The organism is Clostridium beijerinckii (assembly GCF_036699995.1).
Classification (GTDB): domain Bacteria; phylum Bacillota; class Clostridia; order Clostridiales; family Clostridiaceae; genus Clostridium; species Clostridium helianthi.
This window is the reverse complement of the sequence record NZ_CP144906.1, coordinates 3,523,358-3,638,700: the sequence shown is the minus strand read 5'-3', so window position 1 is coordinate 3,638,700 and position 115,343 is coordinate 3,523,358. Positions and strand designations below refer to the sequence as shown.

110 protein-coding genes, 6 pseudogenes and 1 other annotated feature (1 of these 117 cut by a window edge) are annotated in these 115,343 nt (G+C 29.2%); of the genes and pseudogenes, 92 read left to right on the top strand and 24 right to left on the bottom strand.

Features of this window, described 5'->3' with window-relative positions:
- The first annotated feature begins 251 nt into the window (after positions 1–251).
- The 5 genes from PZA12_RS16750 to PZA12_RS16730 all read left to right on the top strand — a co-directional run bounded on the left by PZA12_RS16750 (position 252) and on the right by PZA12_RS16730 (position 3,357).
- Positions 252–422, top strand: a complete 171-nt coding sequence (locus PZA12_RS16750; protein ID WP_168982825.1) for a hypothetical protein — start codon at positions 252–254, stop codon at positions 420–422.
- Positions 423–683: 261 nt separating this feature from the next.
- Entirely contained in the window at positions 684–1,322 is a 639-nt protein-coding gene (locus PZA12_RS16745) for a hypothetical protein (RefSeq protein ID WP_103699235.1), read from the top strand.
- A gap of 440 nt (positions 1,323–1,762) precedes the next feature.
- A complete protein-coding gene (locus tag PZA12_RS16740) occupies positions 1,763–2,152 on the top strand; it encodes an ACT domain-containing protein (protein ID WP_077843711.1) in 390 nt (129 codons plus the stop codon).
- A gap of 133 nt (positions 2,153–2,285) precedes the next feature.
- Positions 2,286–2,492 carry an alpha/beta-type small acid-soluble spore protein gene (locus tag PZA12_RS16735; RefSeq protein ID WP_012059444.1) on the top strand — a complete coding sequence of 69 codons (207 nt, stop codon included), beginning with the start codon at positions 2,286–2,288 and terminating at the stop codon, positions 2,490–2,492.
- Positions 2,493–2,619: 127 nt separating this feature from the next.
- Positions 2,620–3,357, top strand: a complete 738-nt coding sequence (locus PZA12_RS16730; RefSeq protein ID WP_077843740.1) for a cell wall-binding protein — start codon at positions 2,620–2,622, stop codon at positions 3,355–3,357.
- 112 nt (positions 3,358–3,469) lie between these two features.
- Here PZA12_RS16730 and PZA12_RS16725 read toward each other — a convergent pair whose 3' ends face one another.
- Entirely contained in the window at positions 3,470–4,288 is an 819-nt protein-coding gene (locus tag PZA12_RS16725) for a TIGR03943 family putative permease subunit (RefSeq protein WP_103699236.1), read from the bottom strand.
- Between the two features lie 634 nt (positions 4,289–4,922).
- The gene (locus PZA12_RS16720; protein ID WP_103699237.1) at positions 4,923–6,533 is read right to left on the bottom strand and encodes a permease; all 1,611 of its coding nucleotides are present in this window, start codon (positions 6,531–6,533) and stop codon (positions 4,923–4,925) included.
- A 692-nt stretch (positions 6,534–7,225) separates the two neighbouring features.
- On the opposite strand from PZA12_RS16720, the gene PZA12_RS16715 reads away from it, so the two are divergent.
- Both PZA12_RS16715 and PZA12_RS16710 read left to right on the top strand, forming a co-directional pair.
- Positions 7,226–7,906, top strand: coding sequence for a YjjG family noncanonical pyrimidine nucleotidase (locus PZA12_RS16715; protein WP_103699238.1), 681 nt, complete (start codon positions 7,226–7,228; stop codon positions 7,904–7,906).
- A gap of 253 nt (positions 7,907–8,159) precedes the next feature.
- Positions 8,160–9,161, top strand: coding sequence for a Gfo/Idh/MocA family protein (locus PZA12_RS16710; RefSeq protein WP_103699239.1), 1,002 nt, complete (start codon positions 8,160–8,162; stop codon positions 9,159–9,161).
- Between the two features lie 122 nt (positions 9,162–9,283).
- Here PZA12_RS16710 and PZA12_RS16705 read toward each other — a convergent pair whose 3' ends face one another.
- Entirely contained in the window at positions 9,284–9,727 is a 444-nt protein-coding gene (locus tag PZA12_RS16705) for a hypothetical protein (protein ID WP_103699240.1), read from the bottom strand.
- Between the two features lie 278 nt (positions 9,728–10,005).
- Between PZA12_RS16705 and PZA12_RS16700 the strand changes: the two genes are divergently transcribed.
- The 4 genes and pseudogenes from PZA12_RS16700 to PZA12_RS16685 all read left to right on the top strand — a co-directional run bounded on the left by PZA12_RS16700 (position 10,006) and on the right by PZA12_RS16685 (position 12,467).
- Positions 10,006–10,794 (top strand): ferritin-like domain-containing protein, encoded by a 789-nt coding sequence (locus PZA12_RS16700; RefSeq protein WP_103699241.1) that lies wholly within the window; start codon positions 10,006–10,008, stop codon positions 10,792–10,794.
- Between the two features lie 123 nt (positions 10,795–10,917).
- Positions 10,918–11,295: a hypothetical protein gene (locus tag PZA12_RS16695; protein WP_103699242.1), complete on the top strand. Its 378-nt coding sequence runs from the start codon at positions 10,918–10,920 to the stop codon at positions 11,293–11,295.
- A gap of 282 nt (positions 11,296–11,577) precedes the next feature.
- Positions 11,578–11,814: pseudogene (locus PZA12_RS16690) on the top strand (IS1595 family transposase); the annotation flags it as partial.
- 107 nt (positions 11,815–11,921) lie between these two features.
- The gene (locus tag PZA12_RS16685) at positions 11,922–12,467 is read left to right on the top strand and encodes a hypothetical protein (protein WP_078117497.1); all 546 of its coding nucleotides are present in this window, start codon (positions 11,922–11,924) and stop codon (positions 12,465–12,467) included.
- Positions 12,468–12,602: 135 nt separating this feature from the next.
- Here PZA12_RS16685 and PZA12_RS16680 read toward each other — a convergent pair whose 3' ends face one another.
- On the bottom strand, positions 12,603–13,259 hold the full coding sequence (locus tag PZA12_RS16680) for a Crp/Fnr family transcriptional regulator (RefSeq protein WP_236886673.1): 657 nt from the start codon (positions 13,257–13,259) through the stop codon (positions 12,603–12,605).
- A 281-nt stretch (positions 13,260–13,540) separates the two neighbouring features.
- Positions 13,541–14,974, bottom strand: a complete 1,434-nt coding sequence (locus tag PZA12_RS16675; protein ID WP_168983577.1) for a DDE-type integrase/transposase/recombinase — start codon at positions 14,972–14,974, stop codon at positions 13,541–13,543.
- 172 nt (positions 14,975–15,146) lie between these two features.
- Here PZA12_RS16675 and PZA12_RS16670 point away from each other — a divergent pair, with 172 nt between their 5' ends.
- The 5 genes from PZA12_RS16670 to PZA12_RS16650 all read left to right on the top strand — a co-directional run bounded on the left by PZA12_RS16670 (position 15,147) and on the right by PZA12_RS16650 (position 19,344).
- Positions 15,147–16,019, top strand: coding sequence for a YitT family protein (locus PZA12_RS16670; RefSeq protein ID WP_103699370.1), 873 nt, complete (start codon positions 15,147–15,149; stop codon positions 16,017–16,019).
- A gap of 207 nt (positions 16,020–16,226) precedes the next feature.
- Positions 16,227–16,856 carry a hypothetical protein gene (locus PZA12_RS16665; protein WP_181006056.1) on the top strand — a complete coding sequence of 210 codons (630 nt, stop codon included), beginning with the start codon at positions 16,227–16,229 and terminating at the stop codon, positions 16,854–16,856.
- A 117-nt stretch (positions 16,857–16,973) separates the two neighbouring features.
- Positions 16,974–17,183, top strand: a complete 210-nt coding sequence (locus tag PZA12_RS16660; RefSeq protein ID WP_061114876.1) for an alpha/beta-type small acid-soluble spore protein — start codon at positions 16,974–16,976, stop codon at positions 17,181–17,183.
- Positions 17,184–17,785: 602 nt separating this feature from the next.
- A complete protein-coding gene (locus tag PZA12_RS16655; protein ID WP_103699371.1) occupies positions 17,786–18,496 on the top strand; it encodes a DedA family protein in 711 nt (236 codons plus the stop codon).
- Between the two features lie 155 nt (positions 18,497–18,651).
- Entirely contained in the window at positions 18,652–19,344 is a 693-nt protein-coding gene (locus tag PZA12_RS16650) for an MBL fold metallo-hydrolase (RefSeq protein WP_103699372.1), read from the top strand.
- A 365-nt stretch (positions 19,345–19,709) separates the two neighbouring features.
- Here the strand turns inward: PZA12_RS16650 and PZA12_RS16645 are convergent, their stop codons facing one another.
- Positions 19,710–19,874 carry a hypothetical protein gene (locus PZA12_RS16645; protein WP_155715526.1) on the bottom strand — a complete coding sequence of 55 codons (165 nt, stop codon included), beginning with the start codon at positions 19,872–19,874 and terminating at the stop codon, positions 19,710–19,712.
- A gap of 580 nt (positions 19,875–20,454) precedes the next feature.
- Between PZA12_RS16645 and PZA12_RS16640 the strand changes: the two genes are divergently transcribed.
- Positions 20,455–20,619 carry a Spo0E family sporulation regulatory protein-aspartic acid phosphatase gene (locus PZA12_RS16640; RefSeq protein WP_077841109.1) on the top strand — a complete coding sequence of 55 codons (165 nt, stop codon included), beginning with the start codon at positions 20,455–20,457 and terminating at the stop codon, positions 20,617–20,619.
- Between the two features lie 1,207 nt (positions 20,620–21,826).
- Here PZA12_RS16640 and PZA12_RS16635 read toward each other — a convergent pair.
- Complete coding sequence (locus PZA12_RS16635) at positions 21,827–22,402, bottom strand: class I SAM-dependent methyltransferase (protein WP_103699284.1); 576 nt, start codon at positions 22,400–22,402, stop codon at positions 21,827–21,829.
- A 334-nt stretch (positions 22,403–22,736) separates the two neighbouring features.
- On the opposite strand from PZA12_RS16635, the gene PZA12_RS16630 reads away from it, so the two are divergent.
- Positions 22,737–24,293 carry a peptidoglycan-binding domain-containing protein gene (locus PZA12_RS16630; RefSeq protein WP_173708272.1) on the top strand — a complete coding sequence of 519 codons (1,557 nt, stop codon included), beginning with the start codon at positions 22,737–22,739 and terminating at the stop codon, positions 24,291–24,293.
- A 365-nt stretch (positions 24,294–24,658) separates the two neighbouring features.
- On the opposite strand, the gene PZA12_RS16625 is transcribed toward PZA12_RS16630, so the two are convergent.
- Both PZA12_RS16625 and PZA12_RS16620 read right to left on the bottom strand, forming a co-directional pair.
- Complete coding sequence (locus tag PZA12_RS16625; RefSeq protein WP_103699283.1) at positions 24,659–26,056, bottom strand: aspartate ammonia-lyase; 1,398 nt, start codon at positions 26,054–26,056, stop codon at positions 24,659–24,661.
- Between the two features lie 12 nt (positions 26,057–26,068).
- A complete protein-coding gene (locus tag PZA12_RS16620) occupies positions 26,069–26,305 on the bottom strand; it encodes a DUF2164 domain-containing protein (RefSeq protein WP_103699282.1) in 237 nt (78 codons plus the stop codon).
- A gap of 287 nt (positions 26,306–26,592) precedes the next feature.
- Between PZA12_RS16620 and hydF the strand changes: the two genes are divergently transcribed.
- The 15 genes and pseudogenes from hydF to PZA12_RS16540 all read left to right on the top strand — a co-directional run bounded on the left by hydF (position 26,593) and on the right by PZA12_RS16540 (position 41,019).
- Positions 26,593–27,831: a [FeFe] hydrogenase H-cluster maturation GTPase HydF gene (gene hydF, locus PZA12_RS16615; RefSeq protein ID WP_023973830.1), complete on the top strand. Its 1,239-nt coding sequence runs from the start codon at positions 26,593–26,595 to the stop codon at positions 27,829–27,831.
- A gap of 370 nt (positions 27,832–28,201) precedes the next feature.
- A complete protein-coding gene (locus PZA12_RS16610; RefSeq protein ID WP_103699281.1) occupies positions 28,202–28,819 on the top strand; it encodes a DUF3267 domain-containing protein in 618 nt (205 codons plus the stop codon).
- A gap of 245 nt (positions 28,820–29,064) precedes the next feature.
- A pseudogene (locus PZA12_RS16605) lies at positions 29,065–29,198 on the top strand (IS1595 family transposase); the annotation flags it as partial.
- Positions 29,199–29,292: 94 nt separating this feature from the next.
- Complete coding sequence (locus PZA12_RS16600) at positions 29,293–29,907, top strand: hypothetical protein (RefSeq protein WP_245160064.1); 615 nt, start codon at positions 29,293–29,295, stop codon at positions 29,905–29,907.
- Between the two features lie 142 nt (positions 29,908–30,049).
- Positions 30,050–30,508 (top strand): cupin domain-containing protein, encoded by a 459-nt coding sequence (locus PZA12_RS16595; RefSeq protein ID WP_103699279.1) that lies wholly within the window; start codon positions 30,050–30,052, stop codon positions 30,506–30,508.
- Between the two features lie 276 nt (positions 30,509–30,784).
- Positions 30,785–31,078, top strand: a complete 294-nt coding sequence (locus tag PZA12_RS16590; RefSeq protein ID WP_103699278.1) for a hypothetical protein — start codon at positions 30,785–30,787, stop codon at positions 31,076–31,078.
- Between the two features lie 587 nt (positions 31,079–31,665).
- Positions 31,666–32,661 (top strand): hypothetical protein, encoded by a 996-nt coding sequence (locus tag PZA12_RS16585; RefSeq protein ID WP_103699277.1) that lies wholly within the window; start codon positions 31,666–31,668, stop codon positions 32,659–32,661.
- 597 nt (positions 32,662–33,258) lie between these two features.
- Entirely contained in the window at positions 33,259–33,924 is a 666-nt protein-coding gene (locus PZA12_RS16580; RefSeq protein ID WP_103699276.1) for a Type 1 glutamine amidotransferase-like domain-containing protein, read from the top strand.
- Positions 33,925–34,124: 200 nt separating this feature from the next.
- Complete coding sequence (locus PZA12_RS16575) at positions 34,125–34,355, top strand: hypothetical protein (RefSeq protein ID WP_077839792.1); 231 nt, start codon at positions 34,125–34,127, stop codon at positions 34,353–34,355.
- Positions 34,356–34,696: 341 nt separating this feature from the next.
- Positions 34,697–35,303 (top strand): annotated as a pseudogene (locus PZA12_RS24975) (lactate utilization protein).
- A gap of 266 nt (positions 35,304–35,569) precedes the next feature.
- Positions 35,570–36,457, top strand: coding sequence for an alpha/beta fold hydrolase (locus PZA12_RS16560; protein WP_103699233.1), 888 nt, complete (start codon positions 35,570–35,572; stop codon positions 36,455–36,457).
- 680 nt (positions 36,458–37,137) lie between these two features.
- The gene (locus PZA12_RS16555) at positions 37,138–38,031 is read left to right on the top strand and encodes a TetR/AcrR family transcriptional regulator (RefSeq protein WP_103699232.1); all 894 of its coding nucleotides are present in this window, start codon (positions 37,138–37,140) and stop codon (positions 38,029–38,031) included.
- Positions 38,028–39,485, top strand: a complete 1,458-nt coding sequence (locus PZA12_RS16550; RefSeq protein WP_103699231.1) for an MDR family MFS transporter — start codon at positions 38,028–38,030, stop codon at positions 39,483–39,485. Before PZA12_RS16555 ends, PZA12_RS16550 begins: the two co-directional genes overlap by 4 nt.
- A gap of 637 nt (positions 39,486–40,122) precedes the next feature.
- A complete protein-coding gene (locus PZA12_RS16545; protein WP_206491030.1) occupies positions 40,123–40,494 on the top strand; it encodes a GNAT family N-acetyltransferase in 372 nt (123 codons plus the stop codon).
- A gap of 138 nt (positions 40,495–40,632) precedes the next feature.
- Positions 40,633–41,019, top strand: a complete 387-nt coding sequence (locus PZA12_RS16540) for a VOC family protein (protein ID WP_103699230.1) — start codon at positions 40,633–40,635, stop codon at positions 41,017–41,019.
- Between the two features lie 207 nt (positions 41,020–41,226).
- On the opposite strand, the gene PZA12_RS16535 is transcribed toward PZA12_RS16540, so the two are convergent.
- Complete coding sequence (locus PZA12_RS16535; RefSeq protein WP_103699229.1) at positions 41,227–41,856, bottom strand: class I SAM-dependent methyltransferase; 630 nt, start codon at positions 41,854–41,856, stop codon at positions 41,227–41,229.
- A 474-nt stretch (positions 41,857–42,330) separates the two neighbouring features.
- Here PZA12_RS16535 and PZA12_RS16530 point away from each other — a divergent pair, with 474 nt between their 5' ends.
- The 12 genes and pseudogenes from PZA12_RS16530 (at position 42,331) to PZA12_RS16480 (ending at position 48,430) form a co-directional block, all read left to right on the top strand.
- Positions 42,331–42,633, top strand: coding sequence for a hypothetical protein (locus PZA12_RS16530; protein ID WP_103699228.1), 303 nt, complete (start codon positions 42,331–42,333; stop codon positions 42,631–42,633).
- Between the two features lie 218 nt (positions 42,634–42,851).
- Positions 42,852–43,241, top strand: coding sequence for a hypothetical protein (locus PZA12_RS16525; RefSeq protein WP_103699227.1), 390 nt, complete (start codon positions 42,852–42,854; stop codon positions 43,239–43,241).
- A gap of 67 nt (positions 43,242–43,308) precedes the next feature.
- On the top strand, positions 43,309–43,560 hold the full coding sequence (locus PZA12_RS16520) for a GNAT family N-acetyltransferase (protein ID WP_209013967.1): 252 nt from the start codon (positions 43,309–43,311) through the stop codon (positions 43,558–43,560).
- 103 nt (positions 43,561–43,663) lie between these two features.
- Positions 43,664–44,272: a DJ-1/PfpI family protein gene (locus PZA12_RS16515; protein WP_103699225.1), complete on the top strand. Its 609-nt coding sequence runs from the start codon at positions 43,664–43,666 to the stop codon at positions 44,270–44,272.
- Positions 44,273–44,301: 29 nt separating this feature from the next.
- A complete protein-coding gene (locus tag PZA12_RS16510) occupies positions 44,302–44,430 on the top strand; it encodes a hypothetical protein (RefSeq protein ID WP_264647257.1) in 129 nt (42 codons plus the stop codon).
- Between the two features lie 476 nt (positions 44,431–44,906).
- Positions 44,907–45,653: a GNAT family N-acetyltransferase gene (locus PZA12_RS16505; RefSeq protein ID WP_077839793.1), complete on the top strand. Its 747-nt coding sequence runs from the start codon at positions 44,907–44,909 to the stop codon at positions 45,651–45,653.
- A 285-nt stretch (positions 45,654–45,938) separates the two neighbouring features.
- A complete protein-coding gene (locus PZA12_RS16500) occupies positions 45,939–46,154 on the top strand; it encodes a hypothetical protein (protein WP_103699224.1) in 216 nt (71 codons plus the stop codon).
- A gap of 269 nt (positions 46,155–46,423) precedes the next feature.
- Entirely contained in the window at positions 46,424–46,600 is a 177-nt protein-coding gene (locus PZA12_RS16495) for a hypothetical protein (protein ID WP_181006044.1), read from the top strand.
- Between the two features lie 81 nt (positions 46,601–46,681).
- On the top strand, positions 46,682–46,888 hold the full coding sequence (locus tag PZA12_RS16490; protein ID WP_103699223.1) for a hypothetical protein: 207 nt from the start codon (positions 46,682–46,684) through the stop codon (positions 46,886–46,888).
- Positions 46,889–47,163: 275 nt separating this feature from the next.
- Positions 47,164–47,310: pseudogene (locus PZA12_RS24970) on the top strand (IS1595 family transposase); the annotation flags it as partial.
- A gap of 103 nt (positions 47,311–47,413) precedes the next feature.
- Positions 47,414–47,890, top strand: a complete 477-nt coding sequence (locus PZA12_RS16485; RefSeq protein ID WP_077839791.1) for a GNAT family N-acetyltransferase — start codon at positions 47,414–47,416, stop codon at positions 47,888–47,890.
- 156 nt (positions 47,891–48,046) lie between these two features.
- Complete coding sequence (locus PZA12_RS16480) at positions 48,047–48,430, top strand: 1,4-dihydroxy-6-naphthoate synthase (protein WP_103699222.1); 384 nt, start codon at positions 48,047–48,049, stop codon at positions 48,428–48,430.
- A gap of 660 nt (positions 48,431–49,090) precedes the next feature.
- Here the strand turns inward: PZA12_RS16480 and PZA12_RS16475 are convergent.
- The gene (locus PZA12_RS16475; RefSeq protein ID WP_103699221.1) at positions 49,091–50,047 is read right to left on the bottom strand and encodes a LysR family transcriptional regulator; all 957 of its coding nucleotides are present in this window, start codon (positions 50,045–50,047) and stop codon (positions 49,091–49,093) included.
- A 168-nt stretch (positions 50,048–50,215) separates the two neighbouring features.
- Here PZA12_RS16475 and PZA12_RS16470 point away from each other — a divergent pair, with 168 nt between their 5' ends.
- From PZA12_RS16470 to catA, 4 genes are all read left to right on the top strand, one after another.
- A complete protein-coding gene (locus PZA12_RS16470; RefSeq protein WP_077310109.1) occupies positions 50,216–51,676 on the top strand; it encodes an aspartate ammonia-lyase in 1,461 nt (486 codons plus the stop codon).
- A 1,306-nt stretch (positions 51,677–52,982) separates the two neighbouring features.
- Positions 52,983–54,248 (top strand): cation:dicarboxylate symporter family transporter, encoded by a 1,266-nt coding sequence (locus PZA12_RS16465; RefSeq protein ID WP_077843934.1) that lies wholly within the window; start codon positions 52,983–52,985, stop codon positions 54,246–54,248.
- Positions 54,249–54,972: 724 nt separating this feature from the next.
- Positions 54,973–55,482: a GNAT family N-acetyltransferase gene (locus PZA12_RS16460; RefSeq protein ID WP_103699369.1), complete on the top strand. Its 510-nt coding sequence runs from the start codon at positions 54,973–54,975 to the stop codon at positions 55,480–55,482.
- 363 nt (positions 55,483–55,845) lie between these two features.
- Entirely contained in the window at positions 55,846–56,505 is a 660-nt protein-coding gene (catA, locus tag PZA12_RS16455) for a type A chloramphenicol O-acetyltransferase (RefSeq protein WP_103699368.1), read from the top strand.
- 566 nt (positions 56,506–57,071) lie between these two features.
- Here catA and PZA12_RS16450 read toward each other — a convergent pair.
- Complete coding sequence (locus PZA12_RS16450) at positions 57,072–57,389, bottom strand: hypothetical protein (protein WP_017210111.1); 318 nt, start codon at positions 57,387–57,389, stop codon at positions 57,072–57,074.
- 210 nt (positions 57,390–57,599) lie between these two features.
- Between PZA12_RS16450 and PZA12_RS16445 the strand changes: the two genes are divergently transcribed.
- The 9 genes from PZA12_RS16445 to thrS all read left to right on the top strand — a co-directional run bounded on the left by PZA12_RS16445 (position 57,600) and on the right by thrS (position 65,781).
- Positions 57,600–57,740 (top strand): winged helix-turn-helix transcriptional regulator, encoded by a 141-nt coding sequence (locus PZA12_RS16445; RefSeq protein WP_197714526.1) that lies wholly within the window; start codon positions 57,600–57,602, stop codon positions 57,738–57,740.
- 85 nt (positions 57,741–57,825) lie between these two features.
- Complete coding sequence (locus tag PZA12_RS16440; RefSeq protein WP_012059396.1) at positions 57,826–58,389, top strand: nitroreductase family protein; 564 nt, start codon at positions 57,826–57,828, stop codon at positions 58,387–58,389.
- 385 nt (positions 58,390–58,774) lie between these two features.
- Complete coding sequence (locus PZA12_RS16435; RefSeq protein ID WP_077839792.1) at positions 58,775–59,005, top strand: hypothetical protein; 231 nt, start codon at positions 58,775–58,777, stop codon at positions 59,003–59,005.
- A gap of 379 nt (positions 59,006–59,384) precedes the next feature.
- A complete protein-coding gene (locus PZA12_RS16430) occupies positions 59,385–59,834 on the top strand; it encodes an Imm6 family immunity protein (protein ID WP_078116093.1) in 450 nt (149 codons plus the stop codon).
- A 291-nt stretch (positions 59,835–60,125) separates the two neighbouring features.
- A complete protein-coding gene (locus PZA12_RS16425) occupies positions 60,126–60,260 on the top strand; it encodes a hypothetical protein (protein WP_278286296.1) in 135 nt (44 codons plus the stop codon).
- A gap of 108 nt (positions 60,261–60,368) precedes the next feature.
- Positions 60,369–60,884: a DUF4304 domain-containing protein gene (locus PZA12_RS16420; RefSeq protein WP_103698876.1), complete on the top strand. Its 516-nt coding sequence runs from the start codon at positions 60,369–60,371 to the stop codon at positions 60,882–60,884.
- 288 nt (positions 60,885–61,172) lie between these two features.
- The gene (locus PZA12_RS16415) at positions 61,173–61,814 is read left to right on the top strand and encodes a site-2 protease family protein (protein ID WP_078116095.1); all 642 of its coding nucleotides are present in this window, start codon (positions 61,173–61,175) and stop codon (positions 61,812–61,814) included.
- Between the two features lie 299 nt (positions 61,815–62,113).
- Positions 62,114–63,256 (top strand): leucine-rich repeat domain-containing protein, encoded by a 1,143-nt coding sequence (locus PZA12_RS16410; protein WP_078116096.1) that lies wholly within the window; start codon positions 62,114–62,116, stop codon positions 63,254–63,256.
- A 119-nt stretch (positions 63,257–63,375) separates the two neighbouring features.
- Positions 63,376–63,606: a binding site (T-box leader), on the top strand.
- Between the two features lie 267 nt (positions 63,607–63,873).
- Positions 63,874–65,781 carry a threonine--tRNA ligase gene (gene thrS / locus PZA12_RS16405; protein ID WP_078116097.1) on the top strand — a complete coding sequence of 636 codons (1,908 nt, stop codon included), beginning with the start codon at positions 63,874–63,876 and terminating at the stop codon, positions 65,779–65,781.
- 286 nt (positions 65,782–66,067) lie between these two features.
- On the opposite strand, the gene PZA12_RS16400 is transcribed toward thrS, so the two are convergent.
- A complete protein-coding gene (locus PZA12_RS16400) occupies positions 66,068–66,298 on the bottom strand; it encodes a DUF4318 domain-containing protein (protein WP_078116098.1) in 231 nt (76 codons plus the stop codon).
- Between the two features lie 850 nt (positions 66,299–67,148).
- Here PZA12_RS16400 and PZA12_RS16395 point away from each other — a divergent pair.
- Both PZA12_RS16395 and polC read left to right on the top strand, forming a co-directional pair.
- Positions 67,149–67,766: a hypothetical protein gene (locus PZA12_RS16395; RefSeq protein ID WP_077844468.1), complete on the top strand. Its 618-nt coding sequence runs from the start codon at positions 67,149–67,151 to the stop codon at positions 67,764–67,766.
- 554 nt (positions 67,767–68,320) lie between these two features.
- Positions 68,321–72,661 (top strand): DNA polymerase III subunit alpha, encoded by a 4,341-nt coding sequence (gene polC, locus PZA12_RS16390; RefSeq protein ID WP_103698875.1) that lies wholly within the window; start codon positions 68,321–68,323, stop codon positions 72,659–72,661.
- A 1,533-nt stretch (positions 72,662–74,194) separates the two neighbouring features.
- Here polC and PZA12_RS16385 read toward each other — a convergent pair.
- The 4 genes and pseudogenes from PZA12_RS16385 to PZA12_RS16370 form a co-directional block, all read right to left on the bottom strand.
- Positions 74,195–74,573, bottom strand: a pseudogene (locus tag PZA12_RS16385) (DUF4440 domain-containing protein).
- A 51-nt stretch (positions 74,574–74,624) separates the two neighbouring features.
- Positions 74,625–74,954: a hypothetical protein gene (locus tag PZA12_RS16380; protein WP_103698874.1), complete on the bottom strand. Its 330-nt coding sequence runs from the start codon at positions 74,952–74,954 to the stop codon at positions 74,625–74,627.
- Between the two features lie 73 nt (positions 74,955–75,027).
- A complete protein-coding gene (locus PZA12_RS16375) occupies positions 75,028–75,471 on the bottom strand; it encodes an ImmA/IrrE family metallo-endopeptidase (protein WP_031275648.1) in 444 nt (147 codons plus the stop codon).
- A 157-nt stretch (positions 75,472–75,628) separates the two neighbouring features.
- A complete protein-coding gene (locus tag PZA12_RS16370) occupies positions 75,629–76,099 on the bottom strand; it encodes a helix-turn-helix domain-containing protein (protein WP_023973793.1) in 471 nt (156 codons plus the stop codon).
- A gap of 217 nt (positions 76,100–76,316) precedes the next feature.
- Here PZA12_RS16370 and PZA12_RS16365 point away from each other — a divergent pair, with 217 nt between their 5' ends.
- The 9 genes from PZA12_RS16365 (at position 76,317) to PZA12_RS16325 (ending at position 83,054) form a co-directional block, all read left to right on the top strand.
- Positions 76,317–76,529: a hypothetical protein gene (locus PZA12_RS16365; RefSeq protein ID WP_023973792.1), complete on the top strand. Its 213-nt coding sequence runs from the start codon at positions 76,317–76,319 to the stop codon at positions 76,527–76,529.
- A gap of 508 nt (positions 76,530–77,037) precedes the next feature.
- On the top strand, positions 77,038–77,952 hold the full coding sequence (locus tag PZA12_RS16360; protein ID WP_103698873.1) for a YqaJ viral recombinase family protein: 915 nt from the start codon (positions 77,038–77,040) through the stop codon (positions 77,950–77,952).
- A gap of 59 nt (positions 77,953–78,011) precedes the next feature.
- Entirely contained in the window at positions 78,012–78,782 is a 771-nt protein-coding gene (locus PZA12_RS16355; RefSeq protein ID WP_103698872.1) for a recombinase RecT, read from the top strand.
- Positions 78,783–79,039: 257 nt separating this feature from the next.
- Positions 79,040–80,026: a phage replisome organizer N-terminal domain-containing protein gene (locus tag PZA12_RS16350; protein WP_103698871.1), complete on the top strand. Its 987-nt coding sequence runs from the start codon at positions 79,040–79,042 to the stop codon at positions 80,024–80,026.
- The gene (locus PZA12_RS16345; protein ID WP_206491003.1) at positions 79,989–80,702 is read left to right on the top strand and encodes an ATP-binding protein; all 714 of its coding nucleotides are present in this window, start codon (positions 79,989–79,991) and stop codon (positions 80,700–80,702) included. Before PZA12_RS16350 ends, PZA12_RS16345 begins: the two co-directional genes overlap by 38 nt.
- A 145-nt stretch (positions 80,703–80,847) precedes the next feature.
- A complete protein-coding gene (locus PZA12_RS16340) occupies positions 80,848–81,024 on the top strand; it encodes a hypothetical protein (protein ID WP_181006025.1) in 177 nt (58 codons plus the stop codon).
- Positions 81,025–81,103: 79 nt separating this feature from the next.
- On the top strand, positions 81,104–81,346 hold the full coding sequence (locus tag PZA12_RS16335; RefSeq protein WP_077831584.1) for an AbrB/MazE/SpoVT family DNA-binding domain-containing protein: 243 nt from the start codon (positions 81,104–81,106) through the stop codon (positions 81,344–81,346).
- A 24-nt stretch (positions 81,347–81,370) separates the two neighbouring features.
- Positions 81,371–82,123, top strand: a complete 753-nt coding sequence (locus PZA12_RS16330; RefSeq protein WP_181006024.1) for a phage antirepressor KilAC domain-containing protein — start codon at positions 81,371–81,373, stop codon at positions 82,121–82,123.
- Positions 82,124–82,244: 121 nt separating this feature from the next.
- A complete protein-coding gene (locus tag PZA12_RS16325) occupies positions 82,245–83,054 on the top strand; it encodes a hypothetical protein (protein WP_017212438.1) in 810 nt (269 codons plus the stop codon).
- A 148-nt stretch (positions 83,055–83,202) separates the two neighbouring features.
- On the opposite strand, the gene PZA12_RS16320 is transcribed toward PZA12_RS16325, so the two are convergent.
- Together PZA12_RS16320 and PZA12_RS16315 are read right to left on the bottom strand one after the other, a co-directional pair.
- The gene (locus PZA12_RS16320) at positions 83,203–83,421 is read right to left on the bottom strand and encodes a DUF2922 domain-containing protein (RefSeq protein ID WP_012059376.1); all 219 of its coding nucleotides are present in this window, start codon (positions 83,419–83,421) and stop codon (positions 83,203–83,205) included.
- A gap of 71 nt (positions 83,422–83,492) precedes the next feature.
- A complete protein-coding gene (locus PZA12_RS16315) occupies positions 83,493–83,717 on the bottom strand; it encodes a DUF1659 domain-containing protein (protein WP_103698870.1) in 225 nt (74 codons plus the stop codon).
- 770 nt (positions 83,718–84,487) lie between these two features.
- Here PZA12_RS16315 and PZA12_RS16310 point away from each other — a divergent pair.
- The 5 genes from PZA12_RS16310 to PZA12_RS16290 all read left to right on the top strand — a co-directional run bounded on the left by PZA12_RS16310 (position 84,488) and on the right by PZA12_RS16290 (position 92,030).
- Positions 84,488–85,285, top strand: a complete 798-nt coding sequence (locus PZA12_RS16310) for an endonuclease NucS domain-containing protein (protein WP_103698869.1) — start codon at positions 84,488–84,490, stop codon at positions 85,283–85,285.
- Positions 85,286–85,380: 95 nt separating this feature from the next.
- Entirely contained in the window at positions 85,381–86,322 is a 942-nt protein-coding gene (locus PZA12_RS16305; protein WP_103698868.1) for a hypothetical protein, read from the top strand.
- 96 nt (positions 86,323–86,418) lie between these two features.
- Complete coding sequence (locus PZA12_RS16300) at positions 86,419–87,387, top strand: DUF2971 domain-containing protein (RefSeq protein WP_103698867.1); 969 nt, start codon at positions 86,419–86,421, stop codon at positions 87,385–87,387.
- Positions 87,388–87,597: 210 nt separating this feature from the next.
- Complete coding sequence (locus tag PZA12_RS16295) at positions 87,598–88,974, top strand: hypothetical protein (RefSeq protein ID WP_103698866.1); 1,377 nt, start codon at positions 87,598–87,600, stop codon at positions 88,972–88,974.
- A gap of 1,088 nt (positions 88,975–90,062) precedes the next feature.
- Positions 90,063–92,030 (top strand): class I tRNA ligase family protein, encoded by a 1,968-nt coding sequence (locus PZA12_RS16290; RefSeq protein ID WP_103698865.1) that lies wholly within the window; start codon positions 90,063–90,065, stop codon positions 92,028–92,030.
- 182 nt (positions 92,031–92,212) lie between these two features.
- On the opposite strand, the gene PZA12_RS16285 is transcribed toward PZA12_RS16290, so the two are convergent.
- Positions 92,213–93,445 (bottom strand): PucR family transcriptional regulator, encoded by a 1,233-nt coding sequence (locus tag PZA12_RS16285; RefSeq protein WP_103698864.1) that lies wholly within the window; start codon positions 93,443–93,445, stop codon positions 92,213–92,215.
- 275 nt (positions 93,446–93,720) lie between these two features.
- On the opposite strand from PZA12_RS16285, the gene PZA12_RS16280 reads away from it, so the two are divergent.
- Positions 93,721–94,815, top strand: coding sequence for an amidohydrolase family protein (locus PZA12_RS16280; RefSeq protein WP_103698863.1), 1,095 nt, complete (start codon positions 93,721–93,723; stop codon positions 94,813–94,815).
- 43 nt (positions 94,816–94,858) lie between these two features.
- Positions 94,859–95,470: a nuclear transport factor 2 family protein gene (locus PZA12_RS16275; protein ID WP_103698877.1), complete on the top strand. Its 612-nt coding sequence runs from the start codon at positions 94,859–94,861 to the stop codon at positions 95,468–95,470.
- 611 nt (positions 95,471–96,081) lie between these two features.
- Here the strand turns inward: PZA12_RS16275 and PZA12_RS16270 are convergent.
- On the bottom strand, positions 96,082–96,975 hold the full coding sequence (locus PZA12_RS16270; RefSeq protein ID WP_103698862.1) for a LysR family transcriptional regulator: 894 nt from the start codon (positions 96,973–96,975) through the stop codon (positions 96,082–96,084).
- 134 nt (positions 96,976–97,109) lie between these two features.
- Between PZA12_RS16270 and PZA12_RS16265 the strand changes: the two genes are divergently transcribed.
- A complete protein-coding gene (locus PZA12_RS16265; RefSeq protein WP_103698861.1) occupies positions 97,110–97,829 on the top strand; it encodes an SDR family NAD(P)-dependent oxidoreductase in 720 nt (239 codons plus the stop codon).
- 270 nt (positions 97,830–98,099) lie between these two features.
- Here PZA12_RS16265 and PZA12_RS16260 read toward each other — a convergent pair whose 3' ends face one another.
- Positions 98,100–98,714, bottom strand: coding sequence for a LysE family transporter (locus PZA12_RS16260; RefSeq protein WP_103698860.1), 615 nt, complete (start codon positions 98,712–98,714; stop codon positions 98,100–98,102).
- Positions 98,715–98,844: 130 nt separating this feature from the next.
- Here PZA12_RS16260 and PZA12_RS16255 point away from each other — a divergent pair, with 130 nt between their 5' ends.
- From PZA12_RS16255 to istB, 4 genes are all read left to right on the top strand, one after another.
- The gene (locus PZA12_RS16255) at positions 98,845–99,732 is read left to right on the top strand and encodes a LysR family transcriptional regulator (RefSeq protein ID WP_103698859.1); all 888 of its coding nucleotides are present in this window, start codon (positions 98,845–98,847) and stop codon (positions 99,730–99,732) included.
- Positions 99,733–99,862: 130 nt separating this feature from the next.
- On the top strand, positions 99,863–100,552 hold the full coding sequence (locus PZA12_RS16250) for an aspartate/glutamate racemase family protein (RefSeq protein WP_103698858.1): 690 nt from the start codon (positions 99,863–99,865) through the stop codon (positions 100,550–100,552).
- 954 nt (positions 100,553–101,506) lie between these two features.
- Entirely contained in the window at positions 101,507–102,802 is a 1,296-nt protein-coding gene (gene istA, locus PZA12_RS16245) for an IS21 family transposase (RefSeq protein ID WP_103698857.1), read from the top strand.
- Complete coding sequence (gene istB, locus PZA12_RS16240) at positions 102,795–103,547, top strand: IS21-like element helper ATPase IstB (RefSeq protein WP_078114545.1); 753 nt, start codon at positions 102,795–102,797, stop codon at positions 103,545–103,547. The genes istA and istB overlap by 8 nt, the downstream gene beginning before the upstream one ends.
- 20 nt (positions 103,548–103,567) lie before the next feature.
- On the opposite strand, the gene PZA12_RS16235 is transcribed toward istB, so the two are convergent.
- Complete coding sequence (locus PZA12_RS16235) at positions 103,568–104,092, bottom strand: carotenoid biosynthesis protein (protein ID WP_242984865.1); 525 nt, start codon at positions 104,090–104,092, stop codon at positions 103,568–103,570.
- Between the two features lie 412 nt (positions 104,093–104,504).
- Between PZA12_RS16235 and PZA12_RS16230 the strand changes: the two are divergent.
- Both PZA12_RS16230 and PZA12_RS16225 read left to right on the top strand, forming a co-directional pair.
- A pseudogene (locus tag PZA12_RS16230) lies at positions 104,505–104,998 on the top strand (RNA-guided endonuclease TnpB family protein); the annotation flags it as partial.
- A 101-nt stretch (positions 104,999–105,099) separates the two neighbouring features.
- Entirely contained in the window at positions 105,100–105,666 is a 567-nt protein-coding gene (locus PZA12_RS16225) for a TetR/AcrR family transcriptional regulator (RefSeq protein WP_236887816.1), read from the top strand.
- A 285-nt stretch (positions 105,667–105,951) separates the two neighbouring features.
- On the opposite strand, the gene PZA12_RS16220 is transcribed toward PZA12_RS16225, so the two are convergent.
- The gene (locus PZA12_RS16220) at positions 105,952–107,154 is read right to left on the bottom strand and encodes an IS701 family transposase (protein ID WP_103699421.1); all 1,203 of its coding nucleotides are present in this window, start codon (positions 107,152–107,154) and stop codon (positions 105,952–105,954) included.
- 474 nt (positions 107,155–107,628) lie between these two features.
- On the opposite strand from PZA12_RS16220, the gene PZA12_RS16215 reads away from it, so the two are divergent.
- From PZA12_RS16215 to PZA12_RS16175, 9 genes are all read left to right on the top strand, one after another.
- A complete protein-coding gene (locus PZA12_RS16215) occupies positions 107,629–108,312 on the top strand; it encodes an accessory gene regulator ArgB-like protein (RefSeq protein ID WP_103698394.1) in 684 nt (227 codons plus the stop codon).
- Positions 108,313–108,505: 193 nt separating this feature from the next.
- Positions 108,506–108,973, top strand: coding sequence for a hypothetical protein (locus PZA12_RS16210; protein ID WP_103698393.1), 468 nt, complete (start codon positions 108,506–108,508; stop codon positions 108,971–108,973).
- A gap of 32 nt (positions 108,974–109,005) precedes the next feature.
- Positions 109,006–109,152 (top strand): cyclic lactone autoinducer peptide, encoded by a 147-nt coding sequence (locus tag PZA12_RS16205; RefSeq protein WP_103698392.1) that lies wholly within the window; start codon positions 109,006–109,008, stop codon positions 109,150–109,152.
- A gap of 85 nt (positions 109,153–109,237) precedes the next feature.
- Positions 109,238–111,070 carry a PAS domain-containing sensor histidine kinase gene (locus tag PZA12_RS16200; protein ID WP_103698391.1) on the top strand — a complete coding sequence of 611 codons (1,833 nt, stop codon included), beginning with the start codon at positions 109,238–109,240 and terminating at the stop codon, positions 111,068–111,070.
- A gap of 128 nt (positions 111,071–111,198) precedes the next feature.
- The gene (locus PZA12_RS16195) at positions 111,199–111,555 is read left to right on the top strand and encodes a hypothetical protein (RefSeq protein ID WP_103698390.1); all 357 of its coding nucleotides are present in this window, start codon (positions 111,199–111,201) and stop codon (positions 111,553–111,555) included.
- Positions 111,556–112,122: 567 nt separating this feature from the next.
- Positions 112,123–113,532, top strand: coding sequence for an RNA polymerase sigma factor (locus PZA12_RS16190; protein ID WP_103698389.1), 1,410 nt, complete (start codon positions 112,123–112,125; stop codon positions 113,530–113,532).
- A 91-nt stretch (positions 113,533–113,623) separates the two neighbouring features.
- On the top strand, positions 113,624–114,373 hold the full coding sequence (locus PZA12_RS16185) for a hypothetical protein (protein ID WP_103698388.1): 750 nt from the start codon (positions 113,624–113,626) through the stop codon (positions 114,371–114,373).
- Between the two features lie 136 nt (positions 114,374–114,509).
- Positions 114,510–115,136: a hypothetical protein gene (locus PZA12_RS24965; protein ID WP_103698387.1), complete on the top strand. Its 627-nt coding sequence runs from the start codon at positions 114,510–114,512 to the stop codon at positions 115,134–115,136.
- Positions 115,137–115,240: 104 nt separating this feature from the next.
- Positions 115,241–115,343, top strand: partial view of a hypothetical protein gene (locus PZA12_RS16175; RefSeq protein WP_103698386.1) — the 5' end (the start) only. Its footprint extends 515 nt past the window's final position; 103 of the gene's 618 nt are visible here — the first part of the coding sequence; it begins with the start codon at positions 115,241–115,243; its stop codon lies off the right edge, out of view.

The following is a 115,343-nucleotide window of genomic DNA, read 5'->3' as shown; positions in this document are numbered from 1 at the left end:
CTAGCACTTTGGGTGCAACTTTATAGCCTTAGAATCACCCGTTAGAATTACCTAGAAACTGGAACAAAAGTATATTATTCATTTCGGTGAGGCATACGCATAAGTATAGGCTGTAGTTGTTGTATCTATACAAAGAGCGTTTTTAAAATTATCTACGGTAAAAGTCACAATTAATTTTAACTATTTCTTAATATTTTTGTACACACAAAATTAATATCAAAGTTATATTATATAGAAAGGAGGGCAGTGAAATGGGAAATATAATTAAAATTAATATGTATGCAGAAATGAAAAGAAAAAGAAATAATAAATTAAACTTAACAACAATAGAAAAAGTTATCTTGGAATATAATAATTGGATAAAGAATACCAACAGAGAGGATAAAATAGAGAGTTATGAAAAGTTCCTACATACGAAATAGTTTATGAAGGGTAGTGTGCGATTTTAGTTCGTTAACTACCCTTTATTATTTTTAAAAGTAATTTAATTTGGATAATATTTTTATGTTCAAAGTGAGTATAAATTTGAACCTGAAATTAGCTAGAATGCCTTAAAATAAAGAGTTAGGGGGATGGCTTGAGCTTGTATGGAATTGTGGGTAAGCGTAATGTCGTTATGCATATACAATCTATCTTTGGGTACTATAGTAGTATAGAAAAATATGCATCTAGGAGGAGAACTAATGAGTAAAATGAAAAGAACAATTTTTAATTCACTTATATTAATCTTAGGTATTATGTTACTTGGATGTAGAGATATAGATTTAAGAAGTTCAACTGTAATAAATGAAAATGGGTCAGGTATTGTAAAACTGCAAGTTGTATATGATGATTTTATATCAACAAAATTAAAAAATGATGTGATTGATCATGAATGGGCCAAAGAAAATGGATATAATTTTAATAAGTATTTTAAAGATAATATGAATATTGAAGAAATTACGTATGAGTTTAAAGATATTAAGGAATTAGAGGAAAAAATAAATTCAAGTGGATTAGCAACAATGACTGATTTAAAAAGAACAAAAGGAAAAGATGATGTATACACAATTGATGTAAAATTCAATAAATCTGCAATAGATAACTTAATTAAAAATAATACTGATGACGAAAAAATATATAGTTATATTAAAAATATAAAATTTATTAATGAGGTTGAAGTGCCAGGAAATATTATAGGTTGCAATGCAGAAGAAGATGTAGATGAAAATACAAGAGTATGGAATTATAAATTGAGTCAAATAGACGATGATACTAAACTTGATCTTGCATATAAAATAAAGAAACGTGTATTTCCAATTTCAGTATTACCTAATAATTAGCTATCATATTGAAACTATGGGTAGTTAAAGAGAATTAAAGTTAATGTGATTTTTTTGAATAAGAAAGTATTCAGATTCCAATGTATCCTATACATTTTAGGAATAAATAAACACTTAGCTTAGTGCAATCATAGATTAAAATTCGCAATCATGATATCTATAATAATATGTGATGTTGATCCAAATTTTACATTATGTTAAAATATATGAATAATTTTAACATTTAATAATTAAGGCTGAATTGTTTTTTGACTCAATAGTTCAATATGATTAGCAGTTCTAAGATAAACTTTAAAGTTAATTGTATTCATGAAAGGATAAAAGCCTGAGAGGTATTTTAATAATATTTCTATTGGCTTTTTTCTTTTTGTATATTTTAAACTATAAATTTGCGATAAATAAGGCGTTTTAGAAATGATAAGAAAGGATGAAAGAAAGATATGTCGGAAAAAATATTAACTATTAGATTATTAGAAGAAAAATATGGAGTGTGCAGGTTAAATAACAATGAATCAATTCCTGGATGGATAAAAAACAGTGATTTTCTTTCTATAACAAAAACATTTGATGAATTATCAATAGTATGCCTTGAAAAAGATATCCCTAATGAAGTTAAATGCGAAAAAGAATGGAGAATTTTAAAGGTTGAAGGTCAATTGGACTTTTCTTTAGTAGGAATTCTTTCATCAATTAGTACGATTTTAGCGAAAAGCGGAATAAGCATATTTGCAATTTCCACTTATGATACTGATTATATCCTTGTTAAGGAAAAAGATGTGGATGATGCTATGAAAGCACTTATTAAAAATAAATATGATGTTATAGTTTAAGGAGGAATATCTAAAATTAACTAATACAAGCTATCTGTACTACTTCTGTTAACATTTTTATAGGTTATATTTTGTGATAGTGGTTAAGATATTACTGCCAAACAAAATTAAAAATTAAGGGAGGTAGATTCATATGGCTTCAAACAATAGTGGAAGAAACAGAACATTAGTACCAGAAGCAAAACAAGGATTAAACAGATTAAAAACAGAGGTTGCTTCAGAAGTTGGATTAAGCAATTATGAAAGCATGGATAAAGGAAACCTTTCTTCAAGACAAAACGGTAGCGTTGGTGGAGAAATGGTAAAAAGAATGATAGAAAGCTACGAACAAGGACTATAATAAATAAAAGTAAAGCACTAAGAAGATTCTTAGTGCTTTGCTTTTTTAAGAGTTATTATATTCTACTAGCATTATTGACATCACATGGTAAAAGGTGTAATAGTAATATGTGTAGGGAGGAATGGCAATGAATAAAGTGAAAAAGTTGTCCTTAGTAATCTTAACTATCTTGTCAATACAAATTACTAATTCTACTATGGCTAATGCATATTGGAAACAAAACAGTCAAGGATGGCAATTTACTAAAGGAGAAGCTTACTCAGTTGGATGGGATAAAATTGATGGTAACTGGTATTATTTTGATAGTAATGGAATAATGGAAACAGGCTGGATTAATGATAATAATAAATGGTATTATCTAAATGATAGTGGAGCTTGGGAAGAATCTAAGACTACTACTGTTGTTCCAAATGATATTCAGGTTATGTATGATATAATCAATATTTATAATGATTCTGGAACTATTAAATATGAGAATAAGGGATTCATTAATCAAATAGGATTAAGTGATAAGAGTTTATATAAATTCTCTGCAGAAGATCAAGTGGGAAACAATATTAGTGAATATTACTATGATTCTTCTAATGGAAATGTATATAAAATAAAACAAGGAATTACAACACTGCTTAATTCTAATATTACTATAAATAACACTAATACTCAGATTTCAACGATTGAAGCTGTAGAGAAAGTAAAAGATTATCTTCTAGCGAATGGAAAATATGTTCCAAGTAAAATTGAATATGATCATGATGAGTCTAACTCTTATGTAATTCATTGCTATGATACATCAGGAGAATATATAACAACTGGCGGATGGTATTATGTAGATAAATTTACTGGAAATGTGACATCAATGTTTTAGAGCTATAAAATAAGAATAACCTAACTTTCTATGTTAGATTATTCTTATTTTATATTCATTATAATTTTTTTTATAGAAATTATGTTGAGTGAAAATTATATAAGCATATATTTTAAAATGGATAAACATAAGAAGTGTCAGGAGCAGGATCTTTTTCTATAATTTCAACAGCTATAACTGGATCTATTCCATCTTCAGAAGTATTAATTTTAATTTTGCCCTTTATTTTTACCCACGTACCATTATCATAGGAACCTGAATCACTGCTAGAACATTCAATTCCTGCAACTTGAAGATCAGCAGCACAACACACCATCATAAATCGTGCAATTATAAATTGATTTTCTTTTAAATCTTTATCTCTATATACAAATCCTGAAATCTCTATTTCCTTTCCTTCATATTTTTTAGGGTTTCCTAAAATCTCATCAAGAGAAGATACAAAGTTATTAATGTTTACTTCTATAATATTATTCACAATATTTAGCTGAATCTTATCTACTTGACCTTGACCATCACTTTCAGATTTTCCACTATACAATTCATATGTTGAGTTAAGGGAAGGCAAGTTGTTATTTGAATTATTGGAAGAGCTGTTAGTAGATGATGATTCGTTAAGCTTTCCATTTGTATCAATGCCTTTAGTGGCAGAATTTGCGCTAGTACTTTGCATAAAAAGTATCATAATCAAAGGAAAAATAAAGATAAAGTGATTCTTAATTTTAAATTTTTTTCTATCATTATAAAAGACATCTGAAATTAGAAATAAGGTAATTATGAACATTGAAATCATTCCAAAGATTGCAAAGGGGATAATTCTTGGATGTACATATTTTAGAATTTCATTACTTACAATAATTTTTAAATAGAATATTGAAAATCCTAATAGTATTAATATTTTTGCAACTACTTCCGCATTAATTTTTTTCATATCTTCATCTCCATATCAAATTAAAGAGTATTTTAAGATAAAATATATTGCCTAAGATAAGAGGATATTCTAAAATTGCTATATTCTTATATTCTTATATTCTTATATTCTTATATTCTTATATTCTTATATTCTTATATTCTTATATTCTTATATTCTAATATGGCATAGATCTGTGGACTTAGGTTAATATTATGGACACATTTTTTACTAATATATTGAATCTAGGTCAATGATCTGTACACACCTTCTATTAAATATATGCCATTATTACTAGAATTCTTCTCATTGCTGAGTAAACAATAGAGTCTTGGATTAATTGGTGGTTATATAGATCTAATTCAAGAATTGGACTTATTAGATGAACATATTTACAAAGTTGCTAAGACTTTAAGCTCATATCTTCACTAGAAATCATAAATATATTTGTGGAGAAAACATTTGAAAATGAGCTGTTAAAGGTTCTTAGCTGTAGGTTGTTCCATTTTAGCTTGTCAAACTGAAAGTTGGAGCATGCTAAAGTGGATGCAACCTGCTGCTTAGAACCTTCAGTGATATTTTCATAGCTTTTCGGAACAAAATATTTATGATTTCGGTGAGCTATATGCATAAGTTCAGGTCTAAGTTGGTTTATCTATAGTCTAAGGTTAATAAGAATACTAAATGATACTACAATAATAAAAAATATTAGTTTTATGGCAAATTTTCTTTTGAAGTTTCCAAAAATCATGATTGTATTTTTTATATCAAGCATAGGGCCAACAACTAAAAAGCCCATTACAGAGTTAACTGAGAATTGTTTTAAAAATCCTTTAGCAATGAATGCATCTGATGTTGAACAAACTGAAAGCACAAAAGACAATAATATCATTGCAATTAAGGGGCTTATATTACCGCTCAAAATTGGAATGTTGGTACCGGCAGATACTATATTTTGAAAAATGCTAGATAAAAATGTACCAATAATCATAAACTTTCCTATATTAAAAAATTCATCGCCAGTGTGAATAAATACTGCTCTGATTTTTTGCGGCTTATTCCTTGAATAATCATAGTCATCATTACAAAAACCGCATTCGCAACTTAGTCCATCATTATTTATATTTAATATATCATCGTCTTTCCTAGTTAGAAAATGCATAATTAAACCAACTAGAATAGAGATTATTATGCCTGCAACAATCCTATAAATTACAACCGCTTTCATACCTTGAAAGGCATATATCGTTGAAATTATAGCTATTGGATTTACTATTGGGGCAGATAACATGAAAGTAATACTAGCAGCTATAGGAACTTTTTTCTTTATGAGTCCCTTAACAATAGGAATAGTTCCACAATCACATATTGGGAAGAGTAAGCCTGCAAGAGCTGCAATAACACATGACAAGAATATATTTCTTGGAAAAAATTTGATAAATGTATCCTTTGGGATGCAAATTTGTATTATTGCAGATACAAAACTTCCAACTAAGATAAATGGGATACCTTGAATTAATATGCTAATAAATACAGTGTAAAAATTTTTAAACTTGTCCAAATAGTATGAATACCCACTACTATCGGTAATAGATAATGCAGCAAAACACGTAAATGATAATATTAGAAGGCTCATGTAAAACATGGTTTTAATTGCAGAAAAACTATGGCTACTAATTTCTCTATATTCGTCTTGATGTATTTCTTTAATATTTAATGAAGGCGCATGCTCTAATAAATTAGCAGTTTCATTAATTCTTTTTATTTGATTCTGAATATTTAAGAAGTCTTTTTTGTTGATATTATTTATATTGTTTAATATTATTGTCTTGCTATTATAGATTTGAGTACTTAACATACTTTTCATATTTCTGAAATAAATGAAGAACTTTTTCGTATCAATTAAGGTTACGATGTCGTCAATTCTGCATAACTTTCTTAAATTTTTATTATTAAACATATTAATTATAGAGTTGGAATTTTTCATACCATTAACTTCAATAAATATTCTATGGGGAGAATATATTTCTAAAATTTTGTTTATATATTTTTCATTAATTTCTTCATTAGAAGTATTTTCAATGTTTATAATATTCATATTTTCATTTGAATTTATAAATTCATTCTTTATTTTGCTTTGTCCAAATTCATCTTGGATGACAACAATAGTTTCATTTTGTAAATCGCAATTTTTAATCATAGAATTTATAAAGTTAGTTTTTCCAGACTCTAAGAATCCTAGTATTATTTCTATTTTTGTTTTCATATAAATCTCCTTGTTGCAATGTATTTGCATTTAAATGTATTATATTACCATATATGTAAACAAACAAGAATAATCTTGCAATATTTTTTGGCATTATTTTTATATTTGAAATTGGTAAGATGAGTGTGAATTTAGTAGAGGTCTAGATAATACTCTTTTTATAGGCGCAATAGATTTTAATAAAATGATTAAAAATAGTTAAGCTATATAAATAGAGAAGGAAAGTCGACTCACTTCGTCACTTAGTAATTTCAATTGACCAAATTATATATTATAATTGGTTTATCTATATAGATACCTCATTGAAAATTTGATTTATACTTTCGGGTAAATGTTGTATAAGTCTAAGTTATATATTGTTTATCCATATAGATAAACAATTTACAAATTAGATGAACATATTTACAAAGTTGCTGATATTTAAAGTTTGTATCTTCACTAGAAATCATAAATATATTTGTGGAGAAAACATTTGAAAATGAGCTGTTAAAGGTTCTTAGTTGTAGGTTGTTCCATTTTAGCTTGTCAAACTGAAAGTTGGAGCATGCTAAAGTGGATACAACCTGCTGCTTAGAACCTTCAGCGATATTTTCATAGCTTTTCGGAATCAAAATATTTATGATTTCGGTAAGTTACTACATAAATTCAGTTTTAGAGTTGGATATCTATAAAAGGGAAGGGAGCGGTATGAAATGAAATACCATACGTTGTTATTTGATGTTGATAATACATTACTTGATTTCGATGCAAATGAAGAAGAATCGTTTAAGAGTTTAATTAGAGATAAGGGTGAAATATATTCAGAAGAATTGTATGAAGTTTATAAAAAAATGAATCAAGGCATGTGGGCTGATATTGAACTGGGGAAGATTAAAGTAGATGAAGTATTAAATACAAGATTTTCTAAGTTAATGTCTAAGTATGGGAAGAGTATAGATGGTGGAGAGTGGGAGAAGACCTATAGATCGTATTTAAATCAAGGAGTGCAATTAATGCCAGATGTCCATGAGGTTTTGAGTAAACTGCATGAAAAGTATACTTTATATATTATCACTAATGGAATTGCCAAGACCCAGCATTCAAGAATAGATGGTGCTGGAATTTCACAGTACTTTAAAGACTGTTTTATATCAGAATATATAGGTGCTAATAAGCCGGCAATTGAATTTTTTAACTACGTCAAGGATCATATTAAGGGGTTCAATCAGGCAGAAACATTAATTATTGGAGATTCTATCACATCAGATATTAAGGGAGGAAATATCGCTGGAATTGATACTTGTTGGCTTTGCAAGGAGGGAACAGTAAATGAATCATCAATATCTCCAAACTATGAAATACATTCGTTAAAGGAATTACTTCAAATACTATAATGATAAGAAAATAATAACTTTGAATTTTATTAATTGGTTTGATTTGGGATGATTAAATTAAATTTATAGGTTATAATGCTATTAAAAGTAACTATGATATCTAACGAATAAAGGAATTTAAGTCAATTATTAGAGGAAATATATCTTAGTAAATAAGCAAAAACTAAAAAGAAAATTAAGTTTAGTTAAGCATATTAGGTATCTAATGATAAGGTTACTAAAGAGATATCAATAGTAAAAGGGAGGAATTAATATGAAATTAGGAATTGTTGGAGCTGGGATGATAGTAAAGGATTTTCTTTCAATTAGTCATCTTTTGAAAGATATAGAATTAGAGGCTATTTGCGGAACTCCAAGAAGTGAAGATGCATTGAATGAATTGAAAGATAAGTATGGGATTAAGAAGGTTTTTTGTGATTATGATGAACTACTAAATAGTGATTTAGATATAATTTATATTGGTGTACCAAATAATTTACATTTTGAATTTGCTAAAAAAGCATTGGATGCTGATAAAAATGTTATAGTTGAAAAGCCATTTACATCAACATATAAGGAATCATTAATTTTAAGTGATTTAGCTAGGAAAAAGAAATTATTCTTATTTGAGGCTATAACTAATCAATATTTCCCAAACTATAAAAAGATAAAAGAACTGCTTCCAACTTTAGGAAATATAAAGATTGTTCAGTGTAATTATTCTCAATACTCTAGCAGATATAACAGCTTTAAAGAGGGGAAGGTATTGCCTGCTTTTGATCCTAAATTCTCTGGTGGCGCATTGATGGATTTGAATATTTATAACATTCATTATGTAGTAGGTTTATTTGGTAAACCAGAAAATGTTGAGTATTATCCAAATATTGAGAGGGGAATAGATACATCAGGTGTATTAATCTTAGATTATGGAAAATTTAAATGTGTTTGTGTTGGTGCAAAAGATTGTAAGGCACCTATAGCAAATAATATTCAAGGAGATAAAGGCTGCATATATCAAGACACTCCAGCCAATGTTTGTAAGAGATTTGAATTGCTTATGAATGATGGAACTAGCTCAGAAGTAAATGAAAATAATTATGAGCACCGTATGGTTAATGAGTTCATTGAATTTTCAGATGCTGTCAAAAATAATGATTTAGAAAGATGTTATAAAATGCTAGACCATAGCTTGATAGTTAGTGAAGTTCAAACAATTGCTAGGCATAAAGGTGGAGTAATATTCCCAGTAGATGATTTTACAGAAACAGAAAGTTAATTTGAATTTTGTAATAGGATAGCACAGCAGCTTATGTATCAGGCATACTAATCTTAGACCAATGTATGCCTGGTTTTTTATCAGATAGTAATATAAGTCAGCTGCTGCATGATGCTGATTTTTTATGAAATTAATCTATTTATATAATCTAAATCTAAGCTATTATCAATGATTTTATACTCTTTATTTGAGTTATCATAGTCATTGATAATATTAATATATTCTTTCCCCTGTATGATAATCTCGGTAGTAATCCTGCTTTTATCATAAATGAAAATATAAATAGAACCCTTTGTTTTATTTGCTGTACTACCATAATGTCGAACTAATTTTATGTTGGAAATATTAGCTAAAATTTCAGTTATTTTATCCTTGTCTTTAATTGACCTATCTTGTCTCGAAAGTGTACTTCTAATCTCTATTTGTTCAATATTTTCTTTGTTATAATTATTTAATAAAAAACTATTCAAAGTTCCAGGTTTATGATATAAGTAATATCCTGTTCCTAAAGCCAATATTAATAAAATTGAAAAAAGCAATATTGAAAATTTCTTTTTATTTCTCATAAATAATAACTCCTAATATACAAGTTGTGTAAGCCAAATTATACCATAATATTAAACTGAATTATATTTCAAAATAGGTTTATATATAAATCTTGTTTTTTAAAGTAACTTTTATTGACTGCGAGTACAACAAGGAAATGTGGGTGATAAGTATCATGAATTGAGATAATTTATATTATTGGCATAGCTAGGGAATTATTAATCTTAATGCACAAATGAATTATAAATTAATACAATGAAAGTGAGTTAATTATTTGTAGGAGAATCAATAATATTTTATGGAAAACAATAATAATCAAATGAGTAATAATGATCAGATGAACAATGATGATCAATTACAGATAGCAATTCAGGGGGCAAAAAAAGCAATTCAAGGAGAAAGAGAAGATGAATTGTTTTATGATTATCTTATTAGTGAAGCGCCAACAAATGAAGAGAAAGAAATAATATCATCTATCAGAGATGATGAACGAAGACATAATATGTTGTTTAGAGGGATCTATGAAGATTTTACAGGTGATATGGATGCTACAATGGAGGATGAAGAAGATTTTGAAGTCCCTGAATCATATTTAGAAGGTATCAAGAAAGCTTTATTTGGAGAGCTAGCAGCAGTAGAAAGATATAGAGCTATTAGGAGAGGACTTCCTGAAGGAGTTTACAGGGATGTATTATTTGATATAATTACAGACGAATTAAAGCATGCTTCAAAATACAATTATCTATTTACATTAAATAGTATTGGAAATAATGAATCTATGAATAGAAGCTTAATGAGAGAAGACACAGTTATTACAGAAAATATAGATAACACAAATGATCTTACTCCAGATGATTGGGTTAGCTACATTTCGCCACTAGTTAATCGCGCTTTAACAGAATCAAAAGAAGGGGTTAACTCTGAGCATTTGTATCAAGAATTTATATTATCAGGTGTACTTGTTGGCTTAGGAAAGAATCCTAATGAAGCCATGGAACAGGTTGAAGAGTGGCGAAAATCAGGAGATTCAAAGAAATTAGCTATGAGCAAAATGAGCAGATATTTTAATGATTTAGATAACCTTTAAATATTTTTTAATACCGCAACACTCATGAATGTTGTGGTATTTTATTAAGAAATATTCATGATAAGTACCTATTAAGATTCATATTCATAATATAAATTATTAATAAATTCTTTGGAGAAAGATATGTTTGATATAAGTCCATACAGAACAATGATGAGGGCATTAGAAAAAGCTACTGCATATAGAAGAGACGGAATAATTTATATATTTGTTACAGGTGAGATGTCAACGCCATGTGATGAAGTTAAAATAGTTGGTACGTATCCAGGCAATATTGTGCATATAAAAGATCCAGGCGTAGCAGAACTTTTTATTAAAATGGGGCGTAAGTCTGAAGAAGAAGGGGAGTATTGCATTCCTATAGTGATGCCATTTTTTATTGAGGAAGAGATAGAAGATTCGAATCATGATGAAGTAGCAATTTATGTGAATGACAATTTGTATAAAAGAATAGAGATCGAAGAGTGGAATGAGAGATTTGCAGGCATGAGAAAGGAGTAATGTTATACATTTACAGTATAGTAAGTTAGATTTTTATTGTTTTGTAATTATGAAAGAATCTATATACCACAATATTCGGGTATGTAGCTAGATTTGTGTAGAACAAATCTACTACATTCTTTTTTTGTTTCATGGTAGATATGAAATAGTATACTTTAAAATAATAATGGAGGATTCTAAAGGAAATTCCACTCTCAAATTGTCCATAGCCCATTTTCAATTGTTACTAATCAAGATATTATCTTCTTGATTGTATAAGCACATTTTTAGGTAAGGGATACGTTGATTTATATTCAACTTATTAATGCTCTCCATGGCAATTTAAAAAAATGGATTAACAGGTTCAATGGTGTTGCAACAAAATACCTAAGTAACTATGTTAAGTGGTTCAAATGGCTTCAAATATTTGATGCAGATAAAGAGATAATAAAGGCTAAAAACTTTATAGTTCAAAGTAATGTAGCACATTCATATTGCAAAGTAAGAGATTTAAAAAATAGAAAGCCAATGTATGTATAGCATATGTGGTATTTTGTAAGTTATGTTATAATAAGTATTATAAAAAACTATAATCAAGTAAGCAATAGCAATTAATTAAGAGCATCATTTAAAAAGGAGGTTCGTTAATGAAGATTATTAGCAAAACTAATGGTATTAATTTTGGAGTTTCAAGTGAATTTAAAAGCGAATATCTTGCACCAATAATACAAAATTTACTGTTTAAAGCGGAAAATGAGTGGGATGATTATAATGAAGTTTATCATTGTTGTAAATTAATTGAGAATGTAAAAAGCAATGAAAATATGAATATGGATTTTCATATTATGAAGAAAGACGAAAAATGTTTAGGTGTTGCTCTTGTTAGTAGTGGCATTCTTGATTATAAGACGTTTTTTAAAGAACCTATACAGATAAACGAAGAGGATAAAGACATTTTGATATTCAACTATTTTCATATAGCCCAAGAAGGCAGAGGAAATGGAGAAATGTGGTTGAAGAACATAATACAATATTATAAATCTAAACATTATAAAGCAATTTATTTAAAATCAAGTCATCCCAAGGTATTTTCTATGTATAATCGTTTGGGTATAGAAGTAGGAGAATATTCAAGTTATAGTGATAATAATTTATTTCATAGGAAAGGAAAAATATTTAAAATTACACTTTAAAGACATATATATAAATATTTCATAATTTTCATATATATTAAGTATTGTAGGTGGGAAATCCCACTTATAATTTTTATAGGCTATATTTCAACATTATATTAAAGCATAGCCTATTTTTAAGATAATTCTAGCCTTCTACTCTACATATTTAATTAAAGCTTCTCTTTCTAGTATTATTACTTTTTTATATTTTAGTTTAATATATCCTAGTTTGCTAAAGTAGTTTAGTATCTTAGTGGTTGTAACTCTATTTAGGCCAATGCAAGAAGCAATTTCTTCATGAGAATAGGGAATGCAATCTTCGCTTATATTTTTATCTTTATTAGGAACAGCTGTCTGTTGCAGCAAAAAATTAGCTACCTTTTCATAACGATTATAAAAGTAAGCTTGGTTAAGCAGACTTGAAAGATGATTACATGTATTTGAAAGTAACTGAAAAAGTAGAATCATCAATTCTTTTGATTGAGTTAGGTAAGGATATAGATCTTCTAATGAACAAGAAATCAATTCAACATCATTAACTGCACTTACTGTAGTAGGCTGTTTTGAACTTTGAATGAAAGATGATTCACCAAATATTCTACCTTTTTCAACTATCTCTATTGTAATTTCACTACCGTCTTTTGAAGAAGAATATACTCTCACTCGGCCAGCCTTTATTAAGTATAAATGGGTTGCGTTATCATCTTGCATATAGATAATATCATTCTTATTATATGTTAATGATTTTCCAACTTTTTCAAAATAATAATATAATTCTTCTGGAATTTTTATTTTATCCAAATTTTTCACCTTCTTTTATGAGATTGTAACATAGATTACATTTTTGTTTCAAGTATTATGGTATTCTGTGGGTAGTGTAAAAAATATATGAAAAATCAATCCAACTACCATTTAATGTTAAATTATGTTTGCTAGTTGCCCTTGACACACCTAAAGATAAATGGTCTTAGGCAGTTAAGGACGGGTGAATGATAATTTTGAACATGACTAATAGACCCGCCTATTGAGATATTTTACCATTTATCTTTGTGGGCGTGTCAAGGGTGCGTTTCACCAACTGCTTTAGATCATTAGGCAGTTATTGTACAGTTATTTAGAACAAAGTCTTGAGATAGTTCAATAAATTTGCACCATCTAGTAGGCATGTTGGACATTGACTCTAACTCTTCAAGGATTACAGGAGTTTTGCCTTCAAGGGCAGAATGTGGTCTTAGAAAGTTAAAGTATGCCACAAACATAGTTACAAATGCAACCGACCCGTTAGGACTTCCGAAGCCAGTAGTAGCTCTATAATTGCCTTTAAAGGTTCGGTTAAGACGTTCAATAATTTGCTTCAATGGCCTATATTCTTTTGAAACTTCATCTTTATTGGTTAAGCCTATAACTTGAGTAACATCGAATTTTATACTATGGCTTGCAAAGAAGTGCTGTGCAAGAAGATATATAGGGTTACCATCAGTTATAAGATTAAGATCTTCAGGTATTTCTTTTAACTTACTTAGAACATCATCGATGGCTTTTACAGCCGTTTCGGTATCTCTATGTGGTGATACTCTGTAAGATAGAATAATCTTTTTAACAGCATCAAAAAAGAAGAAAATATAGTTCCACTTACCGTTAACTTTTATGTAGGTTTCATCGCCGCAGAAAGAGTCAGAAAGTTTATAATCGTAGTTATCTATAAATGGCTTAACTACAATTGAAACGGCATTAACATAGTTTAAAATTGCTTGATGAGATATTTTAATATCATGAATATCTTTAAGCAATGCAGCTGTCTTTCTGGAAGATAAACCGTAGTTAACGTAGTAAGTTAGAATGAGTCCTAAGGTGTAAGAAGAAATCATAATGTTTGGAAGAGAAACCTTTGATTTTACCGGACTTTCTTTAGAAAGTGGCTTAAAGTCAAAAGTGAAATCTCTAAATATGTATCTAACTTTGAACTTACCAGGATTCTTCTTAAAATCTTGTTTTTCAGATTTTGTCATTGATTTAAGATTATTTTGGTAAAAAGAGCAATTATCATTCTTACACTTATAAACGTAGAAATCCTTACGCGCCTTGATTCTTTCAAGTGTTTTACTGCAGTGAGGACATCTTAACACTATGGATTTCTGATAGTAATTTTTAGGATTGAATGTGGTATCACAGACTTTGCAAAGATATTGTCCTCGGCCTCCGTTATTATCGTAAAGATAGGTATGTGGAGCACCACACTTAGGACAGATAACATCCTTAGGAGCTAACGCTTTGTTTTTGCGAGGTTTCACAGGAGCAAATTCTTTGCCGTGCTTAAACTCATATTCAGCTATTAGAAGCTTATAGTTAAGTTTTTCGGGAACATCAAAGATTGGTTGATCATCTACTTGAAGCTTTCGGTATTCTTTCTTAACAGGTTCGTCCGAAATGCTTTTAAGCAAGTTTTTGCCAACCAGCAAAGTCATGAGATACTTTATAATTTCAATAAGATAAATTACAGTTTCAAGAAGAAACTTATTAATCATGGTAATAGCTTGCCTCCTTTTTTAGTTCAGTGTTTTTGTTTTGCAAGTATAAAATATCTTAACTTTTTGGGGGTGGCAAGTTATTTATATAAAAAATAAGAAAAATTAAAGGGTTGCTGCCTTAGTTAGATAAAAAACTTTGACAGTACCTTCTGTGTCTTGGGGTGATAATATGAAAGGAAAAATCAATAGTTTAATTTACATTCTTCTAGGAAATATATTAATAGCTTTTGCTATTAGCACATTAATATTAGAGAATAATATTATTGTTGGTGGAGTTACAGGATTAGGAAGAGTGATAAATAATTTTACTGGGGCAAGCTTGACAATAGTTGTGTACATTATAAGCATTGCATTATTTTTATCGGCATTATTTTTTTTAGGAAAGAAATTTGCTTTATCTACTTTAGTATCAACATTTTTATTTCCTATTCTTTTGGACTTTTTTGAAAAGCATGAAAATCTGCATAATTATTGCAATGATATATTATTATCATGTGTCCTTGCAGGATGTTTAATAGGAATAGGAGCAGGACTTATATTAAAAGCAAATGCATCATCTGGTGGAATTGATATTATAGGAATTATAATAAATAAAAAATTTAATACTCCAGTTCATATCACTTTAAATGTAATTGATTTGTGCATCTTAACTTTGCAAATTACATTTTCAAGTGTTACTAATGTATTGTATGGCCTGGTTGTTGTATTTTTAACTTATTTTATGTTAAATAAGACTTTAACTTTTGGAAAAGAAATGATACAAGTAGTTATTATGAGTGATCATTATGATGAAATAAAAAAGGCTATTATCTCAGAGGCAGATACAGGAGTAACTTTATTGCATGCAGAAAAAGGATACTCAAAAGTTGAAGCAAAAGCTATCAGCACAGTTATTCCAGCTGAAAAGCTGCAAAAAGTAAAAAATATTGTTAATAAAATTGATTATAGCGCTTTTATAACAGTGTCAGACGTTAGGGAAGTTGGGGGAAGAGGATATACGCTAAATCGTGCATATGACAATTTAGAGGTGTCTACAACGTAATTTATAAAAAATGATTAATAATAGAAATTTAAATGCTCAAGGTGAAATATTTATATATATTTTGCCTTGAGTATTTTTTCGTATATAAAATATATTCTATAGGAATTCTGTTATAAATACTGTATTATAATAATGTTATTTTAAATAAGTTGTAGAAACTATGTTAAGATATAAAAGTTAGTATATTTAAAAGAGAGAGGATCATATATGGATAAAGATGAAACATTAGTTAACGATAAATTTGAAGGTCTAACTGCACATGAAATTTGGGAAAAGTTATACAATAAAGAACTTGGCTCTAAAAAAAGTATCTTAGAATACATTGATTTAACAAAGGCATTAAAAAAGGGAAATGCAAGTGAGGAACAGATTACAGATACATATAATTATATCTACGCTAAAATTGATAGTTTAAAGGATTCCATAAAACCTAATACAATAATGTACTTAAAGAATGCTTTAAAATCACAACTTGGAAAGTATGTTAAAGAAAAAGATCCAAAGCCAATAAATCATTTTATAGAGTTCTTTAAAGAGGCATATCCTGAAAATAGTAGAAGAAAAGATTTTACGTGGGTGTTAATGGATATAAATAGTATATCAGAGGAGCAGGCATGGACTACTTTGACTTATATTAATAGAGAGTGCCTAAGTAATTATATGACACTAAGTTCTGCTCAGAAAAAAGATATAATAGAAGTAATCGAAAAAGTGATTGATAGAAAAAATATTAAATTCATAAATAATATGAAAAGTCTTAAGCAATTTACTGATATTTTAGGGATAAATATCATAAATGATGGTAAAGGATTCAAAGTAAAACATAAGATTATCTAAAGTTATCTAATACAAGCTATCTGTACTACTTTTGTTAATATTTTTATAGATTATAATTTATCATACTGGTTAATATATTACTGCAAACAAAATATTAATTAAGGGAGGTAGATGTATATGTCATCAAACAATAGTGGAAGAAACAGAACATTAGTACCAGAAGCAAAACAAGGATTAAACAGATTAAAAACTGAGGTTGCTTCAGAAGTAGGATTAAATGATTACGAAAATCAAGATAAAGGAAATTTATCTTCAAGACAAAATGGATACGTTGGCGGATACATGGTTAAACACATGATTGAAAGCTACGAACAAGGTTTAAAGTAATTAGTAACATAAAATAATAGAAAGCCATTTCTTCGCAATATAATAGCTATCCCCTTGCGGTTAAAAAGCCAGCAGAGCACTATAACATTGTTATATTTGTTCTGTTGGCTTTTTATAATTTTTAAAGGCATATATGCTAAATGATTATAGATAAACCACCTATAGTCTATACTTATGCGTATATCTCACCGAAATAAGAATTATGCTGTTGTTCCAGTTTCTAAGGAAATTATGATGGATGATTCTAAGATTACAAGTTGCATCCAACATGCTAGCCTCAAAGGCGAGCTTTGAACTAGCATACTTGGAACAACTTTTAATCTAAGAATCAGAGCCATCAAATTCCTAATGAAACATTTCACAAAAGCATAATTCTTATTTCTAGTTGGGATATATTTCATAATATAAATCTATCGTATAATTGGTTTATCTATAAACTATGCAAAATAAATGAAAAGAGGTTATAATTAGTAATATAATAAATGCGTTAATTCCAATAAATCATATTTGCTTGCAACGCTTTATAAAATATAGATAATTAGCATAAGATTTATTTGTTAAGGAAGTATGCAGAAAATTATTAAGCCGTGGAAGTGAGAGTATTGGATCATGTTATAGAATTGTTTAATCATTACGGATATATAGCAGTGCTTATAAGTTTAGTGTTAGAATTAATAGCATTTCCTTTGCCTGGTGAAGCACTAATGACTTATTGTGGATATGTTGTTTATATGAATAAAATGAGTTACCTGCTCAGTATTATAGTGGCTACAAGTGGGGCTATAATAGGTATTACTATATCATATTTCATTGGCAGGGCATTAGAAATAAAATTAATTGAGAAATATGGATGCTATATTCATCTAAATAAAAATAGGATGGATAAGATTTCAACATGGTATCAAAAATATGGTGGTATATTGTTGATTGTAGCATATTTTATTCCAGGAATAAGGCATATTACAGGCTACTTTTCTGGTATGACTAAGGTATCATATAAAAAGTTTTCAGTTAGTGCATATTTAGGCGCATTAATATGGACTACTACATTTATATCATTGGGAAGGGTTCTTGGAGCAAACTGGAATAAATATAATGAAATATCAAAATGGTATCTATTAATAGCAGTTTTAATCGCTATATTACTGATACTTCTTTATATAAGCTACAAAGAAAAAATAAGTGTATTTTCTAAATTTCTAAAAGAAGAGTTTTGCAAAATACTTTATTCAATGCTTAAAGCAAAGGTATTGGTTACTGGATTAGCAGTTTTGTTTTTTATATTTATAGTTGTTATGATAGAATTTAGTTAAGATTAGTAAGTTAAGGTTTGATAGAGAGTAAAAAATAAAATATATTCGCCAGTGATTTTGCTGTCTTAAAGAATTTATTATTTAAGTTAAATTGGTGAAGATTACTCTTGTGGATGTAGAGCATGAGATGAAATTTATAAAAAAGGATGATGCAAATGAATATTACATATGTTGAACATAGCTGTTTTTCAGTTGAACTTGATAAAGTGGTTTTAATATTTGATTATTTTAAAGGTCAGCTTCCAGATTTTGATCCAGAAAAGACAATATACGTGTTTTCAAGTCATAATCACCATGACCATTTTAATATAGATATTTTTCAGTTATTAAATAAATATCCAAATGTTGTGTACATTTTTTCAAAAGATATCAAGAAGAAATTTGGTAGAAAATTTTTTAATACTCATGGTGTTGATGATGATATTTATGAAAAAATAGAATTTATAGATATTAATAAAACTCTTGAAATATCAGGTTTGAAAATAGAGACCTTAAATTCCACAGATGAGGGCGTAGCATTTATTGTAACAGCAGAAGATAAAACAATCTATCATGCAGGAGATCTAAATCTATGGTGGTGGAATGGAAGAGATCAAAAGGATAATGAAAGTGCAAGAGAACGATTTGAAGAAGAAATTAATAAAATCAAGAATAGACATTTTGATGCTGCATTTGTAGTTTTAGACCCTAGACAAGGAGAAGAATTTTACTTAGGATTTGATTATTTCATGAAAAACACTGATACAGATAAAGTGTTTCCAATGCATTTTTGGGGAGACAGTTCGGTGATAGAACGATTAAAGGAAATGAAATGTTCAGAAGATTATCGTAATAAAATATTTCTTTAATAAATTAAAAAAGAGTGAGTATTATGTTGTTAAGTTTTTTAGCATATAACAAACAACAATTGGCACTCTTTTTTGCTTATTATACTTAGATATCTTGGACTACTTCAATAAATATAGATACATTATATATGTTGCGATTATAAGCCTACATTTAAAACTTTAGTAAGCCAAAGCTCAATTAAGACAAAACGTAGAATCTCAATTGTAATATATAAGTTATAAGTTCTAAAAGTTATAGAAGTTTTAGTCATAAAGTCTATCTTAAACTATCACGTAATATAAACCAAATACTTTTCTAGATAATGAACTATATTATTTGGAATCTATATTGAGATGTTTATTTACAATTAAGTGTTTAATCAAAGTTACTCAACTCTTTTAAATGGGATAACATTATTCTTTTTAGGCATATCTGTGAAAGTATCATCTTCGATTTCCTTTTCAGTAAAACTTAAATCAAGATCTTTATTTAGTAGTTTAATAAATGATATAATTCTTTCTCTACGAGTTTGAAATAGCATTTTGTTCATTAAAATTCTCCTTTTCACAAAAATTAATATGAAAATAGCTTGCCCTCAAATGAATAAAATATTCAAAATTAGGTACAACAATTCTATAATTTAAAATATATAATTTAATAAAAATAGCCCCTTAATTAATAAGGGGCTGGTAAAAGAGAAGAATAACGGCCGGGGGTGCAATTTAATAAGTTTGAATCTCGTATCAAGAGTAGTTTATGAAACATTGTAATATATATTCAAGTTATAATTAGTAAAAATAGAGGTTTTTAGGATATATTGCTTGAATTTATTAATGGGTACTTATAATCAGTTATTTTTAAGATATAAGCTAGATTTTCTTTTTCATATTATATTAAAAACTGGCTAAACGTAGGCAACATGTTATATTAATACTATTTTTTCTAATATTTTTAAAGAGTATAAGTGCCATTTACGGTTAATATATTAGTGTCAAAAAAAATTAAAATAAACCAGTAGAAAATACAAGCAAACCCTCCTTATGCAACAACTTTGGCAATATAACCTACTGGTTTATCTGATAAAATAGAAAGACTTCTTAAATATATTAATAAATAAAGGAGAATTAATTATGGATTCTATAAACAAAATAGATAGTGAAATTTATGAGATGGAACAAAACCTGCTAAATATAATAAAGGAAAAAGTTGATTTGTTCGATCCTGAGGTAATTGTTGCAAGCGACCGATTAGATTCTATTTTGGACGAGTATAGCCATTTAATTCAATTAAGCTAGATTAGAGATCTAGATAAAAAAGAGTTCTTTAAAGAGGAGCTCTTTTTTTGTGATATAGATAAACAACGTTAAATTTAGATTTATGATATAATCCACCGAAAGTAGAAACATTGTTATTTCACAGGACTATGAAAATTTCGCTGAAAGCGCTAAATTGCAGGTTTCACCATTAATGCTTGCTCCCAATTTCATTGTGACAAGCATTAATGGAACAACCTACAATTAAGAGCTTTTAACAGCTTATTTTCAATGCCTGCTGCATAAAAATGTTTCTGCTTTCTAGTATTGTATTTATTGTAAAGTATAAATGAAGTTCTTAAATTGTTTATCCATATAGACACAATTTAATAATTTTACTTATGCATTTGATTAGTTCTTCGATTTACATGAGTTAGCTTGTTTATATGTCAATTTCTTGGTTTAGATATCTATAAAAATATATATATAAGACAATCATAAACTATACTTGGACTATGAAATATTCTTCAATCAGAAATGAGTGATATACTTTTGTAACCACAAGGGTCATAATATGGAATGTTTCATTGGTAATTTTGATGGGGGTGATTCTTAATTGAAATTCCAAATCTATGATTTGGTCAATTGAAATTACTCAGTGAACGAAGTGAGTCGAGTTTCCTTTGAACTATTCCAAATGTGCTAGTTCAAAAAGTGAGAATCGAAAAGTGATGCTTCAAATTTTACATTTGGTAAGCAGAAATTTCCCTGTGAGAGCTAGCCTTTGAGGCCAGCATCTTGGGTGGAACTTTATAGCCTTAGAATCACCCATAAGAATTACCTAGAAACTGGAACAAAAGTTTATATCTTCACTAGAAATCATAAATATATTTGTGGAGAAAACATTTGAAAATGAGCTGCTAAAGGTTCTTAAGCAGAGAACCCAAATCTTTGATTTGGTGAGAATCGCTTACTCAGCGAACGAACGTGAGTCGAGTTTCCGCTAATGGTTGTTCCATTTCAGCATGTGAAGTGAGAGTCCAAAATTTTATTTTGGGTTCTCGAACTTCCTCAGCGAATGTAATGAGTCGAGCTTCCCTAGGAATGTTGGAGCATGCTAAAGTGGATACAACCTGCGGCTTAGAACCTTCAGCGATATTTTCATAGCTTTTCGGAATCAAAATATTTATGATTTCGGTAAGATATCACATAAATGTAGTTTTAAAGTTGGATATCAATAGAAATTGATTTATTTTTGGGCGATTATTCCGTAGAAGTCTTCGCCAATATCTATAGTTGATATGGTTGAAAAATTAAGTTCATCTAATAGTTTTATTAAATCCATCCTGTCTAATCTACGTTCAATAGGCGGTCCAAAATCACTATCAATCTTTTCCCATTCAAGTATAGCAATTTTCCCTTCTGGGCATATTATTCTTTTTATTTCATTTAAAAATCTCTCTTTTTCTTCGACTTCATGAATTATATTACTTGCAAAAGCAAATGTGACTGAATTGCTTTCTAATTTTAAGTAATTTTCTTCTGTTAAAATAGTCTCAACATTCGATATATCATTTTCAATTATTTTTTCTTCAACATCTTGCAGCATTTCATCTGATATATCAAGTGCTAATATCTTACCGTTTTTCCCTACAATTTTAGAGGCGGGAATAGTAAAATATCCAATGCCGCAGCCTATATCAGCCATTACATCTCCAGTCTGCAGATCAAGATTAATAAGTGTCTGTTCAGGTGGCAATATTTTTCTTCTCTTTTCATTTTCTATCTTGAGCGTGTCTTTTGCATCTAGTTTGTGTGTCATCATATTAAAAATACACCTCCTAAAATTTGTTTCAGGCATATGAAAGATAATAATGGACCAAAGATTCATTGGATATTTTGTATGGTTTTTCTACCAACACTACCGTTTTGTCTTGAAGAAAGTTTCATTTATTCATAGCCTTCGTGTCCTATATAAGTTCAATTAAATTAATCTGGAATATAAAATTCTGCATTAAAGGTTTCACATAAAAAGATATTAAGAGTACATAAATATTATGCACTTTCAGTAAATAATTATTAACCATAATTATAGTTTTTAGTAATAAATATTGCATTTGTTAAATATAATATCTTGAAAAAATAGAAAGAGGAATGTTATGGAGAATATAAGTAGTGGAAATGTTACAGGTAGTACTGGCGAAAATATGATACCAAATACAGCTGGAGGTGCCACTTTAAGTGCAGGAGGCGCTACAGGAAGTGCTAATGGGAATGTCACAACACCAAGTACTGGAGGTGCTACATTAGGTGCAGGAAACATTACAGGAAATGCCCCAGCAAATACTGGAACAACACCAAGCACTGGAAGTGCTACACCCAAAATAGGTGGCTTGAAGATACAATGTTTCAGAGGAAACGATTATATTCCAGTAGATAGAGCTAGAATAACAGTAAGAGGACAATCTACTTTAGGTAATGACAGAACTATTGAGTTAATTACTAATGTAGTTGGATTAACTGATATTATAGAACTACCAGCACCACCATTGGAATATTCCTTAAATCCTAATAGTAATCAAATACCTTACAGTTTATACGATATAACTGTTGAGAGGGAAGGGTTTAATCCTATAATAATAAGAGGATGCCAAGTATTTCCTACAGAAATTGCATATCAGATATGTAATTTAGAAACTAATTTAGGCAGAGGCCCTATGAGACAAGAAGTTATAGAAATACTGCCAAATACTTTGAATGGAAATTTTCCTCCTAAGATACCAGAGGCAGAAGATAAGCCATTACCACCGCCAACTTCAGGGGTTGTATTACCACAGCCTGTAGTTCCTGAATTTGTCATTGTTCATCAAGGTGGTCCAAATGATCCATCAGCACCAAATTATAAGGTGCCATTTAAAGATTATATTAAAAATGTTGCTTCATGCGAAATATATTCAACTTGGACAGAATCAGCCATAAGAGCGAATGTTTTTTGTATTGTATCATTCACATTAAACAGAATCTTTACTGAATGGTATAGAGGTAAGGGAAAAAATTTCGATATTACAAGTTCTACAGCTTATGATCAAGCATTTAATTATGGTAGAAATATTTATGATAACATAAGTGAAATTGTAGATGAAATTTTCTCAACATATATAAGAAGAGTTGGAAAGAAGCAGCCACTTTTTGCACAATATTGCGATGGAAAGAGCGTTACTTGCCCTAACTGGTTAAGTCAATGGGGAAGTCAGGAATTATCACGCCAAGGTCTTGGACCATATGATATATTAACGCGTTACTATGGCAATAATATTGAATTAACAACAGCTGAGAAGGTTGCAGGAATACCAATGTCATACCCAGGAAGAGAATTAACACTTGGGTCATCTGGACCAGCTGTAAGAGCAATTCAAGGTCAGTTAAACAGAATAGCAAGAAATTATCCGCTCATTCCTAAGATAGCTGAAGATGGAAAATATGGACCAAAGACAGCTGCAGCAGTTAAAACATTTCAACAAATATTTACATTACCTCAAACAGGAGTAGTGGATTATGCAACATGGTATAGGATATCAGATATTTATGTTGGAGTAACAAAACTTGCAGAGCTTAATACAACTGAATCAAGCAGAAGCTTTAGAAAGAATGAATTTAGACCACCGGTTATACCTGGATTTGATGATGAAAGGAATATTCCAAGATTTTATTATTAAAATAAAAGTGTGCCCTTTAGAGTAAAAATATACTTTAAAGGGCACATCTATATATCTAACTTTAAAATTAAATTTAAGTGGTAACTTACCGAAATCATAAATATTTTGATTCCGAAAAGCTATGAAAATATCGCTGAAGGTTCTAAGCAGCAGGTTGTATCCACTTTAGCATGCTCCAACTTTCAGTTTGACAAGCTAAAATGGAACAACCTACAGCTAAGAACCTTTAACAGCTCATTTTCAAATGTTTTCTACACAAATATATTTATGATTTCTAGTGAAGATACGAACTTAAATACGTAGCAGCTTTGTAAATATATTCGCTTAGTAAGTCGAATTTTTAAGTTGGATATCTATAATTTGTTTTATTTTCCTGGGATATGGGTTCTTATTAATTCAGTTGGAGATAATATTTTATCAATGATATCTTCAGGTAATATTTGTTCTTCTAGAAGAATCTCTCTTATGGTCTTTCCAGTTGCTAAGGCTTTTTTTGATATTAAGCTGGCTTTATCATAACCTAGGTGAGGAACTAAGGATGTTGCGGAAACTAAGGAATTTTCTAGGTTTTCTAAACATCTATCCTCATCCATTTTTAGGTCATTTATGCATTTATCTTTAAAAAGTGTGACGCTTCTTTCAAGAAGTTCTAGGGATTCAAGTAGACATTCTGCTATAAGTGGAGTAAAAGCGTTTAGTTCTAATTGTCCCATAGAACTTGCCATAGTTATGGCGCTGTCATTAGAAATAACTCTTAAGCTTACTTGAGCAACCATCTCTGGGATAACAGGATTAACTTTTCCTGGCATAATTGTTGAGCCTGCCTGCATCTTAGGAAGAATTACTTCTCCTATTCCACCACGAGGGCCAGAATTAAGGAGCCTCAAATCATTTGAAATCTTAAGAAGATTTACGCTGCACGATTTTAAAAGTCCAGAAGTTTCTACGAATATATCACAGTTTTGTGTAATGTCCATAGGGTAATCAGACCTTGCTATTCCAAGACCAGTAAGGTTTTGGATAATATCTGTCATCATAAATACATATTTATTTGTAGCATTTAAACCTGTACCTATAGCAGTGCCACCAAGGTTTATCTGTCTTAATCTTTCTTCCACTTTGTATATTCTCCATCTATCTCTTTCGATAGCTTTAGAATATGCTCCAAAGCTTTGCCCAGCAGTCATTGGAAGTGCATCCATTAACTGAGTTCTTCCAAGCTTTATTATATCTGAAAATTCATTCTCCTTAATTTGAAGAGCTTCTTGCAAACTTGATAAAGAATCACTTAATTTTCTTATCAATCTAATTGCCGCAATTCTAAGGGCAGAAGGGTAAACATCATTAGTTGATTGGGACATATTAACATGGTTAAGAGGATGAACTAAATTGTAGTCTCCTTTAACTCCACCTAACAATTCAATAGCTCTGTTAGCGATAACTTCATTTACATTCATGTTAGTAGATGTACCAGCTCCACCTTGAAATGCACTTAGTTTAAATTCATCATCAAATTTTCCGTCTATAACTTCTTCGCTTGCTTTTATTATTGCATCGGCTTTTTCGGGTTCAAGAAACTTTAATGTTTTATTTGTCATAGCAGCAGCTTTTTTTATAAGTGCAATTTCTCGTATTAAATTTAAATTTATACTTTTGCTGTTTAAATCAAAATTCTCCAAAGCTCTTGCTGTATTTATCCCACTATATGTAGAATTATCAATATTTCTTTCACCTAATACATCTTGTTCTAATCTATAATCCAAAATGAACACTCCTTAATATTTTTGTACTGATAATAAATCATCAATACTTCTAGTCATGTATTTATAAGAATCATAGACGCCTTGATTATAAAATTCTAATGCTAATTCATCTATGATAAAGTTTAATATCTGGCTTGACGCTAAATCGCCTAATTCTTCTCCTCTCTCATTATAAAAATATTCTTTTATTGAAGAAATCATATCTTCACGTTTTTCTTTAGTTAATTTAATTTTATCTTTATCTTTCATCTTAACCTCCGCATTAGGCACATGAACTAAAATAATAGTTTAAAAAATGCGCTGAATATTTAGCATAAGTCAAAAAAGTAAATTAAGTTCATAACAAGTCCATTAGCTAAATTTATTAGCACAGTATGACGCGAAATCTACAAACATACTGATCCATTATTTTTTTGATTGTGCCTTAAATAAAGAATTATTTTGCAATGTATATATTTATATTTTATATTATAATAGAATAGGCAACTTAAAAAAATATTTTTGAGTAATTAAAATTAATTCAAAGGAGAAATAATATGAGTTTAAATACAACACCGTCTGGAGAAAGAGTACATATTGCTCTATTTGGTATGACAAACGCTGGAAAATCAAGTATTATAAATGCACTTACAAATCAAGAAATTTCAATTGTTTCTGATGTTAAGGGGACAACTACAGACCCTGTTTATAAAGCTATAGAAATTCTTCCGATAGGACCTTGTATGATTATTGATACAGCAGGACTTGACGATGAAAGTGAATTAGGTGAGTCAAGAAAAAAGAAAACTATTGAAGTTTTATCAAAAACAGATGTTGCATTAGTAGTGGTAGATGCTACTGTTGGAGTTACTGAAAATGATAGATCAATAATAGATCAAATAAAGGAAAAGAAGATACCTACAATTTGTATTTTTAATAAGGCAGATAAGAAAAGCATAGAAAAAGAAGAATTAGCTGAGATAGAAAAGACAATTGGAACTACTGTTGTTTCAGTTTCTGCATTAAATAAAAATGGAATAGATGAGCTTAAGCAAAAAATTATAAGTGTAATACCAGATAATGAAGATAAATTTAAATTAGTTGGAGACCTTATAAGCCCAGGAGACTTAGTTGTTCTTGTTACACCTATTGATAAGGCAGCACCTAAAGGAAGATTAATCCTTCCTCAGCAGCAAACAATAAGAGACATAATTGAAAGTGATGCTATAGCTATTGTAACAAAAGAGCATGAGCTAAGAGAAACTCTTGAAAATTTAAAGAAAAAACCTAAACTTGTTATAACAGATTCACAAGTTTTCTTAAAGGCATCAGCAGATACGCCTAAAGATATTATGCTTACATCATTTTCAATATTGCAAGCAAGATATAAGGGAGATCTTATGGAGCTTGTAAAAGGAGCTAAAGCAGTAGAAAGTTTAGAAGATGGTGATTATGTATTAATCTCAGAAGGATGCACTCATCACAGACAATGTGACGATATTGGAACAGTTAAAATACCAAGATGGGTACGTCAAATGACAGGGAAACAAATTAATTTTGAATATTCTTCTGGAAATTCCTTTACTGATGATGTTAAGAAATACAAACTTATCATTCATTGTGGAGGATGCATGTTAAATAGAGCTGCTATGCTTTCAAGAATTGGTAATGCAGTTAAATATGAAATCCCAATCGTAAATTATGGAGTATTAATAGGATACGTTCAAGGAATTCTAGAAAGAGCACTTGAACCTTTCCCAATGGCAAAAGCAATATATGATGGAGATTTTAATTAAATAAAACTTATTAAAAGTAGAAACATTGTTATTTTGCAGGACTATGAAAATTTTGCTGAAAGTACTAAATTGCAGGTTGCATCACTAATGCTTGCTCCCAATTTCCTAGGGAAGCTCGACTCATTACATTCGCTTAGGAAGTTCAAGAACCCAAAAGAAAATTTTGGACTATCACTTCACAAGCGTTAGTGGAACAATCTACAATTAATAACTTTTAACAGCTCATTTTCAAATGCCTGCTGCATAAAAATGGTTCTACTTTTTAGTTGAAGTATATTTTTTTATATAAATCTAGCTTTATGCAGTAACTTGACTAAAAAAGGATTATGCAATAAAAATCAATTATGTTTTGATGAAAGGATTTTAATTAATGAGATATTTAAAGAAAATACCTTCTGCAGATAAGGAAGTTAGTATTAAGCTAATATCAGAGGGATGGACAAAACTAAAAGAGCCCTCTAATTTTGGGATAGCAATGTTACTATCAGTGCCTTTTATGCTTATAAATGGGATTATATCTATTGCTATTTACTATTATTTATATCCACAATTGAAAGAAATTTTTAGCAGTAGTGGGCATGGCTTTAGTATTAATTTCACAGTAAATTTATTTACTCTTATATACGTTGTTGCAATTTTCATCTTTATGACTATACATGAATTTCTTCATGCTTGTTTTATACCTAATGTATTTAAATCAAGTCAAATATATTGGGGGATAAATGGCTTTTTCGGATTTGTTTACACTACTGAAAAAGTCAAAAAGAGCAGATTTTTAATTATTTCTATTATGCCTTTCATTTTGCTGTCAGTTGTATTACCTTTTATTCTGAATTTTTTCGGATGGTTAAATGGATTCACTATATTTCTGTGTTTATTAAATGCAATGGGTTCATGTGTTGACTGTCTGAATATATGTTTAGTAGCAATTCAAGTTCCAAAGGGTTCATATATTGTTAATAATGGATTTGAAACATATTTTAAGTAATTTAGGATTATGAACGTAATATTCCTACATTGAGTTTTATAGGTGGACAATCTCACTTATAATTTTTTCAGGCTATACTTCAAAATCACATTAAAACGCAGCCAAAATAAAGATACCAATATTTCAGTTTAAGAAAAGTTGGTATTTTTATTTTTGCATGATAGTTGATATTAGAATGTCTAAATCACTTTGTTGGAGGCACAAAATTTTAGATGATATCAGAAGCGTATATGGGTGTTGGTATGTGGTTCAAATGGATTAAAATATTTGATACAGATAGAGAGATAATAAAGGCTAAAAGCTTTATAGTTCAAAGCAATTTAGCACAGTCATATAGCAGAATAAAAGACTTAAAAATAGAGAGCCAATGAATGTATAGGATATGTGATATTTTGCGAGTGGTGTTGTAATAAGTGTTGTGTAGCACTATAATCTAATGAACAAGTGCAAATATGTAATAATAAGGAGAATCAATGTTGAGTATTATCGGAATTATAATAAGTATATTTTTGTTAACATCCACAGTTCTTACTTTAGGATTTATAAAGAAAAAATTCTCAATAAAGAAGATATTTAAAATTATTATTACTATTTTACTCTTAATTTGCTGTATTATATTTGGTGCTTATAAATATTTCCAAAGGTCAAGCAGCTTTATGTTTACCAAAACAACGACTCTTGGCCAAGAAAATATAGATGGCATTCAAATGTATGAGAGTATTGATAGTAAGGAATTTATACAAAAATACGGGACAAATCTTGAAAAAATTGATAATGCACTATTTAACTACTATAAACTAAGTGATGGTTTAGAAATTGCTACAAATAAACAGAGACAAATTATTAGAGTTATTATTAACAGTGAAACCAACAGTAATATGAAGACAAGTAAAGGTATTAGGTTAGGGAGCTCAGTCGATGATGTGATTAATGCTTATGGGACTAACTATTATAAAAGGACTGAGGAACAAATGCCTAGCTCGCCAGTAATTGGATATGTAGATCATGAGAAAAAAGTAACAATTGAATTTTGGAATGCAGAAGATAAAGTAGTAGAAATAAGATATGATATTACTTCCATGGAATAACATCATATATAATCTGTAGATTTGACGTGGTAGTAAGTGAAAAAAGATGTTTTTAAAGAAAATAAAGCTAGATTTGATATAATATTTCAAGGATAATAATATCATATTAAATATATTAAAAGTAAAGGAGATGTTTTGAATTATGGTTAATATATTAAACCTTAATAATTTGCCTAATGAATACACAATAGATTTTCTAGGAAAAGCTAATACTTCATATTTGGGTAAAGCAGCTGGTAGTGAGAAAATTTATATAAATATTGACAGAATATTACCAGGAGCTAAAAGCGCTAAATATCACAGCCACACAAAACAAGAAGAATTTTTTATGATTATTAGTGGATGTGGAACTCTGAGGATGGATGGTAAAGAATATTTAATAAAAAAGGGAGACTTTATTGCTAAAACTGCAGGAAAAAATATAGCACATCAATTCATAAATACCGGGAATGAAACATTGGAAATATTGGATGTTGGTACTAAAGAAGAAGGCGATATGGCATATTATCCAGATGAAGATGTATATTATTTAAGTGAGCAGAAACTTATTTTTAATGGAAATAGTAAGTTAAATGGATGGGATTCTGAGCCAAATAAGTAATTTAGGAATATAGTTCTATGAACGAGAATAATGTGTGATTGAGTTAATTCACAGTTTTCTTTCAGTATACATAGGAAAAATAAATAGTAGATTGAAATATCACATTATTCAGTATGAATTTGTGATATTTTTTTGTTACCCAATGCTAAAATAAAACGTGATAGTAAATTATGAGGTAGTAAGTAAAAAACGTAGATTTTAGTATTTGGGAAAAATGTTATAATTAGGATGAGATGTTATTAATTTATTTTATTTATTGAGAGGAAGATTATTTTTATGAAAAGTTATTATTATTTTTTAGCACTTGCAACATATGTAATATCCTTTTTAATATGTTTTAATATCTGTTTAAAAGTAAATATAGAAAAATTTATACGTGGTAAAATAAGCAGAAGAGTTTGTTTGGTTATAATTGCTTTTTTATTTAGTATTGTTGGTTCTTTAGTCGTAGATGGTTTAAATATTGCAAGAGAATACAGATTTTTGATTGATGGCTTTTTTGTTTTTGGACCTGCCACAGCTCTTTTTGTTTGGGCATTGCCAGCAAAACTAAATCGTAATAGGCAATGAGTAACAATTAATACAAGTAAAGACTAAATTGAAATATTGCATGATCATCTAGAAGTTGCAATGTTTTTTTGAATGATTTAGACATAAGACACAATGTTCTTATATTAAGTATTATAGGTGGACAATCTAAGCTATAATTTTTTCAAACTATATTTCAACATAATATTAAAACACAGCCAAAATAAAAATACCAACATTTCAATTTAAGAAAAGTTGGTATTTTTATTTTGGCATGATAGTTGATATTAGAATGTCTAAATCACTTTGTTGGAGGCACAAAATTTTAGATGATATCAGAGCATATATGTGTACTGCAACTAAATATATTAGTAATTATATTAAGTGATTCAAATGGTTTAAAGTATTTTATAAAAATAAAGGAATAATAAAAGCTAAAAAATTATAGTTCAGTGTAATGTGTTACCTTCTACATTAGAATAAAAGGCCTAAAAATAGAGAGCGATACACGCATAGTGTGTGTAATATTTTGTAAGTAATGTTATAATAAGTGTTGTGTAACACTATAATCTAATACATAATAGTAAATTATTATGTATAAATAAAAAATGAAATTGAGGTAAGTGGAAATGAAAAATTTAAGTAAAATAATAGCGACTTCATTAGCAGTAACTTCGATACTTACATTAAATAAAATAGTCGCAAATGCAGAATGGAAACAGGATTCTAATGGATGGTGGAATACAGATGGTAGTTCATGGTCAATAGGTTGGAAAGAGATTGACGGAAAGTGGTACTACTTTGATAACAACGGATATATGAAAACAGGATGGCTGCAATATGGAGATAAGTGGTATTATTTATCTGCTAGTGGTGCTATGGCCCAAAATACAACAATTGATGGATATAACATAGGTTTTGATGGCGCATGGATTCAAGCTGAGCAAAGTAATACATCAAATTCAGAAAGTGGTGGAAAAATCACGACTATTGATGATTTCACGAGCATTTTGAAATTAAACGGATATAAATTAGAAATGAAGGATGCAGATGAAGATTTCTTACCAACTACAAGAAAAATAATAACGTTGGATAATGAGCAATTAGTCGTATATATATATAATAGCAATAGAGAAATGGAAAAGGATTCACTAAATATTGATAAAGATGGATTTGGATATACAATTACTGAACCATGGGGGGAAGAAAAATCAAAAAGTGCTAGTTGGAGTTCATATCCTCACTTCTTTAAAAAGGGAAATATTATTGTTCAGTATATTGGAAAGAATGAGAAAATCATTTCTGATTTAAAGAGCATTTTGGGAGAACAGTTTGCAGGAATTAAAGAATGTAGTGATATAAGTTCATCAGAACAAGATATTAGAGAAATTGCATTTAATCAATTAGATTCAGAAACCCAAAAGAAAGTAAAAGGAACATGGAAAGATAGCAAAATTTCTATAAAAACTATAACAGGAGGAGTTAGACTTACTGATGAGTCTTATTGGGGAAAGGATGCATATTGTGTTGAATTTATATTAGATGTTAATTATGTTCCTAATAATATTTTTGTGTTTATAGGAATGGATAATCATAAAATAATAGGATATGGGATTGTAGATTAGATAAAAATAGTTAATGCATTACATGTAGATTTAACTTAGTAGATTATGAAAATGTTCTTTGAAAATTGAATGGTGTGATATTTACAAAATATGCTATAATACTAAAAGAGGAATAGTAATTTGAGAGGAGGATTTAAATGAATATTGCCCTTTGGATTGCGATAGGTGCTACTTTTTTATGCATTTTTGTTGCTAACAATAAAAAAGGTAAGAAGAGATAAATTCCAATTCGTAGAGTTACTTATATATGTTATTATATCTGAAAATTTAATAGTAAATTAGAGTATCGTACTATTCATAAAACTAAGAATAGATTTACGATATTTTTTTATGCGCAATTCTAAAACAAAGGGGATTAAATTATGAAAGCATATAAGTGTAGCAAGTGTGCTCAATTGTATTACTTGGATGAAAGATTTAATCGCTCTATGGGAATCGATGCAAGAAAAATTATATAGAAAAAGGTAATACTGAACTTTCAAAAAAGAATTTTAAACCAATTAAAAAGCAATGGCATGAAAAGTTTAGTTAGGAATAGTTCGGCATACTAGTATAAAACATAGTAGTAATTGTTTTGAATTAATAAGGGGGATATTTATGGTAAATATGTTGTTTAGTTTATATAACTTTCATGAAAGTTGGGCAAAAGATATAGTATCGAAATATATAAATTCTAATGATAAAGTTTTAATAATACCATTTTCATTTGGCGAAAATATAAGTAGTGATAATGATTGGGAGAATGCCTATAGTAAGAATAATGGTAGATATTATGAAAGTATTGTTGCTCCATTTTTAAATCACGGAATTAAAGAAGAAAATATAAATTGGATAAATTATTTTAAAGATACAGAGGAAAATGCGAAAGTTAAAATAAAAAATGCTAACATAATATTTTTTACTGGTGGTCTGCCAGATAAAATGATGTTACGCCTTAAAGAATTTAATCTTATTGATGATATTGAAAATTTTACAGGTATCATTATTGGCAGTAGTGCAGGAGCAATGATTCAAATATCAGAATATCACATTACTCCAGATGAAGATTATAAAATATTTACATACAATACAGGACTAAATTTGATTAAGGATTTTGATATTGAAGTTCACTATAAAGAAACTGAAATTCAGAATAAATACATTAATAAGGTATTGGAAGAAAAAAGAGAGAAAGTATACGCAATCACAAATGCTGGTGGAATAATTATTGATAATGAAAAAATAACCTTATTAGGGAATATTAAAACATTTAGCAAGCAGTAATACACAATATGTAGATTTGACGTAGTAAATTATAAAAATGTTCTTTGAAAATTGAACAATGTAGATTTTACAAAATATGCTATAATTGATTCATAATAGTAAAATAGTTGAAGTAACTAAAACAGAAATGTTATAGAGCAAAAAAACTAAAAGGTGTGTAAAATGATGGAATAAATTGAAAATGAAAATGGGGGATAGAGATGAAATTTGCTACTATATTTATTGCAGTAATTCTTTTTATACCAATTGCATGTGTGATGTTATATACAATATTTTACCCAAGAGAAAGTGCATTATTTGGTAAGAAGTGGCAATTTAAAAATGAAAACCTTGAACCAAGTGACGAGGTAATAAAATATAATCGTATGGTCGGAATCATAGGATTAGTTATATCAATACTTATGTTAATATTTGTAATTGTAAAATATTAACATAAGTAACGCTACTAAAGAATATGTAATACTATTTTTGTTTAATACACAATCTTCATAAAATTATGAATTAATAAAAATAAATAGCAAATCGTAAAATCGTATTATTCAAGATTGGATTTACGATTTTTTTAATGCGGAATTCTATTAAAGTGCGTAGCACTCAATTTAGATAATGTTTTTACAAAATATGCTATAATAATATTAGTTCATATGAATCTATATTAATGCAGAATAGTAGATTATTGAGATGTAATGATACCTATTTAAATAATAAATAAATAGGTATTTGTTTATGAGAAGCACAAGAATATTTTAGTATGAATAGGAGCGACATAGTTATGGAATTTACAAAACTTAAAAATAGCCTCGAATGCTTAGGGTACAATGTAAGTGAATTTAGTCATGCAGATGAAGCAACAAAGTATTTGTCTAACCAAATGAGCAATAGAACTATTGGAATAGGAGGCTCAGTTACAGTAGAGGAAATGAAATTATATGATGCCCTAGTATCTCATAATGAGGTGTACTGGCATATGCGATTACCTGAAAACATGAGTGCTATGGACATAAGAAAGAAAGCAAACCTTACAGATATTTATATCTTCATCAGTAAATGGAATTGCCGAAACAGGAGAAATTATTAATATTGATAATACTGGAAATCGTGTATCTGCAATCAGTTTTGGACATGATAAAGTTTATTTAATTATTGGTGAAAATAAAATAGCTTCAAATTATGAGGATGCTTTAGACAGAGCAAGAAATATAGCAGCACCTCTTAATGCAAAACGTTTAGGAGTAAAAACTCCATGTGCGGTAAAAGGGGATAAATGTTACGACTGTAAAAGCCCACAGAGAATATGTAGAAATTTTTCTGTATTATATCGAAAACCTACAGGATGTGAATATGAAGTTGTTTTAATTCATGAAAAGCTTGGATATTAGATAGAAATATATGAATGAATTTTTGAATTTCAATTTATCGTTTAGTTAGCTCGCATTTTTCTTAAATTATGAATTAAAAAAATAAATATTAAATTGTGAAATCTTATTATTTAAGAGATTGAATTTATTATATTTTCAATGTGTAATACTACTATAAAACGTAATAGTGAATTAATGCTAAATAATGATCGTTTATTTACAAATTGATAAAAAGACGTTTTATAGTATTATATTAATAATAAAAATACAAAAGGGAGATGTATGCGATGGCACGCATAAATGCAAATGGAATACAAATTGAATATGAAATTTTTGGGGAGAAGACAAATCCTACTATAGTACTTATTGCAGGAAATGGTGCTCAGCTAAATTTTTGGGAACCAGATTTTTGTGAAATGCTTGCAAAGGAAAATTTACAAGTTATAAGATTTGATAATCGCGATGCGGGATTGTCTACAAAATTCGATGGGTTGGGTATTCCTGGTATGGAAATAATATACAAGTCAGTGCAAGAGGGAAAACCAATTAACGTCGCCTATACATTGGAAGATATGGCTGATGATGTGGCTGGCTTATTAGATGCGCTCAATATAAAGAAGGCTCACATCTGTGGTGCTTCTATGGGAGGCATGATTGCTCAGGTTTTTGCTTATAAACACCCTTCACGTATATATAGTTTAATTTCCATTATGTCATCTACAGGTAATCCAAACAATCCACAAATATCACCGGAAACATTGAAGATTGTTACAGCAACGCCACCAAATGGACGAGATGCATACATTGATTATACTTTAAGTATGTGGAGAAATCTTTGGAGCAAAGGGTTTCCTTTTGAAGAAGAACGTGCAATACGATATACTGAAGAAAGCTATGATCGTTCTTATTATCCACAAGGAGCTGTACGCCAAAATGCGGCGTTGGTTGCTAATGGAGATAGAAGACAACACCTTTCATTATTAACAGTTCCAACACTGGTGATTCATGGAACTGCAGATCCATTGTTTCCTGTTGAAGCAGGAAAAGATACAGCACGTACAATACCTAATGCTAAATTACTTTTGATTGAAGGAATGGGACATGATATGCCTAAAGGAACGTGGAAATGCATAGTTGAAGCTATTGCTAATCTAGTAAATGACACGTCTCATTAACATTAATTAGAAAAGATGCAACCATGTTTATTATGTAAGCAGTGAAGCAACTAAGCAACTTTTAGTTAATTCTGGTGTAAGTGAAAGCCAAATCATAGTAAGTGCTTAATTATAAACAATAACTAAGGCAAAATCAAAAAAATAAACAGTTTTATATTACACCAAAGCATTTGAGTTTATTCCAGAATTAATTCTTGTACAACCTGCATTTATAACAAATTCAATGTTTTGGCCATTTGCAATAGTTGGAACATTTATGGGGGTGATAGGGAGTATTATAGCTTTGAGAAAATTCTTAAATGTGTAGTTTAAGAAAGTTGAATAAATTGTTAAAAGTAAATAATAGTATTGAAATTTCGTGTTATGCAGACATGTATTGTGATTTTTTTAATACGTCATACTAAAATAAAATGTAATAGTAAGTTATTCTGAAGTAACAATAGTATATTTTAAGGTTAATTATAATATACTATTGTTACTTCAGTTGTTTGTTCGACGAAGCTCGCTAACAGCAAGCATATCCTCGACAATAATAATAAATATTGTCGAGGATTTTTTGCGTTTTGAGGAAAATAGACCTAGGGTGACAATAGTAACTTGATTTATATTAAAGAAAGAGTTATACTTAATAGTACTTTATGGTACTTCGTGGTACTGACAAGTTTTGAAGGGTGATTAATATGGATGAGAAACAAAAATTGATTATGGACGTAGCACAAGAATATTTTAATAGGAAAGGACTTCAATCTACCTCAATAGATGAGATTGTAAAAGTATGCAAGATATCAAAAGCAACTTTTTATAAATACTTTTCAACAAAGGAAGATTTAGCTAAAGAAATTTTTTCATATTCTAGTAAAAAGCTTCTAAGTAGTGCAAAAGCTATTGATAATAATCTTGAAATTGATGATAAAGAAAGATTAAAAAAGAAGATAATTCTTATATGGGAATATATACTTTATGACAGTCATCTTAACAGAGAAATAATAGAAAATTTTTCAGAAGATAAATCTAAGTCAATAAGCAAATTAAAAAAGATGAAAAAAAATGTAATATTAGATGAGTATTGCAAGAGTTTAATTATTGTATATGGAGAAGAAATAAAATCCATTGTGTGGGAACTCATATTTTTAATGGATAGTTTAATACATGAGTTTGTTTTAATCATGCGCATAAAAAATGAAAAATTTGAACCAGATTTTGTTGGAGATTATGTTATACGAATGATTGATATAACAATTGAAAAGCTAAAGGGTATAAAGCCTATGATTGATAAATCTGTTATTTATTGTTTAGAGGATAATGTAGATGATAATTTATACTCATCTGAAAAAGCACTTTTTCTTGAAACAATAAAAAAATTAAAAGAACTTATACAAAAAGATGCTGCTCTTGTTAGACAAAACAAGCTTATAGAAGCAACGAATAAGTTAGAGCAAGAAGCTAAAGCGGGATTATACGATTCTTTGATGATGGATGCATTGCTTTCATTTTTAGAGAAGGAAAAAGCATTAAAAGCAGAAGTTTCTATACTGAATAACTTAAAAAATAAACTAGGGGATGATGTTGAATGAATAAAATAGATAATATAGGTAAGAGAGAAAGAATTATAATTGTAGCTATTGTAATAGTAGGAGCGTTCTTAACTTCACTTAATCAGACTGTATTAACTTCTGCACTGCCAACTATGATGAAAGATTTTAATGTTGATGCCAGTATTGCACAGTGGTTAACTACAGTTTATTTACTAATTTTAGGGATAGTTATTCCAACTACTGCATTTTTAGTAAATAAAATTACTACAAGAAAATTATATATTTCAGCTATGGTGCTTTTTTTAATAGGATGTATTGTTTCTATATGCGCTCAAAATATTAGTGTTATGATAATTTCACGTATTATTCAAGCAATAGGAGCTGGAATTTTGGTACAATTGGTACAAGTCGTTATAATAAATGTATATCCCAAAGAAAGCAGAGGAGCAGCTATGGGGATATATATGCTTACCTTGGGATTTGGTACAGCAATTGGGCCTACATTTTCTGGATTTGTAATAGATTTTTTGGGATGGAGAAGTCTGTTTTATATGGTTTCTAGTATTTCTATTTTGGATATTGTAGTAGCAATGTTCTTATTAAGAAATGTTGGAGAAATAAAGAAAGATAGCAAGCTAGATTTTATATCTATTATTTTATCTACTTTAGGATTTGGAGGAATACTAACTGGTGTAAGTAATCAAGGAAGTTATGGATGGGAAAACCCTATTACTTATATTCCATTAGTAGTTGGAACAGTATCTCTTATTGTTTTTGTTTTAAGACAAGTTAAGATAGAAAATCCTTTATTAGAATTGAAAGTATTTAAAAGCAGAGATTTTACAGTTAGTACTATACTAATTTGTATTGCTTATGCAGGTATGATGTCAGCTACAATTTTACTTTCTATTTATGTTCAATCTTTACGTGGATATTCTGCAGTTATTTCTGGACTTGTAATGCTTCCTGGTTCTTTTTTATTTGCTATATTAAGCCCTGTAACTGGAAGAATTCTTGATAAATATGGGCCACGTGTTGTATGTATATTAGGTATGTTTTTGTTTTGCACAGGAACATTCGCTTTTTCATATTTAGGTGAAAATACATCATTAATTTATGTTTCAATTATGTTTTGTTTGAGAATGATAGGCTTGGTTTGTATTTTATCTCCACTTACAACATGGGGGATTAATTCACTTGGGAAAGAATATATTGCACATGGCACTGCAATTAGTAATACATTGCGTCAGGTATCAGGAGCTATTGGTTCTGCAATACTTATTACTCTTATGACAAATGCAGCTAAGATAAGTAACGCAGCCTCACCAAAAGCTGCGAGTATTCATGGAATGGATGTATCTTTTGAAATAGCTGCAATTTTAATGTCAGTTGCACTTATAGGAACAATTTTATATGTAAAAGATGACAGTAAAAAAGAAAATAGTATTAAATCAGATATTGAAGAATATGAAGAATGTGAAGAAGCTATATAAATTTTTCTTAAATAGATGATAATAATTTATAAAACAGAGACAAATTATTAGAGTTATTATTAACTCTGAAACAAACAGAAATATGAAGACAAGTAAAGGTATTGGGTTAGGAACCTCAATTGATGATGTGACTAACTATTTATTACAAGAGAACTGAGGAACAAATTCCTATCTCGCCAGTAATTGGATATGTAGATCATGAAAAAAAGGTAACAATTGAATTTTGGAATGCAGAAAATACCAACAACAATTAATATTATTGTTGAAATTATGCTTACAAAAAGAGGAGCAACGGCTATATTCCAGCCACTTCTATAGATATATAAATATCCTATTTCCAGGCCTAATGCAGATATCCCTAGTACATAACTTGCCCAATTTAATTCAAACTTACCATGTGACAATGATATGGTAAGTTTTGCTTTATATCTATATAATATGGGTATAGAATAATTAAAAAACTAAAAGGGAGATTGATTATGAATAAAAATTTTGAAATTACGGAAATAACACAAATTTCAGATGATCTTTTGCAGGAGCTCTCACTTCTACTGATAAACGTAGTTGAAGGGGGGCATCAGTTGGTTTTTTACCACCATTAAGCATAGAAGATGCAAAAAAATATTGGAGAGGGGTATTGACGACAGGAGTTGTGCTTTGGATTGCACAAGTAAGAGGAAGAATACTTGGTACTGTGCAATTACACTTATGTCAAAAACAAAATGGAACACATCGTGCAGAAATTGCAAAACTTATGGTACATTCTGATTCCAGAAGAGAAGGATTAGGCAAGTGCTTAATGGAGAATGCAGAGAAAAAAGCAAAGGCTGAACAGCGAAGTCTTATGACATTAGATACAAGAGCAGGTGATTCTTCAAACTTGTTATATAAGTCTATTGGCTGCATCGAGGTGGGGCGAATACCTAAATATGCAAGATCTGATAATACGAAACTGTTTTTTATTATAAGCAAATGTAATTTAGCTATAATAACCCATTGCATGAGATGAAAAAATAATTAGCAGGTGTGAATATCAAATTATTATTAATGGGTTTGTGATATTTTTGGGTTACATATATACTAAAATAAAACGTAATGGTAAAATAAAATGAACTATATGTTAAATTAAGAGAGGGGAAAATATACGATGAAAGCACAAATTAATCTTATTACTATTTGGACAAATGATATAGATAAAATGAAAGATTTCTATAATCAAGTTCTCGGATTTAGAATTGAAAATGATCTTGGTAATTATGTTGAATTTGAAAATGATGGAGTAAGGTTTGCTATTTGTATGAGAGATGTTATGTATGTGTATAGTGACGAATATAGGAAAGAGTCATTTGGACAGGGATTTGAACTTGCTTTCCCATGTGAAAGTCCTAATGATGTTGATGAATCATTTAAGACATTAATTTCTAAGGGGGCAACTTCTGTTCACGAGCCACAAGATATGCCTTGGAATCAAAGAACAGCATTATTTGCTGATCCAGATGGAAATATACATGAAATTTTTGCAGAAATTAAATAGTATGTAGTTTTATTGCATTGAGTGTCATAGGTGGACAATCTCACTTGTGATTTTTAGGCCACATATAAACGTCATATTAAAACATAGGCAAAATAAAAATACCAACATTTCAATTTAAGAAAAGTCAGTATTTTTATTTTTGTCATAATAGTTTGCTAACACACTACATCATTTTATTGTAAGCATAAAAGTTTAGCTTTATCAGCTTTATATTTCCTTTCTGCATTTGATCATTAAAAAGTTTACTGGAGGTTTATCTGGATTATCCTTATATATGTCATCAATTTCTACAAAGTCTATAAGACCATAATTTCCGAATTCTTTCTCTATAGACTTAGAATTATAGAAAAACAGTTTTACCCCATACGTTGTTTCATAATAATTTTCAGCAAGCTTCGTGCCATTGCCGTACATTGGAGCCTTTTCCGAAACGGCTGTAAAAACCATATATCCACCTGGTTTTAAATGGTTATAGCAATCATTAATAAACTTTTTCCTTTCAGCTTCATTTAACAAATGAATAAGTGCAAAACTGGCTACACCATCATAGAGTTTATTTTCAAAAGGCATATCTGATACTGATCCATGATAAATTTTATTATTAATTCCATTTTCTCTTGCTATATTAATTGCTGTTTGAGAAATTTCGATTCCTGTAACATCCATGTTATTATCGACAAATGGTTTTATATTTCTTCCATATCCAACACCTGGTATTAAGATATCTTTCAGATTATTTTCAGCAAAGTAATCTGCAACTACAATTGCAGTGCTTGATGGCTCAAAACCCCACATTGCTTGCTTTTCTGAAAAACTTTTTTCCCAAAACTCTGACATATAAACATCTCCTTTAAAATTTTTTTTATAACTTTATTATTAATATAAATCTTATTTTTAGAGCGAAGATTATTTAAGTTATTTATAACCTAAATATAATTGTTTTAATCAAATACATTACAGACTGTATTTATCTATAATATATCCGTTTATACTTTTAGTCAATACTTATTAATGGTTAAGTAAATTTTATTATGTTTTTATGGAAAACTATAAACTTTATGGTTCAAAGTAATGTACAGCATTAATATATGAGGATAAAAGACTTAAAATATAGAGCAGATATATGCATTGTGTGTGTAATATTTTGTAAATAATGCTATAATAAGTGTTATATAAGTTGTAATTTAATGGATAATAGTAAATTATGAGGTAGTAAATAAAAAAACGTACATTTTAATATTTGGAGAATATGTTATAATTGGAATACAATGTTATTAGATTATTTTATTTATTGAAAGGAAAATTGTTTTTATGAAAAGTTATTATTATTTTTTAGCACTTGCAACATATGTAGTATCCTTTTTAATATGTTTTAATATCTGCTTAAAAGTAGATATAGAAAAATTTATACGTGGTAAAATAATCAGAAGAGTTGGTTTGGTTATAATTGCTTTTTTATTTAGTATTGTTGGTTCTTTAATGATAGATTGTTTAAATATTGCAAAAGAATACAGATCTTCGATTGATGGCTTTTTTGTTTTTGGACCAGCTACAGCCCTTTTTGTTTGCGCATTGCCAGCAAAACTAAATCGCATTAATAGAAGTAAAGAATAAATTGAATTGTATATCATGATCCAGAAGTTGCAATGTTTCTGTGTATAATATAGATGTAATACACAATATTTTTTTATCATGAATCAATAAAATTAAATAGCAAATTTTAAAAATTGCATTATTCAAGAGAGTGAATATGCGATTTTTTTAGTACTCAATTCTAAAATAAAATGTAATAGTAAATTATTATGAATTAACGTTAGGAGAAGAATATTTTTATGAAAATAACATTTGAAAAATTAAGTAACCTTTCTCTAATATATATTAAATTAAAAGAGTCTAATGTCAAAGTCAAGACAATTCAGGATACCCTGTGTGAGCTATTATTTGATAAAGATAACAAATGGATAGGTATAAATATTTTTAATGAAAGCAAGTGCTGTGGTGAGTTCATCCTTCCTAAGGTAAAGAGTGTAGGAAACATAAATATTCAGCAGACTGATGAAATGGTAACAATATTATTTAATGAAATGACTAATACATACAGTAAGAGAGAAGAGCTATGCAATGTTGATTATAATGAAAATGAATTTTTAGGAATTGAACTTATACTTAAAGACTTTAATTGCAACACAGAAGTGATAGAGGCATTTACGATATTTCGTTAAATGTATAAGTATTTATAAATAGCATATAAAGTTTATATTAAATGAAAAGCAGGTAATTAGTGTTATTTTGAGTGGGCATTATGAGAGAAGAGGTTCTATATATCATACAGCAGTTAGTAATACTGTCCGTAAACAAGTAATAAGCACAAAATTAGTAAATACAGCAATTCAGGCATTAAAAGAGCAAGGAATTAATGAGGTTGCTTTGGTAGCTTTTGAAACAAATGAATTAGGAAATTCCTTTTGGGAATCACAAGAATTTGAAGAGAGAGATGATTTAGTATATAGAAATAAGAGCCTTAATGATATTAATGTTTAATTATAAAAAATAAGTATTATTTAGTTGCGGGCCGCACTTTTAAAATTAAGAATAATTAATGATGTGAGCTGTTTCTAAAACTATAAAAAGGGGAGTTGATAACATGAATTATAGAGTTGATATACTTTTATTTGATGAATTTGAAACACTGGATGTATTTGGTCCTGTTGAAATATTTGGACGATTACCGGATATTTTTAAATTGAATTTTATATCGGTTGATGGTGGAATTATTGAAAGTTCTCAAAAAGTGAGAGTTGATACTAATTTATATACAAGAGACAATCATACTTTGAAAATTTTATTTGTACCAGGTGGAAGTGGTACAAGAGAAAAAATTAATGACGATGATTTTATAAACTTCATTGAAAATATGTCCAAAGAATCAAAATACATAATTAGTGTATGCACAGGTTCAGCTTTACTTGCTAAAGCAGGAATTTTAAATGGAAGAAGAGCAACATCAAATAAAAGAGCATTTAAATGGGTTACAGAACAAAATGAAGCTGTACTATGGGTAAAAGAAGCAAGATGGGTAAAGGATGGCAACATATATACATCTTCTGGGGTATCCGCAGGAATTGATATGGCATTGGGTTTGATAGAAGACTTAATAGGAAAAGAAAAAGCATTAGAGATTAGTCAAAGTATTGAATATTCATGGAATGAAAATAGCAGCTATGATCCATTTTTTAAAAATATGAATGATTAAATAAAAAGTTGTAGAAGAGAGGGATTTCAATGGGAACAGTTATAGGTGTGATTTTTGTATTGATAATGATAATAATTGGGATGATTTTCGGAAGGCTAGCACAATTCATAGGTATCATTACTAAAGGAATTGCCAAGTTTTTTAAAAAATTATTTTAAATATGGCATACCTGTAATTAAAGTTAGGAGCAATGATCTATAAAGGAGAGTGTGAAAATGACTGCATACGAAAATAGTTTAAATATTATCTCATTAAAATACCAACATTTCAATTTAAGAAAAGTTGGTATTTTTATTTTAGCCCTGATGTTGGCATCAGCATATCTAAATTATTTGATTGGAAGTACAAAATTTTAGGAGTTATCAGAAAATATATGGGGATTGGTAGTGTGGTTCAAATGACTTAAAGTATTTCATATAAATAAAGATATAACAAAAGCTAAAAACTTTATGGCTCAAAGTAAGCGTTACCTTTATACATTAGAATAAAAGACTTAAAGATATAAAGCATATAGATGCATTGTGCGTGTAATATTTTGTAAATAATGTTATAATAAGTGCTGTATAAAACTTCCTGATGAATAATAGTAAATAAGCGTGAATTAGCGATTATTAAAAAATAAGAGGTAATAATTATGTATACAAAAACTGAAATTATACGAATTGCGAAGGAGCAATTAGCACTTGATTATAATTGCCAAGTGTCTGATTTTGCAAAAGAAAAAAATACAATAGTGAATAACAAACTTATTGATGGCAGACGAATTTATGAAAATGATGGATGCTTTTTTAAAGTACTTTGTTTTGGTGGCAAGGCAATTATAAGAACTTCACCTACAATAATGCTTTGGTGTGAAGAAAAACTTGTAGATAGAAATGGTGCATGGTTTTTTTTATGTTCAAATCTACGTGAAATTGACAATAAGTTGCAAGAATTTGGACATGAGATAGCAGATATCCATCACTACTATCTACCAAATCTAAATGAGTTATGTGTAGAACCTATTACTAATGTAAAATGGTATGAGCATGAAGAACTTTTGCAATTTGAAAATGATAATAGATTTAATGAAGCACTTGGTTTTGATAAAAAACATCCAGATGTACTTGGAGTTGCCGCATTTGATGGAGATAACATAATGGGTATGGCAGGTGCTAGTTCAGATAGCAAAACTATGTGGCAAATTGGCATTGATGTTTTACCTAAGTATAGAGGTAAAGGTATTGGTGCAAACTTAGTTGGACTTTTAAAAAATGAGATTTTGAAACGAGGGAAAATACCGTTTTATGGAACAGTGCAATCACATTTTCATTCACAGAATATTGCTATCAATGCTGGATTTTTTCCAGCATGGGCAGAACTTTATTCAAAGAGCAAATAGCAAAGAAGATAAAGAACATTAAAGAAAATAACCTAATTATTAAGTACAGTTAATGCACATTGCTCTTAAATTATGAATCAATAAAATTAAATAACAGACTGTAAAATCGTATTATTTATTAGATTGAATTTATGAGTTTTTAGTGAGCAATTTGTAGATTTGACGTAGTAAATAAAAAGTTGTTCTTTGAAAATTGAATAATGTGATGTTTACAATATATATTATAATTGATACATGATAGTAAATTATCATCAATTAATATACTTATTAAAGGAGTGCTGAAATATGGAATTTAAGAGGACATTGGTTAAATATATCGAAGGTAAAAATTCGGATGGTGATAACATTGCAGGTGCTATTGTTAGTGTATTTAATAAAGAGATTATAATTGGAGTAACGGAAAAGCATGGCGGCGATGCGGAGGTAAGTCTGAACATAGAAATGGCTAAGGAACTTGTAAATGCTATTAACTCAGCAATAAAACTTACTGATAATAGATAATGTTGTTTCACAATATGAGTTGTGTATCAATAAAAATAAATAGTAAATTGTAAAATCGCATTATTCAAGAGATTTAATTTGCGATTTTTTTACTACTCAATTCTACTAAAGTGCGTAGCAGTTAATTAATATAATGTTCTTTTAAAATTGAATAATACGATGTTTACAAAATATGTTATAATAGTAAGCAATGATGTAATACTTAGAATTTATGAGTATTGCACTAGTATAAATAATTACGAACACATATGGTTGAGAGGTGAACCTTTATGATCTTAGAACATAGATTAGGGGAATCAATTTTATTTACTATTGCATTTGGTGCAATTTCTGGCGTTATTTTAGGAATTACCAAAATAGAAATGCATATTTGGGGATATGCAATTTTGGGAGGAACTTTAGTATCGATATTGACTGGTATACATATCTGCGGCAATAAAAAATAAACAGTACCAATTTTGTTATAAGACGTAACAGTAAATTTTTATGCAACATAGTAAATTGAGCGAATTATAGGAGGGAATTAAATGAGTAGAAAAAATTATGTGAATATCTTGACAGTTATATTAACGTTTATAATTGCTCACATTATTTATAACTTAACAGGATTTCATTATAATTTTTCTGAAGGAATATTAAATTTAAAATTATTAATTGATTTGGGATTATGGCTGCTAATATACGTACCAGTTAATATAATTCTTGATAAAATATTATTGTCCAAAGGAAAATGATTTAATAAAGGTCATAGTCATTATAATAAAATAAAAAGATACTAGTTCACAATTTTCTTATATTTAGTATTATAGTGGACAATCTCATATATAATTTTTTAGTATATATTTTAACATCGCATTAAAATACAGCCAAAATAAAAATACCAACATTTCAATTTAAGAAAAGTTGGTATTTTTATTTTGGCCCTGATAGCTTATATTAGAATATCTACATCGTTTTTTATGTACAAAATTTTAGGACATATAAGAGCGAGCATATGTGGGCATTGGTAGTGTGGTTCAAATGGCCTCAAATATTTGATAAATATAAAGATGTAATAAGGGCTAAAAACTTTATAATTTAAGGTAACGTAGCACATTCATATATGAAAATAAAAGATTTAAAAAATAGAAAGCAAATGTATGTAAAGTGTGTGTGATATTTTGGAAGTAATGTTATAATAAGTTTTATATAAACTATAATCTAATAAAAAATAATAATTTATTGCCAAAGAATATATTCTAATAGGGAGAGATGTCATTATGGAGATAAAGCTAATATCAAATGAAAACAGAAGGCAAATAAATCAATTTATTATTTCTCATTGGTTTTCAACAGATATGGTGATTAGAGGAAAAGTATTTGATATGACAATATTAGATGGTTATGCTGCATATGAAAATGAAAAAATTATTGGATTAATAACATATAGAATAGAAGACAATGAATGCGAAATTATGTCTTTAGATAGTTTAATAGAGAAACAAGGTATTGGAAGTACTCTTTTAAGCAAAGCCGTTAAAAGAGCAAAGGAAAATAAATGCAAAAAAATCAAACTAATTACAACAAATGACAATATAAATGCTATAAGGTTTTATCAAAAAAGAGGATTCGATATGGCAAAGTTATATCATAATGCAGTTGATATTTCAAGAAAGTTAAAACCATCAATTCCTTTGATTGGAGACTTTAATATACCTCTAAAACACGAAATTGAATTTCAGATGTATTTGTCTTAGAGGTATATTATGCAAATAAGAACTTTACAATGTTCATATATGACAAATTATCAACGAGGTTGTTAGCATATTGCACAAAGAATAATTTAAAAAGAAAAGAGGGGGCTTTTAGTGAGAGTTTAGCTCTTATGTATAATGTCTCACTAAATACAAAATATGAATAACTATGAAAATTTATTTTGCAAAGTATTTATTGATACTAATGAAGAGAGGCTTAGTTTATTAAGATCTATTAAAGATGTTGTGTCGGGAACTACAGAAAGATGGACAATCGCTTCAAATTCAATGGAATTGGAATTAAGAAAAAATGATGATTTCAATGAATCGTTAAGATTTGAAAAACAAGATGGATTTCTATACTCAAGGTATTACATTGAAATAGAACCTATAGCTGATATTAAACAAGAGCAATATATTTCAAGTGTATCAATGTTATTAGAAAATTTATGGGCATTAGGATATAAAGCTGTAGCAGCCTGCGATTTTGAAAATGAGCTGCCAAGAAAAGGCGGCTATAGATATGAAATAAATACACAATAAAATAACAAGATCATTGTTACTTAATATATAGTTGGATAAATAATAGTAATTGTAGTAATTATAGTAATCTAGGCATAAGAATCTTAATATGGGAGTGAATTAAATGGGTACGGCAATAATAATTATAGTAGGTCTTTTTTTTATTTTGGGTATACCAGTTATTTTATTGATAGATTCTAAATATAAAGAAAAACGTAATTTTCAATGTACAAAATGTTTTTATTAATTTGATATTTTTGAAAATCAAATTAATAGTTATAGAATTAATGGGAAATTACATGTGAAATGTCCTAAATGTGGGGAATATTCCGCTGTAAAAATGATAAAAAAAGAATAACAACCATCTACGTACGTTAAATAATTACAAACTAGATTTATACTATAAAATATATCTCAACTAGAAAACAGAAACATTTTTATGCATCAGGCATTTGAAAATGAGCTGTTAAAAGTTATTAATTGTAGGTTGTTCCACTAATGCTTGTCACAATGGAATTTGGAGCAAGCATTAGTGATGCAATCTGCAATTTAGCACTTTCAGCGAAATTTTCATAGTCCTGAGAAATAACAATGTTTCTGCTTTCGGTAAGTTACCACATAAATATATGCTATATCAGAAACAACAGAGTATCTGTCCTTTCGATAATTTATCATATAATTTTAAGTTATATCTTCATTCGCTTTAGGTATAGCCATTTTTAAGAACTCTTCCATTGCTCGTGTGAAGTATTTTCCCTTTTTGGTGTAGAAATATACGTTACGGCAAATGCTATCCTCATTCAGCTTATAATAGATTACGTTAGGGTCAGGTTTTGTATATCTTATAAGGGTATCACTTAAAAAGCTGATGCCCATTCCATAGCAGGTAAGGTTGTATGACGTAACTAACTGGTCTAATTTTAAAATCACATTTGGTGAAAAGTTATGATGTTGACATATCTTCTCAGCACGTTTTCGTGTATCATTTCCAGATCTTAAAAATAGAAATGGTTCATCTTTAAATAGTTCCAAAGGAACACTAGGTGTAGATGAATCAAGATGTTTATTATTTATTATGTCATGAGCAGTTAATTGATAATTTATGGTTTTACTATTGACTTCAAATTTCTTTGGAACAGCTAAAAGCAAGTTTTCATTACAGTACTTATGTCTAGAATATATATTTTCGTTAAACTCATAATTATCTATAACAAGATCTAAAGCACCAGAGAAGAGTTGCTGTTCTAAAAGTGCAGTATTAGCTTCAACCATATGAATAGAAACAAGTGGGAATTTTTCTCTAAAATCTGTGATTATAGGAGGAAGAATATAAGATGCAAAAAGATTACTTCCGCCTATGGCTATATTTCCAGTACGTAACTCGTTCATATTGCTTAAGAAATTCTCGAATCCATTTTGAATATCAAGAATCTTTTCTATACATTTTACATACTCCTGTCCACAAGGAGTTAATTGAATTGGATTTGTACTTCGGTCAAACAAAGGAAAACCTACACGCTCTTCTATCTTTTTTATAGTTGCACTAAGGGAGGGCTGAGAAATATACAGGTTTTGAGCGGCTTTTGAAAAACTTCTTTCCTTGTTAACCTCATACACATATTCCATACCTTTAAACATAAATAACCTCCACATATAAATAAAAATCTATAATACTTATATTATTATATGTATTTGATTATATTGTAGAGGACACTTATAATGAAGTCAACAGATGAATTAGAAGAATTTGATAATAAACCAATAATTTATACAAGAAGTGCCGATTATAATGTGGGGGCGAAGGTTATGATAAGGGAAATAAAGTTAGAAAATAAAGATATCAATTTCCGTAAGGAGAACGACTCAATTGGAAGCAAGGATATACCTGAAGATGTATATTATGGTGTACAATCTTTGCGTGCTGCTGAAAACTTTAGGATTACTGGATTGTTCATGCATCCAGAAATTATAAATAGTTTAGCATATATAAAAAAAGCAGCTGCTATAACAAATTGTGAAGTTGGAGTTTTAGACAAAAAGATTGCAGATGCAATTGTAAAAGCTTGTGATGAGATATTAAGAGGAAATCTGCATGAATACTTTATTGTTGACCCAATTCAAGGTGGAGCAGGAACTTCACTTAATATGAATGCTAATGAGGTCATAGCCAACCGTGCAATTGAGATACTTGGAGGTAAAAAAGGAGAATATTCTATTGTACATCCAAATGATCATGTAAACTGTGGACAATCTACTAACGATGTTATACCAACTGCAGGGAAAATTACTGCTTTAAAATTATTGGAACATGCTCAAAGTGAGCTATATAGATTACATGATGCATTTTCACAAAAAGCCATAGAATTTGATCACATAATAAAAATGGGAAGAACTCAAATGCAGGATGCAGTACCAATTCGTTTAGGTCAAGAATTTAAAGCTTATTCAGTAGCTATAATGAGAGATGTTAACCGTATGGAAAAAGCTATGGATGAGATGCGAGTTCTTAATATGGGTGGAACTGCAATAGGTACTGGAGTTAATGCAGACGTAAAGTATCTTAAACGAGTTGTTCCAAATCTATCAGAGATTACTGGAATGGATCTTATACAAGCTTTTGATTTAATAGATTCAACACAAAACTTGGATTCCTTTGTAGCAGTATCAGGAGCTGTTAAGGCTTGTGCAGTAACATTATCTAAGATTGCTAATGATTTAAGATTAATGTCTTCTGGACCAAGAACAGGATTTGGAGAAATTAATCTTCCAGCAAAACAAAATGGTTCCTCTATCATGCCAGGAAAAGTTAATCCAGTTATTCCTGAGGTAGTAAACCAAGTGGCATTCAATATTATAGGTAATGATACGACAATCACAATGGCAGCAGAAGGTGGACAATTAGAACTTAATGCATTTGAACCAATTATATTCTATTGTTTATTTCAATCAATTGATACTCTAACTTATGCAGTTCAAACTTTCATAGATAATTGTGTAAAAGGTATTACAGCAAATGAAGAAAGATGCCGTGATTTAGTAGAAAACAGTGTTGGAATAATTACAGCAATTTGCCCACATGTAGGATATTCAACAGCTGCAAACCTAGCTAAAGAAGCTATAAAAACAGGGACATCTATTAGAACTTTGATATTAGAAGCAGGACTTTTAAGTGAAGATGAACTAAATGAAATTTTAGATCCATTTAATATGACAGAGCCAGGGATATCAGGAAAAAAATCTATTAGCAATGAATTAAAAACAGTTTAATAAATAAAAATATCTATACTTATGCGTATACCTCACCGAAATGAATAATATACTTTTGTTCCAGTTTCTGGGTAATTCTGATGGGTGATTCTAAGACTATAAAGTTGCATCCAAAGTGCTAGCCTCAAAGAACAAGCGCTCACAGAGAAAGTTCGAAGAACGAAATATAAAATGCTCATAGAGAAAGTTCTGCTTACCAAATGTAAAATTTGGAGCATCACTTTTCGATTCTCACTTTTTGAACTAGCACATTTGGAATAGTTCAAAGGAAACTCGACTCACTTCGTTCACTGAGTAATTTCAATTGACCAAATCATAGATTTGGAATTTCAATTAAGAATCACATCCATCAAAATTACCAATAAAACATTCCACAAAAGTATATCACTCATTTCTGGTTAAAAGATATTTCATAGTCTAAGTATAGTTTATGATTGAATTATCTATAATACTTAATAAAGTAATTGTAACAGGAATGTAATAATATAAATTAAAGAATTTTAGGTTTAGAAAAGCAATCTATGTTTAGATTCTGTAAATATTTGTAACTATTCAATTAAATGAATGCATAATTGAGAATTAAGCAAATTTAGTTCGAAATCTTCTTTAAATGTGAATTAAAGGAACTTTTGATAGTTCCCTTAAAATATTGTATATTATCAACACTGTTCTTTAACAGAGTCTAAAATTAAATAGCAAGAGAAGTCATTTGGAGTGATATGAGATTCATAATTTGAACCTCATATCACTCCTTATTTTTATGTTCTTGGCACATAGTAAACTCCATATTAATTAATTGACATGAAAAATTTTTTTTTAATTCATATAAAGATGTTTGAAATAGATAATATATTACAAGAAAGAATCTTGTAATATGCGCTTAAGGCACTAGAATAGAGGGTTTAACGTATAATGTTTGAGTTGAAATTTGAATGAATTTAATTTATAAAAGTCGCACTAACGAATATTTTGATAAGCCTAAAATGGATTTTTTTGATTATTCAGAATTTTAAAAACATATGAATAAAGGATTTTTTGTGTTATAATACATGCGGAAATTGAATTTTCTTGTATAAATTTTCAAAAGTGAGACATTATGTCAACGCTTGATTATAAAAGCAATAAGAAATTTAGTAAAATGACATTATTTTTTTAATAAAAATCTATTGTTTTTTTATTGATTATGTTTAAATTTGGAATTTTGTCTTTTTAAATACTTATAAGGTTTTATCAAATATATTCTCTGTAGTAAGTTTTTGAAACGAGAAAATTCTAAGTTGCAGCATTTTAGAAGGGGGATATTAAAATGAAAAAATTAGGATTAGCATTTCAAATTCTTCTAGGGCTTGTACTAGGTATTGCAATAGGAGCTGCCTTTTATGGCAATCCAGTTGTAGCATCATATTTACAGCCTATTGGAGATATATTCATCAGATTAATCAAAATGATAGTTGTTCCTATAGTATTTTCATCACTTGTTGTTGGTGTTGCTGGTGTAGGCGATATTAAGCAGGTAGGAAAAATAGGAGGAAAAACTATACTGTATTTTGAAATAGTAACTACAGTTGCCATTGTAATAGGACTAGTTGTAGCTAATGTAGCTCATCCAGGAAGTGGAATTAATATTCAACAACTTTCGTCAGTTAGTATCGAAAAATATATGAATACAGCTGAAACTGTATCTAGCCATGGTTTTGCAGATACATTTTTAAATATTGTTCCAACAAATATCTTTGAATCTCTTTCAAAAGGTGATTTACTTGCAGTTATATTCTTTTCAGTTATGTTTGGTTTAGGTGTTGCTGCAATTGGAGAAAAAGGAAAGCCTGTTCTTGCTTTTTGTCAAGGTGTGGCGGATTCAATGTTTTGGGTAACTAATCAAATTATGAAACTTGCACCACTTGGAGTATTTGGATTAATTGGTGTAACAGTTTCTAAATTTGGAGTAGCTTCATTAATTCCATTAGGTAAATTAGTTATTAGTGTTTATGTAGCTATGATTTTCTTTATATTTGTTATATTTGGCTTGATAGGGAAGATATGTGGTTCAAGCATTATATCACTTATGAAGATTTTAAAAGATGAAATTATTCTTGCGTACACTACAGCAAGTTCTGAAGCAGTTTTACCAAAACTTATGGAGAAGATGGAAAAGTATGGTTGTCCGAAAGCTATTACATCTTTTGTTATTCCAACGGGGTATTCATTTAACTTAGATGGATCTACATTATATCAGGCTATTGCAGCACTTTTTATCGCTCAAATATATGGGATAAATCTGCCAATTGCTACGCAAATAAATTTAGTATTTGTATTAATGGTTACATCAAAAGGTATGGCTGGAGTTCCAGGAGCATCCTTTGTTGTTTTATTAGCAACCGTTGGTTCTGTAGGTATACCTGTAGAAGGAGTAGCTTTCATTGCAGGAATAGATCGTATTGTTGACATGGCAAGAACTGTTGTTAATATAATTGGAAACTCATTAGCTGTTATCGTTATTTCTAAATGGGAAGGAAAATATGATACAGAAAAAGGAAAGAAATATTTGAAAGCTATCAAAAAAGCAGCTTAATCACATAGAAACATGTAAATCTCAGAAAGCAGAAATAATGTTATTTCTAAGGACTATGAAAATATCGCTGAAAGTACTAAATTGCAGGTTTTATTACTAATGCTTACTCCAAATTTTATTATGACAAGCATTAGTTAAACAACCTACAATTAAGAACTTTTAACTGAAAATTTTTAAAAATAAGTATAGAATATTCTAACGGGTTTACTTAAAGGGTGCAAAGTCAAAAAATACAATAATATTTGAGTGCAAAATTACATTGATTTTTGCACTCCTTTATTTTGGCTTAAATCAATGGTTTAAAGGTATTTGTGTAATAATTTATATTAAATTTTACACCAACTTTTACAGAAGAAAAAACAAATGTAATAAATTCATTACATCTGCAAAAATGCTTGTAAAAACATCTGCTACAAGTTTCGGTAAGAAATACAGATATTTGGTTTTTGAATCCTCATACCTAAAAGGGCAATCAAAGATTTCCTCTATTCGAATGAACCATTGCAACAATCCATTTTGTAAGTGGTTTGGACTACCACAGCAGAAGTTTGATAATGTTAAAATTGAACATACTATGCCCTCTATTGATGAAGGTTGAAAAGTTAGTTTATAATATAGATAAACAATAGTACAGAAATGTGTCTCAACCGAGGAATATATTATAATAAATATTAGTATGAAATTTTGCTACAGGTTTTATGTATTTTTGACAGGAGGTATTGGAATGAATTTGCGTGAAGCAGAAGAAAAGGACTTTGAAATAATATACATGATGGGTTATGATGCTTGGGGCGATGGTCTTTCTAAACCAGATTATCTTTTAACTTGTAAGTCGTCTATTAAGTATGCAAATGGAAATTGGTATGTATTAGAAAATGATGATAAGGTTTTATCAAGTTCGTTACTTATACATAACTTAAATCATCTTAATTGTGGTACTGGATTAGAAATAAGAGGAATTGGTTCTATTTCTACACCAATACATTTAAGAAGGAAAGGCTATGGGTCAAACTTAATAGAAAGGACTATGTCATATATAAATAGAGATATTCCTATAGATATTTGGTTTTTATATTCAGATATTGGTGCAGATTTTTATAATAAACTTAAATTTGAAGCATTACCCAATAATTTTCAAAAACGTACATCAAGTCTTTTAATGGCTTATTGCCAGCCTAATACTTGGGATATAAATACTAATGCTCCACAGATAGAAATACCTAATTATTTTTAATAAAAAATGTTACGCACTTTTCTCATATTGTTCAACAATAACATAATTTATTAACAAAAGGAAAGTATAGTTTAAAAAATGTTGGAGCAAATGCGGATGGAAAAATAAAAATTAATATTAGTAGTAATTCTGATGTTAAAATAACAAGAGATAAGAAAAAGTAAAATATTAGAGTAATTCGTAGTATTCTTAAGTTATGAATCAATAAAAAATGCTCTCTGAAAATTGAATAGTTCGGTATTACAGAATGTGCTATAATAAACTAAAGCGTAAATATCATTGTAAAAAGGAGATTGAAATGGCTAGGTCACGGAAAAAAGCCTTCTAAAATAGAATTACGAAAATTTTTAGGAGGCCCGAATTATGAATTTTAATTTAATAGATATTAATCATTGGAGTAGAAAGCCATACTTTGAACATTATTTAAACAATGTGAAATGTACTTATAGTATGACTGCCAATATAGAAATAACTGATCTATTGTATGAAATTAAACTTAAAAATATTAAATTTTATCCTACACTTATTTATATGATTGCAAATGTGGTTAATAATCATAAAGAATTCCGTATTTGTTTTGATCATAATGGTAGTTTAGGATATTGGGACAGCATGAATCCGAGCTATACCATTTTTCATAAAGAAAACGAAACATTTTCAAGTATTTGGACGGAATATAATGAAAGTTTTTTACGTTTTTATAGTGATTATCTTGACGATATAAAAAACTATGGAAATATCATGAAGTTTACTCCGAAATCAAATCAGCCTGACAATACGTTTTCTGTATCAAGCATTCCTTGGGTAAGTTTTACAGGATTTAACTTGAATGTGTATAATGAAGGAACATATTTAATTCCTATTTTTACTGCAGGAAAGTATTTCAAACAAGAAAATAAAATATTTATTCCTATATCAATACAAGTACATCATGCTATCTGTGACGGTTATCATGCTAGTAGATTTATTAATGAAATGCAGGAATTAGCATTTAGTTTTCAAGAATGGTTAGAAAATAAATAAATATATCTAGATAGTCATGTCTTGATTACATTATTTATGGAGTAATAAAAATAAAGAATAGAAAAAATACCGCATTATTCAATAAAAATGAATTTGCGGTATTTTTTTATTTAAGTACTGCACAATACTAAAAAATGGGTACAAAAAATGCCCCAATAAAGGGGCGTATATGTATGTGATAATTAATATTTGAGGGGTATTAGATTACACGTTAATATATCTTAAATAATACGTAATTAAAATATCATATTCCCATATTAAATGGATTGAAAATGGAGTACTAATCTGATTATGGAGACATTCTTAGTTTATGAGTATTTTATGAAATTATTCATGATAAAAATAATAAAAGCTCCCTAAAAATAAGGAACTCAAAAATTAATGGACAAAAGTGTAAAGACTTATAAATAAAGAGTAACTAAAAGATAAAAATAACAACCAAGAGGTTTCCTTTTATTATATGAAGGTTAACTTCATATAATTCAAAATATTAATATAATTTTTAAATAAGTATTCAAACAATTCAATTCAAACTAATATGCTAAGTAGTTTGGGAATTTTGAAATTTAAGATGTAAAAGATAATTGACCACTACCAGCTATTATGATTTTATAACCATATTGCATAGGATTTAAGATATATTGCAATGAGTTTGGCTCAAAGCGTATAGATTGTTCCATTATCAGATCTTCATTAAGTATGGTGATAAAAGTCCTACCACCAGAAACATTTCGAACTTTATACGGAACATTTGGAAGTAATTTTAAATCCTCAATACTATAAATCCCCTCAGAAAAAGTATTAGTTTGAGCGACAGAAGTTATTGAATTCATGCTAAATGATATAAATAGAAAAATAGAAAATACAATAATAGATTTTTTCATTTGGGTATCCACCTTTCATAATTCGAGTGTTATACAAGTAAGTAATTAAATTTATCATGTGGAATTATTAAATAAATATGTATAATGTAGATTTGTGAAGTAAATAAAATATGTTCTTTGAAAACTGAATGATGTGATATTTAAAAATCTGTTATAATATTTATTAAACAAAAGAAAGTTTATTTAATAGATATTACGGAGGCTAAGGTTATGATAAAGAAAGAAGATATGCCTGTTTGTGATGTTGCCACAACTGTACAGATATTGGGCAGTAAGTGGAAACTATTAATTATAAGAGATTTAATAGATGGACCAAAGCGAAACAGTGAAGCAATGGGGACATTTGTATAAAGAGCGATTATAGAGACTTTTTTGTGCGTACTGTTCATATAAAAAAAGTCGTTATATAATAGTTTTATGAAGGAGCTGATATTATATGAAGACAGTTTTAGAAGTTATAAAAGAAAGAAGATCTATAAGATTTTTTAAAGAAGAACAGATAAAAAAAGAGGAGTTAGAGAAAATTTTAGAGGCTGGTTTATGGGCGCCGTGTGCAGGAAATCTACAAGCGGTAAAATTTGTTGTAGTTCAAGATAAGAGATTAAATGATGAATTGGGAAAGATAAATAGAGAACTTTTCGGAGCTGCAAGGAGAAACGATAAATCAAGTGGAAGTATTGCTGATGATGATAGTATTAAAAGTGCTTTTTATAAAGCTCCTGTAGTAATTTATTTATTTGCACCAGATAATTATCCTTATGCAATTCATGACTGTTGTGTTGCAAGTCAAAATATTATGCTTGAAGCAGCAGAAATAAATATTGGTTCTGTTTGTATTTCAAGAGGAGAAAAAACATTTGAAACTGAATTAGGTAAGAAAAGTAAGGAAAAATGGGGATTAGATAGTACTTATAAATGTCATAGTATAATTCCTCTTGGTTACATATCTAAAAATGGTAAACCACAGCCAAGGAAAGAAAATAGAATTATTTTTGATTAAAAAGATTTATTTATTGTTTAAAATTTAATAACGTATTTAAATATCACATTATCATAGTAATAGATAGATAATGTGATATTTTTTATGTATAGTACTTCACAATACTAATAAATTATGAATCAATAAAATTAAATAACAGACTGTAAAATCGTATTATTTATTAGATTGAATTTATGAGTTTTTAGTGAGCAATTTGTAGATTTGACGTAGTAAATTATAAAAATGTTCTTTGAAAATTGAATAATGTAGATTTTACAAAATATGCTATAATTGATTCATAATAGTAAAATAGTTGAAGTAACTAAAACAGAAATGTTATAGAGCAAAAAAACTAAAAGGTGTGTAAAATGATGGAATAAATTGAAAATGAAAATGGGGGATAGAGATGAAATTTGCTACTATATTTATTGCAGTAATTCTTTTTATACCAATTGCATGTGTGATGTTATATACAATATTTTACCCAAGAGAAAGTGCATTATTTGGTAAGAAGTGGCAATTTAAAAATGAAAACCTTGAACCAAGTGACGAGGTAATAAAATATAATCGTATGGTCGGAATCATAGGATTAGTTATATCAATACTTATGTTAATATTTGTAATTGTAAAATATTAACATAAGTAACGCTACTAAAGAATATGTAATACTATTTTTGTTTAATACACAATCTTCATAAAATTATGAATTAATAAAAATAAATAGCAAATCGTAAAATCGTATTATTCAAGATTGGATTTACGATTTTTTTAATGCGGAATTCTATTATATTACGCAATATGTAGATTTAACGAAGTAAATTATGAAAATGTTCTTTGAAAATTAAATAATGCGATTTTACAAAATATGCTATAATTAATATAGAATAGTAATTTATTGTGTATTAGTAAATAAATTATAAATTTGTAGTGTAGAACAGATTTACCAAAGGAAATCACAAGAATATTTGAATCATATTATTAAACACATCAAAAATAAAGAGAGGAGAAACAACAATATGACTTTAGTAGAACAATATGATATGCTATTAACTAATGGAGAAAGTCTTTTAAATGCCTATCATGATAATGTGAAGAATAAAGAGTTTTATATAGAAGGACAACGGGTAATTGGTATATGCAAAGAGTGGATAACAAATAATGAAATTACTGCTGATGATATATATGAAACTGTTGATTCAGCAGATGGATACGATATAGTAGAATTTGCTTATTGTAAAGGGATAACTGAAGAAGAATCATATATGTGGGCTTTATTATCAGATATAGTATGTGTATTATGTAGTCTTGCCTATCAAATGGAACATCAAAACTGTGTACCACAGGCTATCGAGTGCATTATAGAGGAGAAAATAGAATCATTTGTAATATTTATTAATCAAAATATGAAGATACGTAAAGATGTTAAAGAGTGTATAAAATATTTTGCCGATAATTTATGTTATTAAGATAAATTATGTATACAACAATTATTTAATATAGTTAAGATTTCTATCAACAAGTAAGAAATGTAGATTTGCTGAAAGCCTATAGAACAAACAAATTTCAATTTATCGTTGAGGTAATTCATAACATTCTTATATCATGAATCAATAAAATTAAATAACATATTGTAAAATCGTATTATTCAATAGATTGAATTTGCGATTTTTTTGATACACAATACTAAAATAAAACGTAATAGTAAATTATTGTTCAACAAAGTCAAGGTATATACTTTAGATGGAGAGTGATTAAATATGGATAATTTTTCTTATGGCAGCCCTTATCTTGACAGTCTTTCTGAAAAGTATAATTATGCACAAATGCTCCATGAAACCTTTGATAATGTTATTGTACCAGGTTTTAAAGAGAAAGGGTTCAGAAAAAATTGAAAGACTTTTTATCGTAAGCGTGATGGTCTTACAGAAGTATGCAATGTTAAATTTTCAAGAGACAATAGTAGAGTTCATGCCAGGTTTTGGTTACAGGTATGTATAGCTATGCCTTCATTTTACGATTCTATAGGTAAAAAGTATGATAAGAAATGGGAGGCAACAATATTTGATATAGAATCTGATTCACTTATTGGATGGGAAAATGGTTTGTGTAATTTTCATTACCCACCCTATATGTTAGATTTATGGAACAGCAGATTGATTGCAGTTTCCCTAACTGAGACTAGAAAAGATGAAAAAGAGGAGTTATTAAAAGATAAACTAGATAGTAGATATAATAAACAGACTGGTGAAGGATTCAACGAGGTTGTTGCTTCTGATATTGAAAATGTAATAATTAAATTTTTTAATACAATTCCAAGTGCTGAAGAATTATTAGAGCATATTAATAATGATGAACCTAACAATTGTGCTGATGAAGCAATGATGTACGAGGTGGCATACCTTTATTACAATTATGGAGAGCAGGAAAAAGCCAAAGAAATATTAAAAAGAATTCAGAATGGTTTCTTGAAAGACAGAATTCAGAAGTTTGTAAATTATGCTGGGATCATCTTATAAACTGTTATTATTAATAAAAATACATAAGGTTAAAATTAATTAGTTTCTACCCTTAATTCGCAACTTTCATTAGTTATGTATCAATAAAAATGAATAGCAAATTGTAAAATCGTATTATTCAAGAGATTGAATTTACGATTTTTTAGTGCACGATTTGTAGAATTGACGTAACAACTAATAAAAAATATTCTTTGAAAATTTAATAATATGATGTTTACACAATGTGTTATACTTTAGATATAATGGGATTTAATAGCAACTAAAGTAATAAGTTTATAAGGAGTAAAAATGGAAAGATTTAAAAAGATTATTATATATATAATTCCATATATACTTGTGTATATAACTTCATGTTTAACAACTTTGTCACATGAATTAGGTCATTCAATCACAGCATATTTTTTTGCTATTAAAAACAATCCATTTGATCTTAATTATAGTACAAAAATTTTTATGTTTGGAATAAGTGAAAATGTTGATTATAATAAGGTGTCAAAATTAATACAATATAAAGCAATATTAATATCAGCAGCAGGTTTGATTGTAAATTTTATTTTTGCTGTAAGTATAATCATATTGTTAATATTCTTTTATAGAAATCTCAACAAGTTTATATGTTATGTTTTATACTTGTTTTTATTTTGGAATACAAATGAATTCTTTAATTATTTTATAATCCGTAATATATTCTTAAGGGGCGATGTTGCTAATATTGTAACTTATGGGATACCTCATATTTATGTATTGATATTTGGAATATGGTTTTCCTTAATTTTAGTTTGCTTTTTATTTTTAAAGGTTAAGAAGAATTTATTTAAGATATTTAACTTGACCCAAAATCAATGCGTAAAGTTTACGAAAATAATAGTATTAAGTTTTGTGGTATGCCAAATTTTAACATTATATAATGCGGTTTTTTATTATAGTTAATGCAAACATTAATTAGAAATCTGATAGTTAAACTTGATTTGTTTACAAATAGATGTATATTGTTAATACACTATTTTTCTTAAGTTATGAATCAATAAAATTAAATAACAAATTGTAAAATCGTATTATTCAAGAGATTGAATTTACGATTTTTTTTTATGTGTTATACCACTAAAATACGTTTTTTATTGATCAATTTTAAGTTGTTTGCAGAATAAATAATGAAAACATTACCAGAAATATGGTATAATTATATATTGTTCCATTAAATGCGATAAATTACATAGGAGGGGTAAAGAATGAAGAGTTTGAGATTAATAAAAGTAATAGCGAGTTCATTATTTGTAGCTTCAGTATTAGCACTAAATCCAATAGGAGCGAGTGCAGCGTGGAAGAGTGATCCTAGAGGCTGGTGGTATACAGAAGGAAGTTCATGGGCTACAGGCTGGAGGCTAATTAATTCTAAATGGTATTATTTTGATTCTAAAGGCTACATGGCTAAAGATACAACAATTGATGGGTGTTATCTAAATGAAAGCGGTGCATGGACAGAACTTACAACAAGCGGAAACTTTAAATTTGATAAATCAACTGGAACAATAGTAGAATATACTGGTTCTGATAGCTCAGTCGTGATACCAAATAAAATTGATGGTACTGATGTAAAACGTATACGATTTACATCGACATCTACCTGCAAAAATTTAACAAGCATAACGATACCAGATAGTACAACGGGTATAGAATCTATAGTATGTATGAATTGCAGTAACTTAACACACGTAGATATTCCAAATAGTGTGAAACGTATAGATAGATATGCATTTAATGGATGTAGTAATTTACAAAGTATAACTATTCCTGATGGTGTGAAAATTATAAATGAATACGCCTTTAGTGGGTGTAAGAGTTTAAAAAGCATAATTATTCCAAATGGTGTGGAGTCTATTGGGCCTCAGTCATTTGCTGGATGTAGTGGTTTAACAACTTTGACCATTCCAAATAGTGTAACAAATATGGGGGATGCTATATTTAGGAATTGTATTAATTTAACAAACATAACAATTCCGGATAGTGTAAAAAGCATAGGCCATAGTGCATTTAGTGGTTGTAGCAGTTTAAGTAGCATAACAATACCAAATGGTATAACAATCATAAACGAGAATGAATTTCAAGGTTGTAGTAGTTTAACAAGCATAGTAATACCAAATGGTGTAACAAGTATACAAAGAAGTGCATTTGAAGGCTGCACAAATTTAACCAGCATAACTATTCCAGATAGCGTAACAAGCATATCAACGCACCAAAAAATGCCTAATGGTATAGGAATTAATCCATTCTATGATTGTACAAAGGCTACATTTTATGTAAAGAGTCAAGCATTAAAACAGATTTTAATTAATTCAGGTGTAAGTGCAAGCAAAATCACAGTAAGTGCTTAGTCATAAATAATAAATCAAAAAATAAATTGTAATAAAAACTATTTACAAGATACTACAAAAGTGCTAGTATTTATTATTAATAAGAGCAAAGTGCACGTAAACTCTTAATAATTAAATATTCGCAGGCAATGAAAGGGAAAAGTATTATAGAGTACAGTTTTCAGAGAGGAAATGTCACCGACTGTAAGCATTTCTAAATATGACTATGAGAAAAACTACCCTGGAGCTATGGTTTATTAGCAGATTTTGTGAAATGCCATCGGTGAAAATCGTTAAAAATTTTAGAGAAGAATTGAGTTTATTTAATTCAATTTGGGTGGAACCACGGATATTATGCATTCGTCCCAAGGCTTGGGACGGGTGCTTTTTTTGTACAAAAATATATGAATTTAAAAAAGTATGAGACGCAATTTGGAAGAAGTTGTGTTATCGAGTATTAACCTATATATTGCAAAAATAATTCTTCATCATAATTCTAAAAATATTGCAAGAATTTTATCCGTAATTGTGAATTGTGAAATGTGCATTGTGAATTGCAACATATATCTATAGATATATCTAATACAATAAAATTTTAAAGAATCTTAAAAAATCTTAAAGAAGGAGGTAACAAGTTTATGATAAATATAAAACTTAAAGATGGATCAATAAAAGAAATTGCAGATGAATCTAGTATTTATGATTTAGCAAATTCAATTAGTAAAAACTTAGCTAAAGTCGCAGTAGTGGGGGAAGTAAATGGGACATTAGTAGATTTAAATTATAAATTAAAAAATAATGATGAGGTAAATATTTTGACTTACGATGATGAAAAAGCAGTTGAAGTTATAAGACATTCTACTTCTCATGTTATGGCTCAAGCAGTTAAAAGAATTTATAAGGATTCAAAGCTTGCTATAGGACCTGCAATAAACAATGGTTTTTATTATGATTTTGATATTGAAAATTCATTATCAAATGAAGATTTAGATAAAATTGAAGCAGAAATGAATAAAATAATAAATGAAAATCTTAGCTTTGAAAGAATCGATATTTCTAGAGACGAAGCAATAAAATTAATGGAGGAAAAGGGAGAGACATATAAAATAGAACTTATTAAGGATCTTCCTGAAGCTGAAAAGATATCTTTATATAAACAGGGCGATTATATAGACCTTTGCAGAGGTCCTCATATTCCATCAACAAAGTATATTAAAGCATTTAAATTATTAAGCGTTGCTGGAGCATATTGGAGAGGAAATGAAAAAAATAAGATGCTTCAAAGAGTTTATGGAGTTGCATTTTCTAGTAAGAAAGAATTAGAATTACATTTGCATAATTTAGAAGAAGCAAAGAAAAGAGATCATAGGAAACTAGGAAAAGAATTAAAGTTATTTACTTTTGCAGAAGAAGGTCCAGGATTTCCATTTATGCTTCCTAAAGGAGTAATATTAAAAAATACCTTAATAGATTTTTGGAGAAAATTACATTACGAAGATGGTTATGTTGAAATTGAAACTCCAATAATGCTTAATAAGAAACTATGGGAGACTTCAGGGCATTGGTATCATTATAGAGAAAATATGTATACTTCAACAATTGATGAAGAAGAATTTGCATTAAAGCCAATGAATTGCCCAGGTGGAATGTTAGTTTATAAATCAGAATCACATTCATATAGAGATTTTCCAATGAGAGTTGGAGAATTAGGACGAGTTCATAGACATGAGCTTTCTGGAGCACTCCATGGTCTTATGAGAGTAAGGGCATTCACACAAGATGATGCACATATATTTATGTTACCAGATCAAATAAAGTCAGAAATAAAAGGCGTTATTAATTTAATTGACAAGGTGTATTCAAAATTCGGATTTAAGTATAATTTAGAACTTTCTACAAGGCCAGAAGATTCAATGGGAAGTGATGAAGAATGGGAATTAGCAGAAAGTTCATTGAAGGGTGCCTTAGATGAATTAAATCTTGAATATAAAATAAATGAGGGTGACGGAGCTTTTTATGGACCTAAAATAGATTTTCATCTTGAAGATAGCATAGGCAGAACTTGGCAATGTGGAACAATTCAGTTAGATTTTCAATTGCCTCAAAGGTTTGAATTAGAGTATGTAGGTAGTGATGGAGAAAAGCATAGACCAATAGTAATCCATAGAGTAGTATTTGGAAGTATCGAAAGATTTATAGGAATACTAATAGAACATTTTGCTGGAAAGTTTCCAACATGGCTTTCTCCAGTTCAAGTAAAAATACTTCCTATATCAAATAAATTTAATAGCTATTCAGAAAAGATTAAAGATAAATTAAGCTCAGAAGGTATAAGAGTTGAAATTGATCAGAAAGATGAAAAGATAGGCTACAAAATAAGAGAAGCTAGAAATGAAAGGGTTCCTTACATTATTATTGTTGGAGAAAAGGAAGAAGCAGAAAATAATATCTCATTACGCAGCAGAAGTAATGGAGATGAGGGGACATTAAATTTACAAGATTTAATAGAAAGAATAAATAATGAAGTTAAAAATAAAACTCTATAATTAAGTAGAGATAATACTGAAATATTAAGATATTAAATTTAAGGAATAATTAAAGTAAACATCACTTTAGTTATTCCTTTTAATATTTCTAATATAAAGCAACCTTCCATTTAGAAATTTCTAGAGAAATCTTCTTAACATGTCGGAACAAATATGCATTTAATTTCGGATAATATACACATAAATATAGTCTTAATTGTGTTTATGAAAACAAGATACTTTTAAATTCGGCTATTTTTTATAATGTTGAAATATACTAAAAAATAATAGTGGAATTATCTACTTACTATTTTTCAAGGCACTTAATCATATACCCACCTCGAGCCATAGTGATTTCAGTAGAAAATAATTTATCCTCCAAATAGAATGTAACTGGCTTTTCGGTACTGACAAACTGGCACTTTTCTTTAGAACTTATACAATATTTTTCAATCGTATTGCAAATTGTCTGTGCAGATGGATAAGTTAAAGAATCATCCAAATCAACTAAAAAACTTTTTTTAGAGAGATTAAACATAGTGCTACATCCTTTCTTTTTATTGTTAATTATATTTTAGTTACCTATTCAACTAATTATAACATAATTAGCATAATATTACATTGAGTATGTCCTACATATATTGGCTTTCTTTAAAGAATATTTCATCTGATTCAACGACGCCATCAATGCCTACTTTCCCTAAAAATGTGCTAGTTCAAAAAGTGAGAATCCAAAAGTGATGCTCCAAATTTTACATTTGGTAAGAAGAACTTTCTCTATCAGCATTTTATATTTCGTTCTTCGAACTTTCTCTGTGAGTGCTTGTTCTTTGAGGCTAGCACTTTGGATACAACTTTATAGCCTAGAATCACCCATCAGAATTCCCTAGAAACTGGAACAGAAGTATGTTATTCATTTCGGTGAGGCATGCGCATAAGTTCAGGTTTTAGTCTGGATATCTATATAGATATCCAATTTAAAAATTCGGCTTATTAGATAAACAGATTTACAAAATTTCTAGAATTTTAAGCTCATATCTTTACTAGAAATCATAAATATATTTGTGAAGAAAACATTTGAAAATGAGCTGTTAAAGGTTCTTAGCTGTAGGGTGTTCTAATTTAGCTTGTCAAACTGAAAGTTGGAGCATGCTAAATTGGATACAACCTGCTGCTTAGAACCTTCAGCGATATTTTCATAGCTTTTCGGAACAAAATATTTGTGATTTCGGTGAGTTATATGCATAAGTTCAGGTCTAAGTTGGTTTATCTATAGATACTACATAAAAATTTAAAATATTATTTTAAATTTCTACAGTTTTTAATTTATTAAACAAGCAGTTATATATTATAATGTTATATATCACTTGATGAAGGAGAAGGAAAATATGTTTTTATTTGGCGGGAATAAATTAAAGGTAAGAAGCGAAGAAGATGAGGATGGAGTTAAAACTTTCGTGGAATACTATGGAATGAAGAAAAGCGATGAATTTAAAGTAAAGGTTTTAAATGAAATGATTGGAGAAAACCTTTGTTTAATAGTTTTGGACTCTAGAATGTTGTATTTTGGAAATCAAGTGGAGCATGAGGTTCCGGTTGAAGAAATAGTAGAGCATTTAGGAATTTCAAGAATAGCATATAAGAAGTTTGAAATAAAGAAGGTACCAGAAGTATCTATGTTTGGTATTAGCATAAAAAAGGGAACTAAAAAAACTGATAGAGATTATGTAATTGGATTTGTTGTAAATAAGTATAATTTTAAAAGAATTGAAGAATATGTAAATAGAATGAATTTATATTATTTCATAGATAACGCTGGACTTGGTGAAGAGGATTTATTACAGAAGTTAAGTGAAAATTATGAAGAAATTGATGAAATGAGTAAGGAATTTTACTGTGAGATATTTAATAATAATTACATAAGTCAGTTAGTTATTTCATCAGAAAATGAGAACGCTATGGCAATAAAGGAAACGGTTGGCAGGTGCCATTCTGAGTTAAAATAAATAGTTTCACTCTAAGAAGAATGTATGCAAATTTTATTATTTATTAATTTACTAGTGAATTCAACGTCTAATAGAATTAGCAAACATTCTTTTGCCTTGACAACATTATTAGATTATGGAATGATAGTTAGGCATAATCAAAAAAGTAACAAGTATATCTGCCAAGAAAAGTTCTTTATTGCAGCATAGCTGCTCTTTTCATAAGTGCCTATTTTCCATTATGCTTCATCAGTAAATTGCACTAATAGACTTGCTATGAGTCCAATCTGCTTTTTCGCTTAATGAAAAATAATCATGGTATTTTGCGCTTGTTATTTTAATTTATATGCTTTAAATGTCGGAAAACTACTAATTGATTAATTATTGTACAAATGAAAAATTAGTTGAGATTGAAAAATAATATAAATATTATCTAGATTAAATATGAGGGAGGTATAGGAATACTTTTTTGATAGAATTATTTCTATGCGTTTTTTTGAAGCTTAACAAATTGCAAGTTTAATCTATATAATAGTAGCATACTGAAAATTTTTTAGAAAAGGTTAATGAGTAGTATGAAGAGAATAAATGAAGCTTTTAGTGATTATGAATCCGCTGGCAGCATAAATACTGCTGTTATACAATCCGTAGTCTTGCGTAAGAAAACTAAAGTGCTGGAAATGGAAATTAGTTCAGATAATTATATTGAACTAGGGGAAATTGAAAGTTTCAATAGTTTCATAAAAGACAAATTCGGATTAAATGATTCTAAAATTATTGTAAAGTATAGTGACGAGGTCGAAATAAGGCCTATAGAAAAAGAATTGAAAAATATCGTATATTCCTTATCTACGAAGTATCCTGCATTAAAGGCAGCGGTTAATAATAGTGACTATGAAATAGAAGGAAATACTATAAATTTTAATTTTAAAATTCCTGTATCTGGTTTCTTAAAAACCATGGAATATGATAAGCAAATTAATAAAGCTATAAAGCATATGTACGGGAAACATTATAATATCAACTTTATTGACCAAATAGATAGCGAAGAATTAGTAAAAATTGCAGAAGATAAACGTGCTAATGAGATGAAAGTTATTAAAGAAATAAAAATTAACCAAAGCAATAATCCTCCTGAAGTACCTAAAGCTGAAGAAGGTAAGCCAGAGGTAAAAGCTGAGGGTGATGGCAAAAAGGCAAGTAATCCATTCTTGATTTTAGGAAGAAATGCTAATATTAAGGAAAACATAATTAAAATTAATGATATAACACCTGATGAAGGAAGAGTAGCTTTAGAGGGTGAAATATCTAATTTAGAAGCAAAAGAATTAAGAAGTGGAAAAATGTTAATTTCCTTTGACTTATATGATGGATCAAATTCAATGACCTGCAAGATTTTTGCAAAGCCTACTGAGTATGATGAAGTATTTTCTAGAATAAAAAAGGCTAAGGGGCTTAGACTTGCTGGAAATGCAGGATATAGTAATTTCTCTCATGAAGTTGAACTTATTGCTAACACTGTTATTGAAACAAATGGAATAAAGAAGTATAAGAGACAGGATAATTCTGAGGTTAAGAGAGTAGAGCTTCACATGCATACTCAAATGAGCCAGATGGATGCCATGTCTAGTGCTAGTGATTTAATTAAGAGAGCTATGAGCTGGGGAATGAAGTCTATTGCTATAACTGATCATGGAGTGGTTCAGTCATTTCCAGAAGCGCACAAATTGCTTGGAAGAGATAATCCAGATATGAAAGTCATATATGGAGTTGAAGCTTACCTTGCCCCTGATAAAAAGCCATCTGTAACAAATGTTAGGGAAGAAAGTATTGATACGGTATACTGTGTTCTTGATTTAGAAACTACAGGTTTTTCTCCTCAGACAGAAAAGATTACTGAAATAGGAGTAATGAAAATTAAGGATGGCAAGGTTATAGATAAGTTCAGTACTTTTGTAAACCCTCAAAAGTCAATTCCTATGAGAGTTGTAGAGGTTACAAAGATAACTGATGATATGGTAAAAAATGCAGAAACTATTGATAAAGTTTTCCCTAAATTGCTTGAATTTATTGAAGGAAGTGTTTTAGTTGCGCATAATGCGGACTTTGATATTGGATTTTTAAAGCATAATGCGAAAGTTTTAGGCTATGAGTTTGATTTTACCTATATAGATACTTTAGGATTAGCACAAGATGTATTCCCTGATTATAAATCTTATAAGCTAGGAAGAATTGCTAAGAATCTTGGAATAAAGGTTGAAGTTGCCCATAGAGCTTTAGATGATGTTGATACAACTGTTAAGGTATTTAACATAATGATTGAAAAGCTAAAAGAGAGAGGCGCACAAACACTATCAGATATAGATTTATATGCAGCTGATGAAGAAGCTAAGAAAGTGGCATATAAAAAGGTTAAAACTCACCATGCAATAATACTAGCAAAAAATTACGTGGGGTTAAAGAATTTATATAAATTGGTATCATATTCTCATTTAGATTATTTTTATAAAAAACCACGTATATTAAAGAGCATGTTTAAGAAATATTCTGAAGGTTTAATTATTGGAAGTGCTTGTAGTGAAGGGGAGTTATATCAAGCTATACTTCTTGGAAAACCAGAAGAACAAATTGAGGAAATTGCTAATTTCTATGATTACTTAGAAATTCAGCCTTTAGGTAATAATGATTACTTAGTAAGACAAGAGCAAGTTCCAAGTAAAGAATATTTAAAAGAAATTAATAAAAAGATTGTAGAACTTGCAGAAAGATTAGGAAAGCCTGTAGTGGCTACTGGAGATGTTCACTTCCTAGATCCTGAAGATGAAATATACAGACGTATATTAGAAGCAGGACAGGGATTTAAGGATGCAGATAATCAAGCACCATTATATTTAAGAACTACTGAAGAAATGCTCGATGAATTCTCTTATTTAGGAAGAACAAAAGCTTATGAGGTTGTAGTTACAAATACTAATATAGTAGCAGATATGTGTGAGCAAATAAGCCCAATTTCTCCTGAAAAATGTCCACCACATATAGAAGGCTGTGAGCAGACAATAAAAGATATCGCTTATGAAAAAGCCCATGAACTTTATGGAGATCCACTTCCAGAAATAGTTCAGGCAAGACTTGATAAAGAGCTGGATTCTATTATAAAAAATGGATTCTCAGTAATGTATATCATAGCTCAGAAGCTGGTATGGAAATCAAATGAAGATGGATACTTAGTAGGTTCCAGAGGATCTGTTGGTTCATCCTTCGTTGCAAATATGACTGGTATAACAGAAGTTAATGCGCTTCCGCCTCATTATAGATGTCCTAAGTGTAAGTATTCTGATTTTGAGGATTATGGAGTTCTAAACGGCTTTGACTTACCAGATAAAGAGTGTCCTGTTTGTGGAGAAAAGCTTCATAAGGATGGAATAGATATACCATTTGAAACATTCCTAGGCTTTAATGGAGATAAAGAACCAGATATAGATTTAAACTTCTCAGGAGAATATCAGGCAAAGGCCCATAGATATACAGAAGTTATCTTTGGAAAGGGAACAACATTTAAAGCAGGGACTATTGGTACTATAGCAGAAAAAACAGCATTTGGTTATGTTAAAAAATATTATGAAGAAAAAAATCTTCCAATAAACAAGGCTGAAACAATGAGAATTTCAGTAGGGTGTACTGGTATAAAGAGAACTACAGGACAGCATCCAGGTGGAATTATAGTTGTACCAAAGGGAAGAGAAATATTTGAATTCTGCCCTGTGCAGCATCCAGCTGATGACCCTAATTCTGATATTATAACAACACATTTTGATTATCACTCTATTGACCAAAATCTATTGAAGCTTGATATACTAGGGCACGATGACCCGACAGTTATAAGAATGCTTCAAGATATAACAGGGGTTGATCCACATGAGATTCCTATGGATGACAAGGATACTATGTCCTTATTCTTCTCAACAAAGGCTCTTGGGGTAACTCCACAGCAGATAAATTCAGAGGTTGGAACCTTTGGAATTCCTGAGTTTGGTACTAAGTTCGTAAGAGGAATGCTTGTAGATACAAAACCAAAAACTTTCTCAGATTTATTATGTATATCAGGACTTTCACATGGTACAGATGTATGGCTTGGAAATGCTAAGGACTTAATTGATAATGGAGTAATCACCAGCATAAGTGATGCGGTATGTACAAGAGATGATATCATGGTTTACTTAATTAGAAAAGGACTTCCACCTAATACCGCATTTAAAATAATGGAAACTGTTCGTAAAGGTAAAGCCTTAAAAGAACCTAAATTTCCAGAATATGAAGCTATGATGAGAGAACATGATGTGCCAGAATGGTATATAGAGTCTTGTAAAAAGATAAAATACATGTTCCCTAAAGCCCATGCAGCAGCTTATGTAATGATGGCATTTAGAATAGCATGGTTTAAAGTTCATATACCTCAGGCTTATTATGCAACATACTTTACTATAAGAGCAAAAGCATTTGATGCAGAATTTATGATCTTTGGAAAAGAAAAGGTTAAAGCAAAGATGCAGGAAATTCAGGCTCTTGGAAATGATGCTGGTCCTAAAGATAAGGATATGTATGATGACCTTGAAATAGTTTTAGAAATGTATGAAAGAGGATTTAAATTCCTTCCAATTGATTTATATAAATCTAGTGCTACAAAATTCCAGCTAGAAGAAGATGGAATAAGACCACCAATAAACAGTATAGCAGGTATGGGAAATGTAGCGGCAGAAGGTATAGCAAATGCTGCAAAGGAAAAGGAATTTAATTCAGTAGATGATGTAAAGAAACGTTCTAAGATTGGTAATGCTGCCATAGAGCTTCTTAGAAAATTTGATTGTTTAAATGGCCTTCCAGAAAGTGATCAAATGAGCTTCTTTGACGCAGTTTAGATTTATGACTATAGATAAACCAACTTCGAAACTGAACTTATGTGGTAACTTACCGAAATCATAAATATTTTGTTCCGAAAAACTATGAAAATATCGCTGAAAATCCTAAGTCGCAGGTTGCACCACTTCAGCATGCTCCCACTTTCAGTGTGACAAGCAAAAGTGGAACAACCTACAACTAAGAATTTTTAGCAGCTCATTTTCAAATGTTTTCTACACAAATATATTTATGATTTCTAGTGAAGATATTACCTCAAAGTTTTAGCAGGTTTGTAAATATGTTTATCCTATAGATTTAAATATTAATTTGGATATCATAGATAAACTAACTAAGATCTGAACTTATGCATATAACTCGCTAAAATAAGGATTATGCTGTTGTTTCAGTTTCTAAGGAAATTATGATGGATGATTTCTAAGATAACAAGTTGCATCCAAGATGCTAGCCTCAAAGGCAAGTTCTGAACTAGCACATTTGGAACAACTTCTAATGAAGAAATCTTACATCTTTATTCTCAATGCAATGCTACAAAAAAGAGTAATCTCTCTTTCTAGTATGATCTAAATTATAAGTAGAATTTAGATTTTTTAGTGAATTTGTACTTTGGCTTAGTTAGTGCTTTAAAATTTGAACTAGCACATTTGGAACAACTTATAGCCAAAGAATCACTTCCACCAAAATTGCCAATGAAACATTCCATATTATGACCCTTGTGGTTACAAAAGTATATCACTCATTTCTGGTTAGAGGATATTTCATAGTCTAAGTATAGTTTATGATTGGTTTATCTATAATTTATAGCCAATCGAAGTGGATAGTACTATTTTGTTTGTGTTACTAAGAGAATATATTGTGGATTTTTAACAATAGAAGTTGCATCCATGTATGCATGCTCCCAATAGTTATTGTGACAAACAATAATTGAACAACTTCTAATTAAGAAATTTTATATCTTTATTCTCAGTGCAATGCTACAAGAAAGAGTATTCTCTCTTTCTAGTATGGCTTAAGTTATAAGTGGAGTTTAGATTTTCTAGTGAATTTATATTTTTACTTAATTAGTATTTTAAAATTTGAACTTAAAAATTTATATAAAAAATAATGTGAAAAAAACACAGCCTAGTGATTAAATATATAGGCTGTGTTTTTTTGTTATATATTTGATGTTATTTTAGTTATATTATATTTAAGTAAAATAGATTATTTTCCATTATCTGTTGAGCCAACTTGATTGTTACCTTTATCACGATTATTCTTGCCTTTCATCTTATCAACATTGCTCTTGTCATTCTTATTTCTATTGTATTGAGAAGATCCCATTTTATATCACCACCTTACTTTTTATTTATTATTCGCGGAAAGAGTTTGTGATATTCATATTGAGGTTAGTTTTTGTAATTATATAAATGCAGTTATGATCAAATCTGGATTTTATAATAAATAGTCATTAGAGAACTAACATATATTTTGTAATAAACATTATATTAGAAAGCAAAAATATTTTTATCTCTGCTTTCTAATATAATGTTTATCTATATTATTTCAGATTTGGATGATAAAGTTCCTTGATGGAAAATCATTTTCCATTTACCATCGAAACATTTCCATATTGAGCTACGTAATGAATATTTTTTATTTTCGTCCAACTCATTGAGCTTTATTATTTTATACATTGCTAATATGCAATCATCGGCCAGTTCCTTTATTTTAAAATCTGAGATTTCTCCATATAATGTTTGAGGATTATTCTGTTCTTGAAATACATCACCATTTTTGTAATGATATTCACTTCCTGAGCTAGTAAACTCAATAAAGTCATCTCATGTCATTTATTTTATCAGCTGACTTTCTAACTTCTGATTTTAATAACTCCTGTTCTAATTGTAATATGTGATCTTTAATACTATTCATGCATTCACCTCATTTTATGATATGTATTTCAATATCAATCTGCATTTATTTTTATGGGCCACTATCGGTATTAATAAAAAATATTACGCCAATCCAGATGAATAATATTAAGCCCATAGCAAAAGAAATTACATTTACAAGAATAAATCTAATTCTTTGTTTTTTACTATCCAACCTAGCTGCTAAACTAAGTAAGAATACAGATAATATATAAATCGCAAATGAAATCAAAAATATTAAAATACTTTTAGTACTTGGATACTTAAAAATCGGAGTAAAATTAACTTTATGATTTATCATATCTAATATTAGCAAAATACTAAATCCATAGATCAATGAAATCAGCGAGCTGACTATACTCATAACATTTCTAAAAATCATTATTTATAACTCCTTAAGTAAATTTAGTGTAATACGTTAAAATAGAAATTGTTTTTCTTACAAATTTAAATTACTAATCAAAATTACAGATGCCTATTCTAAGATCTAATAAATACCTTGAAACGTTTAACTCACGAGCAACTTCATCTAATGTTTTTCCTATTAATATATCTTTAGATATAAATGGGATTTCAAATAAAGATGAAAATATATCAGCTTCTTTTTCAAATTTATTAACATTGAAGAAGGTCTTTGTTTTTAGATAAGTGCAGTTATATTTTTTATGAAGGATAGCATGTCCTAACTCGTGCTCACATGTTATTCTCTTACACTCAGGACTAAGATTTTGGTTTATAGTTATAATTCTATTTCTCATTACATATTGATAAATCCCGTTTATTTCAGGATGAAGATCTAGTTCTCTATATGTTATTTTTTCTAATTTACATAATTCATAAACATCTGTAGTGTTATATTTTTTAACTAATTTTGAAAATAATCCCTCGATAAAATGCAAAAAAGCCACCCCCGTAATAGTTACCATAGTAAAGTAGTACAAATACAGAAGGCTTAAAACGCATTCTGTACCTGCTTTGTAGTAATTCTAAAGTTATATATGCATAGGAATATCTATAATTTAACCAATATCTTAGATGAAAAGTTATCATTCTTATTTATTTCTTATATTTATTAGGTGTATATTTTTTATTTGCAATCTTTGCTTGACGTATTCCAGAAGATAAGGCTTCTATTAAACTTTCAATAGCTTCAGGTGACATAGGATTTCCTGAAAGCATGAGCCCTTCACCATTTAGTAAATCTTCTTTTAATGCTTCAATTCTTTTTGCAATGTCTCTTTCATCTTTTTTGGATAAAACAGTATTAGTTGCATCTGGAATTTCTACAGGTGTTTCGCCATCATTTATATAACCAGCAGCGGCCATAAGGTCAGCATAAGTGACACCATTGTGTGCAACAGAAGCAATTTTTTGTAATGTGCTAGGCGCTGGTGGACAAGAATTTTTATTGTTTATAATTCTTGATAACGTGCTAGAGCTTATTTTGCATTGACTAGCAAAGTTGTTTAAAGAAATATCACCTTGTGCTTCTTTTATTAAACTACTAAGTAATTCGGCATTAAACATATAATCAACTCCTTTAAGTAATAAGTGAGAGTCCAAATTTATTATTAACATCCAACGAACGGATGTGCGTACATATATTATATTAATTTTAAATAATTTATTGCGTAAATGCAATGATAAGTAAAAAAATAGTAAAAAAAGTGTTGCGTTTAAGAAACAGTGGGATTATAATATTGCGTGTAAGGAATATTGCGCAAGGAGAATGGGAGGTTAATATATGAATACAACAAAAGAATCAGTTAAAAAATTTGTTGATGAGCAGTTTGATGGTAACTTTAATAAATGTGCTCGCAATCTTGATTTAGCACCAAGTACCATATGGCGAATAGCAAATGGAAATGGTAAAGCAGGAATAAAGGTTATTACAAATATAATTAAGTATTGCGATGATAAAAAAATTAATTACAGAAAGTATATATTTTTAAGTTAACAGCTTATAACTATTAATTATTAAAGATAAAATGACATTAATTTTGATTAAAAGTCTATAATTATGTTTCTTGTTCGTTTTATATAGGAGCACATTTTGTAAGATGAAAAGTTGTTATTGTGCAATGCACCTTTTCATAGGTGAATTGATTCTAGTTACAGTATAGATGCTTTTTTTATAAGGTAAAAAGTTCCTGATTGTACTTTGCACTTTTTCAAAAGGTGGAAATGATTTTAGTTGCAGCATAGCTGCTTTTTTAAAAGGTGAATTGTTCTTGATCGTGCTTAGCACTTTTTTTAAAAGTGAATTGTTCTTGGTTGCGCTACGCGCTTTTTAAAAGGTGTTTAATTTTTTAAACTAAGTGTTGCACGGAACGAACGGTTGGCTGATTATAGTTATGTACAGTTTTCAAATTTTTAAACATGTAGATAAAAATAAAAGCATTAGACTTGATGATTTTAGTGGAAATTAATTTTAATTTAGAGTGTTTCATTGAGAGGTGAAGGGAATGGATAAATTACAATGGCTTAAGGAAAGGCAAAAGGGAATTGGAGGTTCTGATGTTGGAGCCATTATGGGAGTTAATAGGTGGAAAAGTCCTTTTGAAGTTTATGTGGACAAGACAGAAGAAATTAGAGAAGTGAAGGAGTCTAATGAATCATCTTACTTTGGAAATACCTTAGAGGAAGTCGTGGCAAGAGAATTTTCAATAAGGAGTGGCAAGAAGGTAAGGAAGGATAAAAGGCAGTTAGTTCATAAGACTCATGAATTTATGATGGGTAATATTGATAGAAGAATTGTTGGTGAAAATTCGCTGCTGGAATGCACAACGGTGAATGCCTTTAGAGCAAAGGAATGGGATGGTGAAGAAATTCCACCTAGTCACATACTTCAATGTCAGCATTATATGGAGGTCTTGGGTGCTGATACTTGTTATATAGCGGCATTAATAGGAGGACAAAGGTTTGTGTATAAAGAGATTAAGCGTGATGAGGAATTAATTTCTATGATAGTTGAAGCTGAAAAAGATTTTTGGATCAATCATGTTCAAAAAAGAATTCCACCAAAGCTTGATGGAAGTGAAGCAGCTAGTAAATATTTAAGCAAGACTTTTAAAAGTATAGATAAGACGTTAGAAGTTAACTTGAAGGAAGAGTATAAGGACAAGATAAATGAATATTTAAACATAAAAAATCAAATGAAGATTCTAGATGAATCTCTTAAAGTTATAGAAAACAATCTAAAAAATCAGCTTGGAAATGCTGAAAAAGGAATTGTGGAAAAGTTCCAAGTAATTTGGAAGGGAGTAACTTCAAATAGGATAGATAGTAAGGTTTTAAAAGAAAAATATCCTGAGATTTATAAAGAAGTTTGCAAACAGTCTATGAGCAGAAGATTTGAAATTAAGGAGATTTCTAGTTAGTTAATGATAAAACATATTAAACTAATTATTTATCTAAATAAAGAGAGGGTGTTGTGTTTATGGCAACTAATAGCAGTTTAAAAAATCAATTGATTGAAAAAGAACAAAGCACAGTAAATGTTCAAGAAACTATATTCAAAAATTTAATAAATAGTGATGAGATAAAGTCAAAGTTTACAGAAGTTTTAAAAGATAAAGCTTTTGAGTATATAAATTCAATAATAAATTTAGTTAAGGAAACTCCTACACCTAACGCCTTAGGAGCAAGCGATTCATACAAAAGCGCAGACTTGGGTTCTCTGTTTATTGAATGTGAACCTAGATCAATAATTGATGCATGTATGATTGCAGCTTCCTTAGATTTATCTATCGATAAAAATTTGGAGTATGTCTGGATTATTCCTTATAAGAAGAAAGCAAATTTTCAGCTTGGATATAAGGGATATATTCAATTATTACTTAGAACAGGGGAGTATAAAGCTATAAATGTAATTGAAGTTTACGAAGGGCAGCTAAAATCATGGAATCCATTAACTGAAGAATTTAGTATAGATGTTTCAGCTAAAAAGTCAGATGCAGTTATAGGGTATGCAGGATATTTTGAGATGGTAAATGGCTTTAGAAAATATGTTTATTGGAGCAAAGAGAATATGGATTCGTTTAGGAATAATTCCTTTAATGGAGATCCAAGATGGAATAATGATTATAAGGCTATGGCTAAAAGAACAGTAATGAGAAATATGCTTTCAAAATGGGGAAGGTTAAGTGCTGAAATGCAAAGGGCTTATTTAGAAGACATTAATACAGATAAATTTATTAATGGAAATTAAATTATTGAGAGGTTTACAGTTTGGATTTAAAAATACTTAGAGTATATATAAAGTAAAAATTTTCATGTTAAATTTTATATTTAAGATGAATTTAGTTGAACTTATCTGGGGTCGTGCCGTTCGTAGCTCCAATCAGAATATATGGGAGTATTAGAACGGCTAGACATCAGATAGATGTGTGTATTTCCATGGAATCAATACCATTAAGGATGGAATCAAAAAATTTAGACTATTTCTTTTAGAGGAGCGTGAGAAACATGTCAGATATTAAATGGATTAAGTTATCTACTAACATGCATGATGATGAAAAGATGAAATTAGTGGATGCAATGCCAGAGAGAGATACTATTCATTATTTATGGATAAGATTACTTATACAAGCTGGCAAAACTAATGCTAATGGACTTATATATCTAAATGAGAATATCCCATATACTGATGAAATGTTATCTACAATATTCTCAAGGCCTCTAGCGTCTATAAGACTTGCACTTAAAGTATTATCAGATTTTCAAATGATTGAGATAGCTGAAAATAACGTAATCAGAATAGTGAATTGGGAAAGACACCAAAATGTTGAGGGAATGGACAGAGTTAGAGATCAAAATAGAAAAAGAGTTCAAAACCACAGAGAAAAGAAAAAACAACTTGAAGCTGTAGTTAATGGAAGTGAAGAAACTAGTGTTGAAATTGAAGAACATAGCTCTGCTGAAAGTAAAGAATATAGCATTGAAGTTACAAATGATATTTGTGACATTACAAAAAAATCTTGTAACGTTACAGATGATAAAAGTAACGTTACTGTAACGGTGCAGAATAAGAGAGAGAATAAGAACAAGATTAAGAATGAGAATAATAAAGATAGAGAGATAAAGAAAGAAGATGATATAAATTCTAAATCTATTGAACTTGCTAAGTATTGTGAACTAATAACTGGAATACCTAATGTTCTTAATTTAGGTGCACTTAAGTTAGCTATAGGGGTGCATGGTCAAGAATATGTAAAGATGGCTATAGATATAGCATTAAAAGCTAATAAACCTAATATGACTTACATTGAAGGCATACTGAAAAATTGGAGAAGAGAAGGATATCCAGATGACAAGGAGGTAAAGAAAAATGTCAATAGAAGCTATGGAAAGAATAGTAACCCAGATAAAAACAAATTTGCAGGATTCAAACCAAAGGAGCCACGAAGCCTTACAGATGAGCAGCGAAAAAAAGCTGAAAAAAGCCTCATATAAGTGTGATAAATGCTGTGATACTGGGTGGGTACTTATTCCACAAGAAAATAGGCAGCCCCTTGCAGTTAGCTGTGAGTGTAGAGAAATTGAGAAGGTAAAAAATGAATGGAAGCATTCAGGAATTAATGTTGAAATGACAAAGCATACTTTTGCTAATTTTAAGGTGTGGAATAGAGCTTCTCAAAGAGCAAAGGATACATCAGCAGCTTATTGCACTGATTTTGATGAAATTAGAAGTAGCAGAAGAAATAGCATTCTACTTTGTGGTCAGGTAGGCAGTGGCAAAACTCATCTCAGTGTTGCCATTGGATTAAATTTGTTAAAGCAGAAGATTAAAGTTGTGTACATGCCTTATAGAGATGTAATTACTAAGATAAAACAAAACATCCTTGACCAAGAATATTATGTTAAGACTATCTCAAAGTATAAGCTATGTGAGGTTTTACTCATTGATGATCTCTTTAAGGGTAAAATCAATGAAAGTGATATAAATATAGTCTTTGAAATCATTAATTATAGATATTTAAATTTTCTGCCAATCATAGTTAGCAGTGAATTTAGCATCGAAAGATTACTAAATTTTGATGAAGCTGTTGGCTCAAGAATTTATGAGATGAGTAAGGACTATGTGGTGGAAATTGAGAAAGACATACACAATAACTATAGATTAAAATAAGTTCAAATGCGCAACAACTATAGATTAAAGCAAATTCACCAAATAATAATTTTAGATTAAGATAAATTCAATACGCAGCAATTATTGGGTTAAATAGGTCAAAATTTTGACTAGAAATTAAGAAAATTTAAGGAGTATTTAGGATATGGATAAAAAAGCTATTGAGGAAATTATCAATGAAAATATAAAGCTTACTGGAGAAAATATTAAACTAGGTTATGAAAATCTAATTTTAGAAAAGAAAATAAAGATATTAGAAGAAAAGACAAGAGTAATTCAAGGCAAGAAATCATCTCAATATATTGTGGTTATGATGGCTTAGTAAATATATAAAACTTGAGATATATAAGAAATGATTTAAGCATATAAAAGAAAATAATTTTGTAGAGGGGAATGTAAAAATGAAAGCATCGGGAATAGTAAGGAAGCTTGATCCACTTGGAAGGATTGTAATACCAAAAGAAATAAGAAAGGTACTTGGAATTAATGATGGCGATTCTATGGAAATAATTAAGGTTGATAATGAGGTAGTTGTTAGGAAATACAGTAAAGGCTGCATCTTTTGTGGAAATGATAAAGGTATTTCAAAGTTTAGAGATGCACTTGTCTGTGATGAGTGCAAAAAGGCATTAGGTCAAGATTAAATCTATAAAAAGGAGATAAACAAAATGGAGAGTTTACGAATTTTTAAAGATGAAAGATTTGGAGAAATAAGATGGTTAAAAATTAATAACAAAGATTATGCTGTTGGGATTGATATAGCAAAAGCTTTGGGATATAAAAACCCAAGAGATGCAATTTTAAGGCATTGCAAGGGTGTCGTGAAACACGACATAGGGGTAGTTACGGGAAAGAGGAAAGATGGAACAGATGTTATTCAAAATATAGAAATGAGTGTAATTCCTGAAGGGGATATTTACAGGTTAGCAGCCAAATCAGAATTGCCTGGAGCAGAGAAATTTGAAGCATGGATCTTTGATGAGGTATTGCCTAGCATACGGAAAACAGGAATGTATGCTACAGATGAATTATTAGATAATCCAGATTTACTTATTGCAGCAGCTACTAAGTTAAAAGAAGAGAGAAAAGCAAGGCTGGAAGCTGAAAATAAGGTAAAGTTATTAGAGCCTAAAGGAGAATTTTATGACGATGTCGCAGGGTCTAAAGATAGCATTGAAGTGGGACATGTTGCAAAGGTTCTTGCTATAAGAGGAATGGGAAGAAATAATTTATTCTCACTCTTAAGAGAAAAGAAAGTTTTGGATAAAAACAATATTCCGTATCAACAGTTTGTAGACTTAGGATATTTTAGAGTATTGGAGCAGAAATACACAGTACCTAGTGGTGAAACAAAGATAAATATTAAAACAATGGTATTTCAAAAGGGGATAGAGTTTATAAGAAGAAAAATTGGGGAGTAATAAACTAAATATATTTATTTGCTAAAACAAAAGTTTAATTTAAGAAAGTAATATAAAAGTTTAAATATAGATACCATTAGATTATAATAAAAACATAGACAATATAGTAAGGAGCGTGAATATGAAAGGCATAAATTATGAAGATATGATAATGAAACGAGCTATGGATGTTTTTGCAGAAGAAGGTTTAAAGTTTTTTGGAATAGAAAAGAAAGTAAAAGAAGTAAGTCCTACTGAAATAGTAGTGTTGGAAGCAAAAAATATGTTTATGGATTATACTTTCTTAATGGAGGATGATACCTATGTACATCTAGAGTTTCAAACTACAGATAAGGGAATATCAGATTTAAGAAGATTCAAAGCTTATGAATCATTATTTGAACTTCAAATGAATAAAGACATAGTTACTTATGTTGTGTATTCTGGAAACATAAAAAATCCATTAGGCTCTTATAAAAGTGGAATAAATACTTATAATGTTAAAGCAATATCGATGGCTAACTGGGATGGAGATAAAGTATTTAATCAAATAGCAAGCAAGATTAGAAATAATGAAAAAATAGAGAAGAAAGATTTGATTGCATTGACATTCACGCCTATAATGGGCGGAGCATTAAGTAGAAGTGATAAAATATTAAACGCAATAAAGATAGTTAAGGATATAGATAGTGCTTTTAGATATGACATTGAATCAATGTTGTATGCTTTTGCAAGTAAATTCTTGAAGGGTAAAGAATTGGAAGAGGTGAAGGAGGAGTTAAAAATGACTGAATTAGGTAAGATCATAAAAGATGAAGGTAAAAAAGAAAAGGCTATAGAAACAGCAAAGATTGCTATACAAAAGGGCATGGATGATGAAACTATTAGAGATTTAACAGGATTAAAGATTGAAGAAATAGATCTGATTAGGCAGGTTTTAAGCCAAAATTAAATGCACCATTTACTAACATATTTAATAAAAATAGAAGCTCGCCATATAAGTGATATGCTCAATTTATAGTAGACAGTTAAAAGAATAAAACTGCTTCTATAAAGGGAGCATATCGAAGAATGGTAAGCTTCTATAATTTTACCTAAAACTAAGCTACTTCATATTTAGTAACTTGTCTTTGAGTAACCTGAGCACCGGATTTCTTAACTAGATCTCCAGCCTTAGTTTTAAAAACATTTTTTGAAATTATAGTGTCCATAAGTGCGTTAACTTCATCTTTTGTAAGAGTAGTTTTAACACCAGAAACACTTAAAGTGCTTTTTTCACCAGCAGAAGTTAAAAAAGTCATAGCTAAAGTATATTCCATTTAATTTCCCCCCAATCTTTAAAATTTACTTAAGTGAACGAATGTGAGTAGAGTTTCCTAAAAAAGTGATCCTAAGCATTTGCTAAACTAGAAGATTCATTAATAAAGTAATCTCTAGTGTTAGCTTCTAAAACACCTTTAATTGCATCTGCAATAGCATAGACATTTTCAGGTGTAGCATCTGTTTTAATACCTGAGAAAGTTTTCTTGGTATAAATTGGATCGCCGGCCTTGTCTAGACCTTTTTGAACCTCAATACTTAGAGAAACAGAGTCAATAGTTTTAGTTACAGCCATGTTTCATTACCTCCTTTACTTTGTTTTCATAAAGGATATATGGATAAATTTCAGTTATTACATAAGTAGATGAAAATTATTTATGGATATCCAAATTTATAATTAGACTTTGTGATAACTTTACCGAAATCATAAATATTTTGATTCCGAAAAGCTATGAAAATATCGCTGAAGGTTCTAAGCAGAAGGTTGTAGCCACTTTAGCATGCTTCAACTTTCAGTTTAACAAGCTAAAATGGAACAACCTACAGCTAAGAACCTTTAACAGCTCATTTTCAAATGTTTTCTTCACAAATATATTTATGATTTCTAGTGAAGATACAAACTTAAAGTTTTAGCAACCTTGTAAATATGTTCATCTAATAAGTCTAATTCTTAATTGATTTATCTATATTTGTAAAATGGTATTGGGATTCAGTAGCGGCAGTTAGTTACATAGTAGGGATAATAAAATATGCTAAAAAATGTTGAGTCTTAATGAAGAATTAGAGAAAATAAAGATTAGCAATATGAGTTAGAAAGAAATATTTAAGAGATTTATAATGTGTTAGCATAAACAAATTTTGTCATATTTATCTTTTATGCAATTAGATAATTATTCCATGTATGAAAAAAATATATTATAATGGGTTATATAGTATTATGGATAATGATAAGATTGTATTCTTATTATGTCTATAATGGGAAGTTGAAAAAATTATTGTTTATTTCATGAGTTTTGGGAATATAGAGTTTATACATTATCAAATAAAAATATTGGAGATAATAAAATGGAATTAATAAAAGTTAATTTAAAAGAAGTTCAAGAACTCGAACCTTTAGTTATAAACACTTTAAAAGAAATTGAAGAGGGATTAAGATTATTAAAAAACCAACTTAGTATAGGAGGTGCAGGAAGACCAGATATTCTAGCTGTCGATCCAAATGGAACATTAGTTATCTTAGAATTAAAAAGTGTTACAGCTGACCCTTATGCTATTTCGCAGGTTGTACGATATTATGAATGGGCTGTTCAAAATCTTGCATTAATTGCAAGACCTTATCCAGAAATTAAACCAGATAAAGGTGTACGTCTCTTTCTTGTTGCACCCGAATTTAGCGAAGAAACAATTAGAATAGGTAGTTATCTAAACTTAGATTTATCATTAATTAAATATACTGCTATAAAAGATAAAAAAACTAATGACATTGGAATACTATATGAAGAACTTCAGAGACCTCCGATAGAAGAGCTAGAAGTTAAACTTCGCTCAATAGAAGATATTATAACTTATTTCTCTGATAATAAACTAGCGGAGGAATTTAGAAAAGTGTTAGAATATCTTAGTCAAAAAGGTGTAGTAATTTCTACATACAATGGAGGTAAAGATTTTTGGATAGAATGTTCAACTGAGGATGAATTTATAGCATATTTCCAACCAAGAAAAAGATATTTTAATTGTCAAATATATAATGAAGATCTTGAAAAATTTATATGGCCTCCAATAAGGTTAACTTCATTTGATGAATGGAATGAAAAATGTGAAGCGTATATATCAAAGTATATCGTTGAGAAAGACGATGTATAAACTAAGGATATTTTAATTGAATTATGGGGAATTTGGAGCAAATAGCAATAGTTAAATTTAATAATAGAGGGAAATATATGATAGGAGATATGTAAATGTGCAAGAAGGAACGAAAACCAATTGGTCCTCGTCAGAAAAAAAGACTGCTTGAAAAAAATGCTTATGTATGTTGTGTTTGCAAATCAAAGGGAATAGGACTTAATTTTCATCATTTAGATGAAGATCCATCTAATAATAGTGATGATAATATTGCTGTGTTGTGTGTTAAAGAACATGATAATCATCATAGACCTAATGCATATTCAAATGTAAAGCATTTAGATTTATCAACTGAAGAAATTAGAAAAAAGAAAGAAAGTTGGGAAAGTTTCGTTAATGAAGCAAAAAAAGATAATCCGACTGTGTTAGCAGTTGTAACAGCTTATGGAACAGTAGATAATATCTTAGGAACAAAATTAGTGTTTCAGTGGGTTAATGGAAAAATAGAATTTGAAAGAGTATATCAATTATTAGATGCGCCAATGGATGTGTGGGCAGATAAAATAATTGAAGAAATAATATGGGTAGGAAAGAATATAAAATTAGTATTAATTAATGAACCAGTTCCAATTGAATATTGTGATAACTGTAATGGTGGTGCACTAAGTAGAATACTTGATGAAAATATGGCTATAAAAGAAACCGCTGTTGACTGGGACAAGGAGTCTCTGTGCACAATTTATATAAATCCGAAACAGTCATCATTAGCATATACTATTTTTTATAAGAATGATGTCATTTATCAGGCAAGTATTCATAAATGCGGTGATGAACTTCATTTTATAGATGATAAGCGGGATATAAGATGTTCATTGCTTACATATAAAGTGAGAACTCAAGTGGTAAAATTTTTAAAGGATAGACTTAAAGAATGGGATATAAAGAGTGCAATTATAGGAACAGGTAATCCTGATGATCCTGATATAATAAACAATTTAACATTGCCATCAGTATGGGAGAATTGGAGTAAGAAAAATAAAAAAAGGATTGCATATTGATTAAGTTTGGACTCATATAACTTCTAATTTTTGTCTAACCATTAGGCTAATAATTGAAAGTTTATATGATTTTTGAAGAGAAGGAGAGGAATAGTAATGGCTAGATTAGAATCAATATATCACTATTGTAGTGCAGATACTTTTATGTCAATAATCCAAAATAAAACATTACGATTATCAGATTTAAATAAGACAAATGATTACATGGAAAAGAGATGGGCTAATAAGTTTATTGTATCCTTGCTGCAAGAAAAGTTAAATGAATATGGTATAGATATGAAATTAGAAGAAGATTATTGGTATGACGAGGAATCTAATAGTCATTTACAATATTATAAAAAAGAAGTTGAACGAGTATTATATGATGAAAGTCCTGTATTGATTACATGCTTTTCAGAAGGAAAGGATATATTAAGTCAGTGGAGAGCTTATGGACAAGATGGAACAGGTGTTACAATTGGTTTTAATTACAAAGTTATTAATCTCTTAAATGACAAGAAAGATATGGTTGTTAAAAATGTCATATATAAGGAAAATAAGCAAAAAGAGAAATTAGGTCAATTAATAGAATCTGTAATTATTTATATTCAAAATATGTTTGAAGAAGATAATGTTAGAATATCGGATGACTTTAATGTGTATTTTAAAGAAGAATTTGATGCTTTTTGTGAAGTGTTAGTAGATTATATTGGAGAAATAAGCTGTATAATTAAAAATCCTGCTTTCTCAGAAGAAAAAGAAGTTAGAATAATATATAACCCAAAGTTACCCAATAGAGAAATATTAGGAGATATCCAACTAAATGAGGCAAAGGATTATTTTGAAAAGATAAAAGAAATAGATGAGTATAAAATAAAACCTCTTAAATTTAATTATAGAAATAATCAATTAGTTGCATATTGTGATATTGATTTTAGTGGATTAATTGATAAACCAATAATAAATGAAATTACTATTGGACCTAAGTCTCAATTAAAAGAAAGCGATATTTATTATTTTTTGTTAGCTAATGGGTTTGATGCTAATAATATAAGTATAACTAAATCAGAGGCAACTTATAGATAATAATTAATCTCATAATATATAAGTTTTTTTAGCTGTATAGGAGGTATTAAAAGCTATTAATTAGGATTTATAGAGTATCCAAATAAGTTTTTGAAAATATAGAGAGAAAAAATTAAATTTCTAATATTTTATATTTTGTTGAAAAGCATAATGTAGTTAGAAAAATAAAAAAGCACCTGATGGATTAAAAACACAAATGGAGTTGGTAAGATGTCAAATTTATTATATGATTTTTTAGTTTCAAGTGAACTATTTAATGATAATTATATTGAAGAGGAATATAGTAAATTATCAGATAAAGATTTAATAAAAATATTAACAGATTATAGAGAGTATGTTCTTAATTGTAAGGAACTCAAAGAAGAATTAATTAATCAAGACAGCAAACTAAGTATTCAAATGGAATCTTTTAATAAATTTCTTCCTAATGAAGAATTATTGAAACAATTAGCATTTTACATGGATAAAATTATTATAAATGACCCAATATTTCAAATGACAAATTTAAAAAATGAACAATCTAAGGTTATGAATAATTATCTTGGATTAAAAGAGCAAAAGGTTATTGATAGAAAAGCATTAGTAGAAAAAATAAATTATATGAAGAAACTAACTCCAATGGTTGTAGGTAGATATGTAAAATTTAGGCCTATGAGTTATTTTCATGAACCGCCTAAAGAAATTCCGATATGCTATTCAGATAATTATTTTAGCGATACATTACCTAAGAATGTATTGGAGTGGTTCAAAAAATATGTTAAAGTACATAATTTGGAACAAGATGGAGATAGCTTGATTTGTAAGTTTAATGAAAAATTAAAGCTAGGAAGAAGAATTATGATTGAGTTTGAAGGACATGCTGATTCAATGAGTAATATGTATTTTTTATTTGAAACTAAGATTTTAGAATATAATGAAAAAACAGGAAGAGCCAAAATGGCATATAGATTACCTGATACCTTACCAAGTGAAGAAGAGTTTAATGCATGGGTAAATCAATCAATTAACAGAACGGCAGGTGGTTTTTATAATTCAGTATTTAAGGAAGTATATAATGCATCATTGATAGGAAGTTCATATTTTACTACATCTTCATTTATAGCTGAATTGCTAAATAGAGATATTGGTAATGTTAATTCTTTTGAGCAGGATATTTTCAACTTGGCTTTAAACCTGAATTTACCTATCATTAATAAGGCGGATATAAATAATATAATGAATATTCGAGAAAATGATGGAGAAGCTTTTTTAAATTTTAGAATTGAATTAAGAAAAAGATTAAAGGAACTTAGAGGTATTAAGGATAAAACTGAGCTAAAATATAAATTAGAAAATATAGAACAAGAAATGAATGAAGTTCAAGTTCATGAAGTTGATAATAAGTTTAAACAATTAAAAAGAAATATAGGTTCGGATTTGATTATTGGAGCTGCAAGTTTGGCAACAACAATTCAAAGCGGAGGATTAAGTTTATTGGGAGCAGCCGGCGCAATCGCAAAAGGATACAAAGATTATTCAGATTATGTTTCAAAAGCTAAAGACAATCCAGGTTATTTTCTTTGGAAGATACAAAGGGGGAATAAATAAGAATTTCGATATAAGAATGTGTAAAAAAGTGTTCTTATGTTTATTAATTTCAGCATAAATGAGCATATTGATTTAATATCATCGTGGATAAAACAATCGATAAAAGTACGTGGATTAGCATTATGATATTCTTGCTTAAGCAGTTGGTGATAAAGATATAACGATAACCAATGTCTAATGAATATATTTATTTATGCTAGTTTTTTTAGGTGCCTTTTAGGCTTATAATTATTCATATAACAAGATATTAATACAATTCAGAAAAACATACTAAAAACTAGTTAAAACCCAAATAATTAATAGCAAAACATACTCTTAACTAACAAGACCTTTAATAAGTTTATTAAAAATTATTGCACCACACATCCATATAATAAAAAGTTTTAGATATTTAATATATATTGCAAAAATAATTATTCATTAAAACTCTAAAAATATTGCAAGAGTTTTAGCCCTAATTGTGAAATGTGCATTGTGAATTGCAACATATATAGATAAAAAACTATTAAACAATATAATTGACACTTAATATCATAAGGTATATAATTGTACAAAAATAAAAGCTATGAAGAGAAGAGTAGTTATGAGGGAATACTCAGAGAGTTTCCATTTGGTGTGAGGAAATTATGAAATCATAATGAAACAAGTCTCGGAGCTGCATACGGATCTTATAAAGTTAAACTTTTTTAGGTGGAATTTTATTTTCGCTGAATTTAGTTTGAATTATCTTAGAGAGTGCAACCTATAACTCACATTTGAAGAAGATGTGATGTTACTGATGCCTAGCTATAAGATAAAAATTCATTATAAGTGATGCTATGACGTAAGTTCACGTTACAGAACCAGAGTATGATTTAACCTATAATTTTAGGGAGATGGTGTACTTGAAGAGCCTAAAATGGTGACATTTTAGGGAAAAGGGTGGTATCGCGAAATAGAAGTTTCGCCCCTGTAGAAATATTTTCTATAGGGGCTTTTTTGACGTTAAAATTGAGCATATAGAAAATTATAAGTTTAAAATATCATACATGTTTTATTTTTTGATTATCCCAAGTATTAAAGTTAGAAATTTAAGGAGTGAGAAGTTTATGATAAGTAAAAGAATAGAAAAAAACGAAAGACCAACATTTCCAAAGAAGGCTATAGTAACAGCTGGAATGCCTTATGGAAATAAGAATCTTCATTTTGGCCATGTTGGAGGAATGTTCATTCATGCAGATATATTTGCAAGATTTTTAAGAGACAGAATAGGGAGAGAAAATGTTATTTTTGTATCTGGTACAGATTGCTATGGTTCACCTATTCTTGAAAGCTACAGAAAGCTAAAGGAAAATGGATATGAAAACACTATGGAGGACTATGTTAAGGCAAATCATTTGAGTCAAAAGAAAACCTTAGAAGATTACAATATCAGTCTAAATATTTTTGGAGCTTCAGCCCTTGGAAGGACAGGAGAATTTCATAATGAAGTTTCAGAAGAAATATTTAATACTCTATTTAAAAATGGTTATATAAAAAAGATGTCAGCACTGCAATTTTATGATGAAGATAAGAAAATCTTTCTTAATGGAAGGCAAGTAATCGGAAAATGTCCAATAGCCGGATGTAACTCTGATAAAGCCTATGCAGAGGAATGTTCATTAGGACATCAATATATGGCATCTGAATTAATTAATCCTATTAGCACTTTATCAGGAAATAAACCAATATTAAAAAGTGTAGATAATTGGTATTTTACCTTAGATGAATCCATGGATATAATGAAGGAGCTTAATGAGTTTTTAAAGAAGAATACTAATAGACGAAAGTATGAAATTAACACTATAGATGAATTTTTAAAGAAGCCATTAATATATGTCCCAAGAAAATATATAAAAGATGTAAATGATCTAGAAGCTAAATTTCCAAGCCATGAAACTATAGATGAAGAGAAAAAATCTTCACTAGCGTTTATTTTCCAAACATTAGAGGATAGAGATAAGGCAAAGGAAATATTGGATAATTTAAATATAAACTATACTAGTGGTAAGACCTTGGTTCCTTTTAGATTATCAGGAAATATAGAGTGGGGAGTAAAAGTACCAGATAAAGAAGATTTAAAAAATTTAACATTCTGGGTGTGGCCAGAATCTTTATGGGCTCCAATTTCTTTTACAAAAGCATATTTGGAGTTAAGAGGTAAGAATCCTGAAGAATGGCGTAATTGGTGGGATGATGATGATTCAATGGTATATCAATTTATAGGGGAAGATAATATATATTTTTATTCAATTGCTGAAATGGCCATGTTTATTGGCTTAAAGGTGCCTAAAGGTGAAAATGTAGATGTTACTAAATTAAATTTACCACATATTGTTTCTAATAAACACATTTTATTTATGGATAAAAAAGCAAGCAGCAGTTCAGATATTAAGCCACCAATGGCAGATGAATTATTAAAATTTTATACAAAGGATCAATTACGCATGCATTTTATGAGTCTTGGATTATCTTCAAAAAGCGTTGGCTTTAAGCCACAAGTTTACATGAAGGAAGAAGAAAAAGTAGGAGCAGACCCAGTATTAAAAGAAGGAAACCTTTTAACAAATGTATTTAATAGACTTATTCGCTCATGTTTTTATACTTTGCAAAGTCTTAATGAAGATATTCCTAAAGAAGAGGTAAGTGAAAAAATTAAAGAATTAACAGAAAAAGCAGTATTAGAATATGAAAGACATATGTATAATCAAGATTTTCATAGAATAGCATATGTTCTTGACGATTATATAAGGGAAGTAAATAAACATTGGGCTAGTAATATTAAAAATGAGGAATTAAAAAGAAACGTAATAGCAGATTGTTTTTACGCTTGTAAAGTTATAGCAATACTAATACACCCTATAGCACCAGAAGGATGTGAAATGTTTAAAGATTATCTAAATATAGATGATGAACTATGGAATTGGGATAAAATATTTGAACCTATTACTTCTTATTTTGAAGATGCTGATAACCATAAGTTTAAATTTCTTGAACCTAAGGTAGATTTCTTTAAGAAAATGGAATATCAATATTGATGGAATAATGATGTACTTTTTGAAATTTATGTTATAATTAATCTGATTCCGATATTGTTTCATTAGAGTATGTTGGAACAATATCGGATTAGATCTATGTTATAAATAATAAGTCTTAGGAAAAGTGCTAATCTTTGCTGGATGGAGCACTTTTTTCTTTGATTATATCTTCAATATTATGATCAGGGTGTTTCTACTTTTATCTCTAATAGTCTAATAGATAAAAAAATTTTGCATATTTCGTCACCATGTTCTAAGCTTATACCAGTCATATCTTTTATTTTGTTGATACGGTAGAATAAAGTATTTCGATGAATATTTAATATTTTTGCAGCTTCTCCTGGAGAAGAAGAATAAAAGATATACTGCTTCAATGTTTCTAGAAAATCTGTTCCATTCTCTTTATCATAAAGCATAAGCATTGCGACAGCCGGATGGCAAAAATCCATCTGATCATATTTATTTGAAATCAATTCATAGATAATATGCAAGGTACAATCTTCAAAAAAAGAGCAATGCATGTTTCTTTTTAATCCTATCTCCATTGCTTTAACAGCATTCAAATAGTGTTTTTTTGAACCACTCAAAAGAGTGTATTTTTGGCTGATTCCAGCATATAGATTATTTTTGCTCAAGAAGTCATTAAATTCGCTATTTTGAGAGTTAAAAAGTTTATCAAATAACAATTGATCAAGAAAAGCTACAATTCCAGGAGCGTGAACAATACACTGTCCAACAGGAATATAAGATTTCAAGGTTCTAAAAATGGCAGAAATCTGACTGTCAAAAGTTTCTTGTCTGTTACTTCCAATAACCATAATGTAAAGATGTTCTGTCCTAGCCCATTTCAAATAGTGTTGTTTATTTTTTATAATAGACTCATCAATCTGCTTTCCTTCTATAAGGTCAGCTAATAAGTAATTTGGGAGATTATTGTTATCCAAATTTAAAAGAATGTTCTTTTGTAATTGAGCACATATAAGTGGGCTAACTTTGTCTATTAGCATGAAATCAATATCTTGAAAGGGAATGCTGTTTTCGTAAACAACAAATTTACCAATCTCTATGGTGTCAATTTTTATAGAAGATATTAGGTTTCGTTTTGAAGTGTTCTCTTTTTCGATATTATCATCTGTTTTATCTGAACATATTTGTGATAAAGTGTCTTCTGTTAGGTAAAGATTTTTATTTTCACCTTGAACAAATTGAAAAACATTTTCTGCATCATAAGAACCTGCCAAGAGCTTTCCGCTTGTATCAATTAATATCAATGGTCTTGCAAACTTTTCCCTTGCCTTATCTATAAGATATTGAAGTCCTTTGTTAGAACAAAATCCATCAAAAAGATCTTGCATGTAAAGTGCAAGCTTTATATCTATTTCGTTTAGATCATTTATATCGAAGTTTTTTTTCATGGAAACCTCCTAATATTTTAATTGTGCTTTAGCACAATTTATAGCTTTAATACGAGATAAAATTCAAATTTGAGTACATTGTATGGGCTCTTACATTATATTATAATCAGAAATGTAAGGCAAGACAGCTATCTGAAGTGTATTGTGCTTGAGCATAATGAGTTAATGAAAAATACTGAAAATTATACTGCAGGTGATTATCCAGTATTAATAAAAAGGTTAAATTTAATAGTGTTAGCCTTAAAAATATTGCTATTTTATAGGAGGTACTAAAAATGTCTACTACTCTAATAAAAAATATAAAAATTTTCAATGGTATTGAGTGTATAGATGAGGATAAAGTGGTAATCGAAAACGGATATATTACTGATAAAACAGATGGAGATATTGAAATTGATGGAAATGGATGCACTTTGCTTCCAGGGCTCATAGATGCCCACATTCATTTATATCAAATTAAGAACCTAGAGGAAGCCTCAAGATATGGTGTTACAACTATGATGGATATGGGGACACGTTCGCCGGAAGTAGTTCATAGACTGAAAAACTTACCTGGTTTACCTGATATAAGAAGCAGTTATAGTCCAGGTTTCGCTCAAGGAAGCCAAGTCCCAGCTAAAATGAATTACCCTGATTCTGCTTTTGTAACAAGTGCAGATGATGCGGAGCGTTTTGTTAACGAACAGATATCATATGGTGCAGATTACATTAAAGTTATTATAGAAGGCCAAGGTGTAAGTGTTAAAGATACATTATTTCCACCGGAAATTCTTACTGCCATTGTGGCAAAGGCTCACATTTATGATAAAAAAGTCATTGCACATGTAACTTCTTCTAATGCTTTTAAAGCTGCAATAGAAGGAGGAGTGGATGTGGTAACACATATTCCCTTTGCTGAACCTTTAACAGAAGAGGTTATTCAGTTGATGAAAAAAAACGGCACTGTGTCAGTTCCTACTATGGTAACAATGAAAGGAATTGTTGAATCAATTAAAAAGTTTAATCCCAACGCGCCATTGAATTATGATTATGTTAAGGAAGCAGTTGCAAGAATTTATAAAGCTGATGTGACAATTATAGCTGGAAGTGATTCTAACACTGACGACCCAACAACTCCATATTCTGCACCCTATGGGGTTTCACTTATTAATGAACTTGGACTAATGGTTGATGCTGGTTTTACTCCTATTCAAGCATTACAAAGTGCAACAAGTATGCCAGCAAAGTATTTTGGCATGAATGATAGAGGAATTATTAAGACTGGCTATAGAGCAGATCTTCTTTTGATAGAAGGTGATCCGACTGTAAATATTAATGACATAAAAAACATTAAACAGGTTTGGATTGGTGGAGAAGAGATTATTAAATAATCCTTTATAGATGATAATTATTATAAGAAATGAGGGAACTGATATGTTATTTGAGAAGTTAGAAACTTCTACAGTAAATGTAATGTTAGACAAATTTGCAGTAAGGGAATTAATTGAGTTTGAAAGATTCTGCCGTGACAATGCTCTTTGGGATCAAATGCACGAATGTTATACTAAGGATTCCACCGTCACTGTTTCATGGTATAAAGGAGATGGACATGGTTTTGTTAATGCATCTAGTAAGATGAAGACTGTAGCTCCTCACAAACTTAATAATACTTTGGTGTGGTTAAATGATGGAAAGGCAGCAGCGGTATGCATGGCCTCTATACAGACAAGGAAAGAAATAAATGGTGTTAAAATGGACCTTACTTCATATGTTAGGCTTGTATATACAATAGTAAAAGAAGACTCACACTGGAAGATTGCTTCAATGGAAGCAATCTATGAGAAAGATTGCTTAATCCCTGCTTCACCTGAAGATATGAAACCTAATCCTAACTCTCGTGACAGTTATGCAAATTTATCTAAAGTAATTGGCAGTGATGGATATGAAATAGATCAAGATCTTGCAGGAGATGATAGACCAGAGTTAAGAGAAGCACTACTTGCAAGAGTTGAAAATTGGTTGGTTAACTCAAGCACTAAAATGTAAATTATGCACATATGCAATATAGAAAAGTCTCCTTTATGTCCGTTACGGTGAACCGTATCATAAATAACGGGATTTTCTTTGAAATGATAGAAAATGTATATATTATTCTATTGAAAACTCTTACCTTAGAAATATGGTAAGAGCATTTTTATTTTCAAGGAGCTTCAAGAAATTATTCAAGATATATTACAGAAACTAGACAATAAATATGGGCGATACAGAAATAAATATGAAGATGGGTGAGGGGATATCATAGTCGTAGAAAAAGAGAAAGAACTTGAAGAAAAAAAGTATAAGAATTACATTGATTCTCAGGTGTTATTGCTGAATATGTTGATAAGATGGTATGTAGTAATGGGGGAACTTATACAAATCCCTTGATAATTTGTAGTAATGATTTTGCTATCTCGCTAATAATTCAAGTAGAACTAACACCACAAAATTTAAAAGATTATGTGATTGGACAAGAAGCCTTAATTACCAGTAAAACAGTGATTAAGGCTTTTTCTATTGTAAAAAATATGTAAGATTACTATGCTAAGAAAAAATGCTTTAAGACACTAAAATATCGGAACTATCAGCAATACATTAGAAGGCAGTATTGTTTAAAATTAATGATTAGTTTGCATTTCTTTTATTATTTCTAAAAACTCAATCACATCCTTGGATGGATTTAAGGGGTAGAACAAGCCATAAGGTATAGTGAAATCCAAATCGCTAGGGATGGTCACTAAGGAGGGATGAATATCTGACCAGGCATCTAATGTTAAGAGGATAAGGTTATTTTGCCCGCAGCGATTGAATACATCAATATCATAAAGACGAGGAACACTTTTAATATGAATTTCAGGATGGTTCTTTATGAAAAATTCACTGATTTCATCAATGGATGCACTAGTTCCACCTTTCATTACAACCAACTTTTCTCCATACAAATCTGTTATAGAAAGTTTTTTCTTAGAAGCAAGCCGATGTTTGCGAGATACAGCAAAGCAAAAACGGTAAGTTCCTAGCTTAAGTGTATGAGAATAATCATTCCAATTTTCTGTTAGGAATGGTCCTACTATGAAATCAAAATGTTTGCCAATGTTACGATAAGTGTTTGGTAATGTATATGCATCATCCTCAAAAGGGACGATTTTTATTTCGAACTGGGGATGTTGATTACTGATTTCATTCCAAAGATCCAGTAAAACCTTACAGGGATTAAGTATAGAGGTCCCAACCCGAATAATATGCTTATCTACATGCGTTGTATTACGTGTACGCAGTAGTGCTTCTTGAAAATACTGCAAAATAAATTCCGCATCCTTATTGAAGGATTTTCCTGCATCAGTCAGTTCAACACCATGGTTTGTGCGGATGAAAAGAGGTACACCCACTTTCTTCTCAAGGGAATTAATCTGTTTCATCACAGCCGTTGGGGAAACAAATAGTTTTTCAGCAGCCTTGGAAAAGCTACCAGACTCTGCTACCTGAATAAAAGCATTCAATTGTTCATTCATTTAAAGAATCTCCTTTTTGCATAAACTTTTAGTTAATACCATGCTAACCTATTTGAACTTCCGAATCAAGCGATTATACATTAATATTAGAACCATACTAAAGAAACACAAGTTAAAAAAAGGAGATGCTTACTATGAAAACAGCATTAGTTACTGGTGCCAACAAAGGAATAGGTTTTGAAATTTCTAAAAAATTATTAAAAGAAGGATATCACGTTTTAGTTGGTGCTCGAGATGAAGGCCGTGGCAAGAATGCAATAACAGAACTTGCTAAGTATGGTCCTGTTGATTTAATAAAAATAGATTATTCAAATAGTGAAAGTATAAAAGAGGCAGTACAGCGAGTTTCAAATGAATATAAAAAGCTTAATTTATTGGTTAATAATGCAGGCATATCTGGACCACTTATTAAACGCCCTAGCTGGGAATTTACAAAAGAAGAGCTTTTAGAAACTTATACAGTAGATTTTCTTGGTCCATTTGAGCTGTCGAAAGGATTATTACCCATTCTTATAGAGAACCATGGCAAAATAGTCAATGTTTCAATTCCAATTGAACCAATGCCATTTCCTAATATGAACCCTTTTGCATACCTAACTGGAAAAGCACCACTTAATATAATGACAAAGTCTTGGGGAATTAGCATTGATGAGAGTGCTCTTCCGGTACAGATATTTGCAGTGATGCCCGGTGCCGTTTCAACTGATTTGAATAATCATACAACAGGAAAGGGTGTAAAAATGCCTGAAGAAGCTGCAGAATGGATTGTAGGTTTAGCTTTGGATGAAAAAAATCACAATGGTCAAGTTATCAATTTTGAAGGTAAGCTAGCTGACTATAAAAATTTAGTATAGTTTACTTTGTCAATAAAAAAGACACTGGCGAATGGACTTGTTATTTATTTGATTGTGCCTAAATATAATAAGAGAGTAAGGAAAATGGAGTATCACTTATTAATGGATACAGTGAATCATAATTCCTTCTCTTATTTTCTCTTCATTAATATTTGTGTAGTTCAGGCGTAAGGTATTTTTATGACCACCATTTGGGAAAAATGCTTCGCCTGAAATAAAAGCTATACCATTTTTCAATGCACATTTTAATAATTCAAAGGGGTACCCCGTCTAGACATCAGATAAATGAATTAGAAGTTTAAAATCGGGAACTGATAATGCACAATATATTAGGAGAGATGCCATAACAATATTAAATAACTTTCTATGACGGCTAAGAATTTTTTGAAATAATGCACCAAAAAGAGTCCAGCAGGACATCGATATAAATCCTACTAATGAGAGGAATATAGCAAATAAGCATAATATTATGCTCGATTTATAGTAGGGGATTATAAAAATTGAAGTTACCGTTATACCATAAAGTATTGTTTTAGGATTCATGAATTGCATAAGCATTCCAGATTTAAATGTGTTGATGCTGTAATCATTAATTGCATTTGGGTTAGAATTACTTTTGAGTATCTTGATAGCTAAATATATTATGTATGCCGAACTAAATACTTCCATAGACAACTTTATGTTGGGAAGAAGTTTAAATAAAAATAGGTTAAGATAACCACACAATAACATAATCAAAGCCATACCAGTTGTAGCACCTAGAACAAATTTAAATGTTTTTTTATATCCAAAGTTAGTACCATTTGTCATAGACATAATATTATTTGGACCAGGCGTAAAAGTTGAAACAAGAACATAAGATAAAAGTGCAGATAAATTGAACATAGCTTACCTCCTTAATGATTAAATTTGAAAAGATAGTAACAATATGATATCATGCTACTAATAATTAGTGAAATCAATAGTTTAAATTGTAACAATCAAAATAAATGATTGATTTTTGGGGGATATAGAAATGGAATTTCGTCAATTAAATGCATTTATTACCGTAGCTAAACTGAGTAATTTTACCAAAGCAGCATTTGAGCTAGGATATTCGCAATCTGCTATCACTGCTCAGATACAACTGTTGGAAAAAGAATTAGGTGTTAATTTGTTTGAAAGATTAGGGAAAAGTATATCTTTGACTTCAGAAGGGGAAAAGTTTCATGTTTATGCTAAGCAAATAATTAAACTTTGTGATGAAGCAAAAAGCACTTTAATTACATCAGATGTAGTAAAGGGAACTTTGACAATAGGGGCTAATGAATCACTTTGTGCTGTAAGGCTGCCTCCTATATTAAAGGAATTTCATGAGCGTTATCCGGAGATTGAAATTATTCTAAAAATGGAAGGCAATAACAAATGTAAAACATTGATAAGAGAAAATCAGATTGATGTTGCTTTTATCATTGGTCAGAAAATCAATGATTCTGAGTTAATTACAGAATTGGAATTTCCTGAACCTTTAGTTTTATTAGCAACCCCAGGACATCCACTCACTTTCAAGAAATATGTTTATCCTGAAGATATTGCTGACTGTAACATAGTTGTTGCAGAAAAAGGCTGCGGTTACCGAAATCTTTTTGAACAAAGTCTCAATGATGCTGGGATAACTCCGAAATCAATAATGGAAATGGGCAGTATCCAATCAATCAAACAATTGACAATGAGCGGACTTGGAATAACGTTGCTTCCCAAGATTGCTGCTCAGGAGGAGCTGAAACGAAAGGAATTAATAGAACTTAATTGGTGGGAAGATTCTTTTTATTTGGCTACGCAAATGGTATATCATAGGGATAAATGGGTTTCAAGGGCATTAAGAGCTTTTATAGATCTGAGTAAAGAAACGATGAAGAGTTAATATAAGGTTTCAAATTCAAATAACAAAAATTAAATAAATTAACCATTGCATATTATGCTACAATAGTATTATATTGTTAGAATATAAGTAGCTTAATAATATATATTAAAGATTGGGGCGATAAGTAAAAATGAAAACAATTGGTTTAATTGGAGGAATGAGTTGGGAAAGCACAGTCACATATTATCAAGTTCTAAATAATGTTATTAAAGAGAAACTTGGGGGATTACATTCTGCTAAATGCTTATTATACAGTCTTGACTTTCATGAAATAGAGAAATGTCAATCAACTGGAGAGTGGGAAGCAAGTGCACAGATTTTATCAGAAGCAGCTCTTACTTTAGAAAAAGCAGGTGCGGACTTTATAGTTATATGTACTAATACTATGCATAAAGTGGCTGACAAAGTTCAGGAAGCTATCAGCATTCCTATATTACATATTGCAGAAGTAACAGCACAAGTATTAAAGGCAGAAAATATTACAAAAATCGCTTTATTAGGGACAAAGTATACTATGGAGCAAGATTTTTATAAATCCAAGTTGATTGAAGATGGGATTAGAGTATTGATTCCAGATAAAGAAGATATAGAAACTGTAAATAAAATTATTTACAATGAATTATGTGTAGGCATTATATCCAAACATTCCAAAGAGGTTTATTTAAATATTATAGATAAGTTAACTAATAAAGGAGCACAAGGAGTAATATTGGGATGCACAGAAATAGGTTTGTTAGTTCAACAAAGAGATACCAAAACACCATTATTTGATACAACATTAATTCATGCAGAAAAAGCGGCGTTATTTTCGATAGAGTAGATGTATATAACTTACAACTGTTACTGTGAACTGTACTATAAATAAATGAGGTTTTTTAAAAATGTTATCAAAAATGTCAAGAATGCTAAAAACATTATTGAATTGTTTCCAGTAATGTGACACGTGGAGACGATAATTTTGATGACGAATAGTGGTTCTAAGGGCAAGTGAAACAGGTAAGCCACAATATGTAGTGGTTTTAAAGTGGAAAATGAGAAAAAATCGGGACTGAAAAATGCGTTTTTCGGCCCGATTTTTTTGCCCTGTTTATAGATGACATCCGAGATTTTCATTGGTTGCTAATTAATGGCTCAATGGAATAAGACGGTGTAAAATTCTATTGTGCAAATATTTATCTAACCTGCTAGGGCACTTCATTTCTTGAGAATAACTTTTTTACTCAAAATATGAATTCCACTCCAGCATAGCAATAATAACACCTGTGCAAGGACAACAAGCCATAGTATATTCATATATCCACCAATAATACAAAATAAAGTATTAACTAGAGGAAAACCTAGGAATGTAAACATGATAGGAAAATCTTTTTTGTAATCCATAGAACTAATGACCTTACGATCCCAGAACTTGATGAAAGCTAACACTAAAACTCCCACTGAAATTACAGAAAGAGAGATCAACATTACCCATTGCATATTAGAAGCTCTGGAGAAAAATGGTCCCATATAATTAAAAAAGTTGGATATAGGTGAAACTAAACAGGCTAGAGAAAGAATTGCAGCCAAAAACGGATATATGTATCCAATTAGATTACTATAGTTTTTCTTTTTATGCCACCATTCACCTAGTAATATGAATACAGTCCAGTACCCACCTATGTAAATCCATCCTGTAATATAAATGATAAGATAAGAATGTAAGGAAATGATCATTTAAGAATGTACAAATTAGTTTTTATAAATTATAATTACCCAATATTTATTGGGGGTAATTATGATTATACAAACAAACATTTATTCAGAAATTAAAATAAATAAGGTAGAAGATCTTCATAAATTAAAGCCACTTATGGAGGTAAACAATTTGAAAGTAAATAAAAGCCAAATAGCTAGAGAACTTGGAGTTGATCCTCGAACCGTAGGCAAATATATAAATGGATATGTCAAACCTACCACTAGAAAATGCAAATCTAAAATAGAAGCTTTTGAGCCTATTATAAAAGAGCTTCTTAGCAAAGATTCAATTCAAGTATTTTATTATAAACGTATTTTATGGCAATATCTAAAAGATAATCATGGACTAGATTGCGCACAATCTTCGTTTAGAAGATACATTTCTAATCACTCAGAATTTAATGAGTACTTTAATAATAGGAAAAAAGGACATATATCAAATGCTTCGCCTATGCGATATGAAACGGAGAAAGGGCAACAAGCACAATTGGATTGGAAAGAAAATATAGAATTTGTTTTGACTACAGGTGAAATTATTAATATAAATATTTTTGTGGTAATCCTTTCATACTCAAGGTTTAGAGTATATAAATTATCGATTGATAAAACGCAAGATATACTACTATCTTTTTTAGATGAGTCATTCGAAACTTTTGGAGGTGTGCCAAAAGAATTACTAACAGATAACATGAAAACAGTTATGGATAACCCTCGAACTACTTATTCTAAGGGAAAAGTAAACAATAAATTTCAACAATTTGCAGATGACTATGGATTTAAGGTCCGTCCCTGCATAGCAGGAAGACCGAATACAAAAGCAAAAGTTGAGGCTCCTATGAAACTATTAGACGAAATAAGGGCCTATAATGGAACCTTAGATTATGAAGGTCTGCATAAGCTTGTTTCGGATTTAAACAATAGAATTAATAGTACATGCCATACATCAACTGGTAAAATACCCATATTGCATTTAGAAAAAGAAAAAGATTTCTTATCAGAACTGCCTAAAGTACAGATAAGAAATCACCACAAAATAATCACCACAAATGTTAAAGTAAATCGCCAAAGTATGATTTCATATAAATCAAACCAATATTCTGTACCACCAGAATATATAGGTAAAAAACTAAAACTTCAAGTTTATGATGATCAACTACATGTGTATTATAGCACAAAGTTAGTTACTATTCATAGAATAAAAAATCAGAAGTTAAATTATCATGCTGATCATTATGCTGAAATCAGTGGTTTAACATTTAATAAAAATTCATATGAAATGATAGAAGTAGCCAGAAATAATTTGAAAATGATAGGAGAAATATATCAAAATGAATAGTACATATACACAACTCATAAATAATTTAGAATATTTGAAGATGAAGCAAATGATTACTCATTTGGACGAAGTTATTGATTTTACAACAAAAAACAATCTATCTTTTGTTGATGCTTTAATTAAGCTTACAGCTCACGAGATCGACTGTAAAGAAGCCAATATGATTAAATCAATGGTTAAGGTTGGGGCTTTTCCACATCAAAAGGAAATTAAAGATTTTGACTTTAATTTTCAACCTGGAATTAATAAAGATCAAATATTGGATTTTTTAACACTGCGTTTTTTAGAATCACAAGAAAATATTGTATTTTTAGGTTCTAGCGGAGTTGGGAAAACACATCTTGCGACATCTATAGGAATCGCGGCTGCGAAGCGCCGGTACAGTACATATTTCATTAAGTGTAATGATTTGCTGCAGCAGCTAAAACGAGCAAATTTAGAGAATAGGTTAGATGCTAGACTTAAGCATTTTAGTAAGTATAAACTTCTTATTATTGATGAATTGGGATATTTACCTATAGATAAAGAAGATTCGAAACTGTTTTTCCAATTAATTGATATGAGGTATGAGAAAAAAAGCACTATCTTAACTACCAACATAAATTTTAACTCTTGGGATGATATTTTTTATGATCCTGTTATAGCTAGTGCTATCTTAGATAGAATTTTACATCACGCCCATGTTGTTACAATCAATGGAAAATCATATAGACTAAAAGATCATTTTAAACAAGAAGAAGATTAAAAAACCACATTCTTAAATGATCAAAAAGTTACATTTCTAGCTTGACATTTATATGTAAAATTCATGACAGGTTCACCATATATTAAAGGTTCACCAGGAAGAGGAATAAAGCTCCACCTTCCAATAACTCCTTCCGCTGTATGAAAAATCTGTTTAATGGCCACCGGATCCATGGAAAAGTCAAAAATCATAGCCATGAGTCCAACAATAAATGGTTTACTCCATGATGGTATATTGACCATCTTTAAAACACGCAACGTTGAGTAAACTATAAGAAACTCGATAATTGGAACAGTTATTGGTATATTGAATATCATTAGGATACTGTGCCCATATGAGTAAAAACCTTCTTTCCCCATAACTCCCATAGTTGCCGCAACATTTTCAAAGGCTGAGGCGTAGAAAAAAACAAAACATATGAATTGAATTAATACAATCTTTGGACGTTCTTCGTTTTTAATTATATAGAAGACCATTAATGCGGCGATGATTAGAACTAAAATATCTTGAATAATCCACACAGGTACTATAGTTATATTTCCCATTGTGTTACCTCCATTTAAAATTATAATTTATTTGAACGTTCAAATATGTTAGATGTTAAATATATTATAAGTACACAGTGCTACTTAATCAACAGGCAGTTCGATAACATTACGTTCGATATCTTACAAATCAGATAAGTGTTGTTCGTTCACTGAATTATTTAGGGAAGGTAAATAAATAGCAAATAAAGCTTTAGAAAACATTAAAAAGAACAACTCAATCATTTTTTTTGGTTAAGGCAAGAAAATATTTTTGGGATTTGAAATTATAGAAAATCTATGTAGTAAATGTGGAATTATTACTGAGATTATGGCTAATACTTAAAATGAAGAAGATTAAGAAGTATAGGGATTCTATACGAAAACTTAACTTATATATGAATAAGTTAATAGTTGAAGTAGAAGCCCTATGGATGGTTGTGAAGCTTTCAAAAGATTTTTTAAAGGACTAACAGATAGACCAAGGTTAAAAAGCAGAAGAAGGTCTAAAACATCATTCTATAATGACAATATAAAACTAAAAGTCAAAGCCAATATGGTTTTAATTTAAAAAGTGGGGGGATTAGAACAGCCGAACAAATACCAATTGGTGTTAAGTATACGAATCCAAGAGTAAGTTTTTATAGTAAGTATTGGTATTTATCTGTAGGCGTAGAAAAAGAACCACTAGTAATGGAATTAACCACTGAATCAATATGCATAGATGTTAGAATTAAAGACCTAGCTATATGTACTAATGGAATGACTTTTAGAAATATAAATAAAACACGATTAGTTAATAAATTAGAAAAAAGATTACGTAGGTTGCAGCGCAAAATATCAAGAAAATATGAGTTAAATAAAGAAGGGAGGAAGTTTGTCAAAACTAGCAACATTATAAAACTTGAAAAGCAGATTAGATTACTTCAATGAAAGTAGTATATTCTTTTAGAATCACAAAATAAAACACATTAAACAGGGAATTAAACAAGTTTTATAAAGTTTTATAAGGTTTTGGCAACGGTATTATGGCATACGAAAAAGCAGACCGCCGGGTGAAATATACAAAAATGATTATAAAAAACAGTTTACTGGAACTTATGAAAGAGCGTCCTATCAGCAAAGTTACAGTGACAGATATATGCAAAAAAGCAGATATCAATCGCAATACTTTTTATTCACATTATGCGAATCAGTTTGAACTTCTTTCAAATATTGAAGGTGAGTTATATGAAGAAATCAGGCAGGTTGCGGAACGTACTTTGAACCTTGAAACTTATGAAAAACTATCATATGAAATTTGTAAGTATATAAAAGCAAATAGCAATATATGTGGAGTATTATTTTCAGAGAACGGGGATAAAGAATTATTGAAACGTATTATTTATATCAGCCACGAATTAAATATTGAGAAATGGAAGAAGGAAGAAAAATATATTGATCAAAAACTATTTGATAATTGGTACACATTTACCGCATATGGCACTATAGCAGTAATAGAAAAGTGGGTCAATAGTGGGATGAAGGAAAGTCCAAGTAAAATTGCTGCTTTTATTAATAAAGCGACAGAAGCAGTATCGAAAGATTTTTATTGATACTCCCTAGAACTATCTGTATCAATAGCTACTCAAAGTTTAGCTGATATATATGTTGCAATTCACAATTACAGCTAAAATTCTTGTAATATTTCTAGAATTATGATGAAGGATTATTTTTGCAATATATATATTATATTATTTAATTTGTTAATTGATGATGATAACCGATAAATTGTACAGTAACGAAAGAACAAAAGGGCGTTTGCTTGGATCTATAAACTTTATACTATAATAGTGCAGTTTTTCTTGAATAATTTTACAGTTGAATAAAAAAACAGATTCTTAAGCTATTTTTAATGACTCAAAAATTTTTTCTATCGGCGTACCGCTTGCGGCAGCTTTGTAAATATATATTACTTTGGACTTTTCTAAATTTTTTTTAGCAGCTTTATATCCAGTATTAAAGTGAAGAGAATCAATACAGTATATTTTGCAATAAGTATAATTTACTAACATTATAATTAGATATCTATTAATGCTTTTTCCACTTCTTACTTGATATCCATCTAGTCCTAAGTACGTTTTGCAATCTCTAAAAAATGGTTCGATTGCCCATCGGTCGGTATATTGAGTTAAAATATCTAACGGTGCTAATGATTTCTCTAAGGAAATAAAAGTTTTCAATGCGCCATCTTTTTGGAAAGCATCTTTAGGATAACTTAAAACAATAGAAACATTCTTTCTATCTTTTAAGTTGCCAACATAATTGTAAATGTAGTATTGCTTGTCTTTGACGGTGACGAGGTCAAAGTCTTCAATCTTTAATAATGTAGCAAACTTATGAAGTTTTATTCCTAGTCTTTCATGGCCATACGGAAAAATGACCCTATTAGTTTTTAAAGCACCAATATAGCTATAGCCGGCTTTTTCAGAAGCATTAAAAATATCCTTACAACTATACCAACTATCTGCTAACACATAGCCTTTATTTTCAGGCTTTGGAAGTGTTGTAATTAATTTTTGAGTTAATTCTATTTTACTCATATATTCTTTATCATAGATATCAATTGAGTATGGTAGCACTAATCCGTCACACGATAGTAAAGAAACTACTATTTGATGACCATATACATTCTTACCTTTTAAATGAGAATTATGAAACGAACACTTTTCAATTGGATTTTTAGCCTTTGACGAGGGCTTTGTCTTTTCAGAAATAGTGTCATCAATAATAAAGTATATTGGCTGTTTGGATTCTCTTGATTTAGCCCAAATAAGTTCTATGATATATGCTTTTAATGCTCTTTCTAAAAGTTTTTCATTCCAATTACTATTTGAAAAAAATCTAGTAATACTAGTTCGATGTTTCGAAGGAACAAGCTCCGCTATGTCGGAAATTTTACCGTTATAACCTTTTGATATCATAGCATTCATTATATTTTCTAAATGCCTTAATTGAGGCTTAGTTAAGTAAAAATCAAAATTTAGTTGTTTTAAAAAATTGTATATTGATAGCTCATCTGATATAATTGTGTTCTGAAACATTTATGTATAGCTCCTTGCTGTCATTGTTGTGTGGTAACTCAATTATAACAAGGATTTATCATAGATGTTTTTTTATTTTATTCAGTTGTAAAATTATTCAAGTGTTTTTGCACTATTATAGCTTTATACATATTTATCCAATAAATTTCCGTTTATTCCAATATTTTGACGTTTTGTTCCATTTCTATTTACATTATTATAAAAATGTGCTTATTATAAGATATATAAACAAAATATGTAAATTAATTTGATAAGGCTTAAAGTTGTAAAAAGGTAAAATGGTAATTAATATAGAAAGCCAATTTGATTTTTCTGCTCTATTATTATCTATATTAATTTAGTAAGCAATATGTTGTTTGTCTATATACTAAGTGGCATAAAGAAACTTGCATAATTTTAATCATTGTTATTATGTTTGTTTTATTATGCATAATAATCATGAAATAATTATTAAAAATAAAGGGATGAGCGAAAATGTCTCTAGCTGAAAAAATAGCAACTAAAATTGGTAATAATGCAAAGTTATTTTTGAATGTTAATGAAGAACAAGAACAGATAATCGTATATGGAGCAATAAATTTGTTTCAAATGCTATTTGCTATCTTATGGGTCATAATTGCTGGGTTACTTTTTGGAGTGTTTTATGAAGCTTTAATATTTTCTATTACTTCCAGTATTCTTAGAAAATATTCAGGCGGTGTACATGCATCCTCATCAAGTCGATGTGTTATAATAGGAACATTTTCAGCAGTATTAGCTGGAATTTTAATTAATAATATATTTTACAGCATAAATAGTATTACTGTAGCAGTAATAAGCGGTGGTATTATAATATTTGCATTTATAACAGTTTTTAGAAATGCACCTGTAGATAGTATTAAGAAGCCTATTAAAAATATTGAAACTAGAAAGCAATTTAAGAGGAAATCTATTTTTGCTATATTTATTTTTTTATTTATAATAATAATTTTATTCATGCTCAACGAAAAATTTTCAGAATTGTATTACATAAAATTAATAGAAAGTATTAGTGTTGGAGTCTTATGGCAGACTATTACTCTTACTAAAAATGGAATAAACTTTTTAAACAAAGTTGACTCCGCCGTAAAATACATAATTGAGGGAATGGGAACATACGTGGAACCAAAGACAAAGTAATTTTAAAAATAGGATAAACAAAACAATCATTTTATAGTAGAAATATGATTGTTAAAATATACATGAAAATAAGCCTGTGGAAGATGACAATGCAAAAAGGAGAAAATGTAAAAAATAATTTAAAATAGTGATTAATATAGAAAATACTTTAACTTTTAAATATATAAAATATTAAAGAAAAGAGAGGAATGTAATGTTTAGACTTACTTGCGTAGATTTCTTTTTTAGACTTATTCCAGAAACATTTATTTTGATGTGGGGGATACACATATTTTCTAGAAAAACTATTGATATGTTTAAATACATACTTTCAAGTTTAGTATTAGCTATATTGTGTTTTATTATAAGATGTTTACCTATATACTATGGAGTAAATACAGATATTTGTATAATGCTAACTATAATTATTGTTATGTTTATTATTGATATACCGTTAATAAAAAATCTGCTAGGAACTTTTTTATTATATTTTATGCTTTCTTTAAGTGAGACTATGAACATGTTATTACTAAGTGGCTTAAATGTAGATACAGATATTTCTGTTTTACAGCCAATGACAAGATTACTATATGGGATTCCAAGCTTAATTATATTTATAATGTCAATCATAACTTTGAAATTTGTACTAAAAAATAAGAAAGTCATTCCAAATTATCTTTAATATAAATATAGAATGCAGAGGAGATGAAATTAATGAATAATATTTTTAGAACTTTGTTAATTAAATTTACATCAAATATTTGTGAAAGAATGGCACTTAGAGTTTCTGCGTCAGCATGTGGTTGGGGATTATATCAACCAGAAGAACCGAAATGTTTAAGAGATATTAATAATAATTAATATCAATGTTAAAAGTAGAAATTGTCATAAATTCAAGTGACAATTTTTACTTTTAATAATTATTTATTGAAAGGAATATAGCCATATGGATACTTATACAAGTAAACACAATAACAAATTAAAAATAATGATGTGTTTTATTAAAATTGCAATTATAGTATTTAGTAGCATAATAATACATATGAATTTGCCAGAGTATTGGTCAAGCTTATATATACACGAAAATACTCAATTTAATATATATATGTCAATTTTTTCTTCGCTTTTTATTGGAATAAATTTCATTTTGTGTTTAATAATTACTGGTATAGTCTTACAAAAAAGAATTATATTAAAAAATTCATGGTTAATAGATAACATTATTTTTATATTTATTATATCCATACCTATATATTTATCCAAAGCATATCAAAGTGAATGCAAATATTTATTTCTGTTATTAATAATATATTCAATTATTCAATATGGTTCTAAATGTGGAATAGTAACATCACTTTTTTCTTGTGGTGTTATTCTTGGAGCAGATTTATTATATGCTCCCTTAGAGAATGGAGTTAATGTATATTTTCAAAAAGATTTAATAATGTGTGGTGTGTTTATTCTTGTTGCGTGGATTTTGGGATATTATGTTAATATTGAAGCTGAAAATAATAAAAAGAAAGATGAAACTCTTAATACATTAAGCAATGAAAAAAAAGAGATGGAATCTCTATTATTAAATAATAAAATTTGTTATGATATGTTATTTGAAAATTCATTAAACTCAATTATTGTACATACAAATGGAGAAGTTATATATGCTAATGCAAGTGCAACTAAATTATTAGGTTTAAAGGGAGAGAACTTTTATAATCATTATTTATCGGAAGTTAACAAAGATATTAAAAAAAAATATTCGAGAATTAGCCATAATAAGCTTGTAAAGATTACAAGTGAGGAGAGCATATTAAATTGTGATGGTGAATTCATTCCGGTGATTAATACATCATCTTTTTTTACTTATAAAGGGAAACCATCAGTTTTGACATTTTTAAGAGATATAACATCTGAAAAGAAAGTTGAATCGCTACAAGAAGATATAGAAAAAAATCTAAAGTTACTTAATGAGTCAAGAGAATTTAACAATCTTATAATGGACTTTTTTACTAATATGTCTCACGAGCTTAAGACACCTGTTAATGTAATTTATTCAGCAGTTCAAACTGTAAATATTTATTTTTACAATTATAATTTGGAAAACATAGAAAAATGTAAATCATACTTTAAAACAATGAAACAAAATTGTTTAAGACTGATTAGAATAATAAATAATTTCTTAGATGTAACTAAGTTAAATTCTGATTCTGGATTTATTAGAATGAAAAAAAGAAATGGCAATATTGTAAATATTATCGAAGAGATCACTCAATCTGTGGCATCTTATGTCAATGATAAAGATATAACACTTATATTTGATACAAACGTTGAGGAAAAGATCATGGGATTTGACCATGATATGATGGAGCGTATAATGCTTAATTTAATATCGAATGCTCTTAAATATAGTCATTCTAAGGGAAATATATATGTTGAGTTTATAGATAAACAAACAAGTGTTAACGTTAAAGTAAGGGATGAAGGGGATGGTATTCCAAAGGACAAACTTAATTTTATATTTGAACGTTTTGGTAAAGTGGATAACACTCTTTCAAGAAAATGTGAGGGAACTGGAATAGGATTATATCTTGTTAAATCTTTTGTTGAAATGCATGGTGGGAAAATAAGTGTTTCAAGTGTTGAAGGACAAGGTAGTGAATTTATAATAGAATTACCAGTAGAATTGATTAAAAATGAAGAAGAGGAAGATAAAATTCTATTTAAAACTAATATAGAAAAAATACAAATAGAATTTTCAGATATATACTCTCTACAGAGTTAAAAAGATAGATGTTAGTTTAAATTGGATATAAGCTGTGAAGATAAATAGTAATCATAGAAACCGCCTTGTAAGAAAAAGGCTAATATTGATAATTACTTGAAATAGAATTAATTTGGAAGGAATAAGTAATGGGCAAAAAAGTACAAACTAAAAGAATTGTTGAAATTCCAATTGATACACTAAAAGATACTCTGTCATATGGAATTAATGAAAAAAATAAATTCGAAATCATAAAATGTGTTACTGAGTATAATGGCTATGGTTTTATAATTAAAGGCAAAATGAGTATGAAGTCATGGGGAGAAGATATTATTTTGACTCTAGAAAGTGTTAATGAATATACAACAAAAGTAACTATTAAATCAGAGTGTAGATTACAAACACAAATATTTAATTGGAATGTAAATCAAAAAAATATTGATGAGCTGTTTTCTATGATGAAACCTTGTATAAAAAAAGAAAATATATCTAATGAAAACAACTAATCATTTACAGAGAAATATAAGTAGAAAGGAATTTCCTAAAAATAAAAGTTAATTAAGAATATAGGCTAAAGATACAGATAAATAGTGATTTATCAGAGAGTTGAAGTGCCCCCAAATGTTAGATATATGATACACTCATATTTAATATTTGGAGGGCACTTTATAATGTTTATTATCTTTTTCTTAAGCTACGTTATGAGAATCATCATTAGAACTATCAGTATCAATAGCTACTCCAAGTTTAGCTGATATTATAGTATTTAACCTATTAATTGATGAGGATAAGTTATCTGTGAGTATCCAGCGAACGAATGTGAGTCGAGTTTCCTTATAACTATACTTCTCCAAAATTTAATATTTTCTGAAAGCTTATCATATGAGTCAAAAAGAATTATCTACAATAAAATAATTAGTCAGGCTAAAGAGAAGTAAAAATAAATGAGATAAGTTATATATATCAATTAATATAATTTATACAATTAATAAAATATGTACCACTAGTGAAATATATATAGTAAAATGTAATAAATTATGTAAAATACCATAATTAATGGGGGAAATATATCTATGAACAATAATGAATTGGCACATTATGCTGAAAAACTTAGGGAAGGGGATATTAGTGCATTTGAAATTATTTATAATGAAACTAATAAACAAGTATATAACTTACTTTACAGTTACACCAAAAATGAACATACAAGTTTTGATTTAATGCAGGAAACATACTTGACTGTAAATAGCAAAATAGGAACTATAAAAGATCCATATGCTATTAAAAGTTGGATAAATAGGATAGCAATTAATAAAGCGAACAGATACTTTGAAAAGAATAAGAAAGAAATTTTATTATCAGAAGAAGGAAAAGACTTGTTTGAAACTCAATTTGAGGAAGATGAAGAATTCTTACCGCAAGAAATTTTAGATAGCAAAGAAAAGCAAAAAATAATAAAAGATATAATTGATAATTTGCCCATAGAACAAAAAACAGCAGTGTATTTATACTATTTTGATGAATTATCATTATCAGAAGTAGCAGAAGATATGGAATGTTCAGAAGGAACAGTTAAAAGCAGATTAAATTATGCACGAAAGAAGATTAAAGCAGAAGTAGATACCTGGGAGAAAAAAGGAACCAAATTATACGGAACAGGAGTACCAGTATTATTATTACTTCTCCAAAATCAGCTAGGAATTGAACAAATTTCTTTAGACAAAGCTAATATACTACTGAAAGATATAGTTAATGGTATAAGTGGAAGTTCTGTAATTGGCACTGTACATCAAATTTCTAATGCAAGTTTATCAAGCAAAATCAGTGGGACAGCAAAAGTGACTAAAAAAGTTTTTGGAATTAAATCAGCTATAGCAGGGGTTAGTGCAACAGTTGCAATAGCAGGTGTAATATATGCAAATACAAAACCTGAACCAATAGATAAAAGGGAACATTTTTATATTACATATAGCGAATTAAAAATGGAGGATGGGGTTAGTTCAGTAGATATTCTTGATGGTGACATAGCGATAGCAAATAATCTTCCTGACTATAGCTGTGTAGAAATAATAAGAACAGATTATGATGAAACTGAAGGCGAAGATATTAAAGCAAATGTTGGAAATGGACAAGAAGATATTAAAATAACTGATGTGAATGGAAAACAAGGCAATATAAAATTAGAAAAGATGGATGAATGTCTTTCAATACATACTGAATCTAAAGAAGGAGATAAATTTATTGCATCAAAAGTTTTTACAGACGGAACTATTGCTAAAGTTAGCGGATATGATGAAAATATTGTTGGAATTATTAATGAACCAGATAAAAAGCAAATAGAAATTAATCCATTGAAGGAAGGAAATACAACAGTAGAGATAATAGATAATAGTGGATTAAAAGGGGAATTAAATCTAGAAATTACCACAATAGGCAATAATGGAAAACTTTATGTACACCGTCGTATTAAAAAATGCAAATAAAATATTAAAATAATAAAACCAAATAGTAAGTTCAAGTATCTAAATAATGAAAACAAAAATATAAAAACAATTATCAAGGGGGAAATAATCAATGAAAAACGTAAAATTAACAAAAATAATAGCAAGTTCATTAATAGCAGTTTCGGTATTAGCATTAAATCCAATAGGAGCAAGTGCAGAGTGGAGGAAAGATAATACTGGTTGGTGGTATTCAGAAGGAGATGATTCTTGGGCTATAGGTTGGAGAAATATAGATGGAAAATACTATAATTTTGATTATAGTGGCTATATGCAAGCTAATACTATAGTTGATGGTAATACATTAGATGCTAGTGGAGCAGTAATTAAAACTGGTACAGGAACATTATCAAGGGAAGATTTTAATTTTGAAGGAACTGATACAACTAATTCATTAAAAGGATATAAAAATATAATTGACTGGTTTTATGCTAATGATTACGTAAAAGGCTGGGGATGTTATTTAAGTCAAAAAGATTCTGAGTATGGGAAAGATAAAAGTCAAACAAGCAAAGGAATTAAAATTGGTAGTTCATTAAGTGAAGTATTGGCTGCTTATGGAAATACAGAAATTAAAAATGTAACAAGCGGTGATATGCTTTACATGTATGCGGATTGGAAGTCAAATCCTGAGAAAAAATGTGTAACATATTCATATTATGAAGGAATAACAAGATTTAATATCAGATTTTATTTTGATTCTGCTGATAAGTTGGTTGTTATAGCGTATACGGTAAATGAAAGTACTTTTCCACAAGGAATAGATATGGCTCAGCAATTAACTAATCAATATAGAGCTAAAATAAAAACTCTATCTAAGTAAATTTAGATACACTAATTAATGTAAGTATTTTTATTTGGTAATTTATTGATAGCATTTTTTATAGAGTTTAAATCTAAGTAAGATTTACTCAATACTTTTTAGCGTTGAGTAAATTCGTAACAGGGGAGAAATAATAATGATTAAAAATAATTTAGTAAAAACAATATCTTTAACAATTATAGCAATGTCTTTAGCAGTATCTAATTCGATTTATGCTAATGCAGAAGATAACGTTAATATTGAAAAAGCAAAAGCTGAAATAGTACGAGGGATTAATCCTACTCTTGAAAATGGTCTAAGTCTAACGACAGACGATCTTGAATTTGAAGAGGAAACAACAGTAAAAAAACATTTCGATTACGAAGATACTAAGATTAATCTTATAGATGAAAAAATATATAATTTCAAAAATAAACAATACATTAAAAATCATTATTATTATGGATTAAATTCAAAATGTATTTATAACGAATATAGAGGTACTGGTGGTGGAAGTTTAACTGTATTAAAGGATGGAAATATATATGCAGAATTTGAGTTTTGTGGAGGTAACTATAGTGGGCAACATGGATGGTTCGGGACTAATGGCTGGTCTCAAGATGCGAATTATCCATATTGGTACTACTTTAAAAATGGAATAGTTCAAACTGGTTGGATTTATGATAATGGCAAATGGTATTATTGCTATAGTAATGGAGAAATGGCACATGATACAACAATAGATGGATATCAATTAGGTGCTGATGGTGCTTGGATTCAATAGTAAATGCAAGAATTAAGAGAATAAGTGATGAAAAATTGAGATTAACTGAATGATATAAAAAGTGAGTAAATGTAAAGTATTGTATGAGTAAAGGGGAATAATTAATGAAAACTATGAAATTAACAAAGATAATAGCTAATTTATTATTAGCATCTTCACTAATCACATTAATGCCATTAGAAGCTCAAGCAGAAACAGTAAGCAAGC

Bases quoted from the DNA above. Each gene is read 5' to 3' on its own strand.
- PZA12_RS16285 (WP_103698864.1), bottom strand. From the start codon at position 93,445: ATGAAAAAAAACTTCGATATAAATGATCTAAACGAAATAGATATAAAG.
- PZA12_RS16530 (WP_103699228.1), top strand. From the start codon at position 42,331: ATGAAAAGTTATTATTATTTTTTAGCACTTGCAACATATGTAGTATCC.
- PZA12_RS16410 (WP_078116096.1), top strand. From the start codon at position 62,114: ATGAAGAGTTTGAGATTAATAAAAGTAATAGCGAGTTCATTATTTGTA.
- PZA12_RS16635 (WP_103699284.1), bottom strand. From the start codon at position 22,402: ATGATGACACACAAACTAGATGCAAAAGACACGCTCAAGATAGAAAAT.
- PZA12_RS16190 (WP_103698389.1), top strand. From the start codon at position 112,123: ATGAACAATAATGAATTGGCACATTATGCTGAAAAACTTAGGGAAGGG.
- PZA12_RS16225 (WP_236887816.1), top strand. From the start codon at position 105,100: ATGGCATACGAAAAAGCAGACCGCCGGGTGAAATATACAAAAATGATT.
- PZA12_RS16430 (WP_078116093.1), top strand. From the start codon at position 59,385: ATGACTTTAGTAGAACAATATGATATGCTATTAACTAATGGAGAAAGT.
- PZA12_RS16425 (WP_278286296.1), top strand. From the start codon at position 60,126: ATGGATAATTTTTCTTATGGCAGCCCTTATCTTGACAGTCTTTCTGAA.
- PZA12_RS16395 (WP_077844468.1), top strand. From the start codon at position 67,149: ATGTTTTTATTTGGCGGGAATAAATTAAAGGTAAGAAGCGAAGAAGAT.
- PZA12_RS16320 (WP_012059376.1), bottom strand. From the start codon at position 83,421: ATGGAATATACTTTAGCTATGACTTTTTTAACTTCTGCTGGTGAAAAA.
- hydF (WP_023973830.1), top strand. From the start codon at position 26,593: ATGAGTTTAAATACAACACCGTCTGGAGAAAGAGTACATATTGCTCTA.
- PZA12_RS16640 (WP_077841109.1), top strand. From the start codon at position 20,455: ATGGATTCTATAAACAAAATAGATAGTGAAATTTATGAGATGGAACAA.
- PZA12_RS16400 (WP_078116098.1), bottom strand. From the start codon at position 66,298: ATGTTTAATCTCTCTAAAAAAAGTTTTTTAGTTGATTTGGATGATTCT.
- PZA12_RS16745 (WP_103699235.1), top strand. From the start codon at position 684: ATGAGTAAAATGAAAAGAACAATTTTTAATTCACTTATATTAATCTTA.
- PZA12_RS16440 (WP_012059396.1), top strand. From the start codon at position 57,826: ATGAAGACAGTTTTAGAAGTTATAAAAGAAAGAAGATCTATAAGATTT.
- PZA12_RS16350 (WP_103698871.1), top strand. From the start codon at position 79,040: ATGTCAGATATTAAATGGATTAAGTTATCTACTAACATGCATGATGAT.
- PZA12_RS16715 (WP_103699238.1), top strand. From the start codon at position 7,226: ATGAAATACCATACGTTGTTATTTGATGTTGATAATACATTACTTGAT.
- PZA12_RS16470 (WP_077310109.1), top strand. From the start codon at position 50,216: ATGATAAGGGAAATAAAGTTAGAAAATAAAGATATCAATTTCCGTAAG.
- PZA12_RS16550 (WP_103699231.1), top strand. From the start codon at position 38,028: ATGAATAAAATAGATAATATAGGTAAGAGAGAAAGAATTATAATTGTA.
- PZA12_RS16415 (WP_078116095.1), top strand. From the start codon at position 61,173: ATGGAAAGATTTAAAAAGATTATTATATATATAATTCCATATATACTT.
- PZA12_RS16220 (WP_103699421.1), bottom strand. From the start codon at position 107,154: ATGTTTCAGAACACAATTATATCAGATGAGCTATCAATATACAATTTT.
- PZA12_RS16590 (WP_103699278.1), top strand. From the start codon at position 30,785: ATGAAAAGTTATTATTATTTTTTAGCACTTGCAACATATGTAATATCC.
- PZA12_RS16740 (WP_077843711.1), top strand. From the start codon at position 1,763: ATGTCGGAAAAAATATTAACTATTAGATTATTAGAAGAAAAATATGGA.
- PZA12_RS16435 (WP_077839792.1), top strand. From the start codon at position 58,775: ATGAAATTTGCTACTATATTTATTGCAGTAATTCTTTTTATACCAATT.
- PZA12_RS16265 (WP_103698861.1), top strand. From the start codon at position 97,110: ATGAAAACAGCATTAGTTACTGGTGCCAACAAAGGAATAGGTTTTGAA.
- PZA12_RS16465 (WP_077843934.1), top strand. From the start codon at position 52,983: ATGAAAAAATTAGGATTAGCATTTCAAATTCTTCTAGGGCTTGTACTA.
- PZA12_RS16495 (WP_181006044.1), top strand. From the start codon at position 46,424: ATGATCTTAGAACATAGATTAGGGGAATCAATTTTATTTACTATTGCA.
- PZA12_RS16255 (WP_103698859.1), top strand. From the start codon at position 98,845: ATGGAATTTCGTCAATTAAATGCATTTATTACCGTAGCTAAACTGAGT.
- PZA12_RS16555 (WP_103699232.1), top strand. From the start codon at position 37,138: ATGGATGAGAAACAAAAATTGATTATGGACGTAGCACAAGAATATTTT.
- PZA12_RS16200 (WP_103698391.1), top strand. From the start codon at position 109,238: ATGGATACTTATACAAGTAAACACAATAACAAATTAAAAATAATGATG.
- PZA12_RS16670 (WP_103699370.1), top strand. From the start codon at position 15,147: ATGAAAGGAAAAATCAATAGTTTAATTTACATTCTTCTAGGAAATATA.
- PZA12_RS16275 (WP_103698877.1), top strand. From the start codon at position 94,859: ATGTTATTTGAGAAGTTAGAAACTTCTACAGTAAATGTAATGTTAGAC.
- PZA12_RS16310 (WP_103698869.1), top strand. From the start codon at position 84,488: ATGGAATTAATAAAAGTTAATTTAAAAGAAGTTCAAGAACTCGAACCT.
- PZA12_RS16650 (WP_103699372.1), top strand. From the start codon at position 18,652: ATGAATATTACATATGTTGAACATAGCTGTTTTTCAGTTGAACTTGAT.
- PZA12_RS16535 (WP_103699229.1), bottom strand. From the start codon at position 41,856: ATGTCAGAGTTTTGGGAAAAAAGTTTTTCAGAAAAGCAAGCAATGTGG.
- PZA12_RS16360 (WP_103698873.1), top strand. From the start codon at position 77,038: ATGGATAAATTACAATGGCTTAAGGAAAGGCAAAAGGGAATTGGAGGT.
- PZA12_RS16355 (WP_103698872.1), top strand. From the start codon at position 78,012: ATGGCAACTAATAGCAGTTTAAAAAATCAATTGATTGAAAAAGAACAA.
- PZA12_RS16345 (WP_206491003.1), top strand. From the start codon at position 79,989: ATGAGCAGCGAAAAAAAGCTGAAAAAAGCCTCATATAAGTGTGATAAA.
- PZA12_RS16705 (WP_103699240.1), bottom strand. From the start codon at position 9,727: ATGAGAAATAAAAAGAAATTTTCAATATTGCTTTTTTCAATTTTATTA.
- PZA12_RS16280 (WP_103698863.1), top strand. From the start codon at position 93,721: ATGTCTACTACTCTAATAAAAAATATAAAAATTTTCAATGGTATTGAG.
- PZA12_RS16335 (WP_077831584.1), top strand. From the start codon at position 81,104: ATGAAAGCATCGGGAATAGTAAGGAAGCTTGATCCACTTGGAAGGATT.
- PZA12_RS16185 (WP_103698388.1), top strand. From the start codon at position 113,624: ATGAAAAACGTAAAATTAACAAAAATAATAGCAAGTTCATTAATAGCA.
- PZA12_RS16365 (WP_023973792.1), top strand. From the start codon at position 76,317: ATGAATACAACAAAAGAATCAGTTAAAAAATTTGTTGATGAGCAGTTT.
- PZA12_RS16580 (WP_103699276.1), top strand. From the start codon at position 33,259: ATGGTAAATATGTTGTTTAGTTTATATAACTTTCATGAAAGTTGGGCA.
- PZA12_RS16525 (WP_103699227.1), top strand. From the start codon at position 42,852: ATGAAAATAACATTTGAAAAATTAAGTAACCTTTCTCTAATATATATT.
- PZA12_RS16380 (WP_103698874.1), bottom strand. From the start codon at position 74,954: ATGATTTTTAGAAATGTTATGAGTATAGTCAGCTCGCTGATTTCATTG.
- PZA12_RS16500 (WP_103699224.1), top strand. From the start codon at position 45,939: ATGGAATTTAAGAGGACATTGGTTAAATATATCGAAGGTAAAAATTCG.
- PZA12_RS16700 (WP_103699241.1), top strand. From the start codon at position 10,006: ATGGAAAACAATAATAATCAAATGAGTAATAATGATCAGATGAACAAT.
- PZA12_RS16325 (WP_017212438.1), top strand. From the start codon at position 82,245: ATGAAAGGCATAAATTATGAAGATATGATAATGAAACGAGCTATGGAT.
- PZA12_RS16750 (WP_168982825.1), top strand. From the start codon at position 252: ATGGGAAATATAATTAAAATTAATATGTATGCAGAAATGAAAAGAAAA.
- PZA12_RS16480 (WP_103699222.1), top strand. From the start codon at position 48,047: ATGAATAACTATGAAAATTTATTTTGCAAAGTATTTATTGATACTAAT.
- PZA12_RS16515 (WP_103699225.1), top strand. From the start codon at position 43,664: ATGAATTATAGAGTTGATATACTTTTATTTGATGAATTTGAAACACTG.
- PZA12_RS16450 (WP_017210111.1), bottom strand. From the start codon at position 57,389: ATGAAAAAATCTATTATTGTATTTTCTATTTTTCTATTTATATCATTT.
- PZA12_RS16290 (WP_103698865.1), top strand. From the start codon at position 90,063: ATGATAAGTAAAAGAATAGAAAAAAACGAAAGACCAACATTTCCAAAG.
- PZA12_RS16305 (WP_103698868.1), top strand. From the start codon at position 85,381: ATGTGCAAGAAGGAACGAAAACCAATTGGTCCTCGTCAGAAAAAAAGA.
- istB (WP_078114545.1), top strand. From the start codon at position 102,795: ATGAATAGTACATATACACAACTCATAAATAATTTAGAATATTTGAAG.
- PZA12_RS16710 (WP_103699239.1), top strand. From the start codon at position 8,160: ATGAAATTAGGAATTGTTGGAGCTGGGATGATAGTAAAGGATTTTCTT.
- PZA12_RS16475 (WP_103699221.1), bottom strand. From the start codon at position 50,047: ATGTTTAAAGGTATGGAATATGTGTATGAGGTTAACAAGGAAAGAAGT.
- PZA12_RS16260 (WP_103698860.1), bottom strand. From the start codon at position 98,714: ATGTTCAATTTATCTGCACTTTTATCTTATGTTCTTGTTTCAACTTTT.
- PZA12_RS16300 (WP_103698867.1), top strand. From the start codon at position 86,419: ATGGCTAGATTAGAATCAATATATCACTATTGTAGTGCAGATACTTTT.
- PZA12_RS24965 (WP_103698387.1), top strand. From the start codon at position 114,510: ATGATTAAAAATAATTTAGTAAAAACAATATCTTTAACAATTATAGCA.
- PZA12_RS16250 (WP_103698858.1), top strand. From the start codon at position 99,863: ATGAAAACAATTGGTTTAATTGGAGGAATGAGTTGGGAAAGCACAGTC.
- PZA12_RS16295 (WP_103698866.1), top strand. From the start codon at position 87,598: ATGTCAAATTTATTATATGATTTTTTAGTTTCAAGTGAACTATTTAAT.
- PZA12_RS16665 (WP_181006056.1), top strand. From the start codon at position 16,227: ATGGATAAAGATGAAACATTAGTTAACGATAAATTTGAAGGTCTAACT.
- PZA12_RS16720 (WP_103699237.1), bottom strand. From the start codon at position 6,533: ATGAAAACAAAAATAGAAATAATACTAGGATTCTTAGAGTCTGGAAAA.
- PZA12_RS16660 (WP_061114876.1), top strand. From the start codon at position 16,974: ATGTCATCAAACAATAGTGGAAGAAACAGAACATTAGTACCAGAAGCA.
- PZA12_RS16540 (WP_103699230.1), top strand. From the start codon at position 40,633: ATGAAAGCACAAATTAATCTTATTACTATTTGGACAAATGATATAGAT.
- PZA12_RS16575 (WP_077839792.1), top strand. From the start codon at position 34,125: ATGAAATTTGCTACTATATTTATTGCAGTAATTCTTTTTATACCAATT.
- PZA12_RS16630 (WP_173708272.1), top strand. From the start codon at position 22,737: ATGGAGAATATAAGTAGTGGAAATGTTACAGGTAGTACTGGCGAAAAT.
- PZA12_RS16460 (WP_103699369.1), top strand. From the start codon at position 54,973: ATGAATTTGCGTGAAGCAGAAGAAAAGGACTTTGAAATAATATACATG.
- PZA12_RS16210 (WP_103698393.1), top strand. From the start codon at position 108,506: ATGTTTAGACTTACTTGCGTAGATTTCTTTTTTAGACTTATTCCAGAA.
- thrS (WP_078116097.1), top strand. From the start codon at position 63,874: ATGATAAATATAAAACTTAAAGATGGATCAATAAAAGAAATTGCAGAT.
- PZA12_RS16560 (WP_103699233.1), top strand. From the start codon at position 35,570: ATGGCACGCATAAATGCAAATGGAATACAAATTGAATATGAAATTTTT.
- PZA12_RS16490 (WP_103699223.1), top strand. From the start codon at position 46,682: ATGAGTAGAAAAAATTATGTGAATATCTTGACAGTTATATTAACGTTT.
- PZA12_RS16315 (WP_103698870.1), bottom strand. From the start codon at position 83,717: ATGGCTGTAACTAAAACTATTGACTCTGTTTCTCTAAGTATTGAGGTT.
- PZA12_RS16620 (WP_103699282.1), bottom strand. From the start codon at position 26,305: ATGAAAGATAAAGATAAAATTAAATTAACTAAAGAAAAACGTGAAGAT.
- PZA12_RS16510 (WP_264647257.1), top strand. From the start codon at position 44,302: ATGGGAACAGTTATAGGTGTGATTTTTGTATTGATAATGATAATAATT.
- PZA12_RS16420 (WP_103698876.1), top strand. From the start codon at position 60,369: ATGCCTTCATTTTACGATTCTATAGGTAAAAAGTATGATAAGAAATGG.
- polC (WP_103698875.1), top strand. From the start codon at position 68,321: ATGAAGAGAATAAATGAAGCTTTTAGTGATTATGAATCCGCTGGCAGC.
- istA (WP_103698857.1), top strand. From the start codon at position 101,507: ATGATTATACAAACAAACATTTATTCAGAAATTAAAATAAATAAGGTA.
- PZA12_RS16730 (WP_077843740.1), top strand. From the start codon at position 2,620: ATGAATAAAGTGAAAAAGTTGTCCTTAGTAATCTTAACTATCTTGTCA.
- catA (WP_103699368.1), top strand. From the start codon at position 55,846: ATGAATTTTAATTTAATAGATATTAATCATTGGAGTAGAAAGCCATAC.
- PZA12_RS16645 (WP_155715526.1), bottom strand. From the start codon at position 19,874: ATGAACAAAATGCTATTTCAAACTCGTAGAGAAAGAATTATATCATTT.
- PZA12_RS16600 (WP_245160064.1), top strand. From the start codon at position 29,293: ATGTTGAGTATTATCGGAATTATAATAAGTATATTTTTGTTAACATCC.
- PZA12_RS16445 (WP_197714526.1), top strand. From the start codon at position 57,600: ATGATAAAGAAAGAAGATATGCCTGTTTGTGATGTTGCCACAACTGTA.
- PZA12_RS16735 (WP_012059444.1), top strand. From the start codon at position 2,286: ATGGCTTCAAACAATAGTGGAAGAAACAGAACATTAGTACCAGAAGCA.
- PZA12_RS16215 (WP_103698394.1), top strand. From the start codon at position 107,629: ATGTCTCTAGCTGAAAAAATAGCAACTAAAATTGGTAATAATGCAAAG.
- PZA12_RS16195 (WP_103698390.1), top strand. From the start codon at position 111,199: ATGGGCAAAAAAGTACAAACTAAAAGAATTGTTGAAATTCCAATTGAT.
- PZA12_RS16725 (WP_103699236.1), bottom strand. From the start codon at position 4,288: ATGAAAAAAATTAATGCGGAAGTAGTTGCAAAAATATTAATACTATTA.
- PZA12_RS16205 (WP_103698392.1), top strand. From the start codon at position 109,006: ATGAATAATATTTTTAGAACTTTGTTAATTAAATTTACATCAAATATT.
- PZA12_RS16685 (WP_078117497.1), top strand. From the start codon at position 11,922: ATGAAGATTATTAGCAAAACTAATGGTATTAATTTTGGAGTTTCAAGT.
- PZA12_RS16330 (WP_181006024.1), top strand. From the start codon at position 81,371: ATGGAGAGTTTACGAATTTTTAAAGATGAAAGATTTGGAGAAATAAGA.
- PZA12_RS16610 (WP_103699281.1), top strand. From the start codon at position 28,202: ATGAGATATTTAAAGAAAATACCTTCTGCAGATAAGGAAGTTAGTATT.
- PZA12_RS16695 (WP_103699242.1), top strand. From the start codon at position 10,918: ATGTTTGATATAAGTCCATACAGAACAATGATGAGGGCATTAGAAAAA.
- PZA12_RS16340 (WP_181006025.1), top strand. From the start codon at position 80,848: ATGGATAAAAAAGCTATTGAGGAAATTATCAATGAAAATATAAAGCTT.
- PZA12_RS16675 (WP_168983577.1), bottom strand. From the start codon at position 14,974: ATGATTAATAAGTTTCTTCTTGAAACTGTAATTTATCTTATTGAAATT.
- PZA12_RS16595 (WP_103699279.1), top strand. From the start codon at position 30,050: ATGGTTAATATATTAAACCTTAATAATTTGCCTAATGAATACACAATA.
- PZA12_RS16370 (WP_023973793.1), bottom strand. From the start codon at position 76,099: ATGTTTAATGCCGAATTACTTAGTAGTTTAATAAAAGAAGCACAAGGT.
- PZA12_RS16485 (WP_077839791.1), top strand. From the start codon at position 47,414: ATGGAGATAAAGCTAATATCAAATGAAAACAGAAGGCAAATAAATCAA.
- PZA12_RS16585 (WP_103699277.1), top strand. From the start codon at position 31,666: ATGAAAAATTTAAGTAAAATAATAGCGACTTCATTAGCAGTAACTTCG.
- PZA12_RS16505 (WP_077839793.1), top strand. From the start codon at position 44,907: ATGTATACAAAAACTGAAATTATACGAATTGCGAAGGAGCAATTAGCA.
- PZA12_RS16270 (WP_103698862.1), bottom strand. From the start codon at position 96,975: ATGAATGAACAATTGAATGCTTTTATTCAGGTAGCAGAGTCTGGTAGC.
- PZA12_RS16235 (WP_242984865.1), bottom strand. From the start codon at position 104,092: ATGGGAAATATAACTATAGTACCTGTGTGGATTATTCAAGATATTTTA.